This is a genomic window from Stenotrophomonas sp. YJH_SMC_101-4 (genome assembly GCF_059370395.1).
Genome location: NZ_JCAFTP010000003.1, coordinates 395,738 through 506,035, shown reverse-complemented (window position 1 = coordinate 506,035; position 110,298 = coordinate 395,738). Strand labels below are relative to the sequence as shown.

Annotated in this window: 107 protein-coding genes, 1 tRNA gene and 2 riboswitches (2 of these 110 only partly in view); of the genes, 54 read left to right on the top strand and 54 right to left on the bottom strand. The window is 67.2% G+C overall.

Annotated features, from left to right (window positions below; genetic code table 11):
* On the top strand, positions 1 to 2,443 hold the 3' portion of the coding sequence (locus AC5P8D_RS13190) for an autotransporter domain-containing protein (protein ID WP_495203396.1). It extends 914 nt beyond the left edge of the window; the window shows 2,443 of its 3,357 coding nt (coding positions 915-3,357); the start codon falls outside the window, past its left edge; it ends in the stop codon at positions 2,441 to 2,443.
* A 66-nt stretch (positions 2,444 to 2,509) separates the two neighbouring features.
* Here the strand turns inward: AC5P8D_RS13190 and cml are convergent, their stop codons facing one another.
* Positions 2,510 to 3,697: a CmlA/FloR family chloramphenicol efflux MFS transporter gene (gene cml, locus AC5P8D_RS13185; protein WP_495203395.1), complete on the bottom strand. Its 1,188-nt coding sequence runs from the start codon at positions 3,695 to 3,697 to the stop codon at positions 2,510 to 2,512.
* A gap of 198 nt (positions 3,698 to 3,895) precedes the next feature.
* Positions 3,896 to 4,801, bottom strand: coding sequence for a LysR family transcriptional regulator (locus tag AC5P8D_RS13180; protein WP_049453021.1), 906 nt, complete (start codon positions 4,799 to 4,801; stop codon positions 3,896 to 3,898).
* A gap of 106 nt (positions 4,802 to 4,907) precedes the next feature.
* On the opposite strand from AC5P8D_RS13180, the gene AC5P8D_RS13175 reads away from it, so the two are divergent.
* Positions 4,908 to 6,398, top strand: a complete 1,491-nt coding sequence (locus AC5P8D_RS13175; RefSeq protein WP_495203394.1) for an MFS transporter — start codon at positions 4,908 to 4,910, stop codon at positions 6,396 to 6,398.
* A gap of 85 nt (positions 6,399 to 6,483) precedes the next feature.
* Here the strand turns inward: AC5P8D_RS13175 and AC5P8D_RS13170 are convergent, their stop codons facing one another.
* Positions 6,484 to 6,936 carry a PA2169 family four-helix-bundle protein gene (locus AC5P8D_RS13170; protein WP_010481259.1) on the bottom strand — a complete coding sequence of 151 codons (453 nt, stop codon included), beginning with the start codon at positions 6,934 to 6,936 and terminating at the stop codon, positions 6,484 to 6,486.
* Positions 6,937 to 7,490: 554 nt separating this feature from the next.
* Here AC5P8D_RS13170 and AC5P8D_RS13165 point away from each other — a divergent pair.
* Positions 7,491 to 10,325 (top strand): TonB-dependent receptor domain-containing protein, encoded by a 2,835-nt coding sequence (locus AC5P8D_RS13165; protein WP_197617730.1) that lies wholly within the window; start codon positions 7,491 to 7,493, stop codon positions 10,323 to 10,325.
* 258 nt (positions 10,326 to 10,583) lie between these two features.
* On the top strand, positions 10,584 to 11,612 hold the full coding sequence (locus AC5P8D_RS13160) for an IclR family transcriptional regulator (RefSeq protein WP_043397599.1): 1,029 nt from the start codon (positions 10,584 to 10,586) through the stop codon (positions 11,610 to 11,612).
* 8 nt (positions 11,613 to 11,620) lie between these two features.
* Here the strand turns inward: AC5P8D_RS13160 and AC5P8D_RS13155 are convergent, their stop codons facing one another.
* Positions 11,621 to 12,571, bottom strand: a complete 951-nt coding sequence (locus tag AC5P8D_RS13155) for a DMT family transporter (protein WP_171954611.1) — start codon at positions 12,569 to 12,571, stop codon at positions 11,621 to 11,623.
* 7 nt (positions 12,572 to 12,578) lie between these two features.
* Between AC5P8D_RS13155 and AC5P8D_RS13150 the strand changes: the two genes are divergently transcribed.
* Entirely contained in the window at positions 12,579 to 13,382 is an 804-nt protein-coding gene (locus AC5P8D_RS13150; RefSeq protein WP_313509799.1) for an AraC family transcriptional regulator, read from the top strand.
* A 7-nt stretch (positions 13,383 to 13,389) separates the two neighbouring features.
* Here AC5P8D_RS13150 and AC5P8D_RS13145 read toward each other — a convergent pair whose 3' ends face one another.
* Positions 13,390 to 13,806: a hypothetical protein gene (locus AC5P8D_RS13145; RefSeq protein ID WP_019336342.1), complete on the bottom strand. Its 417-nt coding sequence runs from the start codon at positions 13,804 to 13,806 to the stop codon at positions 13,390 to 13,392.
* A gap of 127 nt (positions 13,807 to 13,933) precedes the next feature.
* Between AC5P8D_RS13145 and AC5P8D_RS13140 the strand changes: the two genes are divergently transcribed.
* Complete coding sequence (locus AC5P8D_RS13140; RefSeq protein ID WP_019336341.1) at positions 13,934 to 14,602, top strand: glutathione S-transferase family protein; 669 nt, start codon at positions 13,934 to 13,936, stop codon at positions 14,600 to 14,602.
* A 128-nt stretch (positions 14,603 to 14,730) separates the two neighbouring features.
* Positions 14,731 to 15,123, top strand: coding sequence for a DoxX family protein (locus tag AC5P8D_RS13135; protein WP_019336340.1), 393 nt, complete (start codon positions 14,731 to 14,733; stop codon positions 15,121 to 15,123).
* A gap of 24 nt (positions 15,124 to 15,147) precedes the next feature.
* On the opposite strand, the gene AC5P8D_RS13130 is transcribed toward AC5P8D_RS13135, so the two are convergent.
* From AC5P8D_RS13130 to AC5P8D_RS13115, 4 genes are all read right to left on the bottom strand, one after another.
* On the bottom strand, positions 15,148 to 15,834 hold the full coding sequence (locus AC5P8D_RS13130) for a hypothetical protein (RefSeq protein ID WP_317613733.1): 687 nt from the start codon (positions 15,832 to 15,834) through the stop codon (positions 15,148 to 15,150).
* Positions 15,834 to 16,259, bottom strand: coding sequence for a hypothetical protein (locus tag AC5P8D_RS13125; RefSeq protein ID WP_495203393.1), 426 nt, complete (start codon positions 16,257 to 16,259; stop codon positions 15,834 to 15,836). The genes AC5P8D_RS13130 and AC5P8D_RS13125 overlap by 1 nt, the downstream gene beginning before the upstream one ends.
* Positions 16,260 to 16,317: 58 nt before the next feature.
* Entirely contained in the window at positions 16,318 to 17,304 is a 987-nt protein-coding gene (locus AC5P8D_RS13120) for a glycoside hydrolase family 43 protein (protein WP_495203392.1), read from the bottom strand.
* A 101-nt stretch (positions 17,305 to 17,405) separates the two neighbouring features.
* Positions 17,406 to 17,825 carry an H-NS histone family protein gene (locus AC5P8D_RS13115; protein WP_043397532.1) on the bottom strand — a complete coding sequence of 140 codons (420 nt, stop codon included), beginning with the start codon at positions 17,823 to 17,825 and terminating at the stop codon, positions 17,406 to 17,408.
* A gap of 243 nt (positions 17,826 to 18,068) precedes the next feature.
* On the opposite strand from AC5P8D_RS13115, the gene AC5P8D_RS13110 reads away from it, so the two are divergent.
* Both AC5P8D_RS13110 and AC5P8D_RS13105 read left to right on the top strand, forming a co-directional pair.
* Entirely contained in the window at positions 18,069 to 18,548 is a 480-nt protein-coding gene (locus AC5P8D_RS13110) for a YcxB family protein (RefSeq protein WP_495203391.1), read from the top strand.
* A gap of 79 nt (positions 18,549 to 18,627) precedes the next feature.
* On the top strand, positions 18,628 to 19,011 hold the full coding sequence (locus AC5P8D_RS13105) for a hypothetical protein (RefSeq protein ID WP_049452913.1): 384 nt from the start codon (positions 18,628 to 18,630) through the stop codon (positions 19,009 to 19,011).
* Between the two features lie 178 nt (positions 19,012 to 19,189).
* Here AC5P8D_RS13105 and AC5P8D_RS13100 read toward each other — a convergent pair.
* The 4 genes from AC5P8D_RS13100 to dtd all read right to left on the bottom strand — a co-directional run bounded on the left by AC5P8D_RS13100 (position 19,190) and on the right by dtd (position 22,477).
* A tRNA-Ile gene (locus AC5P8D_RS13100) sits at positions 19,190 to 19,265 on the bottom strand.
* A gap of 219 nt (positions 19,266 to 19,484) precedes the next feature.
* The gene (locus AC5P8D_RS13095; RefSeq protein WP_019338915.1) at positions 19,485 to 19,616 is read right to left on the bottom strand and encodes a hypothetical protein; all 132 of its coding nucleotides are present in this window, start codon (positions 19,614 to 19,616) and stop codon (positions 19,485 to 19,487) included.
* Positions 19,617 to 20,092: 476 nt separating this feature from the next.
* On the bottom strand, positions 20,093 to 21,946 hold the full coding sequence (gene rpoD, locus AC5P8D_RS13090; protein ID WP_010481200.1) for an RNA polymerase sigma factor RpoD: 1,854 nt from the start codon (positions 21,944 to 21,946) through the stop codon (positions 20,093 to 20,095).
* A 90-nt stretch (positions 21,947 to 22,036) separates the two neighbouring features.
* Positions 22,037 to 22,477, bottom strand: a complete 441-nt coding sequence (gene dtd / locus AC5P8D_RS13085; protein WP_495203390.1) for a D-aminoacyl-tRNA deacylase — start codon at positions 22,475 to 22,477, stop codon at positions 22,037 to 22,039.
* 62 nt (positions 22,478 to 22,539) lie between these two features.
* Between dtd and AC5P8D_RS13080 the strand changes: the two genes are divergently transcribed.
* From AC5P8D_RS13080 to AC5P8D_RS13065, 4 genes are all read left to right on the top strand, one after another.
* Positions 22,540 to 23,460, top strand: coding sequence for a lauroyl acyltransferase (locus AC5P8D_RS13080; protein ID WP_010481197.1), 921 nt, complete (start codon positions 22,540 to 22,542; stop codon positions 23,458 to 23,460).
* 85 nt (positions 23,461 to 23,545) lie between these two features.
* Positions 23,546 to 24,682, top strand: a complete 1,137-nt coding sequence (gene ribA, locus AC5P8D_RS13075) for a GTP cyclohydrolase II RibA (protein WP_495203389.1) — start codon at positions 23,546 to 23,548, stop codon at positions 24,680 to 24,682.
* 75 nt (positions 24,683 to 24,757) lie between these two features.
* Positions 24,758 to 25,258: a PH domain-containing protein gene (locus AC5P8D_RS13070; protein WP_043397520.1), complete on the top strand. Its 501-nt coding sequence runs from the start codon at positions 24,758 to 24,760 to the stop codon at positions 25,256 to 25,258.
* Positions 25,255 to 26,793, top strand: coding sequence for a PH domain-containing protein (locus AC5P8D_RS13065; protein WP_010481191.1), 1,539 nt, complete (start codon positions 25,255 to 25,257; stop codon positions 26,791 to 26,793). Before AC5P8D_RS13070 ends, AC5P8D_RS13065 begins: the two co-directional genes overlap by 4 nt.
* A 113-nt stretch (positions 26,794 to 26,906) precedes the next feature.
* Here the strand turns inward: AC5P8D_RS13065 and AC5P8D_RS13060 are convergent, their stop codons facing one another.
* The gene (locus tag AC5P8D_RS13060) at positions 26,907 to 27,965 is read right to left on the bottom strand and encodes a CDP-glycerol glycerophosphotransferase family protein (RefSeq protein ID WP_495203388.1); all 1,059 of its coding nucleotides are present in this window, start codon (positions 27,963 to 27,965) and stop codon (positions 26,907 to 26,909) included.
* On the opposite strand from AC5P8D_RS13060, the gene AC5P8D_RS13055 reads away from it, so the two are divergent.
* Together AC5P8D_RS13055 and AC5P8D_RS13050 are read left to right on the top strand one after the other, a co-directional pair.
* Complete coding sequence (locus tag AC5P8D_RS13055; RefSeq protein WP_010481187.1) at positions 27,964 to 28,782, top strand: glycosyltransferase family 2 protein; 819 nt, start codon at positions 27,964 to 27,966, stop codon at positions 28,780 to 28,782. The two genes, AC5P8D_RS13060 and AC5P8D_RS13055, sit on opposite strands and share 2 nt — an antisense overlap.
* A gap of 43 nt (positions 28,783 to 28,825) precedes the next feature.
* A complete protein-coding gene (locus tag AC5P8D_RS13050; protein ID WP_197601624.1) occupies positions 28,826 to 29,947 on the top strand; it encodes a glycosyltransferase family 4 protein in 1,122 nt (373 codons plus the stop codon).
* A gap of 18 nt (positions 29,948 to 29,965) precedes the next feature.
* On the opposite strand, the gene AC5P8D_RS13045 is transcribed toward AC5P8D_RS13050, so the two are convergent.
* From AC5P8D_RS13045 to def, 4 genes are all read right to left on the bottom strand, one after another.
* The gene (locus tag AC5P8D_RS13045; protein WP_495203387.1) at positions 29,966 to 31,687 is read right to left on the bottom strand and encodes an ArnT family glycosyltransferase; all 1,722 of its coding nucleotides are present in this window, start codon (positions 31,685 to 31,687) and stop codon (positions 29,966 to 29,968) included.
* Between the two features lie 23 nt (positions 31,688 to 31,710).
* Positions 31,711 to 33,042 (bottom strand): 16S rRNA (cytosine(967)-C(5))-methyltransferase RsmB, encoded by a 1,332-nt coding sequence (gene rsmB, locus AC5P8D_RS13040; protein WP_043397505.1) that lies wholly within the window; start codon positions 33,040 to 33,042, stop codon positions 31,711 to 31,713.
* Positions 33,043 to 33,045: 3 nt separating this feature from the next.
* Positions 33,046 to 33,969 carry a methionyl-tRNA formyltransferase gene (gene fmt / locus AC5P8D_RS13035; RefSeq protein WP_010481179.1) on the bottom strand — a complete coding sequence of 308 codons (924 nt, stop codon included), beginning with the start codon at positions 33,967 to 33,969 and terminating at the stop codon, positions 33,046 to 33,048.
* Between the two features lie 120 nt (positions 33,970 to 34,089).
* Complete coding sequence (gene def, locus AC5P8D_RS13030; RefSeq protein WP_010481177.1) at positions 34,090 to 34,602, bottom strand: peptide deformylase; 513 nt, start codon at positions 34,600 to 34,602, stop codon at positions 34,090 to 34,092.
* A 126-nt stretch (positions 34,603 to 34,728) separates the two neighbouring features.
* Here def and AC5P8D_RS13025 point away from each other — a divergent pair, with 126 nt between their 5' ends.
* The 9 genes from AC5P8D_RS13025 (at position 34,729) to AC5P8D_RS12985 (ending at position 44,330) form a co-directional block, all read left to right on the top strand.
* A complete protein-coding gene (locus tag AC5P8D_RS13025) occupies positions 34,729 to 35,862 on the top strand; it encodes a LysM peptidoglycan-binding domain-containing protein (RefSeq protein WP_043397503.1) in 1,134 nt (377 codons plus the stop codon).
* A gap of 166 nt (positions 35,863 to 36,028) precedes the next feature.
* Positions 36,029 to 37,156 carry a DNA-processing protein DprA gene (gene dprA / locus AC5P8D_RS13020; RefSeq protein WP_227199691.1) on the top strand — a complete coding sequence of 376 codons (1,128 nt, stop codon included), beginning with the start codon at positions 36,029 to 36,031 and terminating at the stop codon, positions 37,154 to 37,156.
* Between the two features lie 43 nt (positions 37,157 to 37,199).
* Positions 37,200 to 37,673, top strand: coding sequence for a DUF494 family protein (locus tag AC5P8D_RS13015; RefSeq protein WP_005411195.1), 474 nt, complete (start codon positions 37,200 to 37,202; stop codon positions 37,671 to 37,673).
* 39 nt (positions 37,674 to 37,712) lie between these two features.
* A complete protein-coding gene (locus tag AC5P8D_RS13010) occupies positions 37,713 to 38,471 on the top strand; it encodes a pilin (RefSeq protein ID WP_019338922.1) in 759 nt (252 codons plus the stop codon).
* A 49-nt stretch (positions 38,472 to 38,520) separates the two neighbouring features.
* Positions 38,521 to 39,453, top strand: coding sequence for an RDD family protein (locus AC5P8D_RS13005; protein ID WP_010481172.1), 933 nt, complete (start codon positions 38,521 to 38,523; stop codon positions 39,451 to 39,453).
* Between the two features lie 193 nt (positions 39,454 to 39,646).
* On the top strand, positions 39,647 to 42,133 hold the full coding sequence (locus AC5P8D_RS13000; RefSeq protein WP_197644274.1) for a DNA topoisomerase I: 2,487 nt from the start codon (positions 39,647 to 39,649) through the stop codon (positions 42,131 to 42,133).
* A 97-nt stretch (positions 42,134 to 42,230) separates the two neighbouring features.
* On the top strand, positions 42,231 to 42,821 hold the full coding sequence (gene tsaC / locus AC5P8D_RS12995) for an L-threonylcarbamoyladenylate synthase type 1 TsaC (RefSeq protein WP_019338925.1): 591 nt from the start codon (positions 42,231 to 42,233) through the stop codon (positions 42,819 to 42,821).
* Between the two features lie 43 nt (positions 42,822 to 42,864).
* Positions 42,865 to 43,548 carry a DUF4124 domain-containing protein gene (locus AC5P8D_RS12990; protein WP_019338926.1) on the top strand — a complete coding sequence of 228 codons (684 nt, stop codon included), beginning with the start codon at positions 42,865 to 42,867 and terminating at the stop codon, positions 43,546 to 43,548.
* Between the two features lie 35 nt (positions 43,549 to 43,583).
* A complete protein-coding gene (locus AC5P8D_RS12985; RefSeq protein WP_029550904.1) occupies positions 43,584 to 44,330 on the top strand; it encodes a hypothetical protein in 747 nt (248 codons plus the stop codon).
* 115 nt (positions 44,331 to 44,445) lie between these two features.
* Here AC5P8D_RS12985 and AC5P8D_RS12980 read toward each other — a convergent pair whose 3' ends face one another.
* The gene (locus tag AC5P8D_RS12980; protein ID WP_010481164.1) at positions 44,446 to 45,222 is read right to left on the bottom strand and encodes an SDR family oxidoreductase; all 777 of its coding nucleotides are present in this window, start codon (positions 45,220 to 45,222) and stop codon (positions 44,446 to 44,448) included.
* 111 nt (positions 45,223 to 45,333) lie between these two features.
* On the opposite strand from AC5P8D_RS12980, the gene AC5P8D_RS12975 reads away from it, so the two are divergent.
* On the top strand, positions 45,334 to 45,546 hold the full coding sequence (locus AC5P8D_RS12975) for a hypothetical protein (protein ID WP_010481162.1): 213 nt from the start codon (positions 45,334 to 45,336) through the stop codon (positions 45,544 to 45,546).
* Positions 45,547 to 45,619: 73 nt separating this feature from the next.
* On the opposite strand, the gene sppA is transcribed toward AC5P8D_RS12975, so the two are convergent.
* The 4 genes from sppA to AC5P8D_RS12955 all read right to left on the bottom strand — a co-directional run bounded on the left by sppA (position 45,620) and on the right by AC5P8D_RS12955 (position 50,840).
* Positions 45,620 to 47,542, bottom strand: a complete 1,923-nt coding sequence (sppA, locus tag AC5P8D_RS12970) for a signal peptide peptidase SppA (protein WP_197644280.1) — start codon at positions 47,540 to 47,542, stop codon at positions 45,620 to 45,622.
* 116 nt (positions 47,543 to 47,658) lie between these two features.
* The gene (locus tag AC5P8D_RS12965; RefSeq protein ID WP_010481157.1) at positions 47,659 to 49,023 is read right to left on the bottom strand and encodes an MATE family efflux transporter; all 1,365 of its coding nucleotides are present in this window, start codon (positions 49,021 to 49,023) and stop codon (positions 47,659 to 47,661) included.
* Positions 49,024 to 49,258: 235 nt separating this feature from the next.
* Positions 49,259 to 49,843, bottom strand: a complete 585-nt coding sequence (locus AC5P8D_RS12960) for a DUF3106 domain-containing protein (RefSeq protein WP_010481155.1) — start codon at positions 49,841 to 49,843, stop codon at positions 49,259 to 49,261.
* Positions 49,836 to 50,840: a hypothetical protein gene (locus tag AC5P8D_RS12955; RefSeq protein WP_100446829.1), complete on the bottom strand. Its 1,005-nt coding sequence runs from the start codon at positions 50,838 to 50,840 to the stop codon at positions 49,836 to 49,838. The genes AC5P8D_RS12960 and AC5P8D_RS12955 overlap by 8 nt, the downstream gene beginning before the upstream one ends.
* Before the next feature lie 412 nt (positions 50,841 to 51,252).
* Here AC5P8D_RS12955 and AC5P8D_RS12950 point away from each other — a divergent pair, with 412 nt between their 5' ends.
* Complete coding sequence (locus AC5P8D_RS12950) at positions 51,253 to 53,430, top strand: primosomal protein N' (RefSeq protein ID WP_049413056.1); 2,178 nt, start codon at positions 51,253 to 51,255, stop codon at positions 53,428 to 53,430.
* A 91-nt stretch (positions 53,431 to 53,521) separates the two neighbouring features.
* Here the strand turns inward: AC5P8D_RS12950 and AC5P8D_RS12945 are convergent, their stop codons facing one another.
* Both AC5P8D_RS12945 and AC5P8D_RS12940 read right to left on the bottom strand, forming a co-directional pair.
* The gene (locus AC5P8D_RS12945) at positions 53,522 to 54,142 is read right to left on the bottom strand and encodes a glutathione S-transferase family protein (RefSeq protein WP_010481150.1); all 621 of its coding nucleotides are present in this window, start codon (positions 54,140 to 54,142) and stop codon (positions 53,522 to 53,524) included.
* A gap of 112 nt (positions 54,143 to 54,254) precedes the next feature.
* Positions 54,255 to 55,034, bottom strand: coding sequence for an NYN domain-containing protein (locus AC5P8D_RS12940; RefSeq protein WP_010481148.1), 780 nt, complete (start codon positions 55,032 to 55,034; stop codon positions 54,255 to 54,257).
* A gap of 123 nt (positions 55,035 to 55,157) precedes the next feature.
* Here AC5P8D_RS12940 and AC5P8D_RS12935 point away from each other — a divergent pair, with 123 nt between their 5' ends.
* Positions 55,158 to 56,438, top strand: a complete 1,281-nt coding sequence (locus AC5P8D_RS12935) for an NAD(P)/FAD-dependent oxidoreductase (protein ID WP_049452933.1) — start codon at positions 55,158 to 55,160, stop codon at positions 56,436 to 56,438.
* Between the two features lie 82 nt (positions 56,439 to 56,520).
* Here the strand turns inward: AC5P8D_RS12935 and AC5P8D_RS12930 are convergent, their stop codons facing one another.
* Positions 56,521 to 56,952, bottom strand: a complete 432-nt coding sequence (locus AC5P8D_RS12930; protein ID WP_329766839.1) for a nuclear transport factor 2 family protein — start codon at positions 56,950 to 56,952, stop codon at positions 56,521 to 56,523.
* A 71-nt stretch (positions 56,953 to 57,023) separates the two neighbouring features.
* Complete coding sequence (locus tag AC5P8D_RS12925; protein ID WP_049452937.1) at positions 57,024 to 57,290, bottom strand: GIY-YIG nuclease family protein; 267 nt, start codon at positions 57,288 to 57,290, stop codon at positions 57,024 to 57,026.
* A gap of 40 nt (positions 57,291 to 57,330) precedes the next feature.
* A riboswitch (glycine riboswitch) is annotated at positions 57,331 to 57,420 on the top strand.
* Positions 57,421 to 57,433: 13 nt separating this feature from the next.
* Positions 57,434 to 57,537, top strand: a riboswitch (glycine riboswitch).
* Positions 57,538 to 57,621: 84 nt separating this feature from the next.
* On the opposite strand from AC5P8D_RS12925, the gene AC5P8D_RS12920 reads away from it, so the two are divergent.
* Positions 57,622 to 58,239 (top strand): trimeric intracellular cation channel family protein, encoded by a 618-nt coding sequence (locus tag AC5P8D_RS12920; protein ID WP_005411215.1) that lies wholly within the window; start codon positions 57,622 to 57,624, stop codon positions 58,237 to 58,239.
* A 197-nt stretch (positions 58,240 to 58,436) separates the two neighbouring features.
* On the opposite strand, the gene AC5P8D_RS12915 is transcribed toward AC5P8D_RS12920, so the two are convergent.
* The 7 genes from AC5P8D_RS12915 to AC5P8D_RS12885 form a co-directional block, all read right to left on the bottom strand.
* The gene (locus tag AC5P8D_RS12915) at positions 58,437 to 59,510 is read right to left on the bottom strand and encodes a 3-deoxy-7-phosphoheptulonate synthase (RefSeq protein ID WP_049436870.1); all 1,074 of its coding nucleotides are present in this window, start codon (positions 59,508 to 59,510) and stop codon (positions 58,437 to 58,439) included.
* Between the two features lie 295 nt (positions 59,511 to 59,805).
* On the bottom strand, positions 59,806 to 60,063 hold the full coding sequence (locus AC5P8D_RS12910; protein WP_005411217.1) for a hypothetical protein: 258 nt from the start codon (positions 60,061 to 60,063) through the stop codon (positions 59,806 to 59,808).
* Between the two features lie 112 nt (positions 60,064 to 60,175).
* Entirely contained in the window at positions 60,176 to 60,514 is a 339-nt protein-coding gene (locus AC5P8D_RS12905; protein WP_010481139.1) for a DUF6616 family protein, read from the bottom strand.
* A gap of 55 nt (positions 60,515 to 60,569) precedes the next feature.
* The gene (locus tag AC5P8D_RS12900; protein WP_495203386.1) at positions 60,570 to 61,310 is read right to left on the bottom strand and encodes a DNA alkylation repair protein; all 741 of its coding nucleotides are present in this window, start codon (positions 61,308 to 61,310) and stop codon (positions 60,570 to 60,572) included.
* Positions 61,307 to 61,807 carry a MarR family winged helix-turn-helix transcriptional regulator gene (locus AC5P8D_RS12895; protein WP_010481135.1) on the bottom strand — a complete coding sequence of 167 codons (501 nt, stop codon included), beginning with the start codon at positions 61,805 to 61,807 and terminating at the stop codon, positions 61,307 to 61,309. The genes AC5P8D_RS12900 and AC5P8D_RS12895 overlap by 4 nt, the downstream gene beginning before the upstream one ends.
* A 72-nt stretch (positions 61,808 to 61,879) precedes the next feature.
* Positions 61,880 to 63,178 (bottom strand): sensor histidine kinase, encoded by a 1,299-nt coding sequence (locus tag AC5P8D_RS12890; RefSeq protein ID WP_049453028.1) that lies wholly within the window; start codon positions 63,176 to 63,178, stop codon positions 61,880 to 61,882.
* A 32-nt stretch (positions 63,179 to 63,210) separates the two neighbouring features.
* On the bottom strand, positions 63,211 to 63,918 hold the full coding sequence (locus tag AC5P8D_RS12885; protein ID WP_010481131.1) for a response regulator transcription factor: 708 nt from the start codon (positions 63,916 to 63,918) through the stop codon (positions 63,211 to 63,213).
* Positions 63,919 to 64,024: 106 nt separating this feature from the next.
* Here AC5P8D_RS12885 and AC5P8D_RS12880 point away from each other — a divergent pair, with 106 nt between their 5' ends.
* From AC5P8D_RS12880 to AC5P8D_RS12870, 3 genes are all read left to right on the top strand, one after another.
* The gene (locus tag AC5P8D_RS12880; protein ID WP_010481129.1) at positions 64,025 to 64,954 is read left to right on the top strand and encodes a pepsin/retropepsin-like aspartic protease family protein; all 930 of its coding nucleotides are present in this window, start codon (positions 64,025 to 64,027) and stop codon (positions 64,952 to 64,954) included.
* 67 nt (positions 64,955 to 65,021) lie between these two features.
* Positions 65,022 to 66,185, top strand: coding sequence for a serine hydrolase domain-containing protein (locus AC5P8D_RS12875; protein WP_100446837.1), 1,164 nt, complete (start codon positions 65,022 to 65,024; stop codon positions 66,183 to 66,185).
* A 73-nt stretch (positions 66,186 to 66,258) separates the two neighbouring features.
* Complete coding sequence (locus AC5P8D_RS12870) at positions 66,259 to 66,525, top strand: hypothetical protein (protein ID WP_043397487.1); 267 nt, start codon at positions 66,259 to 66,261, stop codon at positions 66,523 to 66,525.
* Positions 66,526 to 66,640: 115 nt separating this feature from the next.
* Here the strand turns inward: AC5P8D_RS12870 and groL are convergent, their stop codons facing one another.
* The gene (groL, locus tag AC5P8D_RS12865) at positions 66,641 to 68,290 is read right to left on the bottom strand and encodes a chaperonin GroEL (RefSeq protein WP_014038666.1); all 1,650 of its coding nucleotides are present in this window, start codon (positions 68,288 to 68,290) and stop codon (positions 66,641 to 66,643) included.
* A gap of 81 nt (positions 68,291 to 68,371) precedes the next feature.
* Positions 68,372 to 68,659, bottom strand: coding sequence for a co-chaperone GroES (locus AC5P8D_RS12860; protein WP_019338944.1), 288 nt, complete (start codon positions 68,657 to 68,659; stop codon positions 68,372 to 68,374).
* A gap of 351 nt (positions 68,660 to 69,010) precedes the next feature.
* On the opposite strand from AC5P8D_RS12860, the gene AC5P8D_RS12855 reads away from it, so the two are divergent.
* The 5 genes from AC5P8D_RS12855 to AC5P8D_RS12835 all read left to right on the top strand — a co-directional run bounded on the left by AC5P8D_RS12855 (position 69,011) and on the right by AC5P8D_RS12835 (position 77,289).
* Positions 69,011 to 70,801, top strand: coding sequence for an endonuclease (locus tag AC5P8D_RS12855; RefSeq protein ID WP_019338945.1), 1,791 nt, complete (start codon positions 69,011 to 69,013; stop codon positions 70,799 to 70,801).
* Positions 70,802 to 70,869: 68 nt separating this feature from the next.
* A complete protein-coding gene (gene cutA, locus AC5P8D_RS12850) occupies positions 70,870 to 71,208 on the top strand; it encodes a divalent-cation tolerance protein CutA (protein ID WP_010481118.1) in 339 nt (112 codons plus the stop codon).
* On the top strand, positions 71,205 to 73,586 hold the full coding sequence (locus tag AC5P8D_RS12845; protein ID WP_495203385.1) for a protein-disulfide reductase DsbD family protein: 2,382 nt from the start codon (positions 71,205 to 71,207) through the stop codon (positions 73,584 to 73,586). The genes cutA and AC5P8D_RS12845 overlap by 4 nt, the downstream gene beginning before the upstream one ends.
* Complete coding sequence (locus AC5P8D_RS12840) at positions 73,583 to 74,146, top strand: TlpA family protein disulfide reductase (protein WP_495203384.1); 564 nt, start codon at positions 73,583 to 73,585, stop codon at positions 74,144 to 74,146. The genes AC5P8D_RS12845 and AC5P8D_RS12840 overlap by 4 nt, the downstream gene beginning before the upstream one ends.
* A gap of 620 nt (positions 74,147 to 74,766) precedes the next feature.
* Complete coding sequence (locus AC5P8D_RS12835; protein ID WP_495203383.1) at positions 74,767 to 77,289, top strand: PepSY domain-containing protein; 2,523 nt, start codon at positions 74,767 to 74,769, stop codon at positions 77,287 to 77,289.
* Between the two features lie 121 nt (positions 77,290 to 77,410).
* Here AC5P8D_RS12835 and AC5P8D_RS12830 read toward each other — a convergent pair whose 3' ends face one another.
* Positions 77,411 to 79,951 (bottom strand): methyl-accepting chemotaxis protein, encoded by a 2,541-nt coding sequence (locus AC5P8D_RS12830; protein ID WP_495203382.1) that lies wholly within the window; start codon positions 79,949 to 79,951, stop codon positions 77,411 to 77,413.
* 202 nt (positions 79,952 to 80,153) lie between these two features.
* Between AC5P8D_RS12830 and AC5P8D_RS12825 the strand changes: the two genes are divergently transcribed.
* Positions 80,154 to 80,993 carry an arylamine N-acetyltransferase family protein gene (locus AC5P8D_RS12825; protein WP_010481113.1) on the top strand — a complete coding sequence of 280 codons (840 nt, stop codon included), beginning with the start codon at positions 80,154 to 80,156 and terminating at the stop codon, positions 80,991 to 80,993.
* 65 nt (positions 80,994 to 81,058) lie between these two features.
* On the opposite strand, the gene AC5P8D_RS12820 is transcribed toward AC5P8D_RS12825, so the two are convergent.
* Genes AC5P8D_RS12820 through AC5P8D_RS12810 form a run of 3 tightly spaced genes read right to left on the bottom strand, consistent with a single transcriptional unit; the run spans position 81,059 to position 83,188 of the window.
* Positions 81,059 to 81,430, bottom strand: coding sequence for a VOC family protein (locus AC5P8D_RS12820; RefSeq protein ID WP_217014378.1), 372 nt, complete (start codon positions 81,428 to 81,430; stop codon positions 81,059 to 81,061).
* Between the two features lie 22 nt (positions 81,431 to 81,452).
* Entirely contained in the window at positions 81,453 to 82,091 is a 639-nt protein-coding gene (locus tag AC5P8D_RS12815) for a response regulator transcription factor (RefSeq protein ID WP_152609480.1), read from the bottom strand.
* Positions 82,088 to 83,188 (bottom strand): sensor histidine kinase, encoded by a 1,101-nt coding sequence (locus AC5P8D_RS12810; protein ID WP_495203381.1) that lies wholly within the window; start codon positions 83,186 to 83,188, stop codon positions 82,088 to 82,090. Before AC5P8D_RS12810 ends, AC5P8D_RS12815 begins: the two co-directional genes overlap by 4 nt.
* 156 nt (positions 83,189 to 83,344) lie before the next feature.
* Between AC5P8D_RS12810 and AC5P8D_RS12805 the strand changes: the two genes are divergently transcribed.
* The 3 genes from AC5P8D_RS12805 to AC5P8D_RS12795 all read left to right on the top strand — a co-directional run bounded on the left by AC5P8D_RS12805 (position 83,345) and on the right by AC5P8D_RS12795 (position 86,095).
* On the top strand, positions 83,345 to 83,767 hold the full coding sequence (locus AC5P8D_RS12805) for a DUF2141 domain-containing protein (RefSeq protein ID WP_010481108.1): 423 nt from the start codon (positions 83,345 to 83,347) through the stop codon (positions 83,765 to 83,767).
* A 25-nt stretch (positions 83,768 to 83,792) separates the two neighbouring features.
* On the top strand, positions 83,793 to 85,316 hold the full coding sequence (locus tag AC5P8D_RS12800; protein ID WP_241874755.1) for a carotenoid oxygenase family protein: 1,524 nt from the start codon (positions 83,793 to 83,795) through the stop codon (positions 85,314 to 85,316).
* A 62-nt stretch (positions 85,317 to 85,378) separates the two neighbouring features.
* Complete coding sequence (locus tag AC5P8D_RS12795) at positions 85,379 to 86,095, top strand: ABC transporter substrate-binding protein (RefSeq protein ID WP_495203380.1); 717 nt, start codon at positions 85,379 to 85,381, stop codon at positions 86,093 to 86,095.
* A 91-nt stretch (positions 86,096 to 86,186) separates the two neighbouring features.
* On the opposite strand, the gene AC5P8D_RS12790 is transcribed toward AC5P8D_RS12795, so the two are convergent.
* Positions 86,187 to 87,086: a LysR substrate-binding domain-containing protein gene (locus AC5P8D_RS12790; protein ID WP_010481100.1), complete on the bottom strand. Its 900-nt coding sequence runs from the start codon at positions 87,084 to 87,086 to the stop codon at positions 86,187 to 86,189.
* Between the two features lie 98 nt (positions 87,087 to 87,184).
* Between AC5P8D_RS12790 and AC5P8D_RS12785 the strand changes: the two genes are divergently transcribed.
* Positions 87,185 to 87,328: a hypothetical protein gene (locus AC5P8D_RS12785; protein ID WP_495203379.1), complete on the top strand. Its 144-nt coding sequence runs from the start codon at positions 87,185 to 87,187 to the stop codon at positions 87,326 to 87,328.
* A 7-nt stretch (positions 87,329 to 87,335) separates the two neighbouring features.
* Here AC5P8D_RS12785 and AC5P8D_RS12780 read toward each other — a convergent pair whose 3' ends face one another.
* Complete coding sequence (locus AC5P8D_RS12780; RefSeq protein WP_126560184.1) at positions 87,336 to 87,902, bottom strand: GIY-YIG nuclease family protein; 567 nt, start codon at positions 87,900 to 87,902, stop codon at positions 87,336 to 87,338.
* A gap of 42 nt (positions 87,903 to 87,944) precedes the next feature.
* Positions 87,945 to 89,498: an alkaline phosphatase gene (locus AC5P8D_RS12775; RefSeq protein WP_495203378.1), complete on the bottom strand. Its 1,554-nt coding sequence runs from the start codon at positions 89,496 to 89,498 to the stop codon at positions 87,945 to 87,947.
* A 121-nt stretch (positions 89,499 to 89,619) separates the two neighbouring features.
* On the opposite strand from AC5P8D_RS12775, the gene AC5P8D_RS12770 reads away from it, so the two are divergent.
* Entirely contained in the window at positions 89,620 to 90,414 is a 795-nt protein-coding gene (locus tag AC5P8D_RS12770) for a D-alanyl-D-alanine carboxypeptidase family protein (protein WP_010481091.1), read from the top strand.
* 13 nt (positions 90,415 to 90,427) lie between these two features.
* On the opposite strand, the gene AC5P8D_RS12765 is transcribed toward AC5P8D_RS12770, so the two are convergent.
* Positions 90,428 to 91,021, bottom strand: coding sequence for a TetR/AcrR family transcriptional regulator (locus tag AC5P8D_RS12765; protein ID WP_100446851.1), 594 nt, complete (start codon positions 91,019 to 91,021; stop codon positions 90,428 to 90,430).
* 16 nt (positions 91,022 to 91,037) lie between these two features.
* Positions 91,038 to 91,634, bottom strand: coding sequence for an NAD(P)H-dependent oxidoreductase (locus AC5P8D_RS12760; RefSeq protein ID WP_057502407.1), 597 nt, complete (start codon positions 91,632 to 91,634; stop codon positions 91,038 to 91,040).
* A 127-nt stretch (positions 91,635 to 91,761) separates the two neighbouring features.
* Here AC5P8D_RS12760 and AC5P8D_RS12755 point away from each other — a divergent pair, with 127 nt between their 5' ends.
* Positions 91,762 to 92,295, top strand: coding sequence for a hypothetical protein (locus tag AC5P8D_RS12755; RefSeq protein WP_049480688.1), 534 nt, complete (start codon positions 91,762 to 91,764; stop codon positions 92,293 to 92,295).
* A 69-nt stretch (positions 92,296 to 92,364) separates the two neighbouring features.
* Here AC5P8D_RS12755 and AC5P8D_RS12750 read toward each other — a convergent pair whose 3' ends face one another.
* On the bottom strand, positions 92,365 to 93,192 hold the full coding sequence (locus tag AC5P8D_RS12750) for an isocitrate lyase/PEP mutase family protein (RefSeq protein WP_126560181.1): 828 nt from the start codon (positions 93,190 to 93,192) through the stop codon (positions 92,365 to 92,367).
* A gap of 168 nt (positions 93,193 to 93,360) precedes the next feature.
* On the opposite strand from AC5P8D_RS12750, the gene AC5P8D_RS12745 reads away from it, so the two are divergent.
* From AC5P8D_RS12745 to accC, 5 genes are all read left to right on the top strand, one after another.
* Entirely contained in the window at positions 93,361 to 94,089 is a 729-nt protein-coding gene (locus AC5P8D_RS12745) for a DOPA 4,5-dioxygenase family protein (RefSeq protein ID WP_241874753.1), read from the top strand.
* 358 nt (positions 94,090 to 94,447) lie between these two features.
* Positions 94,448 to 94,897, top strand: a complete 450-nt coding sequence (gene aroQ / locus AC5P8D_RS12740) for a type II 3-dehydroquinate dehydratase (protein ID WP_049452975.1) — start codon at positions 94,448 to 94,450, stop codon at positions 94,895 to 94,897.
* On the top strand, positions 94,894 to 95,319 hold the full coding sequence (locus AC5P8D_RS12735) for a lysozyme inhibitor LprI family protein (RefSeq protein ID WP_049452977.1): 426 nt from the start codon (positions 94,894 to 94,896) through the stop codon (positions 95,317 to 95,319). Before aroQ ends, AC5P8D_RS12735 begins: the two co-directional genes overlap by 4 nt.
* A 53-nt stretch (positions 95,320 to 95,372) precedes the next feature.
* Entirely contained in the window at positions 95,373 to 95,852 is a 480-nt protein-coding gene (gene accB, locus AC5P8D_RS12730; protein ID WP_005411252.1) for an acetyl-CoA carboxylase biotin carboxyl carrier protein, read from the top strand.
* 10 nt (positions 95,853 to 95,862) lie between these two features.
* Entirely contained in the window at positions 95,863 to 97,230 is a 1,368-nt protein-coding gene (gene accC, locus AC5P8D_RS12725) for an acetyl-CoA carboxylase biotin carboxylase subunit (RefSeq protein WP_010481079.1), read from the top strand.
* 141 nt (positions 97,231 to 97,371) lie between these two features.
* Here the strand turns inward: accC and AC5P8D_RS12720 are convergent, their stop codons facing one another.
* Both AC5P8D_RS12720 and AC5P8D_RS12715 read right to left on the bottom strand, forming a co-directional pair.
* Entirely contained in the window at positions 97,372 to 97,746 is a 375-nt protein-coding gene (locus AC5P8D_RS12720) for a hypothetical protein (RefSeq protein WP_010481078.1), read from the bottom strand.
* On the bottom strand, positions 97,743 to 98,708 hold the full coding sequence (locus tag AC5P8D_RS12715; protein WP_099559909.1) for a hypothetical protein: 966 nt from the start codon (positions 98,706 to 98,708) through the stop codon (positions 97,743 to 97,745). The genes AC5P8D_RS12720 and AC5P8D_RS12715 overlap by 4 nt, the downstream gene beginning before the upstream one ends.
* Before the next feature lie 162 nt (positions 98,709 to 98,870).
* Here AC5P8D_RS12715 and prmA point away from each other — a divergent pair, with 162 nt between their 5' ends.
* From prmA to fis, 3 genes are all read left to right on the top strand, one after another.
* Complete coding sequence (prmA, locus tag AC5P8D_RS12710) at positions 98,871 to 99,791, top strand: 50S ribosomal protein L11 methyltransferase (protein WP_043397591.1); 921 nt, start codon at positions 98,871 to 98,873, stop codon at positions 99,789 to 99,791.
* A 42-nt stretch (positions 99,792 to 99,833) separates the two neighbouring features.
* Complete coding sequence (locus AC5P8D_RS12705) at positions 99,834 to 100,604, top strand: DUF3426 domain-containing protein (protein ID WP_043397412.1); 771 nt, start codon at positions 99,834 to 99,836, stop codon at positions 100,602 to 100,604.
* A gap of 114 nt (positions 100,605 to 100,718) precedes the next feature.
* Positions 100,719 to 100,994, top strand: coding sequence for a DNA-binding transcriptional regulator Fis (fis, locus tag AC5P8D_RS12700; protein ID WP_005419706.1), 276 nt, complete (start codon positions 100,719 to 100,721; stop codon positions 100,992 to 100,994).
* Between the two features lie 93 nt (positions 100,995 to 101,087).
* Here the strand turns inward: fis and AC5P8D_RS12695 are convergent, their stop codons facing one another.
* From AC5P8D_RS12695 to AC5P8D_RS12670, 6 genes are read right to left on the bottom strand one after another with little or no spacing between them, the layout of a single operon-like run.
* Positions 101,088 to 102,083 carry a phosphatidate cytidylyltransferase gene (locus AC5P8D_RS12695; protein WP_049480684.1) on the bottom strand — a complete coding sequence of 332 codons (996 nt, stop codon included), beginning with the start codon at positions 102,081 to 102,083 and terminating at the stop codon, positions 101,088 to 101,090.
* The gene (locus AC5P8D_RS12690) at positions 102,080 to 102,709 is read right to left on the bottom strand and encodes a lysophospholipid acyltransferase family protein (RefSeq protein WP_010481067.1); all 630 of its coding nucleotides are present in this window, start codon (positions 102,707 to 102,709) and stop codon (positions 102,080 to 102,082) included. Before AC5P8D_RS12690 ends, AC5P8D_RS12695 begins: the two co-directional genes overlap by 4 nt.
* 13 nt (positions 102,710 to 102,722) lie before the next feature.
* Positions 102,723 to 103,160, bottom strand: coding sequence for a hypothetical protein (locus AC5P8D_RS12685; RefSeq protein WP_495203377.1), 438 nt, complete (start codon positions 103,158 to 103,160; stop codon positions 102,723 to 102,725).
* Positions 103,157 to 104,461, bottom strand: coding sequence for a phosphatase PAP2/dual specificity phosphatase family protein (locus AC5P8D_RS12680; RefSeq protein ID WP_495203425.1), 1,305 nt, complete (start codon positions 104,459 to 104,461; stop codon positions 103,157 to 103,159). The genes AC5P8D_RS12685 and AC5P8D_RS12680 overlap by 4 nt, the downstream gene beginning before the upstream one ends.
* A 23-nt stretch (positions 104,462 to 104,484) precedes the next feature.
* A complete protein-coding gene (locus AC5P8D_RS12675) occupies positions 104,485 to 106,236 on the bottom strand; it encodes a bifunctional alpha/beta hydrolase/class I SAM-dependent methyltransferase (RefSeq protein WP_109814494.1) in 1,752 nt (583 codons plus the stop codon).
* A gap of 34 nt (positions 106,237 to 106,270) precedes the next feature.
* Complete coding sequence (locus AC5P8D_RS12670) at positions 106,271 to 106,888, bottom strand: CDP-alcohol phosphatidyltransferase family protein (RefSeq protein WP_019338967.1); 618 nt, start codon at positions 106,886 to 106,888, stop codon at positions 106,271 to 106,273.
* Between the two features lie 223 nt (positions 106,889 to 107,111).
* On the opposite strand from AC5P8D_RS12670, the gene purH reads away from it, so the two are divergent.
* The 3 genes in view from purH to purD are tightly spaced (at most 58 nt apart) and all read left to right on the top strand, a layout consistent with a single transcriptional unit that may run on beyond the window.
* The gene (purH, locus tag AC5P8D_RS12665) at positions 107,112 to 108,695 is read left to right on the top strand and encodes a bifunctional phosphoribosylaminoimidazolecarboxamide formyltransferase/IMP cyclohydrolase (RefSeq protein WP_495203376.1); all 1,584 of its coding nucleotides are present in this window, start codon (positions 107,112 to 107,114) and stop codon (positions 108,693 to 108,695) included.
* Between the two features lie 16 nt (positions 108,696 to 108,711).
* Positions 108,712 to 109,590 carry a hypothetical protein gene (locus tag AC5P8D_RS12660; RefSeq protein WP_495203375.1) on the top strand — a complete coding sequence of 293 codons (879 nt, stop codon included), beginning with the start codon at positions 108,712 to 108,714 and terminating at the stop codon, positions 109,588 to 109,590.
* Between the two features lie 58 nt (positions 109,591 to 109,648).
* Positions 109,649 to 110,298, top strand: partial view of a phosphoribosylamine--glycine ligase gene (gene purD / locus AC5P8D_RS12655; RefSeq protein ID WP_010481051.1) — the 5' portion only. Its footprint extends 634 nt past the window's final position; the window shows 650 of its 1,284 coding nt (coding positions 1-650); it begins with the start codon at positions 109,649 to 109,651; the stop codon falls past the right edge of the window.

Sequence of the window (110,298 nt, the reverse complement as noted above, 5' to 3'; positions counted from 1 at the left end):
CGTGTATGGCAGCATCTACGCCAACGATGGCGATGCCCCCTCCTCCACCCTCATCCAGGTGTGGTCGGCTGGTAACGGCAGTGGCGCCGTCGCCGGAATCACGGCCGCCATGCCGCGCTGGAAGCCGGAACTTGAACCGTACTGGCTGGCCGTGGCCAACGTCCGCCGGCCCAACGCTGCTGCGGGCGAAACCGACTACGTGATCGATGGCAGTTCCAGCATCTGCGGCGTTGCCGCCAACTGGTGCATCTCGGCACCCGGCACCGACATCCTGAGCACCATTGTGTCCGGTGATATCCAGGGTCGCGTCGAGAACACTTCCGCCTATGTCCGCCTGATCATCGACAGCGAGAACACCCAGTACGTCTATGGCACCAAGACGGGCACGTCGATGGCGGCGCCACACATCACCGGTGCGCTCGGCCTGCTGATGGAGCGCTTCCCCTATCTGGACAACGCCCAGGTCCGCGACGTGTTGCTGACCACCGCACGCGACCTGGGTGCAGCAGGCATCGATCCGATCTACGGCTGGGGCATGGTCGACCTGCGCAAGGCCATCGAAGGCTACGGCTCGCTGCGCGTGGATACCAACGTGGTGATGAACCAGAAGGCCGGTGGCCTGAAGGTCTGGGAAGGCGATGCCTGGGACGACTGGACCAACGACATCGGTGGCCCCGGCAAGCTGACCAAGTCCGGCATCGGCTGGCTGCGCCTGAGCGGTGACAACACTTTCAACGGCGCGGTACTGCAGGACGGTACGCTGGAATTGAATGGCGCCAACACGCTCACGTCTGCGGTCGAGGTCCAGGGTGGCCAGTTCCTGCTCAATGGCAGCCTGGTCTCCACCGCGCTGAACACCACCGGGGGCGTGAGCACGGTCAGCAGCAGCGGCCTGCTGAAGGACAGCAACCTGACCGTCAACGGTGGCGTGGTGTCCTTCAACGGCACGCAGACCGGCGGCACCACCACGGTCGGTGCCAACGGCCTGCTGAAGGGTGTCGGTACGCTCGGCAGCACCCACGTCGACGGCATCATCGCGCCCGGCAATTCGATCGGCACGCTGACCATCAACGGCAACTACGTACAGGGTGCAACCGGCGTCTATGCTGCCGAACTTGCTCCGGGCGGGCGCAGTGACCAGCTGCACGTGACCGGCACCGCCACCCTCGGCGGCACCCTGATCGCACTGCCGGAGCCGGGTACCTACTACCTCGGCGAGCAGTTCAATTTCATCCGCGCCGACGGCGGTGTCAGCGGCCAGTTCGCGAAAACCGACTTCAGCGCGTTCTCGCCGTTCCTGCAGTTCAGCCTGGCTTACGGTGCCAATGGCACCCGCATCGACGTGGCCCGTGGTGCGTCGCTCGCCAGTGCCGCCGCCACGCCGAACCAGCGTGCGGCCGCGGCGGCGGCCGATGGACTGGCAATCAACCAGGGCCTGCCCAAGCCGCTGACCCAACTGTTCCCGCAACAGGTCGGCGGCGTGCTTGATGGCCTCAGCGGTGAACTGCACGCGGCCACGTCGCTGGCCCTGGTCGAGGGCAGCCGCCATGTGCGCGACGCCGCACTGTCACGCCGTGCCGGTGCGGCCGCACCGGGATCCGATACGGGTGATGCCACCGGCGCCTGGGTGCAGGCCCTGGGCGGAAACAGCAAGCTGGATGGCAACGCCAACACCGCCCGCACGGAAGCCAACAGCAATGGCCTGCTGGTCGGCATCGACCGCGAGTTCGGTGGCTGGCAGATCGGCGTGCTGGCCGGCACCGGCCGCACCGACGTGAAGCAGCAGGAGCGTCGTGCCAAGTCGAAGATCGACAACACGCACTTCGGCGCCTACGCCAGCCACACCTGGGGCGGGTTCGGCCTGCGCGGTGGCGTGGCATGGAGCCGCAATGAAGTGAAGAGTACGCGTGATGTTGCCTTCGCCGGCTTCAGCGACAGCCTGAGCGCGCGCTACAACGCACATACACGTCAGGCCTTCATCGAAGCGGGCTACCGTTTCGGCAATACGGAAGGTGGGCTGGAGCCGTACCTGCAGGTCGCCCGCGTGGAAGTGGACCTGAAGCAGATCAACGAGCGCGGCGGCGCGGCCGCACTGCACGGCAAGGTGGACGACACCGGCACCACCATCGCCACCGCTGGCCTGCGCTTCGACAAGGGCCTGAAGGCATCGTTCCAGCAGGACAGCTGGTTGCACCTGCGTGGCGGTGTCGGCTACCGCCGTGCCTCCGGCGACCGCAGCCAGGTGGCCAACCTCGCCTTCGCCAACAGCAGCACCACGTTCGCGGTCGAGGGTGCTCCGATTGCCGACAACGCCGTCGTGGCCGAGCTGGGCCTGGCGGCGTGGCTGACCCCGCGGCAGCAGCTGGAGCTGGGCTACAGCGGTCAGTTCGGCAGTGAAAGCCGCGACCATGGCGCCACTGCACGCTGGTCCGTCCGCTTCTAAACACGTGTTCTCTTGACGGGTTGGGGCGGCCTCGCGGCCGCCCCTTTTTTTGCCCGCCATCCAGCGCTATGTGCGGTGCCGCAGCGCGGCGGTACCTGCCAGGCTGGCAAGTGGCAGCAGCAACCCGTAGGCCACCAGCGGCCACACGGTATCGCCGGGCAGCACCAGGATAACCAGCGTGCCGATGCCTGCCACGATCAGGCTCTGCACCGCGTAGTACAGGGCCACCGCCGTACCCGACGCATCGGCGAAATCACGCAACGCACCGCTTGCGGCCACCGAAACCACCATCACCAGCCCTACCGCGATGCCCCACATGGGCAGCACCACTGCGATGAACGAGGGAGGCCACGCTGCGGCCAACGCCATCAGCAGCACCCCGGCCACCATCACCCACAGGCCGCGCAGGAAGGTACCGCGCACGTTCCAGCGGGCAATGCACACGTTCGCCATCCGCGCCGTGACGATCATCACCAGCGCCACCGTGGCGAAGGCCAGGCTGAACGACAGCGGCGAATAATGCATGCGCCCGACCAGCAGCCGGGGCGCGACCGAGAAGAACACGAAGAACGTGCCCATGCCCGCGCTGAAGCCCAGCGTGTAGACCCAGAACGCCCCGCTGCCGAGGATGCGTCGTACCGACGGTCGCGACGTGTCATGGCACCGCGGGCGGGTTTCCTGCCAATGCCGTACCGCGCGCATGCCGGCGATCATGCCCAGTGCGCCGAGCAGAACGAAGATCGCGCGCCAGCCAACCGCGCCTGCCAGCAGTGCGCCGAAGATCGGCCCCAGCGCCGGCACGAAGGCCAGCATCGAGGCGAACAGCCCATACAGCGACGCACCTTCGGGCGTATCGGCATACACGTCACGGACGGTGGCAAAGGTCGCCACCAATGCCGCCGACGCCCCCACCGCCTGTACGGTTCGCCAGGCCAGGAATGCTGCGCCGCTGCTGGACATGGCCAGCGCAAACGACGAAAGCGCGAACAGCAACGCCCCCAGCAACAGGACCGGCCGCCGCCCGATGCGGTCGGACAACGGGCCGAACAGCAACTGGCCCAGGCCGAGCACCAGCAGGTAGATGCTCAACGTCAGCTGCACCACCGTCGGTGATGTCTGCAGTGCCCGCGGCATCACCGGCACCACAGGAAGATAGATATCCATGGCCAGCGAGGCCAGGAGGTCGAACGGCGCCATCAGCACAATGGCCGATGGCAGCGGGTGGGCCCAACGCGGGGCCTGTCGATTGAACATGGGGAGTCTCCGCCCAGAGTGAATCCGGCGGTGATCCATCCACTTCGCGTGCATCGCAGGGATGATCACCGCAACAACGTCTGCATCGTTGTTGCGGCTCAGCGAACTGTCTGCGGACCGTTCCCGTTGTTCATGATGTCCATCGAATGCGAATGCAGGTGGCGCAAGTGTAGCAATCGTCCACCTGCCGCGCGGCGCTCAGGCCAGGGGCAACATGTCGATGCGCCGGCACGGCGTCTCCTTCACCTGCTCGATCAGCCGTCGCACCACAGGCGAGGTCTCCGCCCGCCGGTACTGCACAGCGATGGTCGAGACGATGGTGGGGCCGGCCAGTGGCAGATAGATCATTCCGGGCAGCACCAGCGTGCGTTGCAGTACCGATGGCACGATCGCCACCGAACCAACGCCGACCGACACCTCGGCCAACACCGCCGCCAGATGCCCGGGCTGGGAACGGATACGTGGAATGAACCCGCCGCGGCGCCCGACTTCCATTGCGCCCACCGGCTGCTCCGGCATGACGAAGCTTTCCCGGGCCAATGACGCCGGCTGTACCGGCGCGCGGGCCTGCGCCAGCGGATGGGTTTCCGGCAGGGCCACGCAGAACTGGTCTTCGACCAGGGTGTGTTCGCCGAAACTGTCGGGTACATCCATCGGAGGCCGGCAGAACACCACATCCACCCGGCCTTCCTGCAGCAGCTGCGGGAGCTCGCCCATCGGCCATTCGCTTACCTGCAGTTCCACGCCCGGGTAGCGGCTGCGGAACCGGCTGAGCTGATCCTGCAACGCACCGGCATACAGCGCCGAGCCGACGTAGCCGATCTCGATCTTGCCGATCTCACCCCGCCCGGCGCGCCGGCCCAGGGTTTCGGCCTGTTCGAACCGGCGCAGCACATCGCGGGCTTCCGCCAGGAACACCTCGCCTGCGGAGGTCAGCAGCACTTCGCGCCGGCTGCGGTCGAACAGGCGCGTGCCGAGGCGACGCTCGATGTCCTGGATCTGCACGCTCAGCGTGGGAGTGGCGATCCCCAGCCGCAGGGCCGCGCGACCGAAGTGCAGTTCCTCGGCCAAGGTGACGAAGTACTCCAGGTGACGGCGTTCCATGGGCGGCATTTCGTTAGGTTCAAGCTAACGTAACCAGAAAACACCGAGAATGAAACAAACACCGATCATTGCTGGAATGGCGGTCCTCCCTTCGTGCGAGTGACCGGTGCCGCCCTCCCCTCCCTCTTCGCCTGCACGGCACACGCTGCCTGACGCGATCCTGCTGGTGACCTCGCTGGGCTGCACGATGACCGTGCTGGAGACCAATGCCGTCGCGGTCGCACTGCCCAGCATCGCGCGTGACCTTCACGCCGGATTCGCCGATATCGAGTGGGTGATCAGTGCCTACATCCTGTCCTTCACCTCACTGCTGCTGCCCGCCGGTGCTGTCGCCGACCGCTACGGCCGCCGCCGGGTGCTGCTGATCGGCATCAGCCTGTTCGCCCTCACTTCTCTGCTCTGTGCACTGGCGCCCGGTGCCACCCTGCTCTACCTGGCGCGGGCACTGCAGGGCATCGGTGCTGCTTTCCTGCTGGCGCCCTCGCTGTCGATCATCGGCCACACCTACCACCAGGGGGCCGCCAAAGACACCGCATGGGCGTTCTGGGGCACAGCCATGGGCGTGATGATGGTGCTCTCGCCACTGATCGGCGGCCTGCTGTCCGCGCTCTGGGGCTGGCGCGCGGTGTTCATTGCGATCCTGCCGTTCCTGGGCCTGCTCGGCTACGGCACGCTGCGCTGGATACCCGAGTCGTCCGACAGCGCGGTCCGCCCGCTCGACCCGCCCGGCATCATCACCTTCAGCGTTGCCATCTTCGGCATGGTGTTCTTCCTGGTCGAAGGACTGGCAAAAGGATGGTCATCGGCGCCGGCGCTGAGCGGGCTGGGCCTGGCCATCATCATGGCCGCCGCCTTCGTCATCGTTGAGCGGGCACGGTCACATCCCATGGTCGATCCCGGGCTGCTGGCCAGTCCACGTTTCGTCGGCGCACTCATTGCCATGGTCGGCTATTCGGTCAGCGCACAGGTGATGGCGTCGATGCTGCCGCAGTACCTGCAGAACGGCATCGGCCTGGGCGTACTGGCTGCGGGTGCCGGCATGCTCCCGTTCGCTGCGGCGATGCTGCTGTTTCCCAGCGTGGGCCGCCGGCTCGGTCGCCATCTGAACAGTCCGGCGGTGCTGGCGATCGGGCTGTCGATCACGGCCGCGGGCAATGCCGTGGCCGGACTGGCCGCGTGGCAGCATCTGCCGTGGCTGGCATTCGTCGCAATGGTGGTGATCGGTGCCGGCGGCGGCATCCTCAATGGCGAGACATCCAAAGCCATCATCGGCGCGGCACCGCGCGAGCGGGCTGGCATGGCCTCCGGCATCAGCGCGACCACGCGCTTTGTCGGCATCCTGCTCGGATTCACCGTGCTGTCCAGCGCCTTGAGCCTGGGCATCCGCAACGCACTGTCGGCTGTGGGTCCCGCGCGCGATGTACTGTCGATGGCCGATGCGATCGCTACCGGCACCTTCACCGGTGCGCGCAACATAGCCTTCGCACAGGCGATCTACAGCCACGGATTTGCCAGTGCACTGTGGACGTCGGCCATTGCCGCGCTGCTGGCCAGCCTTGCGGTGTTGCTGCTGGGCCGTAGTCCCGCACAGCGATGACGCTGGAGCGCGGATTACGAAGTTGGCCGGGGCAGCCACGCTGCCCCGACCGTGGCGGCCCCGGGGAGAAGGCCGCCGATGATCGTCAGGCCGCCTTCATGGCGTGCTTGCGCGCCCGCATCACGTTGTGGCATTCCTGCACTTCGGGCAGCAGCTGGGTAACTTCCTGGCGCACGGCCGGCGGCAGTTCGTTGTCCTTCAGCACGTCCTTGAACGCGCCAAGCAGCCGGTCTTCCGACTCTTCCAGCTCGGCCACGTAACCATAGTTGGTGTCGCCGAATGCAGCGCGCACCTTGCCGTAGAACTGCTGCATCGACCCGACCATGGTGCCGTGCTCGGCGGGCTTGCCGCCGCTGGCGGCGACCGAACTGCTCAACGCGGCGACGATGCGGCCCTTGACGCCGGCAATGCGGGTGAACAGGGCCGACAGTTCGGCATCCTTCACCTTGGTCGCAGCTTCTTCGTAGAACGACTTTCCGTCCCGGGCAATCTCGATCAGGTCGTTGAGGCGATGTTCGATGGTGGACTGGGTGCTCATGGAATCGCTCCTGTGTGCTCGATGGTCTATGGAGAATGACAGCGCGAGTGCGTTGCCTTCGGGATCACTGTGGAGGTTTGAATGTGCCGGTTGGGTGAGTACGAATTGATGCATGCATCACCACCCTCAACGCGTCCTGACTCCTTCATCCCATCGCATTTCCGCGTTCACGGCATCTGAGCAGAACGCCCACGATTCACCAGGGCGCGATGACGATGATCAGCGCCACCAGCAGTGCGATGGCAAGCACCAGCAACAGCACATGCCACTGCTTCCACGTGGGTTTTGGTTTACCGGGGGTATTCATCGGATGTCTCCTGGAGTCTGTCATCGGCCCGCAGCCAGACTGAAGCAGGGCACCCCCGGTGCGCGTCGCGGTTTCGTGCATGGCTTGTGCATGAACGCTGTATCCAGCGCGCGACGATAACGCGTCCATAACGTAATCGAGTTGTAAACGGAATGTTAGGTTCCTTCCGATTCCGCACAGCGGAGTTTCAGATCGGTTTCCACGCAGCTATGCGGAAACCCATTCAACTGGATTTGGAGAGAGCCAAATGCATTACAAGTACACCCTGCTTTCCCTGGCAGTGGGCACGGCCCTGGCCGCCGCCTGGTCACCGGCCGCGCATGCGCAGGATGACGACGACAAGACGCCGAAGAACCTCGATCGCATCCAGGTTACCGGCTCTGCCATCCGCAGCGTGGATATCGAAACGCAGCAGCCGATCATCGCCATCACCCGCACGATGATCGAGCAGCAGGGCTTCACCACGATCGCCGACCTGCTGCAGAACCTGACGTCTACGGGCGCGCCGGCGATCTCCCGCGCACGCGCATTGTCGTCCGGTGAAAATGTCGGCGGTTACTACGTCGACATCCGCAATCTGGGCGCCACGCGCACGCTGGTGCTGGTCAATGGCAAGCGCCTCGGTGCGACCACCAGCGGCCTGCAGGATCTCAGCCAGATTCCGATGAGCGCGGTGGAACGCATCGATGTCCTGAAGGACGGCGCCTCCTCGCTGTACGGTTCGGATGCGATCGCTGGCGTGGTCAACATCATCACCCGCAAGAACTACGAAGGGCTGGAAGTGTCCATGCAGCACGGGCAGTTCAGCCAGGGCGATGGCAAGGACAGCACGTTCTCGCTGGTGACCGGCGCCCGTGGAGAACGTGGCGGATACACCCTCGCACTGGAATACCAGAAGTCGGATCCGGTATTTGCCCGCGACCGCGAGTTCTCCCGGTACGGCGGCGCCGGCCCCAATTACCCAGGCGCGGACTGGAGCAACATCAGCCAGAACGGTTCGTGGTGCGACCCGGCGCTCTACAAGTGCAACACCGGTGACGCGGTGTTCAAGACGCTCAACCGTGGCGGCGACCCGAAGAATCCGAACGACTACCACCCGATCACGCCGGCTGAGTTCGCCAACGGCAACGACCAGATGCACCTGCAGACCGGCATCGAGCGTCGCTCGCTGTTCCTCAGCACGGACTACGCGCTGAGCGACCAGATCAAGTTCGCCGCCGACATCGGCTACAACGAGCGCACCACCGACCAGCAGATCGCGGGCTACCCGTACCAGTCGACCAAGTTCGGCACGCCCCTGGACGCAGCCAGCGTATTCAATCCGCTCGACCACGGCATCGCGTTCAATCGCCGCCTGTGGGAAGTGCCGCGCACGACCGAAAGCAAGCTGAAGTCGCTGCGCATTGCACCAAGCCTGTCCGGCTACTTCGAACTGGGCGCCAAGACGTACGACTGGGAAGTCGGTGCGCTGTTCAACCGCAATGAAGTCACAAAAACAGGCCGTGGCGACATGAGCCTGATCGCTTCCCGGCAGGCATTGGGGCCCTCCTACCTCGATGCCAACGGTGTGGCCCGGTGTGGCACGGCGGCATCGCCGGTCACGGGCTGCCTGGCCTGGAATCCTTTGCTGCCATACGGTGTCGCGGGGGCTGGCTCTCTCTCCGATCCCGAACTGCAGCGCTTCTTGTTCCCGACGTTCAACGATACCGGCATCACCAAGACCCGCAGCTATTTCGCCAATATCTCCGGGCCAGTGATCGAACTGCCTGCCGGTGACCTGTCCGTCGCTCTGGGTTACCAATACCGCAAGGAAGAAGGCCGCTTCGTGCCCGACGCCTTTGCCCAGTCGCGCCAGAGCACGGCGCTGGGCGCGTCCACCACCTCGGGTGAGTACAGCCTCAATGAGTTCTTCGCCGAAGTGAACGTGCCGGTGCTGCGTGACCTGCCGTTCGCCAAGGAACTGACCGTGAACCTGGCCACGCGCTATTCCGACTACAGCAATTTCGGCAATACCACCAATTCCAAGGCCAGCTTCGCCTGGCGCCCGATCGAGGAATTGATGATCCGCGGCACCTTCGCCGAAGGCTTCCGCGCACCGAGCATCTCCGACCTGTATGGTGGAATGGGGACCAGCTTCGAAACCTATGTCGATCCCTGCGGCACCGGCGCCACCAACAGCGTCAACGGCAACGCTGCCTGCAACGCTGCCGGCGTCCCGCTGGGCTACCAGCAGCTGAACCAGAGCCTGAAGCCCTGTGCCAGCTATCCGTGTGCCACGCCCGACGAATTCACCACCGGCTCCAACGCGAAGCTGCGACCGGAAGAGTCCAAGAGCAAGACCGTGGGCGTGGTCTGGAGCCCGCGCTGGGTCGATGGCCTGGACATCAACCTCGACTGGTACAGCTACAAGATCACCAACATGATCATCGAGGACAGCGTCGACCGCATCCTGCGTGACTGCTACGTGCTGGGCAATTCCTCGCGCTGTGGCAGCATCAAGCGCGCTGGCGATGGCCACATCACCAGCATGTTCTACGGCCTGGCCAACCTGGGCTCGATGGAAACCGAAGGCTGGGACCTGGGCATCCACTACCGCCTGCCCGAGTTCTCGTTCGGCCGCTTCACCATCGACCTGCAGAACAGCTATGTCTCCAAGTACGACGAGGAAAACCAGAACTCGGCCGGCGACACCATCATGATGGGCCGGATCGGCCGGCCGGGCATCTTCCGCCTGCGCTCGAACCTGGGTGTGAACTGGCAGCTTGGCAACTTCAGCACGCAGTACACAGTGCGCTACTACTCCGGCATGGCCGAAAGCTGCGTGCCGAACCGACCGTGCTCGCTGCCCGATCGCTACGCCTACGGAGAACCGGATGCCCTGCGCAAGGTGGGCTCCAATGCCTTCCATGACATCCAGGTCAGCTACAAGCTGCCGTGGGACGGTACCGTGGCGCTGGGTTCGAACAACGTGTTCAACCACCAGGGCCCGATCATGTTCTCCAAGCCGTCCAGCTCCTTCCCCTACTACGGCGGCTTCGATATCGGCCGCACCGTGTACGTGAAGTACTCCCAGCGCTTCTGACGGGCATGTCCGTGCTCGTGGCCGGCGGAAGGGGAGTCCGCCGGCCACGATGCACACCACCTCCACCCAATCTCCATCGTTTTTCGACGGAATCTCCAAGGTTCCCGGCAACACTTGATGTCATGACGGCTAAGGAGCAGGACCGCATGGATCGCCACGCGCCCCGACGCTGCACACCCGTCTCCAGGTTCACCACTGAGTGTGGCGATGTGGCCGGGTTCCGACCCTCCGGACGTGCCGCCGCAAGGGAAGTACGAGATGACGACGGCAGTTCGCACCGGCCTGACCGACCTGGTCGCTGACGCGCAGCGGTACCTGCGCAGGATTCTCCCCGGGCTGGCCTCGGCAGTGCATCCACTTGCTTCATTGCACGCCATTCCCCACGCAATGGCATCGCGCTACCACCTCGCCGGACTGATGCTGTACGGGGAAACCCCCGCCATGCTCGCCGTGGCCCGCGAGCCCGGCGAATCCAGCACCCGTGTGATCCAGGATGTACGCTGCCTGCGCTCTGCTGCGAATGCACTGGTGCTGTACGTCTCGCCCTATCTCACACCGACCCAGCGCCGCTTCCTGGTCGAGAACCACATCGACTTCGTCGTCCCGCACACCCAGTTGTTCGCGCCCAGCCTGGCCATTGAGTTCCGCGACGACCCTGATCATGAGAAGAAGGCCATCTCGCTGCTGCCTTCGGCGCAGGCCGTGCTGATCCACGTGCTGCTGAGCGGCCAGTCGCGCTGGTGGTCGCCGCGCGAGATCAGTGCTGCCGCCGGCTACACCTCGATGACGGCGTCGCGCCTGTCTGCCGAACTGGTTGGTCGCGGCCTGGTTGAACGCTCCACCGGTGGCCGCGAGCGCTTCCTGAAGCTGGCCGGCAACCGCGACGAGGTCTGGGCCAGGGCGCAGCCGTTCCTGCGTTCCCCCATCCTGAAGGAAGTGGATGTCTGCTGGGGCCCGACCGCCGAGGCGCTCCGCGATGCCGGGCACCCGGCGCCGACGGCGGGCCTCGATGCGCTTGCTGACACGCCACCGCCCGCGATCGGCGGCACCCGCGCGCTGCACATCGATGCGTGGCGGTTGCTGGGTGCACTTCCCATGCCCGGCCCGGACTGCGTCCAGAGCGCACGGCTGCAGATCTGGGCCTATCCGCCGGCATTCACCAGCATCGGCGATGTGGTTGACCCGCTTTCGCTGTATCTCAGCCTGCAGGGCAAACGCGGCCATGATGCAGACGCGCTGGAACAGCGGGTGGAACAGGCGCTGAGCGGGAACACATACCCCGCATGACCGAAGCCCTAGGCGGGCTGCTCGCTCGGCACCGCAGCAGCGCGCCTGGCGCTGTACTCGGCGAATACCACGCCGGACACCGCCAGCAGGCCACCGCCCAGTACCCAGCCACTGAGCGATTCGCCCAGCAGCAGCACGGCCAGCGCGGCGGTCACGATCGGCACCAGGTTGAAGAAGCCAGAGACGCGCGCAGCGCCCAGGCGTGAAAGTCCGGTCATCCAGGTCAGCGGCGCCAGGATCGAGGCACAGACCGCCGCGAAGCCGATGCAACCAACGGCGGTCAGATTGCTCACCCCGGTACCGACCAGCAACTGCAGTGGCAGCAGAATCAGCGAGGCCGCCGTGGCCTGCAGGAACAGCGACTCCAGCACCGACAGCGGAATCTTCCAGCGCTGCATCAGCACGTTGTAGGCGGCGAAGGCCAATGCGCCGATCAGCATGATCGCGTCTCCGCGGTTCAGGCCCTGCGCCGCCAACCGTGCCAGGTCGCCCTGCGATACCACCGCCACCACGCCGGCGGTGGAGATCACCGCGCCAAGAATGGAAGTACCACGCACCGGATGGCCCATGAACACGCGTGACAGCGCCAGCGCGATCAACGGAATCAGCGCCTGGATCACCCCCATGTTGGTGGCCGAGGTGAAGTGCGCCGCATAGTAGGCCAGGCACTGGTACATCACCCCACCCAGGCAGCCCAGCACCAGGAAGCGGCCGAGGTTGGCGCGCACGATCGGCAGATTGCCGCGCAGCCGCGGCAACGCGAATGGCAGCAGGACCACCGCCGCGACCAGCCAGCGGAAGAAGCCGATATCGATGGGACCGACCGAGCCCGAAGCAAGCTTGGTCACGATGGTGTTCGCGCCCCACAGCAGGCAGGCGAAGATCGGGAAGAGATAGTTCACGCGTGCAGGTGTACGTGGGGGAATGGCCAGCGTACGCTTGGCGTATATTGAGGACATCCCGAAAATGCGCCACCCCGACCCCGGCTTGCGGCAATCGATGGAGCCGATCCCCACCTTCCGCCAGCTGCCCGGCCCGATCTACTTCCGGCAGGGCGCGATGGAGCCCACGGACTGGGGCACGCACAGCCATCCGTGGGGTCAGTTCAACTTCGTCGCGCAGGGGGTGATGGAGATGAAGATCGACGGCGAGTGGATGGTGTCGCCGCCGCACTACGCGATCTGGATTCCAGCAGGAATGGCGCACTATTCACGCAATCGCTCGCAGCTGGCCTACCGCTCGGCCTATCTGTCGGCGGCGCTTTCACGCCGGCTGCCCACGCGTTGCAGTGCGCTGGAAGTCAGCCCGCTGCTGCGCGAACTGCTGCATGAACTGGCACGACAGGGCGTGACCGATCCGCAGACACCGGTCCAGCGGCGCATGGCCGCCGTGGTGATCGACCAGATCGTCAATGCCGCTGTGCTGCCCAGTTTCCTGCCGATCGCCAGCAGCGATGCCTTGAAGCAGGTGATGGCGTACATGGAGAAACACCTGTCGGCGGCCGAATCGGTTGCCGAGATCGCGCGGCGGCACCACATGAGCGTGCGCAAGCTGGAGCGCCTGGCACGCAGCGAACTGGGCATGTCGCTGGGCGACTGGCGTGGGCGGGTGAAGTTCGTGCGCGCCACCGAGGCGCTGTGTACACGCCGGCCGATCAGCCGGATCGCCGAAGAGCTGGGCTATTCCGGCGTCAGCGCCTTCGCCGAGATGTTCAAGCGGCACGCGCAGTGCACGCCGGATCAGTACAGGAAGCTGCATCGGGCGGGGTGAGCGCGGCCTAGAGAGCGACCAGCAGGTCCACAAGCAGCCCCGGCAGGAACAAGGCGGCCAGAACGCTGGCCAACAGGATCAGCAGGACCTTCGCCGTCAAGGGGCGACGGCGCGGATTGCTGAAGTACAGGTGCAGATCGCGCAGTTCATCTTCCAGCTCCTTCCGCACGCCTGCGCTCTGTGCACCGGGTTCGAGCAGCTGTCGCTCAAGCGCCTTCAGGCGCTTCATCAGTTCACGCGGCGGTGTAGCCCGCAGGATCAGCTGATTGAGCTCCTGGAGCCGGTGCGCCTGCGGCATCAGCGCTGCCACGAGATCATCCGGCGGAAGCCGTGAGACCCGTCGCTGGGCATCCGCATCCATCTCAGCCTGCAGCACATCGCGTTGCCGCTGCAGTTCGGCCAGGGAGGTGCGGCGCTGCCACATGAGGAGGCACAGGATTGATGGGTGGCGGGCAGTGTATCGCCCGGCGCCCCGGGAAGGTTGTCGATTTCCCGCCCCATCGTTCGTCGGAGAAGGAAAGGCGGGTCTTTCAGCCTGCAGGAGTGCCCCGATGTGCCCGATCCTCACCGCCTTCGCCACCTCTCCCGACCGCGGCCAGGGCCTGGCCCGTGACATGCGCGTACGCTGGGCGCTGGAGGAACTGGCCGTGCCCTATGACGTGCAGCTGCTCAGCTTTGCCGAGCTGAAGCAGCCCGTCCACCTGGCGCGCAACCCCTTCGGGCAGATCCCCACCTGGCAGGACGGCGACCAGGTCCTGTTCGAATCCGGCGCAATCGTCCTGCACCTGGCCGAACAGCATGCCGGCCTGCTCCCCGCTGATCCGGACGCACGCATGCGCGCGATCATGTGGGTTTTCGCTGCGTTGAACACGGTGGAACCGCCCATCGTCGAACGCTCGATGGCCTGGGTGCTGGAGCGCGATCAGCGCTGGTATGCACAGCGTCTTCCGATGCTTGAAGAGCGCGTGCGTACGCGGCTGTCACAGCTGTCGGCCTGGTTGGGCAGGGCGGCGTGGCTGGATGGCGACTTCAGCGTGGGCGACCTGATGATGGTCTCGGTGCTGCTGCGCCTGAAGAGCAGCGGCCTCCTCGACGAATACCCGCAGGTGGTCGCCTATGTGGGCCGTGCAACGCAACGCCCCGCCTACCAGCGTGCGTTTGCCGCGCAGCTGCAGGTGTTCCGGCAAAGCGCAGACGCGCCATCACCGACGGATGACTGAGGCAGCCGCCTTCGGCACTCGAAGGTCCCGGCCGCGCGGAAACCGGAAGGCAGCCGTGTCGTGTATACACGGGCTTCACTGCCTGTGGGCTCCGATCGCGGGGGGCGGACACCCTCAAGGACTTCACTGTGAGCACTTCCTCGCACTCGCTTGCTTTCCTGCTTGCGCGCATCCTGTTGATGGCACTGTTCCTGGTCTCCGGCCTGGGCAAGCTCGGCGACCTCAGTGGTACCCAGGGCTACATGGAAGCAATGGGAGTGCCCGGCATCCTGCTGTGGCCGACCATCGCCTTCGAGATCGGCAGCGGCCTGTGCATCCTGCTCGGCTTCCAGACCCGGCTGGTATCGATCGTCCTGGTGGGCTTCAGCCTGGTCACCGCCTTCATCTTCCACCACAACTTCGGCGACCAGACCCAGCAGATCATGTTCCTGAAGAATCTGGGCCTGGCCGGTGGCTTCCTGTTGCTGGCCTGCACTGGAGCCGGGCGCTACAGCATCGACGGCCGGGGACGCGGCGCATAGGTACCGGCCAGCAGGCTCGCCACGCTAGCGACGGAGCTCCGCCTCCGGCGCCAGCGTGTGGACCACCTTGCCCTGCGCATCGAGGAACTCGATTGCCCCGTAGCCCTCTGGCGTGACGGTCAACCGCAGTCGCGGCCGATCCGCCTTGTCATTCAGTGCAATGGCCGGCGTTCCATCGGCGCCGACCACCAGGCCGATGCGGGTCGGCGCCTGCACACCGGGAATCAACGCATTCCCGAGCGCGGGTTCGCGTATCAGCTTCGGTGCCTGGTTGATCGAGAAGCTCACTTGGCCATCGGGAGACACCCGCCATCCGATCGCATCCATCGCCGGATGATCCAGCGCCAGCACCGCCATGCCGCCGTCGACATCAGCGGTGCCGAAACCACCGCGCTCGCTGCCCTTGTCGTCGTACAGCACCATGCCGGCCACGTTGAAGGCGCGCTTGTACTGGATGCCATCGATGATCGGCGCCGGCGTCTTCCCGGACAGCGTCATGCGGATCACGCCCTGGTCATCGACGATATCGATGCGACGCGCGGTGATGCGCTCGCTGTCGGGCGTCCCGATCCGCGTCTGCGGAGCCTTGTCAACGATCAGGCGCTGCAGGGTTTCCACCGAAGGCCGCTTGGGCGCTCCGGCATCTTCGGCCGCACGCGCCGGAATGCTGTGGAATGCAATCAGCAGGACCAGCGCGCAGGCAGGGCGCATCATGCGGCCTCCAGAGCGGCGTGCACCGGGCGCCGGCAGGCCGCCTGCACCAGCATCAGCTGTGCCACCAGGATCAGCATCGCGCAGCCGGACAGCAGCCATGGGTCGATGTACCACTGCGTATTGAAGCTGAATTCGCCGGCGGAGATTCGCTTCCAGCCGTTGAAGTGCTGCATCGCCGCGACCACGAACGCGAAACCACCCATTGCGTTCGAAAGCCACGGCACGACGATGCCACCCGGCCGTGCAAACATCATCAGTAGACCCAGCACGCCGATGACGGTGCGCTGCACGCGGCAGTAAGGGCAGACATAGGCCAGCCCACTCCATTCCACCGACCAGGCCAACAGGCTGATCAGCACCGCTGCCGCCCCCGCGACGTACAGGACCCTCGGCGCGATCGCCGTGCTGCCGTTATGTGCCATGCTGTGGCTCTCTGCGGTAAGGACCCGCGCAGGGTAGCGCGGTTGGCCCTCGTACGGTTCAGCGCAGCGGATCGGCGGCCACACCCTCGCGGGTGATCTTCACCGGCAGGATGTTCCCCTGCGCATCGAATTCCAGGCGTTCTATGGCGGTCTGCCGATGGTCGCGCGTGGTGTCACCCAGCGGCCGGCGATGGTAGACGATGTACCAGCGGTCGCTATTTGGCACCTTGATCACCGAGTTGTGGCCGGCACTGGTGGCGATGGCCTCGTCCTGCTGCAGCACCTTGCCGATGCGCTTGAAGGGCCCGGTGGGTGTATCGGCGATGGCGTAGGCCACCGAGTAATCCGGGCCACCCCAACCGCCTTCGGACCACATGAAGTAGTAGCGGCCTCCGCGCCTGAACATCAGCGGGCCCTCCACGTATTCCGGCGCCGGGGTGATCTCCTTGAACAGCGAACCATCGGTCAGCGGCAGCACACCGGTGAAATCATCCTTCAGGCGCACGATGTTGGCGTGCTTCCAACCGCCGTAGATCATGTACCAGGCGCCATCGTCATCCTTGAAGACGAACTGATCGATGGGCTGCGCACCATTATGAAAAGCGCCGACCAGCGGCTTGCCCAGCAGGTCTTTGTAGGGCCCTTCCGGGCGGTCGGCCACCGCCACGCCGATGCCACCCAGCTCGCTATCGGTCTTGATGTCGTTGGCGGCGAAGAAGAAGTAGTACTTGCCGTTGTTTTCCACGACGGACGGCGCCCACATCGCGCGCTTCGCCCAGGGCACGTTCCTGGCGTTCAGGACGTCGGCATGCTTTGTCCAATGCACCAGATCAGGCGACGAGAAGGCATCGAACGTAATCTGCGCATCGTAGTCCGCCGAGGTGGTTGGAAATATCCAGTAGCGGCCTGCAAATACCGCCGCTTCCGGGTCGGCATACCACCCCTGCAGGATCGGATTACCCGAGGTGGCCGGCGGCGCGGCGTGCGCGCCCGTTGCCAGTGCCACTGCCATGCAGGCGGCCATCATCCACTTGCTCAACGCCATGCCGTGCGCTCCCGTGCTGGATGGATGGGAGCATATTAGATCGATTCAGATGCGGATTGCGAAGGCAGCCTCACCCCATGGGCGGGAATGGGACGAAGGCCTCAGGCTTTCTTGATGACGGTGCGCTTGCCGATGCTGCTGGTCTTGCCCGCTGTCGGCCTGGCCAGGCCAGGAATCAGGAAATCGGTGACCTTGTGGCCCATCGATACCTTGGCGGCCAGCCAGCGCGGCATGCGGCCACGGCCGGTCCAGGTCAGGCGCTTGTATTCCGGATCGCGGTATTTGGCCGCGACCTTGCCGGTTTTACGGCGGGCGGACTTGCGCGCAGGTGCGGCGGTTTCTGCGGCTTCATCGCCGAAGAGCTCTTCGATGGTGTAACCAGCTTCGGCGGCAGCGGCCTTCAGCAGGCGGCGCACGGCCGCGGCCGGGCGGCGGGTGGTGATGAGCGCTTTGCGCTGTTCGGCCGCAGCCACCAGTGCGCCCAGCTCCCGAAGGCTGAGCGATTCGATATCGATAGTCATGCGGGGAAAGGTCTACTGCGGCGGGCTGGGTGTCAAGTTTGGTTTATAGGTGCAGCAACTTGCCGACGGCCACCCTCTGCAGCCTGCCGGCATGAGATCGGGATAATTTGATTAGTTTCATTCTCGGCCATCCCACGGAATGACAGAATGTCATGAATCCGATCCCCCCTAAATGATGATGCGTCAAGGATTAGCCGGATTCAGGAACGTCTCGATTCATGGCGATACCACAAGGAAAGAAGGATGATCTCCGGAACGCTTACTCAAGAGCATCATCTCCACGCACTTCGCCTGCACCGGCGGAAGGCGGTAAAGGTGCTGGTAGGGGTCCTGCTGGCATGTGCGGTGATCGGCGTTGTCGCTCTTGCCACGGACCATCACTTCTCTGGCCTTATCCTGGTCTGCGGCGGCGTCGGTGGCGCGATCAGTGCGTTCGCCCAGTCCAGGCTGACCCTGCCCCGTCAGGTGGCCAAGATCCACCGTCAACAGGCGAGTCTGCACGCCCACTACACCTATAGCTGGGACGAAGAGTGGCTCAGCGTTGCGTCCGAGCATGTGCAGGCCAAACGGCGGTGGTCGGATTACGCCAAGGTGCGGGAGAACGAGGAAGTGCTGCTCCTCTGCCACTCGGACGTCATGTTCGAGGTTCTCCCGAAAGCATGGTTCAACGGCCAGGCGCAGATGGATGAATTCCGGAGATTGGCCTCGCGCGCGGCGGGCTGAGCGTATCTACCGAACGTTTGAAACATTGCAGCTCTCCAATGAACACGTCACAGTTCGTTGCGTATAACGGAGACAGCGCATGCAAGGGAAGACTCATCACCTCAGGATGGCAGCGACAGGAATCACATTGCTACTGGCCGCCTGTACCTCCGTCGGCGACATGCGACGCACTGGACACGTCGCGACATTCTCGTCCGATCAGAATCCCTTGGCTGCGGCCACTTGCGTACGCGATGCGTGGGGAGAGGTGAGCATTGGGGGATCGCACTGGCAGTACGTCATTGAGCCCCGTTCCGATGGCTACTCCGTGTCCACTTCCAACGGCGGCGTCCCGGCAGAGTTTGTTGAGATCACCCCTCAGGCTGGAGGAGGAAGCGAGATCAAGTTCTACAGCAAGTTCCTGAAGCGCCGGCAGGCACGCTACATCGAGGCCGCCACGCAATGCGGTGCCCGCACGAAGTAGATCGAGCCCGGCGAACATCCCCGATTTCATGAGTCCTGATGGAAAGCCATCTCGCCATGACCAGCGCTCACTCACTTTCTTCGTGGATGCCACTGAACATCAATAGACGCAATAACTGCTCCAAATCCAGCATCAATAACCCTTGCTAGACGCTCTTGGACTCCGCCGGAGATCAGTGTGGTGGGCCCATCAGGATTCGAACCTGAAACCAAGGGATTATGAGTCCCCTGCTCTAACCGTTGAGCTATAGGCCCTGCGCAGCGCCACAGTGTAGTGGACCGCCCCCCCGCCCGGCTACTCAGGCATCACTGCCAACGCATTGGCCACCTGCTCCAGCCGCACCTCCGCAATCTCCTCGAAGTGCTGCATCTGGCGTAGATGCGCCTGAAAGAGCGCGACGGTTCTTCGCGCCCCTTCCAGCCCCGACTGCTTACTGCCACCAAACCCATCAACCAGTTCCGAGCCAGAAAGCGTCAGCAGCGCATCGTGCGCCGGGCGAACCCAAGTCGATCCTCGCGCTCATCCTGCAGTACCTCATCCCGGTCCAGCAGCGGCGTGAAATCGTCTCGCGGGGAATCGGGCGCGTCGTTCTCTACATCGTTCATGGCGTAGCTCCAGATACAGGACTAACCAGAGCAGCAGTGCGTACATGGCGCCTACGACCTGCTGCGCGTCTGCATCGGTGCCGGTGATGTCCGGCCCGCCCACGTGATGTGTTGAGCATCTGCCCGGCCAGACTGCGGCCGCCATTGAGTGAATTCAAATGGCATATGCGACAGGCGGCAGTTCCCCGGGGCATTGCCCGGTTCTACCGAGTGGTGAATTATGGGACGAATAGTGTTACGTAATTCCGGCACTCACCGCGTCCCAATCGCCGACGGCATTCCGCAAATCATTGTTTGGAGATGAATTCCACGCGACCTTGGAGGCTCGGTCGCCGGAATAGTGTTACGTAATCAATACGAATCCCGTTACGAATCCGCCGGCCACGCCCCACCGCCACCAAAGAAAAACCCCGCCGAAGCGGGGGTTCTTCTTGACAGAACCACTTGCCGAGCATGGGCTCGGCACTACCTGGAAATCAATCGATATCCAGGAAGCTGCGCAGCTGCTCCGAGCGGCTCGGGTGACGCAGCTTGCGCAGGGCCTTCGCTTCGATCTGGCGGATGCGCTCGCGGGTCACGTCGAACTGCTTGCCGACTTCCTCAAGGGTGTGGTCGGTGTTCATGTCGATGCCGAAGCGCATGCGCAGCACCTTGGCTTCCCTCGGGGTGAGGCCGGCCAGCACGTCGCGCACGGTTTCAGACAAGTTGATGTTGGTGGTGTTCTCGATCGGGGACTCCACGTTGGTGTCCTCGATGAAGTCGCCCAGATGGGAATCCTCGTCGTCGCCGATCGGGGTTTCCATCGAGATCGGCTCCTTGGCGATCTTCATCACCTTGCGGATCTTGTCTTCCGGCATGTCCATTTCCTTGGCCAGCTCCTCCGGCGTAGCCTCGCGGCCGTACTGCTGGAGCATCTGGCGGGAAATGCGGTTCAACTTGTTGATCGTCTCGATCATGTGCACCGGAATACGGATGGTGCGCGCCTGGTCGGCAATCGAGCGGGTGATCGCCTGGCGGATCCACCAGGTGGCGTAGGTCGAGAACTTGTAACCGCGGCGGTACTCGAACTTGTCCACGGCCTTCATCAGGCCGATGTTGCCTTCCTGGATCAGGTCCAGGAACTGCAGGCCGCGGTTGGTGTACTTCTTGGCGATCGAGATCACCAGGCGCAGGTTGGCCTCGACCATTTCCTTCTTGGCCTTGCGCGCCTTGGCTTCACCGTAGGCCATGGCACGGCTGATTTCCTTCAGCTCTTCCAGGTCCAGCTGGGTCAGCTTCTCGATGTCGATCGTCGCCTGCTGTTCGGCGATGATCTGGTCCTTCACTTCGCGCAGGGCCGACGACCACTTCTGCTTGCGCTTCAGTGCGTCTTCCACCCACTCCAGGTTGGTCTGGTTGCCTTCCCAGGAACGGATGAAGTCCTTGCGCGGCATGCGTGCAGTGACGGTGGCCAGGTTCAGCACGCGGCGCTCATGGGCCTTGATCGACGCCATGGTGTCGCGCAGCTGCTTGGTCAGCACATCGGTCAGCGGCAGCGGCAGCTTCAGGGTGACGAACACCGCCGACATTTCTTCGCGCAGGCGCGGCAGGTTCTTCTTGTCGCCCTTGGTCGCGGCCTTCTTGAAGGCGTTGAAGGCATCGCTCAGCGCCTGCATGCGCGCGGCGACTTCCTCCGGATCCGGACCGGTCGGTGCGGCTTCTTCATCGCCACCGTCGACATCGTCGTCCTCGTCCTCGTCGCCTTCGGCGTCGGCATCGGCGCTGTCATCGGCAGCGGCCGCCGGCGGTGCCGGCTCTTCATCGGTCAGATCGTTGAAGCCGACGATCACTTCGGCCAGGCGCTTCTTGCCTTCCTTGTGGGCTTCGTAGTCGGTCAGCAGCGACTCGACCGAGACCGGGAACTGGCCCAGGGCCGCCTGGACCTGCGAAAGGCCTTCCTCGATGCGCTTGGCGATGGCGATTTCGCCTTCGCGGGTCAGCAGCTCGACGGTGCCCATTTCGCGCATGTACATGCGCACCGGGTCGGTGGTACGGCCACCTTCGGTGTCGAGCGCGCTCAGTGCGGCGGCGGCTTCTTCGGCCGCGGTGTCATCGACTTCGCGGTTACCGGTGTTGCCGTCGTTGAGAAGCAGGGTTTCCACATCCGGCGCAACTTCATGGACATCGATGCCCATGCCGTTGATCATGCCGATGATGTCTTCGATCTGTTCCGGGTCGACCATGTCGTCCGGCAGATGGTCATTGACTTCGGCGTAGGTCAGGTAGCCCTGTTCCAGGCCCTTGCTGATCAGTTGCTTGATTTCGGATTGGGCAGGACGTTCGTTGGCCATGTAGTGCTCGCGCCACCGGCTAGGGAGAAATAGGGAACGTAGCATTATACCAGCCCGGGGCCCGGCCTGCCGGGCGGTGGTCCCGGCGGCTTAGGGCCTGAGAAGGAAGGTCACGGGACCGTCATTGACCAGGCTGACGACCATATGGGCACCAAATCGGCCCGTTTCCACCCCTGGCGCGTGATTTTCACGACAGATCTCGACAAATCGATTGAACCCGCGTTCAGCCTCGTCCGGCGGGGCGGCGCTGGTAAAGCTGGGGCGCATGCCCGACCGGGTGTCGGCGGCGAGGGTGAACTGGCTGACCAGCAGCAGGCCGCCGGCGGTATCGCGCAGCGACCGGTTCATCTTCCCGGCCTCGTCGGCGAATACCCGGTAGCCCAGCAGGCGCTCGGCCATTCGCTGCAGCTGGGTCTCGCTGTCGCCCGGCTCCATGCCGACCAGCGCCAGCAGGCCCGGACCGATCTGGCCAACCGCTTCATCATCGACATGGACGGCGGCCTGGCTGACGCGCTGGATCAGGACGAGCATGCGGGGGCTTCCAATGAACACGGCCGGCCACGATAGCAGCGCCCTTGGCTAAACTGGCGCCGATGAATCCGCAACGCAAAGCCCGGCTGGTCTACCGCGCCACCACCCTGTTCGCCCGCCTGCCCTGGCCGCTGCTGCGGGGAGTCGCCCGTGCCCTGTCCTGGACCTGGATCAGTCTCAACGCCCGTGAGAGCCGCGTCACCCGGCGCAACCTGGAGCTGGCCTACCCGGACCTGGAGGGCGCCGCGCGCGACCGCCTGCACCGGGAGCTGCTGCGCTCCACCGCCCTGCAGGCCATCGAAACCCTGCGACTGTGGAGCCAGGCGCCGGCCGACAACCTGCGCCTGCACCTGAAGCAGCGCCACGGCGAGGCCCTGTACGACGCGGCGCTGGCCAGCGGCAAGGGCGTGATCGTGGCGGCGCCGCACTTCGGCAACTGGGAGCTGCTGAACCAGTGGCTGGCCTCGCGCGGGCAGATCGCCATCGTCTACAAGCCACCGGAAGACGAGGCCAGCGATGCCTTCCTGCAGCTGGTGCGGGGCGGCCAGAACGTACAGCAGGTGCGTGCCGAAGGCCCGGCCGTGCGCCAGCTGTTCAAGGTGCTCAAGGACGGCGGTGCCACCGGCATCCTGCCCGACCAGCAGCCCAAGGCCGGCGATGGGGTGTTCGTGCCGTTCTTCGGCGTGCAGGCGCTGACCATGACCCTGGTCAACCGGCTGGCCGAGCGTACCGGCGCCACCGTGCTGTATGGCTGGTGCGAGCGCATCGGGCCGGACATGGAGTTCGCCCTGCACATCGAACCGACCGACCCCGCCGTGGCCGACCCGGACCCGCAGGTGGCCGCTACCGCGCTCAATGCAGGCATCGAGCGCATCGCCCGCCGCGACCCTGCGCAGTACCAGTGGACCTACAAGCGCTATACGCTGCGACCATCGGGCAGTGGCGAGGAAGACCCCTACGCGACCGAGGAACACCCGCACTGACGGCCGCTGCACTCAGGCCACCGGCCCCTGCGACCGGCGGCCGCACCACGTTGAATACGACGCCGGCGCCCCCATAGAGACTGCGATGTCCGCCTCCCCCGGTCCTGCCATGCCTGCTGCTTCTTCCCTGTTCGGCGATCCGGCCGCGATCCGCTGCGAGCGCGCGGTTTCCGAACTGCGTGCCGGTCGCCCGGTGCTGCTCCACGATGGCCAGGGCCAGCGCCTGGCGGTGATCGCGCTGGACAGCGCCACGGCCAGCAGCTTCGCTGCCTTCGCCAATGCCGCCCACGAGCGGCATTACCTGTTCCTGACCGCCACCCGCGCCCGCGTGCTTGGCGTGGAGGCCCCGCAGGGTGCGCGCCTGCCGCTGGCCGGTGTTGCCTTCGACGCCCTGCCCTCGCTGGGCTATCTGCGCGAACCGGGCCCGATGCCGAACGGCTGGAGTGCCGGTGACGCCTTCGACGCAGGCGCCGTGGAACTGGCCCGCCTTGGCCTGTTGCTGCCGGCCATGGTGGCGGTGCGCCTGGACGCCGAAGACCGCACCTTCGATGGCGCGGCCGAGGTGGCCCTGTGCGACCTCGCCGAAGGCGCAGCACATGCCGCGCATGATTACGAACTGGTGGCGCGTTCACCGGTGCCGTTGCGCGATGTCGGCATGACCACGTTCGCGGTGTTCCGTGGCGGCGTCGCCCAGCGTGACCAGGTCGCGATCATCGTCGGCGAACCGGACCTGTCGGCGGTGGTACCGGTGCGCGTGCACTCCTCGTGCCTGACCGGTGACCTGTTCGGCTCGCTCAAGTGCGACTGCGGCGACCAGCTGCGGCGCGGCCTGCGCAAGCTGAAGGAACTGGGCGGCGGCGTGCTGCTGTACCTGGACCAGGAAGGCCGCGGCACCGGCATCGCCGCCAAGATGCGCGCCTACGGCTACCAGCACGACGGCCTGGACACCATCGACGCCGACGCACAGCTGGGCTTCGGTGCCGACGAGCGCCGCTACGGCAGCGCGGTGGCCATGCTGCGTGGCCTGGGCATTTCGCGCGTGGCCCTGCTCAGCAACAACCCGACCAAGGCGCAGCGCCTGCGCAATGCCGGCATCGAAGTACTGGACTGCATTCCGGTCACCGGCGAGATCACCGCCGAGAACGAACACTACCTGCGCACCAAGGCCGATCGTGCCGGCCACATGCTGGATGTGGACGCGCTGATCCAGGCTGCCCAGTAACGCAGCCGACCTGCTACCGTCTGCGCGGTGCGGCCACGGCCGCCACCGCCCGCCCTGCCACCTGACGGAGCCCGCGTGACCGACGTTCCCCTTACTGCTCCGCCCACCGATGCCTGGCAGTCGCTGCCGCGCCGCGCCTCGCGGCTGGCCGCACTGGAAGGTGCCTTCGGTGGCCTGTTTGTGCCAGGCCTGCCGCTGGCCGCTGCATGGTGGTTCTTCGATCTGCCCGGTGGCGTATGGGTCGCAGCCCTCGGGCTGCTGGTGGGGGCTGCATGTGGTGCGTGGCTCGGCCATCGCCGCCTGGTCCGCACCCGTTGGCGGCTGGACGCACAGGGCCTGGGGCTGCGCCGCGACCTCATGTGGCAGCTGGAAACGCGAATCCCCCTGTCGCGCGTGCAGCACCTGGACCTGCGCCGCGGGCCACTGGAACGCCGCGCCGGTCTGGCCACGCTGATCGTGCACACCGCCGGCACCCGCATGAGCGCGGTGACCGTGAGCGGCCTGGACGAGGCGGATGCCGAGCGCCTGCGCGACACCCTGTCCCATCAGCTCGACCAGGACGCCGACGCCCTGTGAGCCTGCCACCACCTCTGCCTGCAGCGCTGCCCGCCGGTGGCGAGGACCACCGCCTGCATCCGTGGTCATGGTTGTTCGTACTGTTGATGCAGCTGCGCCATTACTTCCTGCCGCTGGTCGCGCTGCTGGTGTTCGGCCAGCGGGGTGACCGCGACCCGATGTGGGCGCAGCTGATTCCGCTGACGGCGATTGCCGCACTGGTACTGGTCTCGGTGCTGCAGTACCTCAGCTACCGCTACCGTATCGGCAGTGATGCGATTACCGTGCGCAGCGGTCTGCTGGCGCGCAACCGGCGCGAGATTCCGTTTGCGCGCATCCACAACGTGGAGGTCCGGCAGAACCCGCTGCACCGCCTGTTCGGTGTGGCCGAGCTGCGCCTGGAATCGGCCGGCGGCGTGCGTCCAGAAGCCGAAATGCGGGTGCTGAAGCTGGACCAGGCGCTGGCGCTGGAACGACTGGTGCGCCAGCGCGGGCAGGCGCCGCAGGCCGCCGACGTTGTCGCCGCCGCCTCGATCACCGAGGCCGACACCGAACAGGTACTGCTGCGCCTGTCGAGCTGGGACGTGGTGCGCATGGGGCTGCTCTCCAACCGTGGCTGGGCGCTGGCGATCGCCGCGTTCGGTGTCCTGTTCCAGACCGTGCCGCGGCCGGTGATGGACGATGCCCTCCAGCGCGGTGGCCGCGAGGCCTTCGGCTACGCCAGCCACCTGCACCCCGGCGTGGCCGGCGCGTTCCTGCTGCTGGCTGCGGCTCTGTTGCTGGGCTGGCTGGCGCTGCGCGTGTTGTCGGTGGTGCTGACCCTGCTGCGCTACCACGGCTTCACCCTCAGCGAGCAGGATCGCCGCCTGACCGTTTCGGCTGGCCTGCTCAGCCGCACCCGCAGCAGCGTGGCGCGCCGGCGCATCCAGGCCTGGACGCTGCGCGAAGGTACGTTGCAGCGCTGGTTCGGACTGCGCCAGCTGCGCATCGACAGCGCCGCCGGTGGCCCTGCGCGCGATGAGGACCGCGCCCTGCGCGAACTGGCACCGCTGGCGTCAAGTACGCGTTGCGAGCAGCTGGTGCAGCACCTGCTGCCACAGTTGCAGTGGCCACCCGCGCAGTGGCAGTCCATTCCGCAGCGCGGCTGGTGGCGGCTGTGCCTGGGCGCGCTGCTGCTGGTGCCGCTGCTGGCTGCGGCCGCGTACTGGCGCTGGGGCCCATGGGGCCTGCTGGTGCTTGCGTGGCTGCCGGTGGCGCTGCTGGTCGCGCACCGGCAGATGGCGCGCATGGGCTGGTACCTGGACGAGCACTATGTGGCGGTGCGCGGCGGCTGGTGGAAGCGCTGGTGGCGCTGGGCCGAGCTGGACAAGGTGCAGGGCCTGCGCCTGCAGCGCTCGCCGCTGGACAGGCTGCTGGGCACCAGCAGCCTGCAGCTGGATACCGCCGGCGCGCATGGCGATGTGGCGCTGACCCTGCACCATCTGCCGCAGGCACAGGCGCAACAAGTGATGGAGCAGCTGGCCGCAGCACTCGCGCGGCGCAAGCTGCGCTGGTGACGGCGGGGCCGGATCCCGGCCGCGCATCCACGCATGGCGTGGATCTACTGTAGCGCCGAGCCCATGCTCGGCTTGACGCAGCCGAGCATGGGCTCGGCGCTACATCACCCCCGTTACCGCTGCGAGGGGCCCCAATAGCCCAGGTCCTTGCGGATCTGCAGGTCGCGCACCCAGCTGCCGAACGGCTTGCGCCGCAGCGCGCCCATTTCACCCGACAGGAAATCCTCGGTGGCCGCGATCACGCGCTCGCTGGACAGGCCATCGCGGTACGGGTGGATGGCATCGGCGTAGCGCACGATTTCCGCCTGCAGCGCCGCGTCCGGGTGCAGCGCGCGCTGCAGCATCGCCTGCAGCTGCGCAGGATCATCGAAGTCGATCATGTGCGGCTTGGGCACGCGGTTGCGGAAGGTCACCACCGGCTTGTGCTGGACAATGAACTCCGAAACGATCGACGAGGTATCCGATACCAGTACATCGGCGGCGCGCTGCGCGGCCATCACCTGCTCGGGCTCGATGAAGCGGGCATTGGCACCGGCCAGCGCGCGGTAGCGTTCGAACAGTTCCGGCGGGCACTTCGGGTGCAGGGTCAGCAGCCAGTAGTGATCACCAGCAGCGATATCGGCGGCGATCTGCGCGTGCAGGTGCGGGGCCGCGCTCAACCGTTCAGTGAAGGTCGAGCCGAACAGGATCACCGGGCGCTCGCCGGCCGGAGCACGCAACGCGGCGCTCTCGCCACCGTCATCGCGGAACAGCGGGTCCAGCTTCGGCCAGCCGGTCTCTGCCACCGCGAAATGGCCCTGCAGGGCAGCGATCTCGCGGAACGGCGCAGTGGTGGCCGGCCCCTGCGTGCAGTACAGGTCGAACATGCCGCGCACCCGGAAGTGGCCGCGCGCACTGTCCCGCTTTTCCACGTTGAAGCCATGGAACAGCTGCACCTTGGCCCCCGAAAGGAACGTCGGCACCCAGTTGGCCGCGCTGAGTACCGCCCGCGGACGCATTGCCAGGGCCTGCTTCACGCCCAGGTTGGGCACCCCCGGCAGGCTGCTGCCGGCCGCGCCATCCTCGAACCAGGCTGCTACCTCCTGCCCGGACGCGTGCAAGGCCTGCGCCAACGGGGCGAGAATAGGCAGCGCATAGCGCTCCGTCGCAAACAACAGGTACCCGGCCATCATGTCCTCCACGACCGCTCCCATCGAACGGCCTCGCATCTCGGCGTGCATTATCGCGTTCAACGAGGCCGGGCGCATCGGCGACTGCCTGGCCTCGCTGGCCTTCTGCGATGAGATTGTGGTGGTGGACTCGCAGTCCACTGACGCCACCGTAGCCATCGCCGAGGCCGCCGGTGCCCGCGTGCTGCAGCGCCGGTTCGAGGGTTTCCGCAGCCAGAAGGCGTTCTGCGTCGAGCAGGCCAGCCATGACTGGGTGCTGTGCCTGGATGCCGATGAACGGATCAGCCCGGAACTGCGCGCGGCCATCGAACAGGCCCGCGACGGCGGCTTCAGCGGCCACGCCGGCTACCGTTTCGCCCGCCTCTCGGAGTATTTCGGCAGGTTCCTGCGCCACGGCAACGCCTATCCGGACCGGGTGATGCGGCTGTTCGACCGCCGCCAGGGCGGCTGGCGCGGCAAGCGCGAGATCCACGAGGCGGCCAGCGTCGACGGCAGCGTCGGTACGCTGCGCGGCGACCTGATCCACTACCCGTACCGGTCATTGCAGCAGCAGCTGGCCAAGACCGAGAAGTATGCGCGGATGATGGCCGAGCACGAGTTCGCACGGGGCAAGCGGGCCACCCTGGGCAAGCTGGTACTTGCGCCGGCCTGGCGGTTCTGGCGCGGCTTCCTGTTCCGTGGCGGCTTCCGCGATGGCTGGCATGGCCTGGTCTACGCCTACGTACGCGCCAACTACGTGCGGCAGAAGACCATCATGCTGTGGATGCTGGGCAATGGACAGGCGGTGGCCGACCCGGCGCCTTCCGCGGACCGGCCGTGACCACGCTGTGTCACACTTCGCGGGCGTTGCCTGAAGATCCCCCATGAAAATCCTGTACACCAACTTCCACTATGGCGACGGTGGCGGCCACACCACGTACATCGTCTCGTTGGCGCGTGCGTTGCACGGCCAGCACACGCTCCATGTCGCCGCGCCGGCCGACAGCCGGCTGCTGCGGACCATGGCCGATGAAGGCCTTGCCCGCACACTGCCGATTGCGTTCGGCAGCGGCCTGCCAACGCTGCCCCGGCAGCTGGCCGAACAGCGTGCGCTGCGCAGGCTGGTGCGCGATGAAGGCATCGACCTGATCCATGTCAACGGTGCGCGCGACCACCGCTTCGTGATGCAGGGGCTGCTTGGCATGCGCCGCCCGCCGATCGTGCTGACCAAGCACAACAGCAAACCCACCGATACCTTCGGCAATGTGCTGCGCGCACGCTGGGCCACCGATCGGCTGATCGCGGTCTCGGCCGACACCAAGCGCCTGCTGGAACAGGGCCCATACCGTCGCTGCCCGATCGACGTGGTCCGCAACGGCGTGGACCTGGAGCGCTACTCGCCACAGCCGGCCGGCACCGGCAGCGCGCTGCGCCAGCAATGGACGCAGGATCCACAGGCGCTGGTGCTGGTCAGCAATGCCGGCACCGACGATTACAAGGGCTGGATCGACCTGGCCCAGGCCATCGCGCGGCTGCCCGATGCGGTACGCCCACACGTGCACATGGCCGTGGCCGGCCACCTGCCCAGCGCACAGCAGCGCGAACAGGTGCAGGCGCTGGGCGAGGTGGCCGCGCAGGTGCACTTCACTGGCCTGCTGGCCGATACCCGCGTACTGATCGCGGCCGGCGATGCTGGCTTCGTGCTGTCCCATGACGTCGAGACGATCTCCTTCGCCTGCCGCGAGATGATGGCCAGCGCCAAGCCGATGCTGGTCAGCGATTACGCGGGCCTGCCGGAAAACATCGAACAAGGCGTCGATGGCTGGGTCGTTGCCACCCGCGACATCGACGCCATCGCCGCACAGGTGCAGGCGCTGTACGCACAGCGCGATGCGCTGCCGGAACATGGCCGGGCAGCACGCCGCCATGCACAGCGGGAGTTCGGCCTGCAGACATTCGCCGACGCCACGCTGGCCAGCTACCACGCCGCCCTGGCCAGCCCCTGAGCCACGTTGCCCGAACGCTCAATCGGTGATGCCGGGCCCCTGCAGGCGGCGCTCGTGCTCGAGTTCCGCCGCCGACGGCCGGCAGGTGCCGGCGACCGCGTCGGCAGGTACCAGCCACCAGCGGCGACGATTGGAAATGCCCGCCATTTCGGCCTGCGCACGATCAATGCAGGCCTGCATCGCATCCTCGTTCACCAGCAGCCAGCGGTGCTGCGGAACCAGCCGCTGCCAGCGCACGGCTGCCTGCAGCTGTTGATGCCAACGCGCTTCGAATCCAAAGGTGGCCGCAGGACGATCGGCCATCAGCAGGTTCTGCTCTTTCCATGCCACCAGTCCCAGCTCGGCCTGCGGGCCGATGCGTGCGCTGACCTCGCGCATCAGGCCACGGGCCGAGCTGGAATCGTTCAACACCGGATAACCGACCAGGCTGTACAGCACCCAGACCCCGGCAAGGGTAGCGACCAGGGCAACGTGCCTGCGCCGGCGCCCGCACACCCACAGGCTCAAGGCCGACCAGGCCGCCATCGCCAGCGCCGCCCAGGCCAGCGCATCGGTGGCACCGGGAAGCAACCCGCGGCCATGGGTAAGACGCACTTCGAAATCCGGATCACCCAGCAGCGCCAGCGCACCGACCAGGCCCAGCGCCAGTGCCAGCAACGCGGTGAATGCGCCCAGCACACGCTGCACATCGCACCGCCTCAGCAGCCCCGGCAGCAACGGCGCCAACGCCAGGCAGAACATCGGCAATGCCGGCAGGATGTAGACGTCGCGCTTGCCGTGCGGAATGGAGAAGAACAGCACGACCAGCAGCCACCAGGCCAACGGCAGCAGGTAGCGCGCATCGCGCCGGCGCAGCCGCCGGAACCAGGCCGGAAGCGCCCACGGCAGCAGCAGGAACGCGGGGATCCACATCGACGGCATGATCGCCAGGAAGTACCACCACGGCTGGTGATGGTCCCAGGACTGCGTATAGCGCCGTGCGGTCTGCCGGAACAGGATGTCGTCCATGTAGGCGCGATACGGCTCCGAGCCGGTGGCCAGGCCGGCCAGCAGCATCGGCACCAGCCACAACGACACCGCCAGCAGGAAGGCCAGCGGTGCCAGCCAGAAGCGCAGGTCACGCACGTGCAGGCTCACCCGCGGCCAATGCAGCATGGATGCGACTGCGGCCGGCACGATCATCATCAGCGCCAGCACGCCTACGCCCTTGGTGATCACCCCGATGCCGGCGAAGAACCAGCCCATCCACCACCAGCGCCAAGCCGGGCCCAGCAGCAGATGGCGCAGCAGGCCGTAGTTGGCCAGGGTGATGAACAGCACCACCAGCGGATCGATCTGCGCCTTCTTCGCCTGGAAGGTGAAGTGCAGCGCGAACAGCAGTGCCCAACCCGCGTACAGCCCCACCTGCCGCGTCCACAGGCGGCGGCCGAGATCGACCACGCACCACAGCGTGCCCAGCGCGGCCAGCAGCGAGGGCAGCAGGAACGCCACCCGCCAGTGGCCGACCAGGCTGTACAGCGCGGCCTGCCACCACATCAGCATCGGCGGCTTGTCCGAATACAGCTCGGGGCCGCGATGCGGGAACAACCAGTAACCGCTGTCGACCATCTGCTTGGCCACCAGCGCGAAACGTGGCTCATCCGATGGCCACGGATCACGGAGGCCCAGGCCGGCCCCCAGCACCAGCAGGGCCATCACCACCAACAACCACGTCTGGCGCGACGCGTGGGTTTTCAGCATGGGACTCGAAACGGCAGCGGGGGTCAGGCTGCTTTTAACAGACGCGCGTAGAAGAAACCGTCAGCATCGTTTTCACCCGGCAGCCGCTGGCGTGCCACCCCTTCGCAATCGACGCCGAACGCGTCGCCCAGTGGCTGCGCCACGGCATCCGGATGCCACTTCAGGAACGCGCGCACCTGATCGATGTTCTCGGCGCGCAGGATCGAACAGGTGGCATACAGCAGCACGCCACCCGGGCGCAGCATCGACCAGCAGGCTTCCAGCAGGCGCGCCTGCACGCCAACCAGTGCATCGATATCTTCAGCGCGACGGTGGAACATCACATCCGGCTGGCGGCGGATCACGCCAGTCGCCGAGCACGGCGCATCCAGCAGGATCGCGTCGAACGGCACGCCATCCCACCAGGCACCGGGATCACTGGCATCGGCAGCCAGGGTCTGCGCATGTTCGCCCACGCCGGTGCGGGTGTAGGTATCGCGTGCGCGGGCCAGACGGCGCGCGTCGATATCCAGCGCCAGCAGGCGCAGGCTGGGGTCGCGCTCCAGCAGGTGCGCCGACTTGCCGCCGGGTGCCGCGCAGGCGTCCAGCACGCGGGCACCGGCCACCGGGGCCAGCGCATCGGCCGCACACTGCGCCGACAGGTCCTGCACCGAGATCGCGCCCTCGGCGAAGCCGGGCAGCTGATTCACGGCAACCGGAGAGGCCAGGCGCAACGCGTCGGCGCTGAGCGGACTGGCTTCCGCGGCGATGCCGGCTTCGGCCAGCGCTGCCAGTGCCTTTTCACGGCCGCCCTGCTGGCGGTTGGCGCGCAACCACAGTGGCGCCGGTTGCAGGCTGGCGCTGAAGATCGCGTCGGCCTGCGCCGGCCAATCGCGTTCCACCGCATCGGCCAGCCATTCCGGGAAGGCATCGCGCGCGGGCTGTTCCGGGAAACCTTCGCGCTGCGCGCGGCGCAGGATCGCATTGACCAGGCCTGCCTGGCGCTCACGGCCCAGTGCACGCGCGGCATCGACCGTGGCCGACAGCGCCGCGTGCGCCGGCAGCTCGAGCACGTCCAGCTGGGCGAACCCGACCATCAGCAGCGTGCGCAGGTCGGCATCACGCGCCGACAGCGGCTTCTGCATCCACGACTGCAGCGCCGCGTCATAGGTGCTGCGACGACGCAGGACGGCAAAACACAGGGCTTCCAGCAGCGCGCGGTCGCGGCTGTCGGCCAGCTTCGGCAGCGCCCAGGCCAGCTCGGCCTTCAGCGAACGGCCACGGGTGAACACCTGTGCCAGCACACGTGCGGCCAGCATGCGCGTGGCCGCGCCCGGCGCCGCCTTGGCGACGGAGAAATCGTTCTGCTTCGACACCGCTTATGCCCCCACGCGCAGATCGCGGCGGGCGTTGAGGTAGTCGGCCGCAGTAATCGCCTTGCCACCTTCCCGCTGCAGCACTCGCAGGCGCAGCGCGCCCTGGCCACAGGCGATGTCGATGCCATCGCGGCTGGCCGCCAGTACGGTGCCCGGTGCCTGGCCGTGGTCCGCCTCCAGCGCCACCGCACCATGGATGCGCACGCGTTCACCGGCCAGCGTCGCCTCGGCGATCGGCCACGGATTGAACGCGCGCACGGTACGCGCCAGCGCGCCGGCGTCCTGCGCCCAATCCAGCTTCGCTTCGGCCTTGTCCAGCTTGTGCGCGTAGGTCACGCCCTGCTCCGGCTGCGGCCGCGCGATCGGCTTGATGCCGGCACGCAGCAGGCCCAGGCCATCGGACAGCACCTGTGCGCCCAGCTCGGCCAGCTTGTCATGCAGCTGGCCACCGGTATCGGTGGCCGCGATCGGCAGTTCCTGGTGCAGCAGCACCGGGCCGGTATCCAGGCCGGCCTCCATCTGCATCAGGCAGACGCCGGTCTTGGCGTCGCCGGCCTGGATCGCGCGCTGGATCGGCGCGGCACCGCGCCAGCGCGGCAGCAGCGAGGCATGCACGTTCCAGCAGCCGTGGGTCGGAATGGCCAGCACCGCCTTGGGCAGGATCAGGCCATAGGCCACTACCACCATCAGATCCGGCTGCAGGTCGCGCAGCTGCTGCTGGGCGGCCGCGTCCTTCAGCGACTCGGGCTGGTAGACCGGAATGCCACGGGCCACGGCTTCCAGCTTGACCGGCGACGGCGCCAGGCCACGGCCACGGCCGGCCGGACGATCAGGCTGGGTGTAGACGGCCACGACCTCATGATGGCGCGCAGCCGCGCGCAGCGATGACACCGCGAATTCCGGCGTACCGGCAAAGACAATCCTCATGGCTACCCCACTTGCAGGATGGATTCGTGCAGGAAAGAAAACGGCGCCGTCGGCCGGCGCCGTACAGCCCGCGCGTGCCGCGCAGGCGCGGGCCACCCGAAGGGTGGCCCGGATTGGCGATCACGCCACGTGCTTGCGCTGCTTGGCCAGCTTCTTGCGCACCATCTCGCGCTTGAGCGGCGACAGATAGTCGATGAACAGCTTGCCGTCCAGGTGATCCATCTCATGCTGGATGCAGGTGGCCAGCACTTCGCCGGCTTCCATCTGCTGTTCCTGGCCGTTGCGGTCCAGGTACTTCACGGTGATGGTATCGGCACGGGTGACGTCAGCGAAGATGCCCGGAACCGACAGGCAGCCTTCCTGGTACACCCGGCCCCCGTCCTTGGCGACGATCTCCGGGTTGATGAACACATGCGGTTCATTCTTTTCTTCGCTGACGTCGATGACCATGAAGCGCTTGTGCACGTCCACCTGGGTGGCGGCCAGGCCGATGCCCGGGGCGTCGTACATGGTCAGGAACATGTTGTCGATCAGTTCCTGGAAGGCCGGCGTGGTGACTTCGGCGGCTTCGATCAACGCAGCCTTGGTACGCAGGCGCGGATCGGGGAACTCGAGAATGGGGAGAAGGGCCATGGCTGTTTCCGGATAGGGGGCCGGCACGCCGGCATACGTCGCAGATTCTAGCTCCAACGCTTGCCTTGCGCCCCGGTTTCTGGACTATAGTGCGCGAACCTGTTGGGGAATCAGGGCTTCACACCTATGTTGCTTCGTTTTCGTACGGTCGTCGCCGCGGCGATGCTGACCGTGGCTGCCTATGCTACCGCCGTGGAAGTGAATGGCGGGCACCCGGACACCTATGTGGTCCGAAAAGGGGACACGTTGTGGGATATCGCCGCACGTTTCCTGCAGAAGCCGTGGCTGTGGCCGGAGATCTGGCAGGCCAATCCGCAGATCGCCAATCCGCACCTGATCTATCCCGGTGACGTGCTCAGCCTGGCCTATCTGGACCGGGTGACCGTCGCTGCCAAGCCCGGCCCGCGCCAGGAAGCCCCGATCGATGCCATTCCGCTGGCCCAGGTCGAGCCGTTCCTGAAGCAGCTGAGCGTGGTCGACAGCATCGAGCAGCTGCCCTACGTGGCCGGCCTGGAGGAAGAACGCCTGCGCGTCACCAGCGGCAGCGCAGTGTACGTACGCCTGGCTGACGCCCAGCTGGGCCAGCGCTGGGCCGTGGTCCGCCCGACCGTGCGCTATGCCCAGCCCAAGCCGACCGAGGACCTGACCGCCAACGGCGACGTCACCCCGGGCAGCGGCAACCTGTGGCGGGCCTACAACGCCCCCAACCACCGCCGCGGCGTGCTCGGCTATGAGCTGGCCCAGGTCGCCACCGGCACCATCACCCATGTCGCCGGCGGCAAGGTCGAGGCGTCCACCCTGGTGCTGGACAAGAACGAGGGCGGCCGCGAGGTGCGTGCCGGCGACCGCCTGGTCCCGGTCGAGGCCAAGCCGTACGACCTGCAGTTCATTCCCCATGTCCCGGCCGCCGGTGTGGAGGGCGTCGACGTGCGCGTGCTGGCCGTCACCGACATGTTCACCGCCGCCGGCCCGCGCGATGTGATCGCGATCTCGGCAGGCCGCGCGCAGGGCGTGGACAACGGCACCGTGTTCTCGTTGTGGCGCCCAGGCCGCCACGTGGCGCACCGCATGAAGTACCCGACCTCGTCGCGCATGGACGATTCGCTCAGCACCGGCGCAGGCCGGGTCTCGCTGCCGGACGAATATGCCGCGCACGCCATGGTGTTCCGTACCTTCGACAACGTCAGCTACGCGCTGGTGATGCAGGGCGTGAAGCCGGTGCGCGTGGGATACAACGCACTGCACCCGGATGCGCGGTAGAGTCGACTGTTAGTCGACTGCTCTTCACCGCCCCCCGAAAGCGCCCGCGCTGCGCGCGGTAGTCGACTGACAGTCGACTCTACAGGGGCGGTCTCCGGCAAAGTCTGACAGCCACATGCGAAGGCGCCCTAGGGCGCCTTTGTTGTATGCGCTCGATAGTGGGGGGATGACCAACCCAACTGACGAGGCGCTGCTGCGCCTGTTGATGGCAGGCGGCGCGCTGGCACCACGTCGGGCCCTGCTGGAGGCCGCAGGCAATGCGGAAATCGCGATCGCGCAGGGCACCGCGAACTGGCGCGCGCACGGCTGCACGCCAGAGCAGTGCGCCGCACTGGAACGCCCGGACGCCCGTGCCTCGGCCGTGGCACGGCGCTGGCTGGAAGACGACAACCAGCACCTGCTGGCCTTCACCGATCCGGCATTCCCCCCGGCCCTGCTGGATGTTCCCAACCCACCCCTTGCGCTGTTCATCGCCGGTGACCCCAGCCTGGCCTGGCGCCCGTCGGTGGCGCTGGTCGGCAGCCGCTCGCCAACGCCGGGCGGACGCGCGCTGGCAGCCCGCTTTGCCGGCTGTTTCGTCGAAGCCGGACTGACGGTGACCAGCGGCCTGGCGGCGGGCATCGACGCCGCCGCCCACCAGGCGACACTCGACGCCGGTGGTTGCACCGTGGCGGTCATCGGCACCGGCCCGGACCGGGCCTACCCGGACAGCCACGCCCGCCTGCAGGCCCGGATCGCTACCGAAGGCGCGGTGCTCAGCGAGTACCTGCCAGGCACGCCGGCACGCCCCGGCCACTTTCCCGCCCGCAACCGGCTGGTGGCCGGGCTGGCACTGGCGACGGTGGTGGTCGAGGCCGCCCAGCGCTCCGGCGCCCTGATCACCGCACGCCTGGCCGCCGAGGCCGGCCGCGAGGTCTGCGCCCTGCCCGGCTCGGTGCTCAATCCACGCGCGGCGGGCTGCCATCGGCTGATCCGTGAGGGTGCTGCATTGATCGAGCGCCCGGAGGAGGTCCTGGAACTGCTGGCCCCCGCCCTCCGCCAGCAGCTGCCGGGCTTGCAATCACGGTTGGCCACCCCCACTGAACAGGCACCGCCGGTACTCCTGCCGGCGCGCTGGGCCGACGACCCTGACTACCAGTGCTTGTGGCGGGCCCTGGACCACAACCCAAGCAGTATGGATTCACTGATCACGCGCTGTGGATTGACGGCGCCCCAGGTGTCCTCCATGCTGCTGGCCATGGAACTGGCGGGAATCGTGGTGTGCGTACACGGCCGCTACTGTCGAACTCCCTAGTTTCTTCACCTCCACAGCGTCGCGCGACGCAGGCCGAGGGGCAATGAAAGAGAGCATCCTGGACGTACTGCTGTACCTGTTTGAACACTATTTCAGCGAAGATGCGGACCTGATCCGTGACCGCGATTCGCTCCAGAACGGCCTGATCCAGGCCGGTTTCAGCCCAACCGAGATCAACAAGGCATTCGACTGGCTCGATGCCCTGGCCGCGCAGCGGCCGAGCGTGGCCCAGGCACGGGTCGATGGCCCCGTGCGCGTCTACCACGGCCCCGAGCTGGACAAGCTGGACGTGGAATGCCGTGGTTTCCTGCTGTACCTGGAACAGCACGGCATCCTCGACGCCGACCAGCGCGAGCTGGTGCTGGACCGGGCGATGGCCCTGGACCAGGACGAACTGGACCTGGACGACCTGAAATGGGTCGTACTGATGGTGCTGTTCAACCAGCCCGGCTCCGAGGCGGCGTATGCCTGGATGGAGACGCAGATGTTCATGGACGAGCCAGAACCCCTGCACTGACCGTACACTTGGGGGCATAGCGCATTCAGGAGCGTCCCCGTGAGCGAGTGGTTCCATGCAGAAGGCAACCGGCAGCAGGGTCCGCTGCCAGCGGAACAGTTGGTCGAGTTGTTCCGCAACAACCAGATCTCCCTGGACACCCTGGTCTGGCGCGACGGCCTGCCGCAATGGCAGCCGTTGCGCACCGTGGTCGACGAACTCGGCCTGATCGTGCCGGCGCTGGACGCTGCCACGCCACCCGTGGAACCCGAGCCCGAACCGGAACCGGTGGCACCGCCTCCGCCGCAGCCGCCGGTACTGCCGCCGTCCACCCCCTACACCACCAGTGCATCGGCCACCGCCCTGCCGGCGCCGAAGAAGAAGCTGTCCGGTTGCGCACTGACCGCCATCATCGGCGGCGGCCTGCTGCTGGTGCTGGTACCGATCGTGGCCATCCTGGCCGCCATCGCGCTGCCTGCCTACAACGACTACACCGTGCGCGCCAAGGTCGCCGGCGCAGTGACCGCACTGCAGCCGTTGAAGGACCAGGTGCAGCATTTCGCCGATGACGAAGGCCGTTGCCCCGGTGCCAACGACGCCGGCTTCCCGGCCCCGGGTGACTTCGCCCATGCAGGGCTGTCGGCGGTGAACATCGGTCGCTTCAACAATGGCCACTGTGGCATCGAAGCCACCCTGGCGCTGCCCGGCAAGAGCCTCGATGGCGACCTGCTGTGGCTGGAATACGATCGCGACAGCGGCCGCTGGGAATGCAGTGGCGAAAGCAACGACAAGTACCTGCCGCCGTCGTGCCGCGGCTGAGCCACGCGCACGCCAGCACCTCCAAGGATGATTCAACAGGGAACATGCAATGACTGAGTGGTACTACGCCGAAGGACAGCAACGCCAGGGCCCGCTGCCGGTCCAGGAGATCCGCCAGCGCTTCCAGCGTGGCCAGCTCAACCTGGACACACTGGTCTGGCGCGAGGGCATGGCCCAGTGGGCTGCACTGCGCCAGGTGGTCGACGAGCTCGGCCTGCAGACGCTGGCCGATGCCAGCACGGCCACCAGCAGCGGCGGCTTCGACCTGCGTGGCGACTATGCCGCCATCGACAACGGCAGCGCCCCGCTGCCCGGCACCGGCGCACTCAGCAGCTCGCCATACAGCGCTCCAGCCGCCGCCGGCGGCGGTGGCCACGCACAGCCGGTGGTTGGCGGTGAAGTGGTCTACGCAGGCTTCTGGAAGCGCGTGGCGGCCTACATGATCGACTACTTCGTGCTGGTCATCCCCGGCAGCATCATCGGTGCCATCCTCGGTGCGATCCTCGGCGCCAGCATGGGCGCGGTGGGCAGTGGCGAATCGGCCATCGAGATCGTGGCGCAGCTGGCCAGTGCCCTGATCAACCTCTGCATCGGCATGGCCTACTACACCTGGTTCCACGCCTCGCAGGGCGGCGCCACGCTGGGCAAGATGGCGGTCGGCATCAAGGTCGTGCGTGGCAACGGCGAGCGCCTGACCAAGGCGCGCGCATTTGGCCGCTACTGGGCCATGCTGCTGAGCAGCTTCACCCTCGGCATCGGTTTCCTGATGGCGGCCTTCACCGAGCGCAAGCAGGGCCTGCACGACATGATCTGCGACACCCTGGTGGTCGACCGCTGGGCCTACACCGACCAGCCGCAGCTGCAGCGCCGCGAGCTGGGCACGGTGACCGTGCTGGTGCTCGTGCTGACCGGCCTGCTGTCGCTGGCGGGCGTGGTCCTGCTGGTGTTCGCGGTCGGCTTCATCGCCAAGATGGCCTCATGAACGGCCATCCTCACGCCTGGCTGCTTGACATGGGCTGGCCGGGCGTGATTCCTCTAATAAGGTGAAACCTGAACGCCCGGCACATTACCGGGCGTTCAGTTTATGGATTTGCCCGTGGCCGCTTCACTAATGCGGCCGTTTGCTCCACCCTAGCGGCCCCTCTCCCCCGGTCCGCCCACAGACCTTTCCTGACATGCCCAAGCACCTGCTCATCGTCGAATCGCCGGCCAAGGCCAAGACGATCAACAAATACCTCGGCAAGGACTACACGGTCCTGGCCTCGTATGGGCACGTGCGCGACCTGATCCCGAAGGAAGGCGCGGTCGACCCGGACAACGGGTTCGCCATGCACTACGACGTGATCGACAAGAACGAAAAGCATGTCGATGCGATTGCCAAGGCCGCCAAGAGCGCCGACGACATCCTGCTGGCCACCGACCCGGATCGCGAGGGTGAGGCGATCAGCTGGCACATCGCCGAGATCCTGAAGGAACGCGGGCTGGTCAAGGACAAGCCGATGCAGCGCGTGGTGTTCACCGAGATCACCCCGCGCGCCATCAAGGAAGCGATCAGCCAGCCGCGCGCGATCGCCAGCGACCTGGTCGATGCCCAGCAGGCGCGCCGCGCGCTGGACTACCTGGTCGGCTTCAACCTGTCGCCGGTGCTGTGGCGCAAGGTCCAGCGCGGCCTGTCCGCCGGCCGCGTGCAGAGCCCGGCGCTGCGCATGATCGTCGAGCGCGAGGAAGAGATCGAAGCCTTCATCGCCCGCGAATACTGGTCGATCGCCGCCGAATGCGCGCACCCGTCGCAGCACTTCAACGCCAAGCTGATCAAGCTGGACGGGCAGAAGTTCGAGCAGTTCACCATCACCGACGGCGACACCGCTGAAGCGGCGCGCATGCGCATCCAGCAGGCCGCGCAGGGCTCGCTGCATGTCACCGATGTGGCCAGCAAGGAGCGCAAGCGCCGCCCGGCGCCGCCGTTCACCACCTCCACCCTGCAGCAGGAAGCCTCACGCAAGCTCGGCTTCACCACCCGCAAGACCATGCAGGTGGCGCAGAAGCTGTATGAAGGCGTGGCGATTGGCGACGAAGGCACCGTCGGCCTGATTTCTTACATGCGTACCGACTCGGTGAACCTGTCGCAGGACGCGCTGGCCGAAATCCGCGACGTGATCGCCCGCGACTACGGCATCGCCTCGCTGCCGGACCAGCCGAACACCTACCAGACCAAGTCCAAGAACGCCCAGGAAGCGCACGAAGCGGTGCGCCCGACCTCGGCCCTGCGCACTCCGTCCCAAGTGGCGCGCTTCCTGACCGACGACGAGCGCCGCCTGTACGAGCTGATCTGGAAGCGTGCGGTGGCCTGCCAGATGATCCCGGCCACGCTCAACACCGTCAGCGTCGACCTCTCGGCCGGCAGCGAGCACGTGTTCCGTGCCAGCGGCACCACCGTGGTGGTGCCCGGCTTCCTGGCCGTGTACGAAGAAGGCAAGGACAACAAGAGCGCCGAGGACGAGGACGAAGGCCGCAAGCTGCCGGCGATGAAGCCAGGCGACCGCGTGCCGCTGGAACGCATCCAGGCCGAACAGCATTTCACCCAGCCGCCGCCGCGCTACACCGAAGCGGCGCTGGTGAAGGCGCTGGAAGAGTACGGCATCGGCCGTCCCTCGACCTACGCTTCGATCATCCAGACCCTGCTGTTCCGCAAGTACGTGGAAATGGAAGGCCGCAGCTTCCGCCCGTCCGACGTCGGCCGCGCAGTGTCCAAGTTCCTGTCCAGCCACTTCACCCGGTACGTGGACTACGACTTCACCGCCAAGCTCGAAGACGAGCTCGACGCCGTCTCGCGTGGCGAAGAAGAGTGGATCCCGCTGATGGCCCGCTTCTGGGAGCCGTTCAAGGAGCTGGTGGAAGACAAGAAGGAATCGGTCGACCGTGCCGAGGCCAGTGGCGCGCGCGAGCTCGGCACCGACCCGAAGACCGGCAAGCCGGTCAGCGTGCGCCTGGGCCGCTTCGGGCCATACGCCGCCATCGGCAGCACCGCCGAAGATGCCGAGGAGAAGCCCAAGTTCGCCTCGCTGCGCCCCGGCCAGTCGATGCACACCATCTCCCTGGAAGACGCGCTGGAGCTGTTCCTGATGCCGCGCGCGCTGGGTGAGGACAAGGGCGAGCCGGTCAGCGTCGGCATCGGCCGCTTCGGCCCGTTTGCCAAGCGCGGCAGCACCTATGCCTCGCTGAAGAAGGAAGACGACCCGTACACCATCGACCTGGCCCGCGCCGTGTTCCTGATCGAAGAGAAGGAAGAGATCGCGCGCAACCGGATCATCAAGGAGTTCGAGGGCAGCGACATCCAGGTGCTGAACGGCCGTTTCGGCCCGTACATCAGCGACGGCAAGATGAACGGCAAGATCCCCAAGGATCGCGAGCCGGCATCGCTGACCCTGGCCGAAGTGCAGCAGCTGATGGAAGAAACCGGCAAGCCGGTGCGCAAGGGCTTTGGCGCCAAGAAGGCCGCCGCGAAGAAGGCCCCGGCCAAGAAAGCAGCGGTGAAGAAGGAAGCGGCGCCAAAGAAGGCCGCTGCAAAGAAAGCGCCTGCCAAGAAGGCCCCGGCCAAGAAAGCAGTAAAGAAGGCCGCCGCCAAGAAGGCCCCGGCGAAGAAGGCCGCTGCAAAGAAGTAGATCCATGCCATGCGTGGATGAGGGGCAAGGTGTGCGGACCAGCGGTCCGCACCTACCGTCCGCGCCGACCACCCCTTCTGCACGCAGCCGGGGGATAATGAAGGCCCACGCCGGGCCGGTCGCCGCCATGAAAGAACTCACCCTGGACTCTGCTGTCGCCACGCTCCGCGCGGGCGGCGTGATCGCCTACCCGACCGAAGCGGTCTGGGGCCTGGGCTGTGATCCCTCGCACGAAGCTGCGGTGCACATGGTGCTGCGGCTGAAGCAGCGCCCGATCGAAAAAGGCATGATCCTGGTCGCGGCCGAGCTGGCGCAGCTGGAAGGCTGGGTGCGCCTGCAGGCGCTGCCCGACGCCCGCCAGCGCGCAGTACTGGCCAGCTGGCCCGGCGCCAACACCTGGATCCTGCCCGCCGGCCCGCGCGCGCAGCCCTGGGTCACCGGCGAACACAGCGGGATTGCGGTGCGCATCAGCGCACACCCGCTGGTGGCCGAACTCTGCCGCGCCTGGGGTGGCCCGCTGGTCTCCACCAGCGCCAATCTGGCCGGCGAACCACCGGCGCGCAGCCGCGAAGAGCTGGATCCCCGCCTGCTGCGCCTGCTTGACGGCATCCTTGACGGACAGACCGGTGGCCTGGCCCAACCCACCCCCATACGCGACGCGCTCAGCGGCAACGTGCTGCGCTCCTGAGCTGCCGATTGCACTGCCGCGGACAATCACGCACGCTGCCGCCATGAGCCTGCTCCGCGCCACCTTCAGCCTGTGCCTGCTGCTGCCGTGGACGTCGTCCGCCGCCGGGGCCGAGGACGTGCGGGTGTACCGCTGCGTTGCCAGCAACGGCGCCGTTGCCCTGCAGGACACGCCCTGCAACAGCGGCCGCCAGCAGGTACGCGACCTGCAGCGCCCGCGCGATCCCGCTCCACGGGTGGTACGCAGTGATGCCACGCCTCCGCCGCCCAGCGAACCCCCGGTCATCCGCGAGCGCGAAGTCCGCCACGTCTACATCCAGCCGCCGCAGCCGATGTACGAATGCGTGAGCGAGGATGGACGCCGCTATACCAGCGACAACAACGAAGGCAATCCGCGCTGGGTGCCGCTGTGGACCAGTGTCTGGCTGCCACACGGCCATCGGGGCCCGGCCTACCCGGGTCCGCGCCCGGCCATCGGCACGCCGATCGGCGAAGGCGCGGGTTATCGCCCTCCCTCGATCGGCATGGGCGTGCAGGTCCCGGCCGGCAGCGTGCTGGTTCGCGACAGCTGCCATGCGTTGCCGCCGCAGGAAGTCTGCGCGCGACTGAGTGACCGCCGCTGGGAGCTGGATCGCCGTTACAACAGCGCACTGCAGAGTGAACGCACCGCCATCAGCAACGAACAGCGCGGCATCGATGCGCGCCTGTCGCGCGATTGCGAACGCTGAGCGCAGCAGGCCGTCGCAGCCTGTACGCTGTGCGCATGAACCGAGTGATCTGGCTGCTTCTGGTGCTGCTGCCTGAAAGCGCGTTGGCCGAAGAGGGCGTGATCTACCGCTGTACCTCCAGCAGCAGTGACGTCCCTACCCTGCAGCGCACGCCGTGCCCCACCGGCAGCAAGCAGCAGGTGCTGCGCATACCCGACCCGGCCAACTCGCAGCCGGCCGCCGCTGCACCTGTGGCGGCCGAACCTGCACCCGCCCCTGTCGAAACACCCGCGCCGGTGCCGGCCGGAGCGGCCGTTGCCCCTGCGGCCCCAGCGAAACCACGACGCGCGGATGAAGGACGCACGATCATGGAAGCAGGCATGGTCGAACACGAAGGAGACGACCAGATCCTCGACAGCGCGACGCTGCGGCGCGATGCCGAAGCCCGCGCCACCGCAGGTGACGGTCCACCGAAGCCGCCGCTTCCTCCGATCTTCCAGTGCACCGACAGCCAGGGCGGCGGCTACCTGTACGAGTACGAGGCCGCGCCCGGCCGCTGCGAGCTGATGACGGTACAGGGCCTTGGTGGAGTGACGCCGGTGAATGCCGCCAGCTGTGAAGTGGTGCGCGACCACTGCGAAGCGCTTCCCGAAGCGCAGCGCTGCGGTGGTTGGCAGCAGCGATTCCGCGATGCCCGCGGCCGTGAGCGCTTTGCCGCGCCGGAGAACCGCGATACCGCGCGCGGTGAACGCAAGCGGCTGCAGGACGTGCTCGAAGCCAGCAACTGCCCGGTACCGGGGTGACAGCGGCGGCATGGCCGCACCTGCCCAAGGGGTGGATCTGTTGTAGAGCCGAGCCAGGCTCGGCTGCCGTTGGCGGAGTGCAGCCGAGCAAGGGCTCGGCTCTACAGCAGAGCGATCAGAACCCGTAGCGCAGGAATCCACCATCCACCGCGATGCACTCGCCGGTGACATAGCTGGCCGCCGGCAGGCACAGGAAGCCCACGGCTGCAGCCACTTCCTCCGGCTCGCCGATGCGGCGCATGGGGGTGCGGTTGATCACTTCCTCGTAGTAGTCCGGGTCCGCCAACGGCCCGGACGTGCGCCGCGTGCGGATGTACCACGGCGCCACCGCGTTGACCCGGATGCCATCCTCGGCCCACTCGACGGCCAGGTTGCGGGTCATCTGGTGCATCGCCGCCTTGGTCATGCCGTAGACCACGCCGCTGCGCACATGGGTCAGGCCGGACACGCTGCCGACGTTGACGATGGACGACGACGCGTGGCGGGCCAGCAACGGATGCGCGTAGCGCGACAGCTCGAATGCCGAGAACAGGTTGGTCTCGAAGATCTTCCGCCATTCATCCTCGGAATACTCCGTGGCCGCCTTGGTGACGTTGCCGCCGGCGTTGTTGACCAGGATGTGCAGGCCATCGCTGTGGTCCTCCACCCAGTCCAGGATCTGGCGGCGGTCCTCGTCGTCGGAGACATCGGCAGCCAGTGCATGCACCTGCATCTGCGGATACACGTCCAGCAGTTCGTCGCGCGCCGTCTCCAGCATGTCGATATCACGGCCGACGATCATCAGATCGGCGCCGAAGCCGGCCAGTTCATGCGCGATGGCAAGGCCGATGCCGGCGCTGGCGCCGGTGATCAGGGCGGTCTGGCCGTCCAGGCGCCACCGTTGCTGGGTCATGTGCTCTCCGGGGCCGCGCCCGCTGTGTTTCGATGCGGCAAGGATACGCGCTCACGGCCGCCCCCTGCCGAGGATGCGACACTGCCCGCACGCCCATCACGGAGTGCCGCCATGCGCATCCTGATCCTGTCCACGTCCCTGCTGGCCACCGTGCTGCTGTCCGCTTGCCAGCGCCCGCCCACGCCGAATCCGGAGAAGCCGCCGGAACCGCAGGCCATGGCCCGTGCGATCCAGCAGCCACTGGACCGCGCCAAGCGCGTGCAGAAAACCGTCGATGACGCTGCTGCGAGCGAGCGCAAGGCCGAGGCTGACGCCACGCAGTAACCCCGCGAACGAAAACGCCCGGCCAAGGCCGGGCGTTTCCAGTCGATCCACGCCATGCGTGGATGGCTTCCGGTCAGAACCCGCAGAAGCAGTACGCCAGCGCCTTCACCGGCGTGCCGTTGCCCTTCTCGCGGGCCGCGTTCTCGACAAAGCGCAGCTGCGTATCCACTTCCGGCATCGTGCGCGCCAGCACCATCCGCGCCATGCCCGAGTCGGACAGCATCCAGGCACCGGCACGGCTGCCGGCGAAACCGCTGACGAACTGCGCGAACGGCGTTGCCGCCTTCTCGATGTAGCGCACGCGATAGGCATCGGCCTTGCCCAGCTTGGCGCGGCTGGCGGCATCGGCCACGGCATCCTTCAAGCCACCGAAGGCATCGACCAGGCCACGTTCCTTTGCCTGCGCACCGCTCCACACGCGGCCACGGGCCACTTCGTCGACGGCCTCGACCGGCTTCTTGCGGGCGTCGGCGACGCGACCGGTGAAGTCGGCGTAACCCTTGTTGATCACCGACTGGATGACCTGGCCCACAGCCGGATCCATCGGGCGGGTGACATCGAACGCCCCGGCGAAACGGGTGGTGCCGACACCATCGGTGTGCACGCCGATCTTGTCCAGCGCGCGGCTGAAGTTCGGCACCATGCCGAAGATGCCGATCGAACCGGTGATGGTCGACGGATCGGCATAGATGCGATCGGCGTTCATGCTGATCCAGTAGCCACCGGAGGCGGCCAGGTCGCCCATCGACACCACCACCGGCTTGCCGGCGGCCTGCAGGGCCACCACTTCACGGCGGATCTGCTCGGAGGCGAACACTTCACCACCCGGCGAATTGACACGCAGCACCACGGACTTCACGTTCTCATCGTCACGCGCGGCACGCAGCAGCGCCGAGGTCGATTCGCCACCGATGCGGCCGGCCGGGAGATCGCCGCCGCTGATTTCGCCGGCGGCCACCACCACCGCCACCTGCGGACGGTTGTCGACCGGGTTGCGGCGCGCATCAAGCTGGCCCAGGTAGGTGCCGAAGTCGACGTTGCGGAAACCACCGTCGGCATCGTCGTCGGCCACGCCACGCTCGATCATCAGATCCTCGAATTCCTCGCGGGTCTTCAGTGAGGTCACCAGCTTCTGCTGCAGGGCGAACTTGGCCAGGTCACCACCGGCAGCGGCGATGCCTTCCGGCAGCGTGTCGATGCCGGCGGCCAGCTGTGCCGGGTCCAGGCGACGCGCCTTGGCGATGTCGCCCAGGTAGCGCTGCCACACGTCGTTCATCCAGAACAGGTCGGCTTCCTTGGAGGCCGGCGAGGCGGCGTCGAGCACGTACGGCTCGGCCGCGGACTTGTACTCGCCCACCTTGAACAGGTGCACGTCCACACCCAGCTTGTCCTGCAGGCCGGTGCGGAAATACTGGCGGTAGCGGCCCAGGCCCTCGAGCACCACCGACCCCATCGGGTCCAGGTAGACCTCGTCGGCCTGTGCGGCCAGCAGGTACTGCGACTGGCCCATGCTTTCGCTGTAAGCCACCAGCTGCTTGCCGGATGCACGCAGGTCCTGCAGCGCGGCGGCGACTTCACGCAGCGAGGCGAAGCCCGACGGCTGCAGCTTGTCCAGCTCCAGCACCACGCGCTCGATCTTCTTGTCTTCCTTGGCCGACTCGATCACCCGCAGCAGGTCGCGCAGCTGGATCTCTTCGGCACCGTTGTCGCCCACCGCCTTGGCCAGCGCACGGCTGACCGGATCAGCGCTGAACTGCTCGACCAGGCGGCCTTCCGGCGCGATCACCAGGGTGGTGCGGTCCTGCAGCGATTTGCTGGCACCGGCGCCCATGCCGGCGGCGATGACGAACATCACCAGCAGCAGGAACAGCAGGCCGAAGAACACCAGGTTGAGGATCAACCGGCGGGTGAAGTTCATGACGTCCCACAGCCCGATGAAGAAACTGGCGACGGGGTTGCGACGCGCCGGGGGCAGCGGGGGCACGGGTTGATTCATGGAACGCTCCGGATGGCTTCTTGCCGTGGTGCCAGCATAGCCGGTGCCGCGTGATGCGGCATCGGACACAAGTCAGGGGATCGCCCGCCACGGGTCATCGCGGCGGGCGGGGCAAATCAGGACAGTACGGACTGGCCGATGCGCAGGCTGCTGCGCCGCAGGCGCCAGCCCATCAGGATGGCGGCGGCGGTCAGGCCGACGATCAGGCCGATCCACATGCCCTGCGGGCCCATGCCCAGCCCCAGGCCGAGCCCGGCGCCGAGCGGCATGCCCAGGCCCCAGTACGCGAACATGGCGATGAACATCGGCACGCGGGTGTCCTTCAGGCCGCGCAGTGCGCCGGCGGACAGTACCTGGATGCCATCCGGGAACTGGAAGGTGGCCGCGTACAGCAGCAGGGTGGAGGCCAGGCCGGCCACCGCCAGGTCGTTGGTGTAGACACCGACGATGGCATCGTGGCCGAACAGCAGCACCGCCGCCGACAACGTCTGCGTGCCCATGATGATCGCGTAGCCAGCCCACGCCGCACGGCGCACGCCGAAGCCATCGCCACGGCCGACTGCATGGCCGACCCGCACGGTGGTGGCTTCGGCCACGCCCATCGGGATCATGAAGCACAGCTGCGCCACGTTGATCGCGATCTGGTGCGCGGCCGCTTCATTGGCACCGAGGCGGCCGATCAGCAGCGCGGTGACGATGAACAGGCCGCCCTCCATCAGCACGGTGATGCCGATCGGCAGGCCGGTGCGCAGCAGATCCCAGATCGCCTTCCAGCGCGGCCCTTCGAAGTGCGAGAACAGCTGCAGGTGGGCGAAGCGCTTGGTGAACCACAGGTAGGTGGCGAAGGCGATCGCCTGCAGCCACATCATCACCGCCGAGGCGATGCCCAGGCCCTCGGCACCCATTTCCGGGAAGCCCAGCTTGCCGTTGGCCAGCACGTAGCCCATCGGCGCCAGCACCAGCAGGCCGCCGAAGCCGAGCAGCATGGTCGGCAACGTCCAGTGCATGCCCTCGCTCAGATAGCGCATGCAGAAATACAGGGTCAGCGCCGGGCCGCCCCAACGCACCGCATGCAGGAACGCGGTGGCGCCCGGCACGATGTCCGGCGCGATGCCGAAGGCCGGCAGCAGCGGCGGCACCACGGTGAGGAAGGTGAACATGATCAGGCCCAGGCCCAACGCCAGCCACAGTGCCTGGCGGAACAGCGGGCCGATCTCGCGCTCGCGGCCGGCGCCATGCAGCTGCGACACCGAGGCCGTGAGCGAGATCAGGGTGCCGATCGGGATCAGCATCGGCAGCCACAACAGCGCCGTGCCGATGGTCACCGCGGCCAGGGTCGCGGTGGCGTGGTGGCCGGCAATGACGTTGTCGACGAAGGAGATCAGACCGGTGGATACATGCCCGAGCACAAGCGGCAGGGCGAGCAGACCGGTGGCGCCGACTTCCTTGCTGAAGCGCGGCGTGGAGGTTGCAGTAGACATAAGGTGCTTGACGCGAACTGCGGTTGCGCGCGAAGGGCACAGGCACCGGGTTGCGGCCGGTCATCTTACGCGTGCAGCGCGCGCATTCCCATGACATGGCGTGAATGCTGGGTTCCGGCAGGCCCCGGCATCACGCGTTGCGATCGCGTTACGAACAGGAAAGGGGACGGAGGGGATTAAGTCGTTTCCAGCCCGACTGTGCCGAACACGACTTAATCCCCTCCGTCCCCTTTGTTTACTGACCCGCCTGGCGCTTGAGCCAGGTGTCGCGCTCGGCGGCCGGCACCGCGAGGAACGCGCTGCGAACCGTGTCGCGCTCCTGCGGCGGCGTGCGCTGCGCGACCAGGGTGAGCTGGGCCAGCTGCGCCGGGCTGAGCTGGCGCAGCACGGCCAGCGCGGCCTCGCGCTGTTGCGGCGGCACGAACCCGAACAGGCCGTGCAGCTTGGGGAACTCCAGGCCCAGCTGCGGGCCCAACCGCCAGCCTTCGCGGAACGCCTGGTCCTGCGCCTGGAACTGCTGGCGCAGGCGCTGCTGCTGGTCGGCTGGCAGTGCATTGAATCGCGCAGCGGCCTGACGGATCCGCTCGCGCTCGCCCTCCGGCAGGGCGCGCCAGGCCGCGTAATCGGCCCGACGCTGGCGCTGCTGCGGGGCGTCAAGCTGGGCGAACGCGGCGGGTGTCGTGCTTGTGGTGGCCGGGGCCGTAGCCGCCGGTGAACTGCCCGGCACTGGCGGCGGCAGCGGCACGTTCAAGGTCTGCGGCGCGGCGGACAGCGACAACGGCAGGGCCAGCAGCAGGCTGGCGAGCAGGGTCTTATTCATCGGCGGCAGCGGTTTCCAGCGTGGCACTGGCCGGCTCGGGCCGGCTCGGCCTGGATTGTGATTCGTCCACCGGCAGCGGGCCGCCAGCAGCGGTCCACGCATACAGATCAGCATCGGCCACCAGCGGATAGTCGCGGTCGGCCAGCATGGTGGCGTCGTCCGTAGCCTGCGCAGGGGTCGCGTCCGGCGTGGCGTTGACCTTGCTTGGCGGCAGTGCTTCCACCGTGACGGGGCCCGCCTCACCGACCACGCCTTCCGGCAGCGGTGCGTCGCTGCCAGACGAATGGCCCTGCCAATAGCGCCAGCCCAGCGCGGCTGCCAACAGCACAACCACGGTCACCAGCAGGATCAATGGACCGCGCCAGCGCGGCTTTGCGTTCGAACGGCGGCGCTTGCCATTGGCAGCCGTGCGATCTTCACGCTGCGGCGCACGCCAGCCGGAGGTCGGGGCTTCATTGTTGGCCGCCGGCGCGGCCGGCTGCTGCAGCTGCTGCAGGCGTTTGGCGGGCAGGTCGCGGATGCGCAACTGCACCTGTTCGGCCAGCTGGCGCCAGGCCGAGGCATCGGGTTGGCCGTGCGCGTCACGCGGGCAGGCCTCGGCCAGCAGGTGCTGGTAGCCGGCTTCATCCTGGTCAAGCACGCGCATGGCGATACCTTCATCCAGGCTGCCGCCCACCCGCAGCAACAGCGCCAGGCGCGGCAACGGTCCCATCTCGCCCAGCGCGGCCAGCGGCGGTTCCCACTGGCCGCCCACCGGCTCGCGCAGCGCCTGGCGCTGGCCCAGCAGGGTCCAGAAGCGGGTCGGCCACTGCGCCATCGGCAGATCACTGGCGACCGCGGCAAAGGCACGCATCACCGCCACCAGGGTCTGCTCGGCACGCGCGGCATCGCCGCACTGCAGCTCAGCCACCACCAGGGCGCGGCGCTCGACGCCACGCAGGAACGCCGACAGCGCGCCGGCCGCGGTCGAGGAAACAGGGGCGGGCACAGCCGTCATCGGTCACTCCAAAGGTCTGGGGGAATGATAGCGGCAGGCAATCGACGCCCGTAGGACTTGCGCCCACGGATACTTCGTGCTGCAGGTTGTGCACAGCACCACGCTCCCGGCGCGGGAAACTGCGGCATGCAGCTGAATTCACTCTGTTTCAGCAATGTTTCACACTTAAGTTCTTGATTTTGAATTCTTTTTAAGTATGGCGATTTTTTGACCAACCCAAGCGTGAGCTCGTCGCCATCGGCCTCCTGCGTTCCCGTCGACCGGTAACGCACAACGTTATCCACAGAACATGTGGATAAGCCTGAATCTCCAATGGACACCGATATTTAGGTGACATTTATGATTCAACGGACGCCGCTCCGCCGTCTCCCACCCCGCCATTCGCGCGCGCATGGCCCGGTACACTGGCCCGATGCTTTCACCGATTCCGACCCTGCAGGTCGCCCTGCCCGTCCCCCTGCCCCGCCTGTTCGACTACCTGTCGCCGGAGGGCGATGGCCCCACGGTTGCGGTCGGCTGCCGCCTGAAGGTGCCGTTCGGCAACCGCGAGCTGGTCGGGGTGGTGGTGGGGCACGGCCAGACCGACGACGGCCAGGGACTGCGCCAGGCGTTGGCCTGGTGCGACCCGCAGCCGCTGCTGCAGGGAGAGCTGTGGCAGAGCCTGCAATGGCTGGCGCGTTACACCCACGCACCGCTGGGCGAAGTACTCAGCACCGCCCTGCCCGGCCCACTGCGCCATGGCGACACCCTGCCTGACACCCATCACTGGGGCTGGCAGCTGACCCCCGAAGGCCATGCCCAGCGCGGGAAGCTGCGCGCCGGCAGCCGCCCGCGACAGTTGGCAGAACTGCTGGCCGAAGCCGTCGTGGACGAGGACGTGCTGGGCGAACGCATGGAGGACTGGCGGACCGCCGCGCGCAGCCTGGCCAAGCGTGCGCTGGCCGAGCGCGTGGCGATGACGGTGGCACCGCAGCATGCGCAGCCACTGCCCGGCCCCACGCTCAACCCGGACCAGGCCGAGGCCGTGGCCGCGATCAACGCTGCCGAAGGCTTCCAACCCTTCCTGCTGGATGGCGTGACCGGCAGCGGCAAGACCGAGGTCTACCTGCAGGCCATCATCCACTGCCTGGCACAGGGCAGGCAGGCGCTGGTGCTGGTGCCGGAAATCGGCCTGACCCCGCAGACCCTGGCACGCTTCCGCGGCCGCCTCGGCATCGCCGTGCATGCACTGCATTCGGGTTTGAACGACAACGCGCGCGCGCGCGTCTGGGCTGCGGCTTCGCGTGGCGAGGCACGGGTCATCGTCGGCACCCGCTCGGCGGTGTTCACGCCATTGCCGCAGGCCGGGCTGCTGATCATCGACGAGGAACACGACGGCAGCTACAAGCAGCAGGACGGCATCCGCTATCACGCGCGCGATTTCGCTCTGGTGCGCGCCAAGGCGCTGGGCATTCCGGTGCTGCTCGGCAGTGCCACCCCTTCGCTGGAAACGCTGCACAACGCCTATGCCGGGCGCTACACCCACCTGCGCCTGAAGCAGCGTGCCGGTGATGCGCGGCCACCGCGCGTGCGCATCCTCGATGTGCGCAAGCGGCCGCTCCACGATGGCCTCTCGGCTGATGTGCTGGCCGGCATCGGCGAGCACCTGCAGCGCGGCCAGCAGGTGCTGGTGTTCAAGAACCGCCGTGGCTACGCGCCGGTACTGCTGTGCCACGACTGTGGCTGGACCGCACCGTGCAACCGCTGCGATGCACCGATGACCGTGCATGGCGGCGGCCGTCGTCTGCAGTGCCATCACTGCGGCGCGCGGCAACCGGCGCCGCTGGCATGCCCGGCCTGCGGCAGCCTGGCGCTGCAGCCGCAGGGCATCGGTACCGAACGCCTGGAAGAGCATCTCACCGCGGCCTTCGCCGACGTCCCTGTGGTGCGCATCGACCGCGGTACCACGTCGCGACGTAACGCGCTGGAACAGCAGCTGGCGAAGCTGGGCGACCAGCCCGGCATCCTGGTCGGCACGCAGATCCTGGCCAAGGGCCACGACCTGCCGAAGCTGACCCTGGTAGTGGTGGTCGGCATCGACGAGGGCCTGTTCTCGGCCGATTTCCGCGCCAGCGAGAAGCTGGCGCAGCAGCTGATCCAAGTGGCGGGCCGTGCGGGCCGTGCACGTGATCCCGGCGAAGTCTGGCTGCAGACCCATCACCCCGGGCACCCGTTGCTGGAAACCCTGGTGAGTGGTGGCTACCACCCGTTCGCGCAGGCCGAGTTGAACCAGCGACAGGCCGCCGGATTCCCGCCGTTCGCGCATCTGGCGCTGATGCGCGCCGAGGCGCAGCAGGTGGAGCATGCCAATGCATTCCTGCTGGCAGCGCGGCAGCTGCTGGGCGAGCAGAACGTGGTGGAGGCGTATGGGCCGATGCCGGCGCCGATGCCGCGGCGGGCCGGTTACCAGCGCACGCAACTGCTGCTGTCTGCCGTGCAGCGGCCGCCATTGCACGGTGTGCTCGGGCAACTGGTTCCGCAGCTGTATGCGCTGCCGGAAGCACGCAAAGTGCGCTGGTCGCTGGATGTGGATCCGACGGACCTGTATTGATCCGGTAGGTGCTGCCGAGCATGGCTCGGCACTACGGTAGAGCCGAGCCATGCTCGGCTGCTTCTCTTTCCAGGAAAAGACCCGTCCCCGCTTACGTCAGCGGCGACATCACGCCGCGCTGGTAGGCCGGCCGCTCGCGCAGGCGCGCATACCAGTCGGCCAGGTGCGGCAGTTCCGGGCGCTGGATCGGCAGTTCGAACCAGGCATAGATCAGCGAGCCCAGCGGGATGTCACCCATCGCGAATTTCTCACCCGACAGCCACGGCTGTTTGGCCAGCGTGGCATCGGCCATCGCCAGGTAGTCACCGGCACGCACGATGGCGGCATTGATGCGCGATTCGTCACGGTCGGCCGGGGCGGTGCGCATGATGCCCCAGATCAGGTCGGTGTACAGCGGCGCCATGCGCGAGGTGCTCCAGTCCATCCATTTCTCGGCCTGGGCACGCTCCATCGGGTCTTCGGCGTACAGCGTGCCCAATGCGTAGCGTGCGCTCAGGTAGCGCACGATGGCGTTCGATTCCCACAGCGGCAGGCCGTGGTCTTCGATCACCGGCACCAGGCTGTTGGGATTCATCGCCTGGTACTCCGGCGTCTGCGTGCCGCCGTGGCTGCCACCAACTTCGATGGATTCATACGGCAGGCCGATCTCCTCGGCGCACCACAGCACCTTGCGGACGTTACTGGAATTGCGGCGGCCCCAGATCTTCAACATGCGGGTTTTTCCTTGCAGGCAATGCGAGCGGCAACGATACGCCTGATCGGGTGGGGTGTGTGCGTGCCGGATGCGGGATCTTGCATCCGGCGTTGCCGGCCAGCGGCCGGCACTACCGGTTCTTCTTCGGCAGCGCGCGCACGTAGGATGACTTGCCGTCCTTCTTCAGCTCGAACAGCCCGATCGCTGCCAGCAGATCACTGAGCTTGCCGTAACCGTAGTTGCGCGGATCGAACGAAGCCTGGTTGCCGATCTGGCTGCCAACCGGCCCCAGATGCGACCAGCCATCCTCGCCCTCGGCCGAGGACACCGCGCGGCGCAGCATCTTCACCAGCCGGGTGTCGCTGCGCATTTCCGCACCGCTCTTGCGCGGCCGCGCATCGTCGTTGGCTACCGGCTCGTTCGAGGCCTGTTCGCTGGAGGCCTGTTCGGTATCCGGCACGCTGGCGTGGGTCTGGCCCAGCGCTTCCAGATAGGTGAACTTCGAGCACGCGTTGACGAACGGTTCCGGCGTTTTCTTCTCGCCAAAACCATACACCTTCACGCCATCGGTCAGCAGGCGCATCACCATCGGGGTGAAATCGGCATCGCTGGAGACGATGGCGAAACCATCGAGGTTGCGCGCGTACAGCAGATCCATGGCGTCGATCACCATCGCCATGTCCGAGGCATTCTTGCCCTTGCTGTAGGCGAACTGCTGGATCGGGCGGATCGCGTACTCGTGCAGCACCGCCTCCCAGCCCTTCAACCGCGGACTCTTCCAGTTGCCATAGGCGCGGCGCACGTTGGCCACACCGTAGCGGGCGACTTCGGCCAGGACCTCGTCGATCTTCGAGGCCGGCGCGTTGTCGGCGTCGATCAACAGGGCGATGCGCTTTTCCGGTTCGCTCATGGGCTCCTCACGGGCCGTTGCCTGAACCCGAGTATCGCCGATCCACCCGGGCGCTGACGTGACAGGCGGCCGCCGTGCGAAGATGCCAGGCGCTTCCCCCAATGCCCCCACTGGAGTGAGTCGATGAGTCGCGAGCGCGTTCCCCACCTGGTTGTTGTCGGCGGCGGTTTTGCCGGTCTCTGGGCCACCCGCGCCCTGGCCCGCGAGCGCATACGCATCACCCTGGTCGACCGCCGCAACCATCACCTCTTCCAGCCGCTGCTGTACCAGGTGGCCACCGCCGGCCTGTCCGCCCCGGATATCGCCGCACCGCTGCGCCACATCCTCGGCCACCAGCGCAATGTGGAAGTCCGCCTCGGCGAAGTGGTGGCCATCGACAAGCAGGCCCGGCAGATCCGCATGGCCGATGGCAGCACGCTGGACTACGACAGCCTGCTGCTGGCCACCGGCGCCACCCACGCCTACTTCGGCAACGACCAATGGGCCGATGATGCGCCCGGGCTGAAGACGCTGGACGATGCCATCGCGCTGCGCCGCAAGCTGCTGCTGGCCTTCGAACGCGCCGAGGCCGAACCCGACCCGGCGAAGAAGGCCGCATGGTTGAGCTTCGCCGTGGTTGGCGGTGGACCTACCGGCGTCGAACTGGCCGGCACGCTGGCCGAGATCGCGCGCCATACCCTGCGCAACGAGTTCCGCCACATCGACCCGGCCAGCGCCAAGGTGCGGCTGGTCGAAGCCGGTCCGCGCGTACTGTCCTCGTTCCCGGAAGTGCTTTCGCTGAAGGCGCGCCGGCAGCTGGAAAAGCTCGGCGTGGAAGTGCTGACCGGTACCCCGGTGAGCGACATCGACAGCCAGGGCTTCAGGCTCGGCGATCAGTTCGTGCCGGCACGCACGGTGGTGTGGGCCGCCGGTGTGGCCGCTTCACCGCTGGCGCGCACGCTGGAGGTGCCGCTGGACCGCGCCGGGCGCGTGCAGGTGCAACCCGACCTCACCCTGTCTGGCCACCCGGAACTGTTCGTGGCTGGCGATCTGGCCGTATTGAACCAGGCCAACGGCAAGCCGGTGCCTGGCGTGGCGCCCGCGGCCAAGCAGATGGGCAAGTACGTGGCCGAGGTGATCCGCGCGCGCCTGCACGGCAAGCCCGAACCCGGCCCGTTCAAGTACGCAGACTTCGGCAACCTGGCCACGATCGGCCGCATGGCTGCGATCGTGCACCTGGGCCGGCTGCAGCTGTCCGGTGTGCTGGCGTGGTGGTTCTGGCTGGCCGCGCACGTGTTCTTCCTGATCGGCTTCCGCAACCGCATCGTGGTGCTGCTGAACTGGGCCGTGGCGTACTGGAGCTACCAGCGCAGCGCGCGCATCATCTTCGGTGATGACCAGGACGACCGGCGACCGAAGCGCTAGGGCCGCACGCATGCTCCTGTAGCGCCGAGCCATGCTCGGCTGCACTTCGCGCGGTTTGCAGAAGCCGAGCATGGGCTCGGCTCTACGGCGCCTTCGGTTTCGGGTACCACAGTGCGTTGACGATTACCCAGCGCTGGTCGAAGCGCCCCATGTGGAAGTAGTCGACAAACCACGGCGTTTCCAGCCGCACCGACGCCGCGTTGCCGGTCACGTCCAGCACCGTGCAGCGGCGGTCCCATTGATCCTTCGGGGTCTTCAACGCGCCCTGCTTCGTCAGCGAGACCAGTTCTTCCTTCGACATACGGCGCAGGCCCAGGCGTTCGTCGGGCGTATCGCCGAGGACCGCGCGCTTGGCCAGGTCCGGATGCAGGGAGCGGGCGACGCGCTGCGGGTCGGCTTCCAGCTGGCCATCGACATAGTCGTGGCAGGTGGCTTCGATGGCCGCGAGGGTGGCCGGGGCGGCGGCGGGGCTTGTGGCTGCGGAAAGAGCGAACAGCAGGGCGATCGTGGACATCCGGGTCTCCAGCTCTGGGCGCGAGGCGATCATCGCACGGGCCGGGTAGCCCATCCACGCGTGGCGTGGATCTACAGGACCGGCGCCTGCAGCCAAGCCAGCTTGCGTTCGCGGGGCTGCTGCTTGAGCTGCCACTCGGCGCGGGAGGCGGCGGCCCGGTCCGGGTATTCGCGCACGGCCAGCACGCGCAGCGGCGGCCGGGCCCGGGTGTAGCGCGCGCCCTTGCCGGCCTGGTGGGCGGCGAAACGCGCCTCCACATCGGTGCTGATGCCGGCGTAATAGCTGCCATCGCGGCATTCGAGCAGGTACAGGAACCACGGGCGGAGGGACGGGGCCATGCCTGGATTATGCCGTGCTGCACTGCAGCGGATATACTGGCGCCCGAATGCAGGAGAGAGGCGCCGCGCTGGTGCCCGCCGAAGGCGCAGGCTCCCATGATCGCTCAGGCCGGTGGGCTGGAATCCCACCAACCATGCATTCGACTCGCCGAGCTGGAGAGAGGTCACCGGGCACGCCCGGGACGATCCGCCGAAGGGGCACGCGGCCCATGCCGCTGAACTCTCAGGCAAAAGGACAGCGGGAGCGGCACCGGTCATCGTCATCCCGTCATTGCGCAGGCAGTGGCGGTAGTCGCGCATGGCCGGCCCCACCGCGCCCGGAGCCTGTCCCATGCTGCTGTCCATCATCTACCTGATTGCCATTTCCGCCGAGGCCATGACCGGCGCACTGTCCGCAGGCCGCCGCCGCATGGACCTGTTCGGCGTGGTCATGATCGCCTGCGTCACCGCCCTCGGCGGCGGATCACTGCGCGACATCCTGCTCGGCCACTATCCGCTGGGCTGGGTGAAGCATCCCGAGTACCTGGGCTTCACCGTATGCGCGGCGCTGATCGCCACCTGGGTCGCACGTTGGATGCACCACTTCCGCCGCACCTTCCTGGTGCTCGACGGCCTGGGCCTGATCGCCTTCACCCTGATCGGATGCTCGATCGCGCGCGAGGCCGGCCATGCCATGCCCATCGTGCTGATTGCCGGCATGCTGACCGGCGCGTTCGGCGGCGTGCTGCGCGACATCCTCTGCAACGAGGTGCCGCTGATCTTCCAGAAAGAGCTGTACGCGATCATCGCGCTGCTGACCGGCGCGGCCTACCTGTTGCTGCTGCACTGGGGCGTGGCCGATGCCACCGCAATCCTGTGCTGCCTCGGCGGCGGCTTCGCGTTGCGCCTGCTGGCGATCCACTACCGCTGGGAAATGCCGAAGTTCGTCTATCACGACGAAGTGCATTGAACGATGGCGTGTTCGCCGGGCATGGCCCGGCGCTACCCTTCGCACCCTGCACCACCCCGGCGATGTACCTGGCGCTGTCGCTCATGCGCAGCGCCAGGCGCATCGCCGGTGCAGATGGGCCGGTCTCCAACTCCGACCGGCCCTGATCGCGGCCGCACCCCCGCAGGCGCTGGCCGCCATCCACACACGTGCCGCACTCAAGCGGCTTCGGACACCTTTACGTCGCGACGGGCACGCACGGCCGCAGCCAGTCGCTCCAGCACCGTCACCGTGGTATCCCAGTCGATGCAGCCATCGGTGATGCTCTGGCCGTAGACCAGCGGCTGGCCTTCCACCAGTTCCTGGCGGCCACCGACCAGATGGCTCTCGATCATCACGCCAACGATGCGCTGTTCGCCGTCTTCCAGCTGAACGGCGATGTCGTCGATCACCTTCGGCTGGTTCTCCGGATTCTTCAGGCTGTTGGCATGGCTGGCGTCGATCATCAGGCGCGCCGGCAGCTTGGCCTTGGCCAGCACCTGGCAGGCCTCGGCAACACTGCCTGCGTCGTAGTTCGGCTGCTTGCCGCCGCGCAGGATCACATGGCAATCCGGGTTGCCGGTGGTCGACACGATGGCGGTGCCGCCCTGCTTGGTGACCGACAGGAAGTGATGCGGATTGGACGCCGCACCCACCGCGTCAGCGGCGATCTTCACGTTGCCATCGGTGCCGTTCTTGAAACCGACCGGGCACGACAGGCCCGACGCCAGCTCGCGATGCACCTGGCTTTCGGTGGTGCGTGCGCCGATCGCGCCCCATGCCACCAGGTCGGCGATGTACTGCGGCGAGATCACGTCGAGGAACTCGACACCGGCCGGCAGGCCCAGCTTGTTGATGTCGCGCAGCAGGCCGCGTGCGATGCGCAGGCCCTTGTCGATCTTGAAGCTGCCATCCAGGTCCGGATCGTTGATCAGGCCCTTCCAGCCCACCGTGGTGCGCGGCTTCTCGAAGTACACGCGCATGACGATTTCCAGTTCGCCGGCCAGCGCGTCACGCAGCGGCTTCAGGCGCTGGGCGTACTCGATGGCGGCCTTCGGGTCGTGGATCGAGCACGGGCCGACCACCACTGCCAGGCGGTCGTCGCGGCCATGCAGGATCTGGTGCAGGGCCGCGCGCGAGGCGCTGACGGTGTCGGAGGCTTCATCGTCACAGGGCAGCATCGCCAGCAGCTGGGCAGGCGGTGTCAGCGGTTCGATGGTGCGGATACGCAGGTCGTCGGTGTGCGGGGGCATTGCGGGAGATCTCCGGAACGTTGGGGGTCCCCAGCGTGGCGGCATGAAAAAAGCCGCCAGGTTCGCTGGCGGCTTTCGGGAATGCGTCTGAAGCTTTCTTCAGGGTGAGCGCAGTCCTTCCTCCGCCAGTGGCTTCGGAAAGTAATACCAGTAAAAGCTGGTGGGGGCTGCGTTCATGGGATCTATTGATAGCACAGCTTTTGCGCAGTGCAAACTGTTTCATCCGCAACTGGGGACGCGGTTCAGCGAGGTGCGCGCCGGCCCGGCCTACGCGGCGGCAACCACGCAAAGTTGCTCATTTGCCATGCACTTCCACGTCCAGCAGCAGGCCCTCATGGATGTCGGCCCAGCGTTCCAGCACGCGATCCAGTTCCTGCCGGGCCTCGTCCAGCTGCTCGGGGTTGAGCAGGGAACGCGCGGTGTAGAGGTCGGAAACCAACCGCCGCAGGGCCGATTCCTGGATGGCCACCGACGGCCCCTCCAGCCCCGGCAACTGCAACGCCGGGCTGTCGCCAAGAGGGCCGAACAGCGTGACCTGGAGCGTGCTCTGCATGATCGACTTCCCTGCGGATGGACATGGGCAATGTCCTGTTTACCGCGTCCGGGTGACAGGCGCATGTGCCACCCATGCCGAGGACCGGGATCTGCCGGCGTCTGCCGCCCCGCTACAAGGCGGCCAGGTCGGCCAAGTGCTGGGCCATGCTGTCCATCGCGCCTACCGCATGGGTGGTGGTGAAGTACTCATGCCAGCCGGTAGCGGCAATGCCAGCCACCAGCGCATCGACCTCCTCGCGGCTCGCGCAGCGCCAGACCGCATAGAACTGTTCATCGCTGCTATGCGGTACGTCCCTGGCAATGCGGCCCATCGCCAGCGGCGTGATGCGGGCTGGATCGAACTGCTGCATGCCGGCGCCAATACGGGCGAAGAAGGCATTCCGCTGCTCGGGCGGCAGTGTGGTCCAGGCCGGCGTGGCGGTATAGAGCTCGATGAAGGTGTGCGACATGGTGGTTCTTCCTTGAGGTTGACGGGGTTGCGGGGTTGTCGGCCAGCATCCGGCACTACCGGAGCGAGCGCAGTGCGCGTTTGCGGATGTAGGCGTTGGCGTCGCTGTGGCGCTCGTGCTGCCAGCGCGTGCACAGCACGCGCAGCCACTTCGGCTGAGTCTTGCCGGCATCATTGAGCCAGTTGCCGACCGAATCCTGCACGTAGCGTTCCGGGTCGTCAGCCAGTGCTTCCAGCATCGGCAATGCATGTTCAGGGTGCTGCTTGAACAGCGCGATATGTGTGGCCCAGACACCGCGCGGACGCAGTGCTTCGCAGGCGAAGCGGCGCAGGTACGGCGAAGTTTCCTGTGTCCACGGTTGCAGGTACTCAAGCGCCTGCATCGGCGCGGCAACGATGTCCGTGCGTAGCGCCAGCCACGCCCATTCGCACACACCGAAGTGTGGATCGTCGGCCAGCGTGCGCATCTGCTGCAGCTTCTCTGCCAACGTCGCGCGGGCATCGCTGCCGATCAGGTAGCAGGCCCACCCGCGCACGGTGTCGGACGCATGGTCCTGCCATTGCACGGGATCGCCCTGCCCCGCCTCACGCAGCAGTTGCGCAGCCAAGGCCATGCGCAGTGTGATGCCCTTGCCTGAAGCATCCTGCATGCGTTGCAGCGCTTCCGGTGCAAGCGCAGGCGCTACCACCTGCAGCAGCGCGGCGAAATCCACTGCCAGGCATTCGGCCAGATGGGTGGCGGCGACGCTGCCAGTGTTGAGGGCATGCAGCCGTTCCGCCGCAATCGCCGGGCTCATGCTGCAGGCTCTCGTCCGGCATCGGTGTGCTGCCAGACCTTATGCAGCAATCGCGACAGGTGCTGCTGTTCTTCCGCGTCCAACCCGCTGAACAAGCCCCCTATCCATTGCGTGTGCTGGTTGAACAGCGTCTCGGCCAGGCACTTCCCCTGTGTGGTCAGCACGATCTGCAGGCGCCTGCCGTCTTCGGCGTCACTGCGCCGCTGCAGCAGCCCTTCGCGCTGCAGGCCATCAATCAGGCCACTGATCGTGGCGCGGGTGACACCTGCGCGCTCGGCCAGTTCATGCGGAGGCAGCGTGCCACCCGCGCCGTGCAGCAGGAAAAGCACGATGAAACGCCCTTCACTGAGCCCGTGCGGCGCCAGGCGCGTGGCGCAGTCGCGGTCGATGGCCGATGACAGCGACAGCAGCTGGAAACACAGGCGCAGCTGCGCGACGCCGGTATGGCCACGTCGTTGCGCTTCATCCAGAAGGGCACTGTGCTTGGCTTCCAGCATGGCTCTCTCCAACATGATTAGGCGCCTAATCATATTGCAAAACAAGGCTCCAACGCCAGTATCAAGGCGATATCAGGAAACCGGCCCCAGCAGCAGGCGTGCGATCAGTCCGCCGCCGTCACGCTGCAGCAGCAGAAGCTCGCCCCCATGCCGTCGTGCGACGTTGGCCGCCACCGCCAGGCCCAGGCCGGTCCCTCCCGTGGCGCGGCTGCGCGAGCTCTCGCTGCGTTGGAAGGGTTGCAGCAGGCGTGCGCGGTCGTCCTCGGCGATGCCCGGACCGCGGTCCATCACATCCAGCTGCATGCGACTGCCTTCCATGGCGATGTGCAGGTCTACGGCACCGGCGTAGCGGTCTGCGTTGTCGATGAGGTTGTCGATCGCCCGCCGCAGCAGGAGCGCGTCGCCCTGCCACGGCAAGGTGTCCGGTCCCTCGATGGAGATCTCGACGCCGCGCAGCAGGGCACCCTGCACGCATTCCTCCAGCAACGCGGCAAGGTCCAGCGGCCGTAACTGCAGTGGTTGCAGTTCGCCGCGTGCGTAGTCGAGCACCTGCTCGATCATCGTATCCATGCGTTCGATGTCGGCCACCATCCGCGCCGCCTGCGGTGGCGGTGCGAACTCCGCACGCAGACGCAGGCCGGTCAACGGCGTGCGCAGGTCGTGCGCTACTGCGGCCAGCATGCGCGTCATGTCCTGGGCCTGTTCGCGCAGGCGCACGCGCCCGGTGCTGATCGCTGCAGCCAATATCTGTACTTCGCGTGGGCCGTCGTCCGGCAATGGTGTTTCAGCCTGCAGATCCACACGCGCGCTGGCTTCGGCCAACCGTCGCAACGGGCGCCCCAAGCGGATAGATGCCCACGCCGCCAACGGCGCCAGCAGCACGGCACCGCCCAGCAGGGCAAGCACCACCTGGCGGCGCCAGGCCGCCAGGTCGCTGTGGTCGCTGCCCACCACCTGCCAGCGGCCATCAGTCTGGCGCACACCCAGTTCGAACGGCGGCCATTGCATGGCGGTCAGCACTGCTGCCTGCGCCCTCAGTACGCCGGCCCGCGCCGTGGCATCCAGCACCGCGCCGTCTTCAATGATCTGCACATCGGGCGCCTTGCCTTGTCCACTCCATACCAGCCGAACATCCTCCACCGGCAAGCCCAGCTGCAGCGCCGCCAGCTGCGTAAGCCAGTCGCTGGCGTTGCCCTGCGGCGGCGCTGCCTGCGTCGCCAGATGCAGGCCCAGCGACGCCGGCGCCTGTTCCCCTCGCAGCACCTGCACGGCCTGGTCCAACTGCATCGGTGGCGGCGCGGGCCGAGGCATCCAGCCAACCACGGCCACGCTGACCAGTGTCGCCAGCAGCAGGCTGGCCAGGGCCAGCATCGTGATCCAACGCGCGGTCGGCCACCGGCTGCTCACAGCAGCTGTACCTCGGCGTCGAAGCGATAGCCTTCGCCACGCGATGTCTGCACCAGCGATTCCGCACCGGGTGAAGCCTGCCCGAGCTTGCGGCGCAGGCGGCTGATCGCCAGGTCGACCGCGCGGTCGACGCTGTCACTGGGCTCGCCACGGCTCAGCTGCAGCAGCTGCTCGCGCCCCAGCACCCGCCCGGGGCGTTCGGCCAGCGCCAGCAACAAGCTGAATTCACCACGGCTGAGCACCAGCTCGTTGCCATCCGGGGCCAGCAGGCGACGTTGTTCCGGCAGCAACCGCCAACCAGAAAAGCGCAGTTCACTGGCGACCTGCGCGCGCAGCTTGTCCTGCCGGCGCAGCAGCGCACGTACCCGCGCCAGCAGCTCGCGCGGATCGAACGGTTTGGCCAGATAGTCGTCCGCGCCCATCTCCAGGCCGATCACCCTGTCCGGTGCGCTGCCCATCGCCGACAACATCAGGATCGGGATCGCCCGCGCCTGCAATCGGCGGCAGACCGAAAGTCCATCCTCGCCGGGCATCATCCAGTCAAGCACGATCAGGTCCGGACGTTCGACCTGCAGCAGCACATCCAGCGCCGCTGCGTCGGCAGCCACTCGCACCTGGTAGCCGTGCAGCAGCAGGCAATCGGCGATGGCATCACGGATGCTGGCGTCGTCATCGACAACGATGACACGGGCGGGAGTCGTCATGCGGGCAGTATCAGGCAGGTCTGTATCAGGACGGTATCAACGCCGATATTCCCGCGATACGCCGCTACGCGCCAATGGTCACCCATGATCACTGCGGAGACTTCCCTTGCGCCTCATCCCATTCTTCCTGCTTGCTGCCCCGCTGCCTGCGCTGGCGTCCGATCCCCCCGAACACATCCTGCCGATGTGGATGCAGGGCGGTCATCCGGCCGTGGCCGTGTCGCTGGACGGGCGTGCCGAACCGCTGCGCTTCGTGGTCGACAGCGCGGCAGGCGCCACTCTGGTCGATGACCGCGTCGTGCGACGCTATGGTCTGGAGGATGCGGATGCAGAGGTATCACAGGCCCAAGGGGCCAGTGCAGCGTCCGCGCGGCTGCAGCGCATACGCAGCACGTCCTGGCAGCTGGGCAGTTGGCAGCTGCAGGCCCAAGCCATGAAGGTCGATCTGTCGTCGTTGCCGAAGGAGGATGATCCGGCCATTGACGGCTTGATCGGCAACGATCTGACCGGACGCTGGGACACCCGTTGGGATTTCGGCCGCAATCAACTGGCGCTGTGGACACCCGGTGGATTGAACCTGGAAGGACCGGGTTGCCAGCCCAATGCGCTGCCCGGCCGCACTGACGGCCTGCGCCAGTTCGGCTTCATCACGCTTGCACTGGGCGCGCCTGCGGTGGACGCCATCGCCGTGGTCGACACCGGTGCCGCGCAGACCGTCCTCAACGCCGAAGCAGCCCGCGCACTGGGGCTGCGCACCGACGGCAGCGACGCGCGGGTGCGGGTGCGTGAAAAGGGCACCGAAGGCCTGGGCGGCGGAAAGCAGGCAACCTGGCTGTACACCCTGCCCGGCATGACCGGCGGCGGCTGGCAGCACCCGTCGATGGAGGTCCGCATCAGCGAACTGCCAGTGTTCAAGGCGATCGGCCTGGAGGGTCGGCCGGCGCTGATCCTTGGTGCGGATGCAATGCGCGGCGGCCAGGTGGACATCGGTGCCGGCGCGGCCCGGATCTGCCTGCGCCGGCCGCAGGCCAGTTGACATCTGGCAATGACGCCAGCGGCAGCCTGGCGTAGCATCGCCGTGCGCCCCACCAGGAGTTCCACGCATGTGCCGTGCCACCCTGATGTTGCTGACGCTGCTCCCGCTGGCGGTACTGGCCGCGCCGCCACCCGTGCCCTCGCCCACTCGCATCGATGCCGAAGCACAGCGGCTGATGCAGGCGGCCCACGCGCGCGGCATGGCGCTGGCGGTGATCGATGGCGGCAAGGTGGTGCACGTGGCCGCCTACGGTGAACGCAACGCCGCAGGCGAGCCGCTGCGCACCGACACCGTGATGTACGCTGCGTCACTGACCAAGATGGCGTTCGGCCACCTGGTCGCACAGCTGGCGCAGGACGCGCGGATCGATCTGGATGCGAGCATCGCTACCGCCCTGGACAAACCGCTGCCGGACTATCCACCGGAACCGAAGAAGTACGCCGACTACAGCGTGCTGGCCGGCGATGCCCGCTGGCGCCAGCTCACCCCACGCCTGCTGCTCAACCATTCCAGTGGCTTTGCCAACTTCGGCTTCCTGGAGCCCGATGGGCGCCTGAAGTTCCACTTCGATCCGGGTAGTCGATATGGGTATTCCGGTGAAGGACTGATCCTGTTGCAGTTCGTGATCGAACGCGGGCGGCTGGGCGAGGATGTGGGTGCGTTGATGCAGCAGCGCGTGTTCGATCGCTTCGGCATGGCGCGCACCAGCATGCTGTGGCGCGCGGATTTCGCCGGCAACCTGGCCGATGGCTGGACCGCCGAAGGTAATACAGAGCCGCACGATGAACGCAGCCGCGTGCGTGCGGCTGGTTCAATGGATACCACCATCGCCGACATGGCCCGTTTCGCCGCTGGCTACGTGCGCGGCGATGGATTATCGGCGGCGATGCGCAGGGAGCTGGTGCGGCCGCAGCTGCAGATCACCAGCGCCAGCCAGTTCCCCACCCTGCAGCCGGAGCTGCCGAAGGCGCAGCAGCGCAGGGACCTGGCGGCTGGCCTGGGCGTGGTGACGTTTCTCGGCCCGCAGGGCGCAGGCTTCTACAAGGGCGGCCACGACGATGCGGTGGGCAATACGCTGGTATGCATGGAGCAGCACCAGCGCTGCGTGGTGATCCTGGGCAACGATGTGCGGGCAGAGGCGGCCTTCCCGGCCCTGGTGGCGTTCGTGCTGGGCGACACCGGCGTGCCGTGGCAGTGGGAGTACGGCGCGGCGAAAGCGTTTGTCAGATGATCGAAGCGTTACCGTTGCACACAGGTCCCGCAGTCGTGCAGCATGCAGACACGGACGCAATGCAGGAGACAGGATGAATCGCCCAGAGATCGATGCCATTGCCGAAGCGGTGTTGCAGCCGGATGCACGGCGTCTGCGCATCGCTGCACGCCATCGCCAGGCTGAACATCGGCAGCGACGTCAGCGGGTGGCAGCCGGCGCCAGTCTGATCGGGATGGCGGGGGGCCTGCTGCTTGCGCCGATCACGGGGCTGCCGTGGGTACAGGGGATGATTGCTGGCGGCGCGCTGTCCCTGCTGGCGGCCCACCTGTGGCTGCAGCGGCGCGAGGGCCGCGGGTAGACTTACACCTGGGAGCGGCATCCACGCATGGCGTGGATCTACTTTGATTCCGACCGGCCACAAAAAAAACCCCGCCTTCCGGCGGGGTTTTTCATTGCGGGGTGACAGCGGGGACTTAGAAGTCCATGCCGCCCATGCCACCCATGCCGCCCATGCCACCGGCGCCACCCATGGCCGGCTCGTCCTTCTTCGGAGCTTCGGCAACCATGGCTTCGGTGGTGATCATCAGGCCAGCGATCGACGCGGCGTTCTGCAGGGCCGAACGGGTCACCTTGGTCGGGTCCAGGATGCCGAACTGCAGCATGTCGCCGAACTCGCCGGTGGCGGCGTTGTAGCCGAAGCTGCCGGTGCCTTCCTTGACCTTGTTGATGATGACCGACGGTTCTTCACCGGCGTTGGCAACGATTTCGCGCAGCGGGGCTTCCATCGCACGCAGGGCGATCTGGATGCCGTGGTTCTGGTCTTCGTTGGCACCCTTCAGGCCGGCCAGTGCGGTGACCGCACGGACCAGGGCAACACCGCCGCCCGGGACCACGCCTTCTTCAACGGCTGCACGGGTCGCGTGCAGGGCGTCGTCGACGCGATCCTTCTTTTCCTTCATTTCGATTTCGGTCGAAGCACCGACCTTGATCACGGCAACGCCGCCGGCCAGCTTGGCCACGCGTTCCTGCAGCTTCTCGCGATCGTAATCGGAGGAGGTGTCCTGGATCTGGGTCTTGATCTGGCCGACGCGTGCGTCGACGGCAGCCTTGTCACCCACGCCATCGATGATGGTGGTGTTTTCCTTGGAGACCTGCACCTTCTTGGCGCGGCCCAGGTCCTTGATGGTGGCCTTTTCCAGCGACAGGCCAACTTCTTCGGAGATCACGGTGCCGCCGGTAAGCACGGCCATGTCTTCCAGCATCGCCTTGCGACGGTCGCCGAAGCCCGGAGCCTTGACGGCCACGACCTTGACGATGCCACGGATGGTGTTGACCACCAGGGTCGCCAGCGCTTCGCCTTCGACTTCTTCGGCAACGATCAGCAGCGGCTTGCCGGCCTTGGCGACGCCTTCCAGCACCGGCAGCAGGTCACGGACGTTGGAGATCTTCTTGTCGTGCAGCAGGATGAACGGGTCATCCAGGTCAGCAGTCTGCGACTGCTGGTTGTTGATGAAGTACGGGGACAGGTAGCCGCGGTCGAACTGCATGCCCTTGACCACGTCCAGCTCGTTGTCCAGGCCCGACCCTTCTTCAACGGTGATCACGCCTTCCTTGCCGACTTCCTTCATCGCGTCAGCGATGATCTGGCCGATCGACTCGTCCGAGTTGGCCGAGATGGTGCCGACCTGGGCAATCGCCTTGTCGTCGGCGGTCGGCTTGGAGATGGTCTTCAGCTCGGCAACGGCGGCCACGACGGCCTTGTCGATACCGCGCTTGAGGTCCATCGGGTTCATGCCGGCGGCAACAGCCTTGGCACCTTCGCGGATCAGGGCCTGGGCCAGCACGGTGGCGGTGGTGGTGCCGTCGCCGGCGTCGTCGTTGGTGCGCGAAGCAACTTCCTTCACCATCTGCGCGCCCATGTTCTCGAACTTGTCAGCCAGTTCGATTTCCTTGGCGACGGAGACGCCGTCCTTGGTGATGGTCGGCGCGCCGAAGCTCTTTTCCAGCACGACGTTGCGGCCCTTCGGGCCCAGGGTGGCCTTGACGGCATTGGCGAGAACGTTGACGCCGCGCACCATGCGCGAACGGGCGTCTTCACCGAAACGAATATCCTTGGCAGCCATTGCGATTACCTCGATGTTTGCGCCGGGCCGGGCCCGGCGACGAAAAGGGATGTCTTACAGAAAAGCAGGTCGCGCCGAGGCTCAGCCGATGATGGCGAGCACGTCGTCTTCGCGCAGGACCTTGTACTCGACGCCTTCGCTCTTGTACGAGCTGCCGGCGTACTGGCCGTAGATGACCTTGTCGCCAACCTTCAGCGACGGCGCGCGCACGTTGCCGTTGTCCAGCGGCTTGCCCGGGCCGACGGCCACAACTTCACCCTTGGTGGACTTTTCCTTGGCCGAGTCGGGGATGACGATGCCACCGGCGGAGATTTCGTCGGCTTCGATCGGCTTGACCACAACGCGGTCGTGCAGCGGCTTGATGCTCATGAGAGACCTCTTAAGTTATTGATTGGTCTGAAAAAGTCCGGCGATGTTAGCAGTCACACCAGGCGAGTGCCAGCAACGCGCGTGAAAAAGCCCGACAAGTCGGGAGCACGACAGAGATGGAGACCTCCACAGGCCTTTCAAGGGCCGATCCCGAAATTTTTCTCCGGACCCGCAAACCTCCTTCCCTGCGTGGACGCCTGTATAGGGATGCAACGCGGCAAGCCAAGGGGGGAACGGGTGACATTTGGTGACCAATGTCCCACTGTCAGATATCTGACGTTCATTTACGACAAAGTGTCACTGGATCGGCCTTAGGCTCGGCCGCGCATTCCCAATCACAAGGAGTTGTCGATGCGATTGCTGTCCCCGCTTGCCGCCGCCTGCCTGCTGGCGCTGGCCGCCGCGCCGGCCCAGGCCGAGGTCTTCATCAATGAACTGCACTATGACGACAGCACCGCCGCCGGTGACGTCGGCGAAGCGATCGAGGTCGTAGCCACCGCCGGTGAGGATCTGTCCGGCTACCGCCTCTACCTCTACAACGGCAGCACTCCGTCGGCCGCCACGGTCTACGCCAACAACCCGGTTCCGGCCGGCACCGCCGCCGGTTGCGGCAGCGCCACCCTGGCCGTGGTCAGCTACCCGACCAACGGCCTCCAGAACGGCCCGAACGACGGCATCGCCCTGGTCGATGCCAGCGGCAAGGTGGTCCAGTTCCTCAGCTACGAGGGCGCCATCACCGCCTCCGGTGGCCCTGCCGCCGGCATGACCAGCCAGAACATCCCGGTGGCCGAGACCAACAGCACCGCGCCGGGCACCTCGCTGCAGCTGACCGGCAGCGGCAGCCAGTACGCCCACTTCACCTGGGCCGAATCGGCCGGGCAGACGTTTGGCAGCTGCAACAACGGCCAGACCTTCAGCGGCGGCGGCACCCCGGGCCCGAACACGCCGCCGTCGGTGTCCACCACCACCCCGGCACAGGGCAGCAGCACCTTCCCGGCCGCGGCCGATCTGGAAGTGGTGTTCAGCGAAACCGTGAACCTGGCCAGTGGCGCATTCGCGCTGAGCTGCGGCACCTCCGGCAGCGTGCCGCTGACCTTCCCGGCCAGCGGCCGCAGCGTGAAACTGTCCACCAACACCGCGCTGGTGGCCGGTGAAGCCTGCCGCTTCGATATCCGCGCCGCGCGCATCACCGACCTGCAGGGCGCGCATCCGGCGGCCGACAGCCGCATCGCGTTCACCGTGGCCAGCACCGGCGGCAACCCCGACCCGGGCAATCCGGGTGTACCGGCCGGCTATTACTCCAAGGTCAACACCAGCAGCCCCAGCCAGCTGCGCTGCTCGCTGCACGCCACCATCAAGGGCCATACCGCCTATCCGTACAGCGGCTCGGGCACCAGCACCTGGACCATCCTGGAAATCGCCGACGAGGATCCGAACAATTCCGGCAGGATCCTGGATGCGTATCGCAACCGCAGCTACGCCAAGGTGACCGACCGCGCCGGCAGCGGCAGTGGCCTGAAGTACAACCGCGAGCACACCTGGCCGAACTCGCTGGGCTTTGCCACCACCACCGGTGACAAGGGCCTGCCGTACGCGCCGTATACCGACACCCACATGCTGTACCTGACCGACGCGCAGTGGAACGCCGACCGTGGCAACAAGCCGTTCGGCAAGTGCGACGCCAACTGCGGCGAGCGCGCCACCGAGGCCAACAACGGCCAGGGCGGCGGCAGCGGCGGTTACCCGGGCAACTCCAACTGGGTACGCACGCCGGACGGCAACACCGGCACCTTCGAGGTGTGGGGCAAGCGCAAGGGCGACATGGCGCGTGCGGTGCTGTACATGGCCATCCGCTACGAGGGCGGCAAGGATGCGGCGACCGGCCAGTCCGAGCCGGACCTGGAGCTGACCGACGACCGCAGCAAGATCGTCAAGACCAGCAGTTCGCCGGCCTACATGGGCCTGCTGTCCACGCTGATCGACTGGCACTTGTCCGATCCGCCGGATGATGCCGAACGTGCGCGCAATGACGTGATCTACAGCTTCCAGGGCAACCGCAATCCGTTCATCGACCACCCCGAGTGGGCGACCCCGGGCCTGTTCACCTCGGCCAAGCCGGCTACCTGCCAGCTGGCCAACTGACCGCGCAACGCAGCGGTCCATCGCCGCCGCCGGGCCCAGACCCGGCGGCGGCCCTATACTCGACGGTCATGTCGACCGTCGATCCCGTCCTGCTGCTGTTGACCACCTGCCCGGACCGGGCCAGTGCCGAGCGCATCGCGCACGCGCTGGTCGGCGAGCGCCTGGCCGCGTGCGTGACCCGCCTCGATGGCGCGCAGTCGACCTACCGCTGGCAGGGCGAGGTGACCACCGACGCCGAGCTGCAACTGCTGGTGAAGACCACCGCAAGCCGCGTCGATGACGCGATTGCCCGGATCGTCGAACTGCATCCGTATGAACTCCCGGAGTGCATCGCGGTCGAAACCCGGGCCGGCCTGCCGGCGTATCTGGACTGGATCCGGGCACAGACCCGGGAGGACACTGATTGAAGACTCTGTTTGCGCGTGGCGCCGCCTTGTGCGCCCTGATGTGGCTCTCGCTGCCCGCCTTCGCCCTGGATGAGAAGGACCTGCTGCCGGTGGACCAGGCGTTCGCGCTGACCGCCACCGCCCCCGAGCGCGGCCAGGTGCAACTGCAGTTCAAGATCGCACCCGGCTACTACCTGTATCGCCACCGCACCAGCGTCAAGGCTGATCCGGCGTTCAACGCCGGCGCGCTGCAGATGCCCAAGGGCGACAAGCACCACGACGATTTCTTCGGCGAAGTCGAAACCTATCGCGAACGCCTGCAGGCCACCCTGCCCGGCACGCCGACCGACGCCGCCGGCACCATCAGCCTGGAAGTGCGTTACCAAGGCTGCGCCGATGCCGGTGTCTGCTACCCGCCGCAGAAGCGCGTGGTGCAGGTCACCCTGCCCGGTAGCGGCGCACAGGCCGCGGCCCCTGCCGCGCGTGCCGGTGCCGCCAGCCCGTTCAACAACCCGCTGGCCGGTGCCGGCAACAGCGGCGGCCTGCGCCTGCCGGGTGCCGCCAGCAACAGCCAGGCGCTGCCGCTTCCTTCGGAGCAGGCGTTCGGCTTCGACGCCATCGCCAGTGACGGCAACACCCTGCTGCTGCGCTTCAGCCCGGCGCCGGGCTACTACCTGTATCGCGACCGCACTTCAGTGAAGCTGGACGGCAGCACCGGCGTGCTGGCCGACAAGCTGCGCTGGCCGGCCGCACAGTCGCATCGCGACGAGCATTTCGGCGATGTCTCGGTCTACTTCAACCAGGTGGAAGTGCCGCTGCCGCTGCGCCGCGCCGTCGCCGATGCGGTCGACAGCACCCTGGTGGTGACTTTCCAGGGCTGCCAGACCGATGGCATCTGTTACCCGCCGATGACCCGCCGGGTGAAGCTGTCGATCCCGGCCGGCAAGATCAACGCCAGCACCGATCAGTCGCCGCCGCGCAACGAGGTGATCAGTCCGCTGCCTACCGCCAGCGGCGCACCACGCGAAGCCGCCAACGGCGCCCCGTTGCGCCTGCTGCCGACGGTGCCCAATACGGATGCCAGCACCCCGGCCGTTGCAGGCGCCGAAAACGGCAATGAGTTCGCTGCCGATGCGCGCGGTGACAACGCCCTGCGCACGCGCCCACCGGCGACCACGCCGAATCCGGACCGTTCGTTCGTTTGGGTGCTGCTGCTGGCCCTGGCCGGTGGCCTGGTACTGAACCTGATGCCCTGCGTGCTGCCGATCCTCTCGCTGAAGGTGCTGAGCCTGGCGCAGAGTGGCGAAAGCCCGCAGCGCGCGCGCAGCCACGCCCTCTGGTACACGTTGGGCGTACTGGTCGCGTTCGCGGTGATCGGCGCGTTGATGGTCGGCCTGCGCGCGATCGGCAACGCCGTCGGCATCGGCTTCCAGCTGCAGCACCCGGGCGTGGTGGCGGTGCTGGCCTACATCATGTTCGCGGTGGGCCTGAGCCTGTCCGGCGTATTCACCCTCGGCGGTGGTATCGGCAACCTGGGCCAGTCGCTGGCCAGCCGCAGTGGCCCGGCCGGTGACTTCTTCACCGGTGCGCTGGCCTGCGTGGTCGGCAGTGCCTGCGTCGGCCCGTTCATGGGCGGCGCGATCGCCTACGCGTTCATTGCCCCGCCGCTGAAGGCGATGACCGTGTTCCTGTTCCTCGGCCTGGGCCTGGCGCTGCCGTTCCTGCTGATCGGCTTCGTGCCGGCACTGGCGCGCCGCCTGCCCAAGCCGGGCCCGTGGATGGAGACGCTCAAGCACGTGCTGGCCTTCCCGATGTACGCCACCGCGCTGTGGCTGCTGTGGGTGCTGGGCAAGCAGCGTGGCGTGGACGGCATGGCGCTGGTGCTGGGTGGCCTGCTGCTGCTGGCCTTCGGCCTGTGGCTATTCGAGCGCAACCGCTGGACCGGCTCGCGCGCCGTCACCCTGCTGGGTGTGCTGCTGGCGATCGGCGCACTGGTTCCGGCCTGGGGCGTGACCCAGCTGGCACCGCCGGCGCGCGCCGCGCAGGCGGCCACCGACAACATGGTCGAATACTCGCCGCAACTGCTGGACCGCCTGCGTGCTGACAAGCGCGTGGTGTTCGTGAACATGACCGCGGACTGGTGCGTGAGCTGCAAGGCCAACGAGCGCGCCGTGCTGTCGCGGCCGGAGTTCAAGGAACTGCTCAAGCGCACCAACGCGGTGTACATGCGCGGGGACTACACCAACGTCGATCCGCAGATCACCACGTTCCTGGAAGAGCACAAGGCCGTGGGCGTGCCGCTGTACGTGGTGTATGGCCCCGGCGCGCCGCCGACCGTGCTGCCGACCCTGCTGACCCAGGCGGTGGTCGAGGAAGCGCTGCTGCGCACCGCACGATGAAGTGGCAACGGCCAGCGCTGCTGTGGACAGCGGTGCTGGCCGCCGGCCTTGGACTGTGGGCCGGGCATCGATTGGCACCGGCGCCGGTGACGCCTGAGGCCGTGCCGGCGGAGCCTGCCGGTGCGGCCGCGGCGCCGGTCCTGCAGGTTGGCGACAGCCTGCCCGCCTTGTCGCTGCCCGATCTTGAAGGCCGGCCGCTGGACCTGCGCCAGCACGCTGCCGGTCGCCCGCTGTTGATCAATGTCTGGGCCAGCTGGTGCGCTCCGTGCGTGGAAGAAATGCCGGAGCTTGCCCGCTTCGCCCATGCCCAGGGCGACAACGGCGTGCAGGTGCTGGGCCTGGCACTGGATACCCCGGAAGACGTGCGCGGTTTCCTGCAGCGTGTCCCGGTGGATTACCCGATCGTGATCGAGACCCCGGGGCCGCGCGATGCCAGCGTGCAGCTGGGCAATACACAGGGCCTGCTTCCCTACAGCGTGCTGTTCGATGCACAAGGGCGGCTGGTGAAGGCAAAGCTGGGACCATTCGCCCACGGCGAGATCGACAGCTGGGTGAAGTGAGGGGGGTTTTTGCAGGGCTTGCAGCCCTGCACCCGGCTCAATGCAACGCCAACAGCCAAAGCGGGCGTTCCGCGGGTTGGCGGGGCGATGTCGGAGTGCGGGGACGCTGCAAGTACGTCCCTGTAAGCTTGGCAGCCGCATCCATGCGGCTGACACCCCGCACTCCGACACCGCCCCACCTCTGACAGATCTTCGCGGCTGTTGGTAGGTGTCGACCTTGGTCGACACATCTGTCAGATATCGATATTCAGAACGGAATCAGACCCCGTGCCGACCAACGGTCGGCACCCACCAAAGCAGAACGCCGTTCCGACAGATCGCAGGAAACTGTCGAAGGCGGGGTGGGTCCGGTTGAGGGGGACGGCGCAAGTACGTCCCTGTAGCCTTGGCCACGGCATCCATGCCGCGGACACCCCCTCAACCGGACCCACCCCGCCAACCCACGGAAAGCCAGCTTTTGACGTTGACGTTGCTCCGGCTTGTAGCGGGTGCAGGGCTGCAAAGCCCTGCAACAAAACCCTCCTTGACCGTAGCCCGTCCGCCACGGAGAATTCCGCGACTAATTCTCATTTGCTGTTGCGCAGGATGCGGGCGGCAGCCTTCCTGGCCCTCCTCCTTCGATGTTCAAGAACGTCCTGTTCCAACTGCACTGGCTGCTGGGCATCACCGCCGGCGCCGTACTGGCCGTGATGGGCCTCAGCGGCGCCGTGCTGTCCTTCGAGGACGAACTGCTGCGGGCGGCCAATCCCGGTTTCGCCGAGATTGCCGAGCACCATGCCGACGGTCAGCTTCCGCTTGAACTGAGCGAGCTGGTGCCGCTGCTGCAGGCCGACAGTAATCGCCCCCTGCAGCGCCTGCGCGTGGATGCCACCGGGCTGCGGCCCTCGGTGGCACGCTTCGCCGGTGGCAAGGAACACTGGGTCTACTTCGATCCGTACAGCGGCGAGCGATTCAGCGCCCTGCGCGGGCAGGCGTTCTTCGATTTCGTCGAGGACCTGCATCGCCACCTCGCCGCCGGCGAGCGCGGCAAATGGATCACCGGCAGCTGTGCGATCGCCCTGCTGTTCTTCACCCTGTCCGGCCTCTATCTGCGCTGGCCGCGGCGCTGGTGGCACTGGCGCAGCTGGTTGGCGGTGGAATGGAAGCGCAGCGGCCGTGGCTTCCTGTGGAGCCTGCACTCGGTGGTCGGCACGTGGGTGCTGCTGATCTACCTGATGAGTGCGCTGACCGGCCTGTGGTGGTCCTTCGACTGGTATCGCAGCGCCGCCAACACCCTGCTTGGCGTCGCACCGGCCGCCAAGCACAAGATCGCCACCGGCGCCGCCCTGAACCTGGAACGCGTCGAAGCCACGCTGTACGCACTGCCCGGCGTGCGCACCGGCTACATCGACCTGCGCCTGCCGGAGAAGCCCGGGCAGGCACTGAATGTACGCGTGATGGCCGGTGATCCGTCGCAGCGCGGCGGCCAGCATGACCGCGCGCATGATCTGCTGCAGCTCGACCCAGGCACGGGTGCCACGCTCGATGCCCGCCCCTATGCACGCCAGGGCGTCGGCGCGCAGCTGGCCACCAGCGTGTTCGCGCTCCACTCGGGCAGCTACTTCGGCGTGCCCGGGCGTGTCGTGGTGATGCTCAGCAGTTTGGGCATGAGCCTGTTCTTCATCACCGGCTGGATGCTCTATCTGGACCGCCGACGCAGCCAGCGCGCTGCGCGTGGCCTGCGCCAGTCGCTGCCAGCAACGCCTGCCGATGGCGGTGGCACGCCGTGGCTGGTGGTGCATGCCAGCCAGAGCGGACTGGGCGAACAACTCGCATGGCGCGCAGCCGCGCAGCTGCAGGCATCCGGTCATGCGGTGCAGGTGCTGCCGCTGGCCCGCGTCGATGCCGTGCAGCTGGCACGCACCGCGCAGGCGCTGTTGGTACTGAGCACCTTCGGCGATGGCGAACCACCGGATGCGGCGCGAGGTGCTGCACGACGGCTGATGGCACAGACACTCGACCTGTCAGGCCTGCAGTTTGGACTGCTGGCGCTGGGTGATCGACAGTACCCGCACTACTGCGGCTTCGGCCGCCAGGTTGATGGCTGGCTGCTCGGCAACGGCGCGCGCCCGTTGTTCGACCGCATCGAAGTCGATGCCGCCTCGGTCGCGGCGCTGCGCCAATGGCAGCTGCAGCTGGGCGCGCTGACCGGCATCGCCACCGATGACAGCGTGCTGCCGGCCGCCACGCAGATGCATGACTGGCGCCTGCTCGGCCGCGACCGCCTCAATCCAGGCAGCATCGGCGGTGCGATCTGGCGCATCCGTCTTGCGGCCCCGGCCGAGGTGCAGTGGCAGGCGGGCGACATCCTGCATATCGCGCCCCGTCACAATGCGCGGCATGCCGGCGCGGTGCTGAAGGCACATGGGCTGGATCCCCTGCAGCCACTGCTGATCGACGGCCAGCCGCGCACGCTGTTGGCGCTGGCCAGCGAACGCGAACTGCCGGATGCCGATGCTGCGCTGGCGGTACAGGATCCGTGCCTGTGGCTGGCAGGGCTGCCGATGCTGCCCGGACGCGAATATTCCATCGCCTCGTGCACCGAGGATGGCGCGGTGGAACTGGTGGTGCGACTGGTGCACGACGACACGGGCCGCGCCGGGCTCGGCTCGGGCTGGCTGTCGCTGCATGCACCGATCGGTGCCAGCATCGTCGCCCGCGTGCACCGCAATCCCGGGTTCCACCGCGTCGCCGGTGCACCGATGGTGCTGATCGGCAATGGCACCGGCATCGCGGGCCTGCGCAGCCTGTTGCGCGAAGCCGCGCATGCAGGTGAGCACGGGCACTGGCTGCTGTTCGGCGAACGCCAGCGCGCGCATGACTTCCTGTTCGCCGATGAGATCGAAGCGTGGCAGGCCGATGGCCATCTCGCGCGGGTGGACCTGGCGTTCTCGCGCGATGGCGAAGGTGGTTACGTGCAGGATCACCTGCGTGCGGCGGCCGATGCCCTGCGCGACTGGATGCAGCGTGGTGCAGTCATCCACGTGTGCGGTTCGCTGCAGGGCATGGCTGAAGGCGTGGACCAGGTGCTGCGCGCTGCGCTGGGCGATGATGTTGTGGAAACGCTACTGGAGACCGGGCGCTACCGTCGCGACGTGTATTGATTCCTGCCTCCGAACGCTGGCGTGAGCCGAGCATGGGCTCGGCTCTACAGTGTTCCTGCAGCTGATGTAGAGCCGAGCCTACGCTCGGCTGATTCCCCGCCAGCCGACAAGGAACCGCAGGCTAGGCCGCCGCAGCGCGCGCCTGTGGCATCGACTGCAGCCGGAACGCGCCAACGGCTTCCGCCAGCGCATGCACCTGCGCCTGCATCTGCGCCGTCGAGGCACCGGCCTCTTCCACCAGGCTGGCATTGCGCTGGGTACTGGCTTCCATCTGCACGATGGTCTGGTTCACCTGGGCGATGCCGGCATGCTGGTCCTTCGACGCGCTGCGGATACCGGCCAGCAGATCCGCCAGTTGCTGCACGCTGCCGACAATCTCGCCCATCGTGGTGCCGGCCTGTTCGGCCTGCTGGTTGCCCTGGCCCACACGCGCCACCGAATCCTCGATCAGACCCTTGATCTGCTTGGCCGCCTCCGCGCTGCGTTGTGCCAGCAGGCGCACTTCTGCGGCCACCACGGCGAAGCTGCGGCCCTGCTCACCCGCGCGCGCGGCTTCCACCGCAGCATTCAACGCGAGGATGTTGGTCTGGAAAGCGATGCCGTCGATCAGCTGGGTGATGTCGCCGATCCGTCGCGAGGCTTCACTGATGCCCTGCATGGTCGCGACCACCTGGCCAACGGCCTCGCCACCGCGCTGGGCCACTGCCGCCGCGCCCTTGACCAGCACGTCGGCACGCCCCGCGGCATCGGCATTGCGACCGACTGTGTCGGTCAGCTCGTGCATCGACGCTGCCGTCTCTTCCAGGTTGGCCGCCTGCTGTTCGGTGCGCTGCGACAGGTCATGGTGACCGGCAACGATCTCGCCAACGCCGGTATCCAGGCTGGAGGTGGCGTGCTGGATGCGGGTGACGATGCGGCCCAGTTGCGCGACGGTGGCGTTGGCATCGTCGCGCATGCGTGCGAACACGCCCTGCAGCTCACCTTCCATGCGCACGCTGAGGTCGCCGCGGGCCAGCGCGGCCAGAAGCGCCTGCAGATCGCCGAGGTTGGTCTCGAAGGTGGTCAACAGGCGATTGATGCTGGTCGACAACGTACGCACAAAGCCCTGCTTTCCCTCCAGCGCGATGCGCCCGTGCAGGTCGCCATGTGCGGCGGCGTCGACCAGTGCGGCCACTTCGGTTTCCAACAGGGTTTCCAGCGCACGGCTGCGCCACTCCACCGCCACACCAAGGAACTGACCTTCGTCGATGATGGCGTTGGCAATCAGCTGGTAGCGCACCCCTGCATGGCCGATCTCGCGCTCCTCGCGCTGGCGCACGCCGGCCAGGCTGGCCAGTGCCGGATGCAGGCGCACCGCATCGCTCGCCACCAGATCTTCAACCCGGAGGTCAAGCTGCTCCAGCAGCGCCGGATTGGCGTAGGCGACCTGCCCTTCCGCATCAATCACCATCAGGCCGGTCTGCGCGCTGTCCAAGGCCTGGCGCACGCGGGTATTGCCGCGCGCCACGGCACGCTCGGTCTCGATGCGCGCGCGCAGGCGCTGCTGCATGTCGACCAGGCGCTGGGCCAGCTGGCCGATCTCATCGTTGGCGTTGTAGACGCGCAGGGTGGTGTCGAGGCGGTCGTCAGCGATATCGCTGGCGAAACGCAGGGTGTCCTGGATCGGCTGGCGCACCGCACGCAGCACCAGCACCAGGCTGGTGATCAGCACGCCGGCCACCAGCAGCAGGGTCAGTGCGAACAGCACGCTCATCGTGCGCGCGCCGGCCTGCTGGCGCGCCTGCGCCTTGGCCAGCGCCGCCACCTGCGCCTGCTGGAAGGCAGCCAGCGCCGGCGCTACGCCAGCAGCGGTATCCAGCAGCGACTGCGCCTCCACGTCCAAGCCGACGCGGGCGGCGGTGTAACCCAGCAGGGCGCCCTGATAGCCCTCCATCCCGCCGCGCAAGGCATCCTGCACATCGGTAGGCAGGCCGGCCAGCGCGAGATCGAACGGCAGCTTCTCCTCGCTGGCACGGTCGGCGTGGGTGGAATCACCGTCGAGCAGCAGCAGTGCCTCCTGCCTTCGCATCTTCTGCAGGGACAGCGCCAGTGGCGGCCGCTGCAGCGCGTCCACCTGTACCTGCAGGGTATCGGCGGCCTGCTGCAGCTGCGCGGCGAGGCCGGCATCACCGCGACCCATCTCGTCGACACGTTCGAACAGGGCAGCCACACCCTGCGAGAACGCGTCGGCGGCTTCGGTCAGCGCCTGCAGGGCCTTGCGCCGGCCAGTATCCATCGGCGTCGCGCGCAGCGCCTGCAGATCGACCTGCAGTGCCTTCTGCGTGGCCAGCAGCTGCGCGCGGTCGGCATCATCGAAACTGCGTGCATACTGGGTCTGCAGGCGACGCGCTTCGGCCACCCGCGTGGACAGGCTGGCGGCCAGATCGCTGCCGCGCTGGTAGCTGGCCTGGCTGCGCGCAGCCAGTGCGTTGGCATGGCCGGTCCAGGCGTAGACAGCGGCGATCGCGACCAGGCCCAGGCCACAGACCCACAGGGTCGCCTTGAGCTTGTTGGCCACGCTGAGCCGATGCGGCTGCAGCCAGCGCAGCAGGCCGGGGGACGCCGAGTGCAACGCGGCAAGGCGCGTGCGCAGGGACCGGAGGTGGGGGACAACGGCCGACATGACAGACTCCAGGCGGAAAGACGCACCTGTATCGGCCGGATTCAGGGCAACTTTAGCGCCTTCTTCGTCCGGGTCCCCCCGTCGCGGGTGGACGCGGCCTTTGTACAGGGTGCAAGCGACGGGGGCATGACACGGGCGCCGCGCTTGACCTCAACCCCGGTTGGGGGAGCACAGTGGACGTTCCTCCCCGCCCGGTGCCTCCATGACGACGCTCGATATCCCCCGCTACCTGCAACGCCTGCAGCTGGATGCGCCGCCACCGCGGACCCTGGCCGGCCTGACCCTGCTGCAGCAGCGCCACAACGCACTGCTGCCCTTCGAGACCCTCAGCTGCCTGCTGCGCGACGCGGTGCCGATCGACCTGGACAGCGTGCAACGCAAGCTGCTTGACGACCGCCGCGGTGGGTACTGCTTCGAACTCAATGGCGGCCTGCTGGCCCTGCTGCAGGCACTGGGCTTTGATGCGCAGCCGCTGAGTGCGCGCGTGCTGCTGGCAGCGCATGACGGCGAACTGACCGCGCGTACCCATCTGCTGCTGCGCGTGCATGTGGATGGGGACGACTGGCTGGTGGATGCCGGATTCGGCAGCCTGACCCCGACCGTACCGCTGCGCCTGCACGATGCGCAGCCGCAGGCCACGCCGCATGAGCGCTATCTGCTGCAGCGTCTGCCTGACGAGGGCGACTTCGTGCTGTCAGCCGAATCCAGCGACGGCTGGCGGGCGATGTACCGCTTCGATCTGCAGGCGCCTGCACCGATCGACAACGTGGTTGGCAACTGGTACGTATGCACCCACCCCGATTCCAGCTTCCCGGGCCAGCTACGCGTGTCGCTGACCGGACCGGACTGGCGCCGTACCATCGGCAGCGGCAACTACACCGAGTACCGCCCCGGGCAGGCGCCGGACAAGCGCCCGCTGCATGATGTGGGTGATGTGCGTGACGTGCTGCAGCAGCGCTTCGGCATGCAGCTGCCGGACGACCCGCGACTGGACCCGGCCATCAATGACTGGCTGCAGCGCTCGCGCGCCGCGACCTTGTAGGGCCGAGCCCATGCTCGGCTGAGCTGGAGCGGCTGGGCCAACAGCAGCCGAGCGTGGGCTCGGCTCTACAGAGCTGCGCGCGCCTGCAGCGCGATACGGTTGCCTTCGCTGTCGCGGATCTCGGCCACACGCCAGTCACCCGCATCGGCCGGGCCGAAGCGCAGCTCAGCTCCCGATTGCAGTGCACGGTCGAGGCTCGCATCCAGGTCATCGACGCCGATGTAGATGCGCGCGCCCTGCTCGGAGGGCCGGTAGTCCGCGCCGTGCACCAGCGCAATGCTGGCACCGGCGGCCTCATCGGAAAACGGCAGATAGGCCATCCGGCAGTCGTGCAGCACGATAGGTTCGTCCACCGCGACCTGCAGCCATTGCTGGTAGAACGTGATGGCCCGGTCCAGGTCACTGGTCGGGATTTCCACATGCAGGATCGGGTTCACTGGCACTCCTTGCTCGGTCCACTCAGATGATGCGCAGGGTAATCGCCTTCAGTACTGCACGGGTGCGATCGCGGGTGCCCAGCTTGTCGAGTATGGCCGACACGTAGTTCTTCACCGTGCCTTCGGCCAGGAACAGGCTGCGCGCGATCTCCTTGTTGCTGTATCCCCCGGCCAGCAGGCGCAGGATCGCCACTTCGCGTTCCCCGAAGGTATCGGTGGGCGGTGCTTCGTCGTGGAAGCGGTAACGGGCGCGCACCGGCTCGGTGCTGACCGGCAACAGCAGGGTTTCACCCGCGGCGACGCGCTCGATCGCTTCACGCAGGTCTGCGGGCACGGCGTCCTTGAGCAGGAAGCCTTGTGCGCCGGCCTCGCTGGCACGCAGCAGCAGATCACTTTCATCGAAGGTGGTCAGCAGCAGCCACGGCGTGGCATCACCGCGCGCGCGCAGCTGGCGCAGTGCCTCGATGCCGTCCATCCCGGGCATGCGGATGTCACTGAGCACCACATCCACGCGCTGGGCAGCCAACGCGTCCAGCAGCGCCTGGCCCTCTTCGGCCTCCAGCACCACGTCTACCCCCAGGCCCTGCAGCAGCGCACGCAGACCCGCACGCACCAGCGCCTGGTCATCGGCCAGGGCAACGCGGATCGCGGCGCCACTCATGCCGGCAACCATGCGGTCAGGTGCATGCCGCCCTGTGCGGTTCGCGCCAGCTCCAAACGCCCCTGTACGGCCGCCAGGCGCTCGCGCATGCCGGCGATGCCATTGCCCTCGCGGATGCGTTCGGCGCGCTGGCCGTCATCGCGGATATCGATACGCAACCGGGAATCCTCTTCACTGATCGTCAGCCAGACGGTGTCTGCATTGCCGTGGCGGGCGGCGTTGGTCAGGGCTTCCTGCACCAGCCGCAGCACGGTCTCGGCCATCAACGGGTCAGCCACGCGCACCCCGTCGCCGATCTGCAGCTGCAGCTTTGGTCGTGGGAAGGGTGCGGCCAGCGCATGCAGTGCGGTGGCCAGATCGAGGCCGCGATCATCGCGCATCGATTGCACCACCTGGCGGATGTCGGCCAGCAACTCGCCGGACAACCGTTCCACCAGCACCAGTCCCTCGCGGCCGGCCAGTGCTGGGTCAGCGGCCAGGGCGCGCAGGTTGAGCCGCATCGCGGTGAGCTTGTGCCCAGCCACATCGTGCAGTTCACGCGCCAGGCGCAGGCGCTCGGCATCGCGTGCGCTGTCGGCCAGCAGCGCGCGGGTAGCCAGCAGGTCGGCGTTGACCCGGGCCAGGTCATCGCGGGCCAGCGCCGTGCTGCGGGCATAGTGGGCGGTCAGTGCGGCGAAGGCCTGGAAGCCGCCATAGAGCAGCACGACCAGCAGCGGCTGGCTGAAGCCGCTGTGGCGCAGCGCGGCATACACCGCCAGGTTGGCCAGCAGCGCAACGCCCAGCACGAAGCGCGGCGGCCAGTGCTCGGCCAGCTGTGCGACCAGCACCACCAGCAGCACCGGAGCAGTTCCGGTACGTGGCTGCAGCGCAACCAGCGCAACCGCCAGCAGCGCCTGCAACACCGCAGCGACGGCGCGCACGCGGGATGGCATCGACGCCCACCCGTGCACCACGAACAGCAACAGGAACATGGCAAGCAGCAGCAGGCTCAGCCCGGCACCGTTGCGCTGTACAGCGAACGACAGGCCCACCGCCAGCACGGTAACCAGGCCGGCAAGGCTGAGAGGACGCAAGAGATGGCGGAACAGGCTGGGCATGGCCAGATGCTGACCGCCGCACACGCCGGCGGCAATGGGTCCAGCGCAGAAAGTGACTTCTGGCACGTCGAATCGATGACCACTGGCCCTGAACCCCGTGCACCGCGCCACCCAGACTGGCGCCACACCGCCACACACACTTCCGGAGCCACTGCCATGATCCGCACCGCCCTGCTCAGCACCGCCCTGACTGCACTGGCCCTGGCCGCCAGTGCCCACGCCGCCGACCTGGCCGTGACCGTGCACGACGTCCACGCGCAGAGCGGCACCCTGCGCGTTGCGCTGGTCGACAGCGCTGCCGCCTGGGACGGCAAGGCCAAGCCCGTGCAGGCCCAGCAGGCGGCGCCCAGCGGCGACAGCGCTCACTTCACGTTCAAGGGTATACCGGCCGGCAGCTATGCCGTGCTGCTCACCCACGACGAGAACGACAACGGCAAGCTCGACACCAACCTGGTCGGCATGCCGGTGGAAGGCTACGGCTTCAGCAACAACCCGCAGGTGATGCGCAAGCCGACCTTCGACGAAGCACGCGTCAACGTGCCAGCCGCTGGCGCCGCCATCGACATCACCCTGCGCTGATTCCGCATCCAGACCCGAGGCCACCATGGACCGTCGCCGCTTCCTTCGTACCTTGCTCAGCAGCAGTGCCTGCCTGGCCCTGGGCGCCACCGCGCTGCGCAGCGCTCCCGCCTTCGCCGGCGACCCGGCGCGGTTCGCGCAGGGTATGCAGGAACACCCATGGCTGCTCGGCTGGCGCAGCGTCGGCAGCGAAAGCCTCGGCCCGGCCACCGTGCAGCTGCAGGGAAAGCTGCCGTCAGGCCTGGCCGGTACGCTGTACCGCAACGGCCCGGCGTGGACCGAGCGCGATGGCTTCCGCTACGACCACTGGTTCGACGGCGACGGCATGGTGCATGGCTGGCGTTTCAATGGTGATGGCAGCCTGACCCATCACGGGCGCATGGTCGCCACGCCGAAATTCACCCGTGAACAGAAGGCCGGCCGCTTCCAGTATCCGGCTGCCGGCACCAGCGTTCCCGGTGCGCTGGCGGTACGCAACAACGATGATGCCAACGTGGCCAACACCTCGGTGACGATGATCAATGGCCGCCTGTTCGCGCTGTGCGAATCCGGTTCTGCGTTCGAAGTGGACCCCGATTCGCTGCAGACGCTCGGCCCGGTCACCTGGCGCCCGGACCTGGCCGCGCTGCCGTTCTCGGCGCACCCGCTGACCGATCGCGACGGCAGCCTCTGGAACTTCGGCTCGATCAGCCTGATGGGGGGCCATGGCCTGCTGGTCTGGCACATCGGTGCGGACGGCCAGCTGCGCAGCGCCAATGTGATCGAAACACCCGAGCATGGCTACCTGCATGCCTTCGCGATGACCGACCAGCACCTGGTGTTCGTCATGATGCCGTTCGATTTCACCGGCGCAGGTGGCAGCTTCTTCGAGCGCATGCAGTTCGCACCGCAGCGTCCTGTGCGTATCGCGGTGGTCGCCAAGGATGCGCCGGACAAGGCGCAATGGTTCGAGGCCCCGTTCGCGGCGATCTATCACTTCGGCGACGCGTTCACCCGCGATGGCGGCATCGTGCTGCGCGCAGTACGCCATGACGACATCAACGAGGCGCGCTCGCCGATGAAGGAAGCGATGGCCGGTGACGGTGCACATGCGGCCAACAGTGGCGCCAGCCTGGTCGAGCTGCATCTGGACCTGCGTCGTGGACAGGCCCGCTGGGAGACGTTGGGCATCAGCGCGGTGGAGTTCCCGTTGTTCGACCCGCGCTCGACGAACACACGTGGCGCACGGCTGTATGCGCCGACCATCGACGGCCCGGCCACCGCACCGTACTTCAACGCCGTGGCTGCGTTCGACATCGATCGCGGGCGCCGCCAGCGGTGGAACTACGGGCCGGACATCATGGCCGAAGAGCATGTGTTCGTACCGCGCCCCGGCAGCCGAGAAGCTGATGATGGCTGGCTGATCGGCACCCTGCTTGACCCGGTCAACAAGCGCAGTGGCCTGGCGGTGCTGGATGCGCGCCATGTGGATGACGGCCCGCTGGCACAGGCCTGGCTGCCGTATGCGGTGCCACTGGGCTTCCACGGCACTTTCGCCGCGCACGGCTGAGTCCACGCTACGCGGACACCGTTGTTGGCATGCTGGGTCTCCCCTGCCCCGTGGAGTCCTGCATGTCCTTGGCCGACCATCGAAGTACGCTGGCACCGCACGGTTTCCTGCGCGTGGCGATCAACCTGGGCAACCCGGTGCTGGCACAGGGCGATGCGCGCTCACCGCGCGGCCCCTCGCTGGAACTGGCTACCGCATTGGCGCAACGGATTGGGGTGCAGGCACGCTTCACCTGCCACGATGCCGCAGCCTCGGTGGTTGCCGCAGCGGGCGAAGACGGCTGGGACCTGGCTTTCCTGGCCATCGATCCGGCACGCACCGACCGCATCGCCTTCAGTGCCCCGTACGTGGAGATCGAAGGCACCTATCTGGTTCGCGAGGACAGCCCTGCGCGGCAGGTGGCCGACCTCGACCGCGAAGGGCTGCGCATCGCGGTAGGGCGTGGCGCGGCCTATGACCTGTTCCTGAGCCGTGAACTGCGCAACGCCACGATCGAGCGGGCGGAGACCTCGGCGGCGGCCATCACCCTGTTCGATCAGCAGCGTCTGGATGCCGCCGCCGGCGTGCGCCAGCCGCTGGTGGCCTGGGCACAGGCGCATCCCGGCCATCGCGTGCTGGCCGACCGTTTCACCGCGATCCAGCAGGCGGTGGCGGCGCTGGCCTCACGCCCGGCCGGCGCGCTGCAGGCGCTGTTCGAGGAAGTGGAAGCGATCAAGGCAGGCCCGTTGCTGGAGGAAGCGTTCGCGCGTGCCGGGCAGGCAGTCACGCTGGTGCGGTGACTGTAGAGTCGGGCCATGCTCGACTGCTTCTTCGAAAGACCAGTCGAGCATGGTTCGACTCTACAGATGCAAGATCGAGCACCGCGCCACGCTACAGATGCGCGTCTGCCATGTGCCGCACGTGCTCGGCGGCCTGCGCATGCAGCCAGTCGCGGAACGCGAGGAAGCCACGATGGCTGGCCGAGCGCTGCGGGTACACCAGCCAATGTGGCCAGTCGGTCTTCAGGCGCTGGCTGGACAGCGCGACCAACTGGCCCGAATCCAGCAGCAGCCGCGCCCGCGTCACCCGCCCGAGAGCCACGCCCACGCCATCCAGAGCGGCGCGATGGTGCGCCTCCGAATCATCCAGCACCGCCACGAAGCGCGACGGCGGACTCTGCCCGCTCAACGCGAACCAGGCGCCCCATGCCCCGTCCGGATCACCCAGCAGCGGCCACTGGGTCAACGGCACACGGTCGACGCCTCCCATGCGTTCGATCAGCGCCGGGCTCGCCATTGGCAGCAGCCATTCGTCGAACAGCGGCTCCACCACCAGACCTGGCCATTGCCCGCTGCCCAGCCGCAGCGCGGCGTCGAACTGGCGCTGCCGCTCGAAATCAATCAGGCGTTCACTCGACTGCAGGTTGATCTCGATCTGTGGGTGCTCTGCCACGAAGTGACCCAGGCGCGGCACCAGCCAGGCCGACGCCATCGACGGCACCGCGCTGATCGTCAGCACGTGCTCGGCGCGCGCGGCATAGGGTTGGAAGGCTTCGTTGATCGCATCCAGATGCGGACCCACCTGGTCGAGCAGGCGCTGGCCCTCCAGGGTGAGGGTGACGCCACGCGGTTGGCGGATCAGCAACGGCTGCCCGAGCCGTTCTTCCAGCTGCCGCATCTGGTGGCTGAGCGCGCTGACGGTCAGGTTCATCGACGCCGCCGCGCGCGACAGGTTGCCGAGCCGGGCGGCGGCCACGAAGCCTTGCAGGGCATGGAGCGGTGGGCGGGACATCAGGCTTGAATTCCTCTCAAGACACGCTTGCGGAAATGTCGCTTTTTGCCCGCCCATGCTGCCCGTATCGTGCAATCCACTCAAGTGGAGGCACGCTCATGAACATCTTCGGCGGCTTGTTGTTCCTGCACGGCCATGTGGCCAGCACCGAGCTGGCACGCCAGCTGGCCAGCCCTTCCACACCTGCCGCGCAGTGCGCGCAGCAACCGGCTGCGCCAGTTCAGCCGCCGAGAACCCGTTGAACGCTCCTCACCCTGCGTACCAGCGTTGGACGTGTTCAGGCAGCCACGGGATCGGATCGATATCCAATGCCCGACAACCGTCGAGGGTGTCACGCAGCGCGCGCTCGCCGGGGCCACTGGGCAGCCGCAGGCCTTCCTCCTCCGGAAGTTGCACCGCAGCCCAGTCGTGCAGCTGGTCCATGCGCAGGCACAGGGCGGCCCGCAGCCACGCCTTCAGTGGATAGCAGCGATAGCCTTGTTCGCCCAACGCGATAATTGCACGCGACAAGGCCTGGTTGGCACCACGTACCCATTCGGTGCGACCTCCAGCCTTGTCCTGGACCGTCATCGGCGCCGGCGCGCGGTGCGCCTTGAACGGCGAACGCAGCTGCAGCTCCAGATCTCGCGCATCGCGCTCGCTTTCCGCTTCCACCAGTGCACCGGCGTCGAGGTCGAAGAACTCGAACCAACGCCGGTGCAATGCGCTGATGCGTCCGAGCGGATCACGTGAGAAACCGATCTTCGCGTAGTCTTCCCACGCACAGGGGAAGACGTAGGCGAAGACACGACCGTCGATGCGGATATCCGACTGCATGTGCGCAGGCTGCCTCGACAACAGCCCGGGTGCAACCGGGCGTTACCGTGGACGCTGCAGCGCCTCCTGCACCGCCGCAGCCACGTCGGTGTTGTCGATGTAACTGCCGTCGTTCCAGCGCACGTGCTGACGGTAGCCGGCATCAACACCGCGCACGCGCTGGCCCAGCAGCTCCGACCCCGCACCCTTGGCCCACAACGGCACCAGTGCATTGGAATGGTTGCCGATGGGACGGAAACTGATCCCGGGCATGCGGCCGCGGCCGTTGTTGCGCACCGGCGCGAAGGCGACGTTCTGCGCATCCGGGCCCATCGGCATGCTGTTGTCGTGGTCGGTGGTGACGATCAGCAGGTTGCGCTCCCAGCCACCGTTGCGCTCGATCCAGTCGACCACCGCCGTCACCGCGTCATTGAACTCCACGGTCTCTTCGATCAACCGGCCGTACTGCGGCTGATCGCTGCACTGGCCGTAATGCCATTCGGTGCCGCAGGCGCTGGTATGCGCGGCCCAGTCGGTGGCGCCGCCTTCCACCATCAGGAACAGCCCCTTGGACGAGCGCTGCTGCGGGAACTGCAGCGCGCCGCGGGTCATGGTCGCCAGATCGGGCACGCTGTCGATCTTCCTCACTCCCGAAGGCGTGGCCGCATCCTTGCCCAGCACCTGCAGCTGGCGCGCCTGCTGCAGTGTGTTGGCCACGCGCGGTACACCGATCAGCGGCCTGTCGGCCGGCAACCGTCCCTGCGCCAGTGCGGCGAACGCTTCCTTGCTGCGGATCAGGCGCCACGGTCCCGCCGGATTGCCGGCAATGGTGCTGCCCGCTTCCAGCTGCTGCCAATCCTGCTGCGACACCCACTCCCATGGATTCGCGCAGCCCTCTGCCTTTGCGGCGTCCGTGCCTTCGTTGCAGGCGCGGCCGTCGACGCTGTAGCCCGGGCCTCCGGTGCCCATGACCAGATCCAGGTGGCCCTGCGCCAGCATCTGGTGCGCAATGGCGTGATAGCTGTTGCGCGATTCGTTCTGCGCCGCGAATGCTGCGGGTGTGGCGTGCGCGAACGGTACCGAAGTCACTACACCGGTCGCCATGCCCAGGCGCTTGGCGCGCAGCGTATTGAACTCGACCGGCTGACCATCGTTGCTGTAGTTGATGGCGTTGTTGTAGGTCTTGATGCCCGATGACAACGCGGTGCCCGCCGCCGCACTGTCGGTAGCCACCGCGGCCAGGTACTGGTAGCCGGCAAACGGCAGGTCCTGCGCAGGAACCGGCGTGTCATCCCAGGCCTTGCCCGGGTCGTAGCCAAGCGTCTGTGCGTTGTCGCGGGTCGGCTGGCTGCTGGCATTCAACGGGAAGGTGGTTACCGCCAGGCGCAGCGGGAAATCCGCATAGGGTGCGCCTTCGCGGCGGCCATACTGCCAGTAGGCCGCCGCGTCCCAGGTACCCCAGCCGGCACCGTCGTTGATCATCACGATCACATTGAGCGGACCGGCTTCGGCGGAGGAAACAGCCTCGGTGCGCAGGTTGGGCTGGCAGCCGCCAAGTGCGGCCAGCGCGAGCAGCAACGAAGAATGAAGCCAGCGGCGTGGAATGCGTGCAGTCATCGGATGTCCCGTCGGGCCATCGGCGGCCCGCAATGATGCTACGTTATATCGTTGCAATATTTCAGCTTCGTGCAGCCGCCGCACACTATCCTCCAGGGCCCCCACTGTCATCGTCGTTTCCATGCCGCTTCCTGCTCCTGCGCGTGCACCGCTGTCGTCCATCACCCTCGATGCGGCAACCTTCGCAGTGATTCACCAGCACAACGCGGACATCGCCAGGCAACCGGCCTCGCTGACCAAGCTGATGACCGCCTACGCGGCTTACGAGTGTGTCGAGGAGCGCGGGCGCTCGTGGGAGGACGAAGTCACCATCGCCGCCGACGACGTGCATGCGGTCGCCGACGATGAAACGCGCATGGGTCTGGTGCCCGGCGAAACGGTCACGCTCGCGCGCCTGCTGGAAGGCTTGATGATCGTCTCCGGCAATGACGCGGCGCTGGCGGTCGCGCGCCACCTGGACGGATCGCAGCCTGCGTTCCTGGAGCGCATGAACCGGCACGCGCGCCAGCTCGGCCTGCGCAGCACCTGGTTCGCCAGCGTCTCCGGCATCACCACGCCGCACCATGCGTCCAGCGCGCGCGACATGGCAGTGCTGGCCGCGTGCCTGTTGAACGATCATCCGCAGATCCTGGCGGTCACCGCGCAGCGCGCGTTCGCGCACGGCAGCTTCAGCCGCAACAACCAGAACGCCCTGCTTGGCGATGACGGCGTGGATGGCTTGAAGACCGGCTACACCCAGGCCGCAGGCTTCTGCCTGGCCGCCACCGCATGCCGGGTGGTACACGGGCGGGACGAGCCGATACGCCTGATCACCGTGGTATTGGGTTCTGAGAGCCGCGACGCGCGCGACGCATGGGTGCGCGATCAGCTGGCGGCAGGATTCGCCACGCTGGCCGGCAGTACCGCCGGGGCCTGACCTTCGAAGCGGCTCAGCGACGCTTGACCGTCGCCACGATCAGCCGCTGCAGCTCGGCTTCGGCGTCGGTCTTGTCCAGCGCGCCCGCGGCCACACCCTCGGACAGGGTTTCAGCCGCACCCAGGATCGCCCAGCGTCCCGCCAGCGGCACCGAGCCGTCGCTGGCGAACGGGCCCAGCCAGGCGTCGCAGTTGTCGATGAAGTCCTGCTGGTAACGCCGCCGCACCTCGTGCAGTTCCGGCGCACCCACCAGCGCGGCGAGGATGCCCTGCACTTCACTGCCCTGGCTGAGGATGCAGTCGATGTAGCCGGAGGCGATGGCTGCCGCACGGTCGGCCAGCTGCGTCCGGGCGCGGCCGATACGCTCGTGGAAGACCACCGTCTGCCGCCCGTCATAGTCATCGTAGAGCGCGGCCAGCAGGCCGTTGCGGGTCACGAAGTGATCGTAGGCCACCGGCTTGGTCACGCCCGCCGCCTCGGCCAGCCGTCCCAGCGTCAACGCGTCGGTGCCCTCTTCGCCAACCAGCGCCCAGGCCACGTCCAGCAACTGGCGGGCGCGTTGCTCGCGGGTCAATCGGCGGCGCGTGGGAGCGGCGTTGGCAGGCATCGGCGGAACACGGTGATCAACTCATCGGAGTACCGATTTTACGGCCGATTTCCATGGCGGTCTGCAGATGCGCCTGCGCGGCACCGCTGTCGGCGTCGAGCAGCAGTTCGGACGACAGCACGCGCGCGCCACAGTAGTCGAAGATGCCCATGTCGATCTGGGTCTTCATCGCCGTGCCATAGCCGCGCCGTTCGATCATTTCCGCGCCCGCACCGCCAACGCCGACCAGATGCACGCGCAGGCGCTGCAGCTTCTTCTGCACCTTGCCATCGGCACCGTCCTGGTACGCCCAGCCCTGGGTGAACACGCGATCGATCCATCCCTTCAGCAAGGCAGGGAACGACCACCAGTACAGCGGGTAGACCAGCACCAGCGTATCGATGGCGTCCAGCCGCGCATGCTCGGCCGCCACATCGGGCGGAACCGGGCCGGTCCCGCGGAACAGAGCCTGGTCATCGCGGTTGAAGCGCGGATCGAAGCCTTCGGCGACCAGGTCGGCGTGGGTTACGGTGTTGCCGGCGCCGATGGCCCGGATGGCGTCGCCGATGCGCTGGGCGATGGCATGGGTGAGCGATCCGGTTTCCGGGTGGGTGGTGACGATGAGACTGTGCATGGGTGAATCTCCAGGAATCATTACCTACCAATGGTAAGTAATGATTCCCGGATCACCAGCGCCACCGGTGGGACGCTGTTTTTGCGTTCACCGTATAGTGCGCCGCATCCCGTGGAGGTCCCCGACGATGCACCGACGCCTGCTTGCTCCCCTGCTGTTCCTGCTGCTGGCCACGATGGCGCCGACGGCCGTAGCCGGCGAGCTCACCCCATCCGAATCGGCCGCCCTGCGCCAGGACGTCCAGGGGATGCTGGCCGCGTTCGCCCGCGGCGATGCCGAGCTGATCATCGCCCGCACGCATCCCAGCCTGAAACGCTTGGCCGGCGGTGATGAGGTATACGCCCGATCAACCCGCGACACGGTCAAGGCGCTGCACGAGGCCGGCGTCACCATCATCAGCGACGAAGCTGGGGTACCGACCCGTACCTATGCCGCCGGCGACGAGGAGGTCTGCTTCGTCCCGCGCTACTCGTTGCTGCGCGTACGTGAATCCCCGATCCGCAGCACCTCGTTCATGGTCGCCGTGCGCCGCGTCGGCGCCGCGCAATGGAGCTATCTGGATGGCGCCGGGTTGCTCGACAACCCTGAGCTGCTCTGGCAACTGCTGCCAGCGCTGGAGCCTGGCGTGACGCTGCCCAAGGGTGGAGTGGAAACGCTGTAGCGCGATTGCTGGGCGTCGGTACGCTCCGGCGCATCCATCTACGCATGGCATGGATCTACCGGCTGTCCGTTAGCGGAACAACGCGTTCAACGCGGCCCCGGAAGCCGCCTGCTGCAGCCCATCGAAACGCCCCTCCTGCACGATCGGCTGTGTGGCCTGTATCAGCCCACCCCATGCCGCACGCGCAAGCGCACCGCCCAGGCTGACCCGGCGAACGCCAAGTGCTGCGATGTCCTGCAGGCTCAGCGGTGTCGGTCCACCAACCAGCAGGTTCACCGGTTTTGACCCTGCAGCGGCAACCACCGCGCTGATCTGCTCGCGCGTGCTGATGCCAGGCGCATACAGCACATCGGCACCGGCCTCGGCATAGGCCCGCAGGCGCTGCAGGGTGTCCTGCAGATCCGGCACGCCGACGAAGAAGTTCTCCGCACGCCCGACCAGCAGCACGTCACCGCCTGCGCGGTCGATGGCTGCACGGGCAGCGCGCAGGCGCTCGACCGCCTGGTCGATCGAACGCAGCGGTGCATCGGCGACGCCGCTGGCATCCTCGATCGACAACGCCGCGATGCCGGTGTCGATCGCTGCAGCCACCGCCTCCTCCACCGCCTGCGGCGTCGCGCCGAAGCCATCACCGAAGTCGGCATTCAACGGCAACGGGGTCGCCGCCGCCATCAGGCGCAGATGCGCCAGCGTGGCCGGCAACGAAACCGCGCCATCCGGCCGCCCTTCGCTCCAGGCGCAGCCAGCACTGGTGGTGGCCAACGCCAGGAAGCCTTGCCGCTGCAGGTAGCGCGCACTGCCCACGTCCCACGGGTTGGGCAGCACGAAGCACCCCTGCGCGTGCAGTTGGCGGAAAGACGCGCGCTTGTGCTGTGTGTCGGCATCGGGCGAGGCCATGGCAGGGCTCCGGGGCGGCAGACCTGCACCCTAGCCCGCCGTGCGGTCGCGCTCAATGGCATCGAAGCCGGCCATGCATGAAGTGATGCCCCCTGCTTATTGGACGCCACCGGCAGCCCTGCCCGAGCGTACGTGGTTGTCCACACCAGTGCCGCCACGGAGCCCTTCATGCCGCCTGACCCGCAGCCCCTCATCGACGCCGGCGATGATGACGCCCACTGGGCCGACCTGCTCTCGCCGGCACGGCGCCGCCTGATCGCTTCGGCGGGTCTGGCCGCCGGCGGCCTGGCCAGTGCGTCGACCGGCACCGCAGCACCGCGCGGCAACGACGCGGTGAATACCACCGAGCCTGGCCGCCCCGGCTTCCGTGTCATCGTGCCGCCAGCGCCGGAAGGGCGCAGCCCCTGGGGCCAGGCCACAGCCAGCGAACCGACCCTGCGCCCGGCCAGCGTGCGTCCCGGCGAAGCCACCCTGCCCGCGACCCCACGCGCCTACACCGACATCAAGAGCTATCACGCGCATATCTACTTCGACGAGGACAGCTTCGAGAAGGCTGCGCTACTGCGACGCTGGGCAGCCGAGCGCTTCCCGGTGGAGCTGGGCAACTGGAACCTGGAGCCACGCGGACCACACGTCACCCCGTCGTTCTATTTCGGCTTCACCAACGACCTGCTGCCGGTGCTGGTGCCCTGGCTGCAGCTCAACAGCCTGGGCCTGACCATCCTGATCCACCCCAATACCGGTGATGGCCGTGCCGACCACCTGTATTACGCGTTGTGGGTGAACCGCGCGCAGCCGGTGAACGCCTACAACTGGCCGGCACCGAAGCCGGGGGAACGGGAGCCGCTGGAGGAGGTGTTCCCGAACGTGGTGCCGACGGTGCCGCTGGAGACCTGACCCGCCTTTCCGGTGGGTGCGTAGCTTGCTGTGCACCTTGAGCCCCCTCCGGTGGGTGCGTAGCTTGCTGCGCACCTTGAGCCCCCCACCGGTGGGTGCGTAGCTTGCTGCGCACCGAACTTCCTTCTTCCACGCGTGGCGCGGCTCCCCCGGCAAGGCTCTTGCCGCCATCGTCGCCCTACGTGCACGCATCCCCCGCCCGCACGGCGTTCAGCGCGCCTTGATCCGCCGCCCCGCGTAGGGCCGCAAGCGCTTCGGCAGGTTTCAAACAAACGATTGAAACGCAGCAAACTTCGCCGAACTGGACAGCATCCGCCGGTTCCGCCAGACTGCCGCCCTTTCCTGTCTTCCGGATCCCATGGCGAAGCTGCTGGTCCTGCACGGCCCCAACCTCAACCTGCTCGGCACCCGCGAGCCGGAGGTCTACGGCCACACCACGCTGGCCGACATCGACCAGGCGCTGGCGGCCCAGGCCTCGGCCGCCGGGCACGCGATCGAGAGCCTGCAGTCCAATGCCGAGCACGTACTGGTGGACCGCGTGCAGGCCGCGCGCGACGACGGAACCGCTTTCATCCTGATCAACCCCGCCGCCTTCACCCATACCTCGGTGGCCCTGCGCGATGCGCTGGCGGCGGTGGCGGTGCCGTTCATCGAGATTCACCTGTCCAATCCGCATACCCGCGAACCGTTCCGCCAGCACAGCTACTTCAGTGACAAGGCCGTGGGCGTGGTCTGCGGCTTCGGCGCCGACAGCTACCGCTACGCGATGGACGCGGCGCTGCTGCGCGTGCAGGCGGCCCGCGCGTGAACGTGCTGCCGCGCGTGCTTGCCGGCGTTCTGGCGTGGGCCGGTCTCTGCGGCGCGGCCACGGCGTTCGACCGCAAGGACGAAGGCATCGACTGCGCACGTCCGACCACCACGATGGAGAGCGACCTGTGCGCCTCGGACGTGGCCGCAGCCGCTGATGTCGAACTCAATGCGGTGTATGCACAAGCCCGGCGCCAGCTGCGCACACCCGCCAACGGTGGCGGCTGCAGCTATTGCGGCGATGCCGAGCAGCAGCTGGTCCTGGCCCAGCGTGCCTGGATGCAGCTGCGCGACCACGACTGCAACGCCGTCTATGCCCTCAATTCCGATGGCACGGCGCGCAACGGCGCACAGATGCGCTGCCTGATCACCCTCGCGCGCGACCGCACACGGCAGCTGCGCGAGTTCTACGAACTGCTTTGACCCGAGCGCGATGCGCTTCCCACCACACTGACATCAAGAGCAAAGAGGCCACCATGGATCTCCGCAAAATCAAGAAGCTGATCGACCTGCTGGAAGAGTCGAACCTGGCTGAAATCGAAATCAAGGAAGGCGAAGAGTCGGTGCGCCTGTCGCGCGCCCCGGTGGCCGGCTATGCCGCCCCGGTCGCCGCCCCGGTGTATGCCGCTCCGGCTGCTCCGGCGCCGCAGGCGATGCCGATGCAGTCGCCGACCGAAGCTTCCACCGGCGGCACCGCCAAGCCGGGCCCGGCACTGCCGGAAGGCCACGTGCTGCGCTCGCCGATGGTCGGCACCTTCTACGCCTCGTCCGCTCCGGACAAGCCGGCCTTCGTCACCGTGGGCCAGCAGGTCAAGGAAGGCGAGACCCTGGCCATCATCGAAGCGATGAAGATGTTCAACCCGATCGAAGCCGACACGTCCGGCACCATCGTCGCCATCCTCGGCGAGAACGGCCAGCCGGTGGAATTCGACCAGCCGCTGTTCGTGATCGGCTGAGGGGCACGCCATGCTCGACAAAGTCGTCATCGCCAACCGAGGGGAAATCGCGCTGCGCATCCTGCGCGCGTGCCACACCCTCGGCATCCGCACGGTGGCCGTGCACTCCACGGTCGACCGCAACCTCAAGCACGTGGCCATGGCCGACGAGTCGGTCTGCATCGGCCCGGCGCCGTCGCCGCAGAGCTACCTCAACATCCCGGCACTGATCGCCGCAGCGGAAGTCACCGACGCCCAGGCCATCCACCCGGGCTACGGCTTCCTGTCGGAGAACGCCGACTTCGCCGAGCGGGTGGAAGAGTCCGGCTTCATCTTCATCGGCCCCAAGGCCGACACCATCCGCATGATGGGTGACAAGGTCGAAGCCATCCGCGCGATGAAGTCCGCCGGCGTGCCGTGCGTGCCCGGCTCGGGCGGCCCGCTGGGCGAGGACATCGTCGCCAACACCAAGATCGCCCGTGAGATCGGCTACCCGGTCATCATCAAGGCAGCCGGTGGCGGCGGTGGCCGCGGCATGCGCGTGGTGCACGCCGAAGCCTCGCTGAAGACCTCGATCGAAACCACCAAGAGCGAGGCCAAGGCCGCGTTCGGCAATGGCGAGGTCTACATGGAGAAGTTCCTGGAGAATCCGCGCCACGTGGAGATCCAGGTGCTGGCCGACGGCCAGGGCAACGCCATCCACCTGGGTGAGCGCGACTGCTCGATGCAGCGCCGCCACCAGAAGGTGGTGGAAGAAGCGCCGGCGCCGGGCATCACCGCCGAGCAGCGCGAGCAGATCGGCAAGGTGTGCGTGGAAGCCTGCATCCGCATTGGTTATCGCGGCGCCGGCACCTTCGAGTTCCTGTACGAGGACGGCCGCTTCTACTTCATCGAAATGAACACCCGCATCCAGGTGGAACATCCGGTTACCGAAATGGTCACCGGCATCGACCTGGTGGCCGAGCAGCTGAAGATCGCCGCCGGCCAGAAGCTGTCGATCAAGCAGAGTGACGTGGTGCTGACCGGCCATGCCATCGAATGCCGCATCAACGCCGAAGATGCAGAAACGTTCGTGCCGAGCCCGGGCACCATCACCGGCTTCCATCCGCCGGGAGGCCCCGGCGTGCGCGTGGACACCCACATCTACAGTGGCTACCGCGTGCCGTCGAACTACGACTCGATGATCGGCAAGCTGATCGTGCACGGCCCGGACCGCGAAACCGCCATTGCCCGCATGCGCGTGGCACTGAGCGAAATGGTGGTCGATGGCATCAAGACCAACGTCGCCCTGCAGCAGCGGATCATGCGCGACAAGGGCTTCCAGGCCGGTGGCCAGAACATCCACTACCTGGAAAAGCGTTTGGCCGAACGCAAGAACAAGCCGATCGCGCTGACCTGATCGGTGCCCGGTGCTGGACATGAAAAGGGCGGGGATATTCCCGCCCTTTTCGCGTTCTTGCGGTAGCGCCGGGCCATGCCCGGCGGCTTTCCATTGCGACCGTCCACCCGCCGGGCATGGCCCGGCGCTACCGGTGTGGCATCAGCGCTTGTCGGCCGCTTCGGCCGGAATCTGCGAGTTCGCCAGCGGACGCACGCCATTGGGCGAGGTCGGGTCGACGATCACCATGGTCTCGGTCGAACCATCCGGCCACACCACCTGGAAGGTGCTGCCCGCCGGCAGCGACGCGAACGGCATGCCGCTCTGCGCGCGATAGACCGCGGCCACCTGGCTGGCACCGGCACGGCGCACGTCTTCCTGCGCCTTCACCGTGGTCAGTTCCACCTTCGACAGATGCCGGTAGCGATCTTCATAGGTATCGATCATCAACAGGCCAACCGCGCCAGCCGAGTAGGCCACGAACAGGGCCACCCAGAACCAGAACTTGGCCCCGTGCAGGAATCGGCGGTAGTTCATTGCTCGTTCCTCTTTCCAACCAATCGCTTGATCCATTCCTTCATCTTCCCAGCGCCCTGCCGCGATACCGCAGCGTCATACACGAAATCCCGGAAATCCTGCGTACCATCCTGCGAACAGATCCCTCCGTTCGCACAAAAACTGTTGACCAGCACACTGTCTGCCCCACACGGTAGACCGAGTTCGCAGGCCGCAAGCCGCCAAGCGAGTTCACTGAGCTGCTCGCCCGCCACCAGGCCGTTGAGCGCACGGTCACCCGAGGCGCGCACGCCCATGCCCGGTGCGATCGCCATGAAGGCCTCCGGGTCGCGCGAGGTGCGCACCCGTTCAACCAGGTCACGGCGGTACTCGGGGCTGTCCTGCAGCGGCTCTCCCTCGGCGAACAACGCAGCCTCTGCAGCCAGATTGCCTTGCGCGGCCGCCTTGCGACGTTCGGACAGCACCAGGGCCGTGCCCAGCTTGTCGCCCGGCACGAAACCACCACAACGCTGCGCGACGCGTTCGCGCGCCTGCACCATCGCCGGCGCGGCGGTCAGGCCCAGCCCAGCCAGCACGTTGTTGTCCAGGCGGTAGCCACCCGGATCGATCGCGTACTGCGCGCAATAGTCATAGACACGGCTGAGCATCCAACGCGCCTCGTGGTTGCCTTCGTCCGCCTGCACACGCAACCGCTGTGCATAGGCATACAGGTCGGTGGCGTCTTCGATATCGGCGCGGAGATCCAGGGGCAGCCCGGACGGCAATGCATTGCCACGCTCGAAGGGTGCCAGGCGGCGCGCGAGCGCCTCCGGCATCACCGGCAGCGGCGCCGCACTGTCAGTGGCTGCCACCCCACCTGCCAGATCCGCCGACGCCAGCGAAGAGGTCGCGGCATGGCCGCTGGCCCGATAACCGGCCACGCCCAGCACGGCCACGGCCGGCAGTACGAGCAACCAGGTTTTCAGGGTCGGAGCGAAGGCCATCGGCGGCGGTAGCGATGCGGCGGACAGGAAAGCACGAAGTTTAGCAAGGCCCGACGGGCCTGTCTGAACGGGCTTCGTTCATCTCGGAGCGGCATCTCAGGCAATACGGAGACGCCCCGATGGTCTAGCATGGCCCCCTTTCCCGCGATTGCCCCCACCACCATGCCGTTCCTGGAACTGACCCTGCGCTGCACCGAAGCCACCCAGCCCCGCTATGAAAACGCGCTGGAGGACGTTGGTGCACTGGCCGTGACCCTGCTCGATGCCGAGGCCGATACCAGCAACGAACAGGCCATTCTCGAACCGGGCGTGGGCGAGACCCCGCTGTGGGACACGCTGGTGCTGAGCGCGCTGTTCCCCGCCGACAGCAACGCGCTGTTGCTGCTGGCCGCACTGGAATCCTTCGATCCGGAACTGGACTGGAGCAGCGGCAGCTTCCGCGCGGTCGAGGATGAAGACTGGGAACGCGCCTGGATCGACCAGTTCCAGCCGATGGACTTCGGCAGCCGCACCTGGATCGTGCCGTGGAACCATGAACTGCCCGATGCCGCACAGGCCGCCGATGCCGCCGTGGTGCGGCTGGACCCGGGCCTGGCGTTCGGTTCGGGCACCCACCCGACCACCGCACTGTGCCTGCGCTGGCTGGACCAGTTGGCAGTCGATGGCCTGCTGCAGGGCCAGCGCGTGCTCGACTTCGGTTGCGGCTCGGGCATCCTCGCACTGGCCGCGCTGAAGCTGGGCGCCGCTGAAGCCATCGGCGTGGACAACGATCCGCAGGCCCTGGTCGCCACCGCCGACAATGCCGAACGCAACGGCGAGCAAGTGCGCATGCACGTGTACCTGCCGCAGGACGAACCGGTCGCGACCTATCCGATCGTGGTCGCCAACATCCTCGCCTCGGCGCTGGATGCGCTGGCCGAACTGCTGGCCGCGCGCGTCGCTGCCGGTGGCCGCATCGCCCTGTCCGGCATCCTGCATGGCCAGGAAGGTGAACTGCTGCAGCGCTATGCGGCCTGGTTCGACGATCTGCAGGCCACCCAGGATGGCGACTGGATGCGCATCACCGGCGTGCGCCGCGCCTGATCGTGGTTGAATGACCGCTGGATCCGAGCCCGCGCCCTGAGCATGTCCGAGCCGAACCCACCGCGCCGTCCCCTGGCCACCTTCCTGCGCACCGCGCCGGAAGGTGAGCCCGCGCCTGCGACCGATGCGCGCACGCAGGACGAAGCCGGGCACACAGCGCCTGTGGAGCAGATGCCCGTCGAGCCCATCGACCTGGCACCCCCCTCGGCGACAGGGATGCGACACGACGATGACGTTGTCATCGTTGATGAAGCAGCGGCCATCGAACCGGCGCCGCTCGCGGTGCAGGCAGCAGCGGCCGCCAGTGATGCCCCCAGCTTCCTGGGCAGCACGCGCGCACGCACGCTGCCAGCACCCCGTTGGCACTGGCTGCTGGTCGCAGGGCTGGCATTGCTGCTGCTACTGCAGAGCGTGCTGGCCGACCGCGCGCGGCTGGCCGCCGACGCCGGCAACCGCGCGTGGCTGGGCACGCTGTGCGGCGTACTGCACTGCAGCCTGCCGGCCTGGCACGAACCCACCGCCTTCACCATGACCAGCCGCGAGATCCGGCCGCTGCCCGGGCAGGCCGGCGTGCTGCAGGTGCAGGCCAGCATCCGCAACGACGCACGTTGGGCACAGGCGTGGCCAGACCTGCGCCTGTCACTGTCCGATGCCGATGGCCGGGTGATCGGCAGCGGCGTGTTCACGCCCACGCAGTACTTGGGTGAGAACCCCGGCACAGCCCTGCTGGAACCGGGCCAGAGCGCGCGCGTCGCGTTCCGGGTACAGGAGCCTGCTGCATCCACCGTCGCATTCACCTTCGACTTCCTCTGACCGGGGTGAGGCGACCAGCCGTGGCAGGCCGGGCACGCTCGCGCTAGACTGGCCGCCACCACCTCGTCCGGCCGCGCGCTCCGCGCGCACGGGCCAACCGAATCGGGAACCCCCTTGAACGCTGTCCTTTCTCGTCCTGACAACAGTCGTGGCGCTCCCCGGCCACCGCTGCGTGAACACGTCGCCCAGTCCGTGCGCCGCTACCTGCGTGACCTTGATGGCTGCGATGCGGACGATGTCTACGAGATCGTGCTGCGCGAGATGGAGATCCCGCTGTTCGTGGAAGTGCTCAACCACTGCGAAGGCAACCAGAGCCGCGCCGCGGCGATGCTGGGCATCCATCGCGCCACCCTGCGCAAGAAGCTGAAGGAATACGGCATCAGCGCGTAAGCGCAGCCCGCCGGGCATGGCCCGGCGCTACCGATGCCCGAACCACCCGGCTCCAGTAGATCCACGCCATGCGTGGATGGAGACCCGGCGGGATCAGCCGCCCCCGCCTGCCTTCCAGTAGTACCGCACCACATGGAAGAACACCGGCGCGGCGAAACATACCGAATCCAGCCGGTCGAGCATGCCACCATGGCCCTCGATCATGTGGCCCCAGTCCTTGATGCCACGGTCACGCTTGATCGCCGACATCACCAGGCCGCCCCAGAACCCCATCAGGTTGATCAGCAGCGACAGGCCGAACGCCTGCAGCGGCGTGAACGGGGTGATCCACCACAGCGCCGCACCCAGCGCGCTGGCACTCAGCACGCCGCCCACGAAGCCCTCCACCGTCTTCGACGGCGACAGCTTCGGTGCAATCAGATGCCTGCCCAGCAGCTTGCCCCAGATGTACTGCAGCACGTCCGAGGACTGCACCACGATCACCAGGAAGGCGAACAGCAGCACGTTGCGCGACGGATCATGGCCGGGCACGTGCAGGTTCAGCAGCAGCGGCACATGCGAGATGCAGAACACGCAGATCATCAGCCCCCATTGCACCTTCGCGGTCCGCTCCAGGTAGTGCGTGGTATCACCACCGATGGTCGACAGGATCGGCAGGAACAGGAACGCATAGACCGGAATCAGCAGCGTGTACATGCCGTACCAGTCGATCCACACCAGGTAGTACTGCCACGGCAGGACGACGTAGAACGCGGCCAGCAGCGCGTAGTAGTCGCCCGAGCGGGTCGGCGCCAGGGTGATGAACTCGCGCAGCGCGAACAGCGAGATGATCGCGAACAGCACGATCACCCCGGCACGGCCGAAGAACAACGCCAGTCCGACCACGATGGCCATCACCCACCAGGCGCGGATGCGCGAGACCAGGTTGGCGATGACCGCACTAGGCTGTCCGCGCTGGCGCCAGCGCAGGGTCTCGGCCACCAGCGTGGCCAGCACCAGCACCGCGCCGACACCGGCGAACAGCAGGCCGGTCTGCTGGCCGACACTCTGCGTTGCCAGATCGCCAGATACATCCAACACGAAACTCATGCACGACCTCCATTCGGCGCCAGGTCCAGCAGCGCCTGCCGGCTGCGGGCCAGGAAGGCGGCCTTGTCCTCGTCGGCCTGCAGTCGCAGCGGCGTACCGAAGGTAGCCGTGCACAACAAGGGCAGCGGCAGGAACCGGCCCTTCGGCATCACCCGCTTCAGGTTGTCGATCCACACCGGCACGAATTCCAGCTCCGGCCGTTGCCGCGCCAGATGGTAGATGCCGCTCTTGAACGGCAGCAGCGGCTCGTCGCCGACATTGCGCGTGCCTTCCGGGAACAGGATCAGCGAACAGCCTTCATCGACCGCTTCGCGCAGCACCTGCAACGGGTCCTGCTGGCGATGCCCGGCCTCGCGCTCGACCAGCACGCCGTTGAACACCGCGTCGATCAGGTAGCGGCGCAGGCCGTCGCGCTGCCAGTACTCCGCCGCCGCCACCGGACGCACCTGGCGGCGCAGGGCCAGTGGCATCGACGACCAGATCAGCACGAAGTCACCGTGGCTGGCGTGGTTGCCGTAGTAGACGCGGTGCTCGCTGGACGGCGCGCAGCCGATCCACAGCGCGCGCGCGCCGGTCACCACATGGATCGCGCCACTGCAGGCGCGGGCAATCAGTTCGGCGAACATCCATCCCTCCCGTTCACGTCTGCGGCCACAGCACGGCCAGCAGCACCAGCACCAGCTGCACCGCCGTCAGCAGGTACTGACGCAGCAGCAGGCGGCGCATGCCGGCCCATCGCAGATCCCATCCCCGCGACGGTTCCGCGCCCGGTGTGCGGCGCAGGCCACTGTCATGCAGCAGCCGGTCGATGCGTTGCGCCGCGGCCTCATCATTCAAGCCTTCATCGCGCAGCAGCTGCAGCAGGCTGGCATCGAGTGCCACCCGCCACGCGTGATAGGCCTGGACGACGCCTGCCACCACGCTGAGCAGCATCAGTCCGGCGGCAAGCATCGCCAGCCCGGGCTCGATGCCGAGCAGCAGCAACGCCACCAGCAGCAGCCCCAGCGACAGGCCTGCCGGCCAACGCCCCTGCCGCAGCAGCAGCTGCATGGTCGAAATATCAGGCGTGGTGCTCATGCAGGGTCTCCGGCGGCAACGGTGATCGCACGCAGGTGCGCCTTGCCCAGCACGATGCCCGGACGCGCGGCACGCACGATCGCCACCGCCGCATCGGCACCCGCCGCACGACCACTGCGCAGCAGCCAGGTCGCCACGCTGGCGGCACTGCGCGAATAGCCCAGTGCACAGCACACCAGCAACGGTCCCTGCGCACGCAGGCGCTCGATGGCCTCGGCTGCCTCGCGCAGCTGCTCCGGTTCTGGCACCACCAGGTCCAGCATCGGCACGCTGGCATACCCGGCGCCCGGCGCGCGGCAGGACAGCTCGGCACAGGCATCGACCACGCCCACCAAGGGTGCCGGCAACGCCGCGCAGGGAATCCGCCCCAACCACACGCCGTCCAGCACCGGCACCGGCTGCGGCGCACGCCGCGTCCACAGCCGCGAGTTGATCCAGGCGGCGCCCACGTACGGCGCCAGCAGCCAGCGCGCCGCCATGGTCAGGCGACCATCAGCGCGCTTCTGGAACACCGCCGTACCCAACCCGGCATACGCCAGCGCCACCAGCAGCAACGACACCACCGGCCACATCAGCCACAACGCCACGCCGCGCAGCATCACCGCCGGCGCCAGCAGCAGCATCGCCCCCAGCAGGTACAGCACTGCCAATCGCCAACGTTTGGCATCACCCGCAGTACGCCAGGCGCGCAGCGGCGGCGTGCCCTGCTCCGGCCACAGCCATACGCACAGCCAGCCGGCCAGCAGCCCGGTCGGGATGTCGATGAAATGGTGCTGGAACGTGGTCAGCACCGAGACACCGATCAGCAGTGCCCACACATGCAGCACCCAACGCCACACGCCGTGCAGGTACTGCGCGAACTTCACCCACAGCACGATCAGCAGCACGATGTGCAGCGATGGCGCCTGGTTGAACGGCTTGTCGAAGCCCAGCAGCACATCGAACAGCCAACCGAACACGCCGCCGATCTCCGGCCGCTCGAAACTGAAGCGCAGCGGCCACAGCAGGAAGCAGGTGACCGCGATCAGCTGTGCACTGAACAGCCGCAGCGCATGCCGGTCCAGTTCCAGACGTTGCCGGCACAGGAAGAAGGAGACCGCGTAGAACAGGTCGATCGACCAGTACGGCACGATCGTCCACGGCACGAAGGGAATGCGCGTCTCCCAGGCGAACGCCATCACCGGCAGTTCGGGATGGCGACCAGCCATCCAGTTGGCGAAGCCGTAGCTGGCGAAGAAGAACGGACCCAGCAGGGCCAGCCACAGCAGGGCGCGCCGCCAGGGGTGCCCTTCCGCGGCCAGTGGGGTTGCGGCCAGCGTCGCCATCACGCGGTCCGGCGCGCCAGCGACACGGTGAAGATGCCGAAGTCATCGATGCGCTGCGCCACCTTCTCGAACCCGGCCAGGCGCACCAGCTCATCCATCTCCTGCTGGGTACGGCGGCGCATCACCCACGCGGCGCCGCCTCGATGGCTGGTCAGCGCGCGGGCGATGAATTCCAGCTGCGGGTGCCAGGGCTGGCCGGTGTAGGCCAGGTAGCCGCCCACCGGTACGGTTGCGGCGATGCCCTGCAGCGAGCGCAGCACGGCGTCGTTGTCGGGGAATAGTTCGTACAGGCCCGATACCACCGCCAGCGTAGGCGCCGGGTCCACCGCCGCCAGTTGCGCGGGATCGAACGCATCGCCCTGCTCGAAGTGGGCGATGTCGGCTGCACCGAGGCGCTCGATCAAGGCCTGGCCCTGGGTCACGTTCAGATCGCTGAAATCACGCAGCACGATGCGGTCGGCGCGCTGTTCGCCCTGGCCCAGCGCTTCCAGCACATAGCGGCCATGGCCGGCGGCCACGTCCAGCACGCGCACCGGCGTGCCCTGCCCGCGCAGTCGCTGCGCAGCATCGCGCAGCAGTTCCTGCAGGTGCTGGCCGCGCACACGGATGCCGCGCCAGCCGATTGCATCCAGATAGTTGCGGTCGACCATGCGGCCCAGCGGGCCCTTGCCACGCGCTTGGTCGCGATAGATGTAGTCCAGCGTGCTGCCGGAATCGAAACCGGTCTGCAGGCCCAGCGCGATGCCTTCGGACAACGTGCCACCGAAACGCAGGCCGCCACGCACCACGCGCCAGCGCAGGTCGGCCAGGCTGTTGCGTTCCGGTGGCCAGGCCAGGATCTCCGATTCCTCGAAGGTCGGACCATGCCGGTGTGCGTCACGACGCGACAACTCGCGCAGGGGTTCGGCGAAGCGCGTCTGGATGAAACTGCGGATGCGCGCCAATGCCGGCGCGCGATCACGTTCGCCCAGCGTGTCGTGGAAGAAGCCCGGCAGGTGAACGCGCTCCTTGATCGGGCTGGACAGGCGCTCGTAGAAGCGGTCCTGCGGGCCACGATGCACGACGAAGTCCGAGCCGGACACCAACAGCTGCACCGGCACGCTGATCGCCTGCGCATCGGCGACGATGCGGTCGGCCGCTTCGTACAGGCCCAGCAGCACGCGCACCGAGATCGGGCGGGTGATCAGCGGATCGGTACGATAGCTTTCCACCCGTGCCGGGTCGTGGGTCAGCCACTGCGGCTTGACGTAGCTGTTGACGAAGAAATTGCCGCGCAGCTTCTGCATCAGCGCCAACCCAGCGCGTGCGAACGGCACGTACAGCTTCACCTTGAAGGCGGGCGAAGCCATCACCAGCGCACGCAGGCGCGGCGCGTAATCGTGCACCCAGGTCGCGGCGACCACCGCCCCAACGCTCTGCGCGATCACCACGATGTCTTCCACCGCGATACCGTGCTCGGCGCCGATGTGGGCAATGAAGCTGTCCAGGTCACGCACCAGCGCCGGGAAGCCCGGTGCATCGCCACGTGCGCCCGGCGAACGGCCATTGCCGCGCGCATCCCAGGCGAAGAAGGCGGTGTCGGGCAGGTCCAGCTCATCGACCAGGTGGGTGACCCGGCCGGAGTGCTCGTGGCCGCGGTGCAGCAGCACGATGGCCTTGGTGGCCGGGGTTGCGGTGGTTCCCGCCCAGTACCGGTAGAACAGCGGTACCTGGTCGAAGCTGTGGAATTCCCGTTCCTGCGCCTGACGCATGCAATCTCCTGATTGTCTTTTTGTATCTGCTTGATTAATTCGGCGAAACCGCCGCTTCCCGCAGTCCGCGACGGACGCGGTTGATCATCGTCAGCACGCACAACACTGCCATGGCTGCAGCCACGCCGCTGACCGTCAGTGCACCGCCCCAGCCGAAGGCCAGCAGCAAGCCCAGCGCACCGATCACGAAGGCGCGGTCGCTCTTGCCCATCGGGCCGTCATAGCGGCGGCTGGCACCGACCATCAGCCCCAGCACGCCGGCGTACTCGCTCAGCGCCGCCGTCCAGGCCAGCAGCCACAGCGCCTCCGGGCGCACGCCGGGTACGCTGAGCAGGCTCAGGTACAGCGCCGCATCGGCGATCACATCGCACACTTCGTTCAGATAGGCGCCCAGCCGCGATTGCTGGCCGAATTCGCGCGCCAGCATGCCGTCCACCGCGTTGAGCGCCATGCGCAGCAGCATCCACAACGGCAGCAGCAGATACAGCAGAGGCTGGGCAGGCGCGCAGCACCACACGGCCGCGGCCACCAGCAGCGAGACCACGGCAGCGGCCACGGTCACCGTATTGGCAGTGATCCCCATGCGGAACAGACCGCGTACGGCTGGACGCAACAGGTCCTGGAAACGTCCCTTCAATGCATAGATCGACATGATCCGTACCCGCTGATCCTTGGCAGTGCGGGCACAGCCTACCCCATCGTTGGCAGATTCCGACAACCCGGCTCTGGTCCGCAGCCCAGACTCCGGATCGGGCCGGATCGGTGTGCCCGACCCGGCCTTACGCCGATTGCCACGGCAAATTACCCCTTCCAGCGCCCGCCACGGGCCCCCACCGCCTACAATATCGGCCCCGCTCCGCTGCCGATTCTGTCCCATGACTGCTGATCTGTTGCCCGTCCGCCGGGCCCTCCTCTCCGTTTCCGACAAGACCGGTCTGGTCGAGCTGGCCACTGCGCTGGCGGCACGCGGCGTGGAGCTGCTGTCCACCGGCGGCACCGCCAAGGCGATCCGCGATGCGGGCCTGGCCGTGAAGGACGTGGCCGAGGTCACCGGTTTCCCGGAAATGATGGACGGCCGCGTCAAGACCCTGCACCCGATGGTGCACGGTGGCCTGCTGGGCCGTTCGGGCCTGGATGATGCGGTGATGGCCGAGCATGGCATCGGCGCCATCGACCTGCTGGTGCTGAACCTGTATCCGTTCGAATCGGTCACCGCCAAGGCCGACTGCACCCTGGCCGACGCGGTCGAGAACATCGACATCGGCGGCCCGGCCATGCTGCGCTCGGCGGCCAAGAACTTCGCCCGCGTGGCGGTGGCCACCGATCCGTCGCAGTACGCCGAACTGCTGGCCTCGCTGGCGGCCAACGACGGCCAGCTGTCGGCCGCCACCCGCTTCGCGTTCTCGGTGGCCGCGTTCAACCGCGTCGCCCAGTACGACGCGGCGATCAGCAACTACCTGTCGGCGGTCACCGCCACCGACGCCGCCGTGCCGGCCCGTGCCGAGTACCCGGCGCAGATGAACTCCACCTTCGTCAAGGTGATGGACCTGCGCTACGGCGAGAACCCGCACCAGAGCGGTGCGTTCTACCGCGACCTGTACCCGGTGCCGGGCACCCTGGCCACGTTCCAGCAGCTGCAGGGCAAGGAACTGAGCTACAACAACCTGGCCGATGCCGATGCGGCGTGGGAGTGCGTGCGCCAGTTCGACGCGCCGGCCTGCGTCATCGTCAAGCACGCCAACCCGTGCGGCGTGGCCGTCGGTGCCGGCAACGGCGATGCCTACGAGCTGGCCTACGCCACCGACCCGACCAGCGCCTTCGGCGGCATCATCGCCTTCAACACGCCGCTGGACGCTGCCACCGCCAAGGTCATCCTGGACCGCCAGTTCGTGGAAGTGCTGATCGCCCCGGATTACGAGCCGGCCGCGCTGGAATACGCGCAGAAGAAGGCCAACGTGCGCGTGCTGCGCATCCCGCATGGTGATGGCCTGAACAACTTCGACAGCAAGCGCGTCGGCTCGGGCCTGTTGCTGCAGTCCTCGGACAACCGCAGCATGACCCGCGACGAGCTGAAGGTGGTCAGCAAGCTGGCACCGACCGACAAGCAGTTCGCCGACCTGCTGTTTGCCTGGAAGGTGGCCAAGTTCGTGAAGTCCAACGCGATCGTCTATGCGAAGGACAACCGCACCATCGGTGTCGGCGCCGGCCAGATGAGCCGCGTGTACTCGGCGCGCATCGCCGGCATCAAGGCCGCCGATGCAAACCTGGTGGTCGAGGGTTCGGTGATGGCTTCCGATGCGTTCTTCCCGTTCCGCGACGGCATCGATGCCGCTGCTGCCGCCGGCATCAAGGCGGTCGTCCAGCCGGGCGGTTCGATGCGCGATGCCGAAGTGATCGCCGCCGCCGACGAACACGGCCTGGCCATGGTGTTCACCGGCGTGCGCCACTTCCGCCACTGATACTGGAGCGACACGGATGTCCGCAGTCTCACTGAAATCGCTGGCCTTGCTCGCCCTCGCGGGCGCGGCCGCGCTGGCCGGCTGCAAGCCTGCGGCCGCCCCGGTGCCTGCGTCGTCGCCGCAGGCCGCCACGTCGGCCCCTGCCGAGCCGACGGCGCACGTGAGCCGCACCGCGCGACTGCAGGCCTTCCTGGTCCAGCGCTACGGCAAGAACGCCAGGCTCTCCGGTGAATGGCACGGCAGCTGGAACGACGACGGCGAAACCCGCCCGATGGACTGGCACGTCTGCGCCGAGCAACCGGTGGTGAGCGGTGACAGCTGGCAGCAGTTGCTGGCGGTCTGCGGTGCTTTGTCCGAAGGCGCGCACATCGACGCAGGCATGATCGACTTCTTCGTGCTGCATCCGAAGGGCGAGGGCTTCGACGTGACCAGTGAACTGACTGGCGAACGCTTTGGCAGCGGCGGCCAGCCCGGCACCGCCAGCATCATCCGCGCAGGCAGCGACTTCTATGGTTTCCGCGTCGAGGACGGCTGGTTCGGGCAGGGCTTCTCGCTGCTCTCGCAGTCGCTGATCCTGCCAGGCCCGAACGGCCTGGTGTCCAGTGGCAGCGTGCGCAGCCATATCGACAATGACGCCCAGTACGAGTGCGACAACCTGGGCGCCAGCAGCGACCCGGAGACTGTCGAGGACTGCCGTAACCGTCGCTTCAGCATCGATTTCGCCCAGCGTTTCGACGACAGCGATCGCAGCGCGCGCATCTGGCCGCTGCTGATCGAGGAAACCGGCACCACCTGCGGTGGCAAGCAGGTCCGGCAGGAACACCGCTTTACCCTGGACCCGAAGACCTGGGCCTATTCCTTCCCCGAATCACTGCGACGCGAAGGCTGCGAGTGAGCCACGCGCGCCGCCGGGGATATCGATCTTCCCTTCCCACGCAATCTGGAATCTCGTGATGAACGTACTTGTCATCGGCTCTGGCGGCCGCGAACACGCCCTGGCATGGAAGCTGGCCCAGTCCTCCCGTGTCACCGAAGTGATCGTGGCGCCCGGCAACGCCGGCACCGCCAGCGAGGACAAGTGCCGCAACGTGGCGGTGAAAGTGACCGACATCGACGGCCTGCTGGCGCTGGCCCAGGCCGAAGGCGTGGCGCTGACCGTGGTCGGCCCGGAAGTACCGCTGGTGGCCGGCGTGGTCGACCGCTTCCGCGCCGCCGGCCTGCGCATCTTCGGGCCGACTGCCGCCGCCGCGCAGCTGGAAGGCAGCAAGGCCTACGCCAAGGACTTCCTGGCCCGCCACAACATCCCCACCGCGTTCTATGCCGTGCACACCGAGGTGGATGCCGCCCTGGCCTACATCCGCGAGAAGGGCGCGCCGATCGTGGTCAAGGCCGATGGCCTGGCCGCCGGCAAGGGCGTGATCGTGGCGATGACCCTGGCCGAAGCCGAAGATGCCGTGCGTGACATGCTGTCGGGCAACGCGTTCGGCGATGCCGGTGCGCGCGTGGTGATCGAAGAGTTCCTCGATGGTGAGGAAGCCAGCTTCATTTCGATGGTGGACGGCGTGCATGCGCTGCCGATGGCCACCTCGCAGGACCACAAGCG

Bases quoted from the DNA above. Each gene is read 5' to 3' on its own strand.
- AC5P8D_RS13005 (WP_010481172.1), top strand. From the start codon at position 38,521: ATGACTGAGTGGTACTACGCCGAAGGACAGCAACGCCAGGGCCCGCTG.
- AC5P8D_RS12715 (WP_099559909.1), bottom strand. From the start codon at position 98,708: ATGGCCTTCGCTCCGACCCTGAAAACCTGGTTGCTCGTACTGCCGGCC.
- AC5P8D_RS12990 (WP_019338926.1), top strand. From the start codon at position 42,865: ATGAGCCTGCTCCGCGCCACCTTCAGCCTGTGCCTGCTGCTGCCGTGG.
- fmt (WP_010481179.1), bottom strand. From the start codon at position 33,969: ATGAGGATTGTCTTTGCCGGTACGCCGGAATTCGCGGTGTCATCGCTG.
- AC5P8D_RS13015 (WP_005411195.1), top strand. From the start codon at position 37,200: ATGAAAGAGAGCATCCTGGACGTACTGCTGTACCTGTTTGAACACTAT.
- AC5P8D_RS12965 (WP_010481157.1), bottom strand. From the start codon at position 49,023: ATGTCTACTGCAACCTCCACGCCGCGCTTCAGCAAGGAAGTCGGCGCC.
- ribA (WP_495203389.1), top strand. From the start codon at position 23,546: ATGTCCGCCTCCCCCGGTCCTGCCATGCCTGCTGCTTCTTCCCTGTTC.
- AC5P8D_RS12660 (WP_495203375.1), top strand. From the start codon at position 108,712: ATGTCCGCAGTCTCACTGAAATCGCTGGCCTTGCTCGCCCTCGCGGGC.
- AC5P8D_RS13025 (WP_043397503.1), top strand. From the start codon at position 34,729: ATGTTGCTTCGTTTTCGTACGGTCGTCGCCGCGGCGATGCTGACCGTG.
- AC5P8D_RS12840 (WP_495203384.1), top strand. From the start codon at position 73,583: ATGAAGTGGCAACGGCCAGCGCTGCTGTGGACAGCGGTGCTGGCCGCC.
- AC5P8D_RS12685 (WP_495203377.1), bottom strand. From the start codon at position 103,160: ATGAGCACCACGCCTGATATTTCGACCATGCAGCTGCTGCTGCGGCAG.
- AC5P8D_RS12960 (WP_010481155.1), bottom strand. From the start codon at position 49,843: ATGAATAAGACCCTGCTCGCCAGCCTGCTGCTGGCCCTGCCGTTGTCG.
- AC5P8D_RS12695 (WP_049480684.1), bottom strand. From the start codon at position 102,083: ATGAGTTTCGTGTTGGATGTATCTGGCGATCTGGCAACGCAGAGTGTC.
- AC5P8D_RS12900 (WP_495203386.1), bottom strand. From the start codon at position 61,310: ATGAGCCCGGCGATTGCGGCGGAACGGCTGCATGCCCTCAACACTGGC.
- accC (WP_010481079.1), top strand. From the start codon at position 95,863: ATGCTCGACAAAGTCGTCATCGCCAACCGAGGGGAAATCGCGCTGCGC.
- AC5P8D_RS12815 (WP_152609480.1), bottom strand. From the start codon at position 82,091: ATGAGTGGCGCCGCGATCCGCGTTGCCCTGGCCGATGACCAGGCGCTG.
- AC5P8D_RS12980 (WP_010481164.1), bottom strand. From the start codon at position 45,222: ATGACCCAGCAACGGTGGCGCCTGGACGGCCAGACCGCCCTGATCACC.
- AC5P8D_RS12690 (WP_010481067.1), bottom strand. From the start codon at position 102,709: ATGTTCGCCGAACTGATTGCCCGCGCCTGCAGTGGCGCGATCCATGTG.
- AC5P8D_RS12760 (WP_057502407.1), bottom strand. From the start codon at position 91,634: ATGCACAGTCTCATCGTCACCACCCACCCGGAAACCGGATCGCTCACC.
- AC5P8D_RS13050 (WP_197601624.1), top strand. From the start codon at position 28,826: ATGAAAATCCTGTACACCAACTTCCACTATGGCGACGGTGGCGGCCAC.
- AC5P8D_RS12825 (WP_010481113.1), top strand. From the start codon at position 80,154: ATGACGACGCTCGATATCCCCCGCTACCTGCAACGCCTGCAGCTGGAT.
- AC5P8D_RS12860 (WP_019338944.1), bottom strand. From the start codon at position 68,659: ATGAGCATCAAGCCGCTGCACGACCGCGTTGTGGTCAAGCCGATCGAA.
- AC5P8D_RS12895 (WP_010481135.1), bottom strand. From the start codon at position 61,807: ATGCTGGAAGCCAAGCACAGTGCCCTTCTGGATGAAGCGCAACGACGT.
- rpoD (WP_010481200.1), bottom strand. From the start codon at position 21,946: ATGGCCAACGAACGTCCTGCCCAATCCGAAATCAAGCAACTGATCAGC.
- AC5P8D_RS13125 (WP_495203393.1), bottom strand. From the start codon at position 16,259: ATGGCACATAACGGCAGCACGGCGATCGCGCCGAGGGTCCTGTACGTC.
- AC5P8D_RS12675 (WP_109814494.1), bottom strand. From the start codon at position 106,236: ATGCGTCAGGCGCAGGAACGGGAATTCCACAGCTTCGACCAGGTACCG.
- AC5P8D_RS13115 (WP_043397532.1), bottom strand. From the start codon at position 17,825: ATGACTATCGATATCGAATCGCTCAGCCTTCGGGAGCTGGGCGCACTG.
- tsaC (WP_019338925.1), top strand. From the start codon at position 42,231: ATGAAGGCCCACGCCGGGCCGGTCGCCGCCATGAAAGAACTCACCCTG.
- AC5P8D_RS12745 (WP_241874753.1), top strand. From the start codon at position 93,361: ATGCCGCCTGACCCGCAGCCCCTCATCGACGCCGGCGATGATGACGCC.
- AC5P8D_RS13060 (WP_495203388.1), bottom strand. From the start codon at position 27,965: ATGATGGCCGGGTACCTGTTGTTTGCGACGGAGCGCTATGCGCTGCCT.
- aroQ (WP_049452975.1), top strand. From the start codon at position 94,448: ATGGCGAAGCTGCTGGTCCTGCACGGCCCCAACCTCAACCTGCTCGGC.
- AC5P8D_RS13160 (WP_043397599.1), top strand. From the start codon at position 10,584: ATGACGACGGCAGTTCGCACCGGCCTGACCGACCTGGTCGCTGACGCG.
- AC5P8D_RS12940 (WP_010481148.1), bottom strand. From the start codon at position 55,034: ATGAGCGAACCGGAAAAGCGCATCGCCCTGTTGATCGACGCCGACAAC.
- AC5P8D_RS13120 (WP_495203392.1), bottom strand. From the start codon at position 17,304: ATGGCGTTGAGCAAGTGGATGATGGCCGCCTGCATGGCAGTGGCACTG.
- AC5P8D_RS12885 (WP_010481131.1), bottom strand. From the start codon at position 63,918: ATGACGACTCCCGCCCGTGTCATCGTTGTCGATGACGACGCCAGCATC.
- AC5P8D_RS13095 (WP_019338915.1), bottom strand. From the start codon at position 19,616: ATGAACGATGTAGAGAACGACGCGCCCGATTCCCCGCGAGACGATTTC.
- dprA (WP_227199691.1), top strand. From the start codon at position 36,029: ATGACCAACCCAACTGACGAGGCGCTGCTGCGCCTGTTGATGGCAGGC.
- AC5P8D_RS12835 (WP_495203383.1), top strand. From the start codon at position 74,767: ATGTTCAAGAACGTCCTGTTCCAACTGCACTGGCTGCTGGGCATCACC.
- purH (WP_495203376.1), top strand. From the start codon at position 107,112: ATGACTGCTGATCTGTTGCCCGTCCGCCGGGCCCTCCTCTCCGTTTCC.
- AC5P8D_RS13170 (WP_010481259.1), bottom strand. From the start codon at position 6,936: ATGAGCACCCAGTCCACCATCGAACATCGCCTCAACGACCTGATCGAG.
- accB (WP_005411252.1), top strand. From the start codon at position 95,373: ATGGATCTCCGCAAAATCAAGAAGCTGATCGACCTGCTGGAAGAGTCG.
- AC5P8D_RS12755 (WP_049480688.1), top strand. From the start codon at position 91,762: ATGCACCGACGCCTGCTTGCTCCCCTGCTGTTCCTGCTGCTGGCCACG.
- AC5P8D_RS13110 (WP_495203391.1), top strand. From the start codon at position 18,069: ATGATCTCCGGAACGCTTACTCAAGAGCATCATCTCCACGCACTTCGC.
- AC5P8D_RS12770 (WP_010481091.1), top strand. From the start codon at position 89,620: ATGCCGCTTCCTGCTCCTGCGCGTGCACCGCTGTCGTCCATCACCCTC.
- AC5P8D_RS12950 (WP_049413056.1), top strand. From the start codon at position 51,253: ATGCTTTCACCGATTCCGACCCTGCAGGTCGCCCTGCCCGTCCCCCTG.
- AC5P8D_RS13145 (WP_019336342.1), bottom strand. From the start codon at position 13,806: ATGTGGCAGCGCCGCACCTCCCTGGCCGAACTGCAGCGGCAACGCGAT.
- AC5P8D_RS12795 (WP_495203380.1), top strand. From the start codon at position 85,379: ATGTCCTTGGCCGACCATCGAAGTACGCTGGCACCGCACGGTTTCCTG.
- AC5P8D_RS12670 (WP_019338967.1), bottom strand. From the start codon at position 106,888: ATGTCGATCTATGCATTGAAGGGACGTTTCCAGGACCTGTTGCGTCCA.
- AC5P8D_RS12805 (WP_010481108.1), top strand. From the start codon at position 83,345: ATGATCCGCACCGCCCTGCTCAGCACCGCCCTGACTGCACTGGCCCTG.
- AC5P8D_RS12905 (WP_010481139.1), bottom strand. From the start codon at position 60,514: ATGTCGCACACCTTCATCGAGCTCTATACCGCCACGCCGGCCTGGACC.
- AC5P8D_RS12875 (WP_100446837.1), top strand. From the start codon at position 65,022: ATGTGCCGTGCCACCCTGATGTTGCTGACGCTGCTCCCGCTGGCGGTA.
- AC5P8D_RS12925 (WP_049452937.1), bottom strand. From the start codon at position 57,290: ATGGCCCCGTCCCTCCGCCCGTGGTTCCTGTACCTGCTCGAATGCCGC.
- AC5P8D_RS13180 (WP_049453021.1), bottom strand. From the start codon at position 4,801: ATGGAACGCCGTCACCTGGAGTACTTCGTCACCTTGGCCGAGGAACTG.
- AC5P8D_RS12705 (WP_043397412.1), top strand. From the start codon at position 99,834: ATGTCCGAGCCGAACCCACCGCGCCGTCCCCTGGCCACCTTCCTGCGC.
- AC5P8D_RS12935 (WP_049452933.1), top strand. From the start codon at position 55,158: ATGAGTCGCGAGCGCGTTCCCCACCTGGTTGTTGTCGGCGGCGGTTTT.
- AC5P8D_RS12985 (WP_029550904.1), top strand. From the start codon at position 43,584: ATGAACCGAGTGATCTGGCTGCTTCTGGTGCTGCTGCCTGAAAGCGCG.
- AC5P8D_RS12790 (WP_010481100.1), bottom strand. From the start codon at position 87,086: ATGTCCCGCCCACCGCTCCATGCCCTGCAAGGCTTCGTGGCCGCCGCC.
- AC5P8D_RS12920 (WP_005411215.1), top strand. From the start codon at position 57,622: ATGCTGCTGTCCATCATCTACCTGATTGCCATTTCCGCCGAGGCCATG.
- AC5P8D_RS12810 (WP_495203381.1), bottom strand. From the start codon at position 83,188: ATGCCCAGCCTGTTCCGCCATCTCTTGCGTCCTCTCAGCCTTGCCGGC.
- AC5P8D_RS13045 (WP_495203387.1), bottom strand. From the start codon at position 31,687: ATGCTGAAAACCCACGCGTCGCGCCAGACGTGGTTGTTGGTGGTGATG.
- AC5P8D_RS12915 (WP_049436870.1), bottom strand. From the start codon at position 59,510: ATGCCCCCGCACACCGACGACCTGCGTATCCGCACCATCGAACCGCTG.
- AC5P8D_RS13055 (WP_010481187.1), top strand. From the start codon at position 27,964: ATGTCCTCCACGACCGCTCCCATCGAACGGCCTCGCATCTCGGCGTGC.
- AC5P8D_RS12945 (WP_010481150.1), bottom strand. From the start codon at position 54,142: ATGTTGAAGATCTGGGGCCGCCGCAATTCCAGTAACGTCCGCAAGGTG.
- groL (WP_014038666.1), bottom strand. From the start codon at position 68,290: ATGGCTGCCAAGGATATTCGTTTCGGTGAAGACGCCCGTTCGCGCATG.
- cml (WP_495203395.1), bottom strand. From the start codon at position 3,697: ATGTTCAATCGACAGGCCCCGCGTTGGGCCCACCCGCTGCCATCGGCC.
- AC5P8D_RS13000 (WP_197644274.1), top strand. From the start codon at position 39,647: ATGCCCAAGCACCTGCTCATCGTCGAATCGCCGGCCAAGGCCAAGACG.
- AC5P8D_RS12930 (WP_329766839.1), bottom strand. From the start codon at position 56,952: ATGTCCACGATCGCCCTGCTGTTCGCTCTTTCCGCAGCCACAAGCCCC.
- AC5P8D_RS12785 (WP_495203379.1), top strand. From the start codon at position 87,185: ATGAACATCTTCGGCGGCTTGTTGTTCCTGCACGGCCATGTGGCCAGC.
- AC5P8D_RS12720 (WP_010481078.1), bottom strand. From the start codon at position 97,746: ATGAACTACCGCCGATTCCTGCACGGGGCCAAGTTCTGGTTCTGGGTG.
- AC5P8D_RS12830 (WP_495203382.1), bottom strand. From the start codon at position 79,951: ATGTCGGCCGTTGTCCCCCACCTCCGGTCCCTGCGCACGCGCCTTGCC.
- AC5P8D_RS13165 (WP_197617730.1), top strand. From the start codon at position 7,491: ATGCATTACAAGTACACCCTGCTTTCCCTGGCAGTGGGCACGGCCCTG.
- AC5P8D_RS12800 (WP_241874755.1), top strand. From the start codon at position 83,793: ATGGACCGTCGCCGCTTCCTTCGTACCTTGCTCAGCAGCAGTGCCTGC.
- AC5P8D_RS12910 (WP_005411217.1), bottom strand. From the start codon at position 60,063: ATGCAGAGCACGCTCCAGGTCACGCTGTTCGGCCCTCTTGGCGACAGC.
- cutA (WP_010481118.1), top strand. From the start codon at position 70,870: ATGTCGACCGTCGATCCCGTCCTGCTGCTGTTGACCACCTGCCCGGAC.
- AC5P8D_RS13080 (WP_010481197.1), top strand. From the start codon at position 22,540: ATGAATCCGCAACGCAAAGCCCGGCTGGTCTACCGCGCCACCACCCTG.
- AC5P8D_RS13105 (WP_049452913.1), top strand. From the start codon at position 18,628: ATGCAAGGGAAGACTCATCACCTCAGGATGGCAGCGACAGGAATCACA.
- prmA (WP_043397591.1), top strand. From the start codon at position 98,871: ATGCCGTTCCTGGAACTGACCCTGCGCTGCACCGAAGCCACCCAGCCC.
- AC5P8D_RS12855 (WP_019338945.1), top strand. From the start codon at position 69,011: ATGCGATTGCTGTCCCCGCTTGCCGCCGCCTGCCTGCTGGCGCTGGCC.
- AC5P8D_RS13130 (WP_317613733.1), bottom strand. From the start codon at position 15,834: ATGCGCCCTGCCTGCGCGCTGGTCCTGCTGATTGCATTCCACAGCATT.
- AC5P8D_RS12890 (WP_049453028.1), bottom strand. From the start codon at position 63,178: ATGCTGGCCCTGGCCAGCCTGCTGCTGGCGACACTGGTCAGCGTGGCC.
- AC5P8D_RS12870 (WP_043397487.1), top strand. From the start codon at position 66,259: ATGAATCGCCCAGAGATCGATGCCATTGCCGAAGCGGTGTTGCAGCCG.
- AC5P8D_RS12780 (WP_126560184.1), bottom strand. From the start codon at position 87,902: ATGCAGTCGGATATCCGCATCGACGGTCGTGTCTTCGCCTACGTCTTC.
- AC5P8D_RS12765 (WP_100446851.1), bottom strand. From the start codon at position 91,021: ATGCCTGCCAACGCCGCTCCCACGCGCCGCCGATTGACCCGCGAGCAA.
- AC5P8D_RS13150 (WP_313509799.1), top strand. From the start codon at position 12,579: ATGCGCCACCCCGACCCCGGCTTGCGGCAATCGATGGAGCCGATCCCC.
- AC5P8D_RS12975 (WP_010481162.1), top strand. From the start codon at position 45,334: ATGCGCATCCTGATCCTGTCCACGTCCCTGCTGGCCACCGTGCTGCTG.
- sppA (WP_197644280.1), bottom strand. From the start codon at position 47,542: ATGAATCAACCCGTGCCCCCGCTGCCCCCGGCGCGTCGCAACCCCGTC.
- AC5P8D_RS12750 (WP_126560181.1), bottom strand. From the start codon at position 93,192: ATGGCCTCGCCCGATGCCGACACACAGCACAAGCGCGCGTCTTTCCGC.
- AC5P8D_RS13140 (WP_019336341.1), top strand. From the start codon at position 13,934: ATGTGCCCGATCCTCACCGCCTTCGCCACCTCTCCCGACCGCGGCCAG.
- def (WP_010481177.1), bottom strand. From the start codon at position 34,602: ATGGCCCTTCTCCCCATTCTCGAGTTCCCCGATCCGCGCCTGCGTACC.
- AC5P8D_RS12955 (WP_100446829.1), bottom strand. From the start codon at position 50,840: ATGACGGCTGTGCCCGCCCCTGTTTCCTCGACCGCGGCCGGCGCGCTG.
- AC5P8D_RS13155 (WP_171954611.1), bottom strand. From the start codon at position 12,571: ATGTCCTCAATATACGCCAAGCGTACGCTGGCCATTCCCCCACGTACA.
- AC5P8D_RS12775 (WP_495203378.1), bottom strand. From the start codon at position 89,498: ATGACTGCACGCATTCCACGCCGCTGGCTTCATTCTTCGTTGCTGCTC.
- dtd (WP_495203390.1), bottom strand. From the start codon at position 22,477: ATGCTCGTCCTGATCCAGCGCGTCAGCCAGGCCGCCGTCCATGTCGAT.